This is a genomic window from Mycobacterium genavense ATCC 51234, assembly GCF_000526915.1.
GTDB lineage: Bacteria > Actinomycetota > Actinomycetes > Mycobacteriales > Mycobacteriaceae > Mycobacterium > Mycobacterium genavense.
In genome coordinates this window covers 115,343-230,279 of record NZ_JAGZ01000006.1, presented here as the reverse complement: position 1 = coordinate 230,279, position 114,937 = coordinate 115,343, and the positions used below count along the sequence as shown (strand labels likewise).

Here is a 114,937-nt window from a genome sequence, read left to right as displayed (position 1 = left end):
GGTGTCCACCAGCGTGACCGCAACGGCCAGCGTCGCCGGCACCCATAGCCCCCAACGCCGGTGTGCGGCAACCGCAATCGGCATCAGCGACACCACTAGCACGTAGACGGCGAGGAACCACAGGTGCATCGCCACCGCCCAGTCCGCGTATTCGAGCAGTGAACCGCCGACACCGTATGCCGCCGCGGCGACCACGACCGCCGACACCAGCGCGATGTACACCGCGGTCGGCCCCAGCACCCGGGCGAGCCGGCGCCGAAGCCAGGCCTGGCGCGACGTCCCGCCGCTCTCGCGGTGATGCGTCCAGGACACGGCGCCCGCGTAACCTGCCACCAGGAAGAACACCGGGACCGCCTGGAACGGCCACGTCAACCACTGTGTCCAGGGCATGTCGACGAGCGGATTCTGCCGTCCGAATTGCCCGTCGTGATAGGTCACGGATCCGGCCAGCCAATGGCCCAGCACGATCAGGATCACACCCGAGACGCGGTAGTAATCCACCGCCAGATTGCGGACCGGACGCGCGGTGTTTGCGTGGTCCATCAGATCGCGGGAAGCTCGACGCGGTACACAGCGCCACGGTACCGGCATACGACAGGAGAACGTGCGATGAAATAGGCTCAGCTCGGCGACTTGCGGGTCGGCCGTATCGGCTTGGGCGCGATGGGTATGTCCGCAGCCTACTCGATCGGGGGCTTCGACGACACCGAATCCATCCGCACCGTGCACCGCGCGATCGATCTCGGGGTCACCCTGATCGACACCGCCGAGGTGTACGGCCCGTACGTCAACGAGGAGCTGTTGGCGCGTGCCCTGCGGGGGCGGCGTGACCGCGTGGTGCTGGCCACCATGTTCGGCCTGATCTCGCACACCGGACGCAACGGCCTCGACAGCAGCCCCGCCAACGTCCGTCTCGCGGTGGACGGATCGCTGAAGAGGTTGGCGACCGACTACATTGACCTCTACTACCAACACCGTCTCGATCGCGGCACCCCGATCGAGGACACCGTCGGCGCGTTGGCCGAGTTGGTTGCCGCCGGCAAGATACGGCACATCGGTCTGTCCGAAGTCGGCGTGAACACCATCCGCCGCGCGCATGCGGTGCAGCCAATCGCGGCCGTGCAATCGGAATACTCGTTGTGGACCCGCGATCCCGAAGACGGGATCTTGGCGGTGCTGCGCGAACTGGGCATCGGTTTCGTCCCGTACTCACCGCTGGGCCGTGGCTTTCTCACCGGCGCAATACGATCCAACGCGGAACTGCCCGACGACGACTACCGCAAGACCAATCCGCGCTTTTTCGACGAGAACTTCGGCCACAACCTACGCAGCGCCGACGAGCTGCGCGAGATCAGCACCGACGTCGGCGCCACCCCGGCCCAGGTCGCGCTGGCCTGGCTGCTGGCCAAGGGGTCCGACATCGCACCGATCCCGGGAACCAAAAAGGTTGCCCGCCTTGAGGAGAACGTCGGCACTGACGGCGTCAAACTCTCGGCCGAGCAGCTGGCCCGGCTCGACCAACTCACCCCGGCCGTCGGCGGCCACCACGCCGAAGCGCAAATGGGCTGGATCGACCGCTGAGCGCGGCTACAGTGAACGTTTCAGTGCCGCAACGGTTTCCAGGTCGTCGAGGGCCGCGACACCACCCCGAACAGCTCCATCGACACCATGCACCGGCCGATGATCTCCGTCCGCCGGTCCTTTCCCTGACAGCGCAGATCGCGATCGCTGACGGCGCGTGTATTGTGCTGCTGCCCTAGGCGATTGACCTGCGTAGGGCGCCGAAGGCAACCTTCGGGGCAGTCGCGATCGCTAGCTGCGCGGGCCTACTGTTCGCGGTGCTGCTCGTGCTTGATCGGCAAGGCTGGCGTCAACGCGCCCACGAGTATTCCGAGAAACACAAGCTTGCGTTGGAGCTGCGGACCAATTTGTTCGTTTTGTTCGCGCTGGCGGCACTTGCGCTCAGCACCCACGTGTCGATCATGTTGGCCGGCTTCGCGCTGGGACTGGTGATCGCTGCTGTCGGGGAACCGCGACGGCTGGCGCGTCAGCTGTTCGGGATCACCGAAGGGTTCTTCGGTCCGCTGTTCTTCGTCTGGCTGGGCGCGTCGCTGCGCGTGCGCGATCTGGGCGCGCATCCGAAATTGATTTTGTTGGGCGGTAGGGCTGGGCCTGGGCGCCCTGCTCGCCCACTGTGTGGGCGGGCTGCTCGGTCAGCCGCTGACGCTTGCCGTGCTGTCGGCAGCGCAGCTTGGGGTCCCCGTGGCCGCGGCCACGATCGGGACCGAAGAACACCTGCTGGCCGCGGGCGAATCGTCGGCGTTGATGTTCGGCGCCCTGGTGACGATCGCGTCCACCTCGGTGGCAGCGCTATTCGCGGCGCGCGGCCAGCCAGCTGCGGGTGAGTCGCACGCCGCTACGGGTCCAAAGACCCAGGACTGACGGCATTACGGCACTTACCGACAACGACTGCGCCTGTTCAACTTAGCCCGAACTAGTTGTGGCCGGAGGGATCGTCATGGGTGCCTGTTCTGCGGGCCGTTTCATTTCTTGGGCCGCGCTCGTCTGTCGAACCAATCTTGACGGGTGTTACCTTGGGCTTCTTGGTGGCCGGGGGAGGCGCCTGGCTGGCTGGTTGGCGGCACTTGGCCGGCGGTTGCTGGATCGCGGGTACCGTCGTCGCCATCGTGCCGGCATCGGCATGGGTCGTCGCCGGATTGCGCCGCAAGCGCGGTGGCGTCGACATTATTGCGCTGTTGTCTCTGGTCGGCAGTGTCCTGGTGGGCGAGTACTTGGCCGGCGCATTGATTGCAGTGGTGCTGGCGAGCGGGCGAGCGCTGGATGCGGCGGCCGGGCGACGCGCGGAACACGATTTGCGTTACCTGCTCGAGCGTGCCCCGCGATCCGCGCGCCGGCGACTCGGATCGCTGGTGAGCGTGATTCCATTGGCTGATGTCGGCATCGGTGATGTGCTGGTCGTCGGCCCCGGTGAGGTGGTGCCGGTCGACGGGCGGGTTGCCGACGTGGTGGCGGTGCTCGACGAGTCCGCTCTGACGGGAGAATCGCTGCACGTCGAACGCCGCCTCGGCGAGCCGGTCCGCAGCGGCGTGCTCAACGCCGGCAGCCCTTTCGAGCTGCGGGCGACTGCGCCGGCTGACCAGAGCACCTATGCGGGCATTGTGCGATTGGCGCAGCAGGCTGCGGAAAGCGCGCTGCTGGTGCGGTTGGCCGACCGCTACGCGACATGGTTTCTTCCGCTGGCGCTATCGCTGGCGGGGCTTGCTTGGTTACTGAGCGGATCAGCTGTGCGGGCTGTGGCGGTGCTGGTGGTGGCGACACCGTGTCCCTTGCTGTTGGCAGCTCCGGCAGCGATCGTTTCCGGTTTGTCGCGGGCCTCCCGCGAGGACGTGGTCATCCGCGGTGGTGGCGTCCTGGAAAATCTCGGTCGCGCAAAAACGTTGGTAATGGACAAGACCGGAACCCTGACTACGGGACAGCCGACGGTCCTCGACGTGGTAGCTGGCCCGGGCAGTGATACGGCTTCGGTACTGCGACTGGCCGCTTCGGTAGACCAATTTTCTCCGCACGTAATGGGCGAGGCCAGTGTCACCGAGGCCCTCAGCCGTGGCCTGCAGTTGTCGCTGCCCACCGAGGTGTCCGAAGATCCGGGGGTGAGCGTCACCGCCACCGTCGACGGGCGTCGGGTTTCGGTCGGCAAACTGCCCACCAACGCCGCGATCGACGCGTGGGCACGAACGGTGCTCAACCGCGCCCGTCTTGACGGGTCCGCCATCGCATGGGTCTGCACCGAAAATCGGGCGATCGGTGCCGTGTTTTTGCGAGTCCGCTCCGCCGCGAGGCGCCACGTAACCGTTCGGCGATTGCGTGAGGTGGGGCTGGATCGCTTGATCCTGCTCACTGGCGACCGACTCGAGCCGACGCGCGAGATCGCTACTGACTTGGGACTGGACGCGGTTCTCGCCGAACAGACGCCTGCCGACAAGTATGCCGCTGTGCGCGCCGAAAGCGAACGGGCACCCATCGCAACACCGACGGTCGCGCCAGCTAAGGCTGGGGCGTCATTGGACTCCATCACCGACCATCACCGTGGGCCGCGGCGGATCGCTGTCCAAAGCGCGATCCGCGCTGTCGCGCAGCAATCCGATGGCGTCGCGGAGTTGGTCGTGCTCGGCAGAGAAGCGTTGCAGCAGGTCTTCGGTGCCGGCAGGCTTATGCCGTACTGAGTAGTCGGCTTCTGCCCCACGAACTAGCCGAGGAAACACAGCTTTACCCCGCCCTAGCCCAGCCCCTAGGCAGGGAAGCGACCCCGACAATGAGCCGGACGCATGCCGAAATCCGGAGACTTTCGGACCGCGTCGGCACGCATCTGGCCATGGCGAAAGCGGAAGGGGCGATTAAATCGAGTCAAGTCGATGACTTGCTGGCGTGCCTCTATGGGCCGCACTCTGCTGCGGCTGCATTTCGTGCAAGAAGAAGAGAACTATTTCGTGCTAGCCGAAGGCGAGGCGGGTAGTTCCGAAAAGCACTGTTCGACAAGGTGATCGACATCTGCGCGCGCCTGATGACTTTGCTGAATGCAGTCATCTCGGGTCCTTCGGCCCGACGAGTGCGGTGACGAAGGACTCTCCAACCGGGACTTCGGCAATGCTCGCGGATGCGCCGGAAGTACTGCTGACCGGTTTCGTTTGCCTCTACTGGCTGAATCGGCCAAGTGGTCGAATCGGTTTCAAGGTTGTTCTAGGAGGCTGCCATGAGGTTCGCAAAACACTCCTCGCGTGGTGCGACGATGTACAGCATTACGGATCGTTTACACGGCGGCCGCACCGCTCGTGTGCACGGCAATGAGATCGCATCCATAGTCTCGGCGTGGCTCCGAGAGCTGGGTGCCTCCAGCCCGCTGGCTGAGGACCTCGCACGAGCGGTGTGCGTCGGCGACTGGGCCGCGGCCTACGCCGTCGGCAACCAGTTGTCTATCGAAGTGACTGTTGTCGCCGCCTAGCGCCTCAAGCTAGGAAGCACCCCCCGCGAATCAAAGGGTGGCACAAAGGTCCCTCGGACTGAGGTCGTCGTCCCCTCGCGTAACGGCGGCAAACCCGGAAACCTCGACATCAGAAGTTTTAGAAAGGGACGAACTGCCATGAACGCGCGCTTTCCCGATGCGGGCACGATTCGCACGGTCCTGGCTTTGGCATCTCGAGCCCCCTCGGTCCACAACACGCAGCCATGGCGCTGGCTGGTGGGTACGCAGATCCTGCATCTTTACTGCGATGCGGAGCGGCAATTGCCCAATACCGACCCGGACGGACGCGACTTGATCTTGAGTTGCGGCGCGGCGCTGAATCACTGCGTCGCCGCGTTTGCGGCGGTCGGATGGCATGCCAAAGTATCCCGCTTGCCCAACCCGGGCGATCCGAACCACCTTGCTGCACTGGAACTTTCACGCCACACGGCTGACGCCTCAGACATCGCACTTGCCGCGGCGATACCACGGCGGCGAACCGACCGCCGGCACTACAGCTCCTGGCCGGTACCCGTGGGCGACATCGCGCTGATGGCGGCGCGTTCGGCGCGCCATGGTGTGACGCTTTGCCAAGTCGAAGACACCGACAAGCTGCGCGAAATCGTGACGCAGTCCGTGTGGCGTGTGGGATCACATGAACCACGAATATCTCGCCGAACTCACCGCCTGGAGCGGCCGGTACGGCTCAGTAGCCGGCGTTCCGGCGCGCAACACGCCAAAATCCGACCGTGACGCCCCGCTACCGGGCCAGTACTTTGCCGGTCCCGTGCTTGCCGAGCCCCCTGATTCGTCAGCCGCTGAAGATAACGCCGTGGTTCTTGCGCTGGGAACACGTGCCGACGACCGCATGGCCCAGCTGCGTGGCGGCGAGGCCACCAGCGCGGTCCTCCTCACCGCCGCGGCGATGGGTTTGGCGAGTTGCCCGGTCACCGAACCACTTGAGATCGCCGAAACACGCGCGGCGGTGCGATCCGAGATTTTCGGCAGCAGCAACTACCCGCAAATGCTGTTACGGGTGGGCTGGGCGCCGATCAACGCAGACCCGCTGCCATCGACACCGCGGCGCGAACTAGCCGATTTCGTCGAGTGGATGTCCGACCGCGAACAAACATCACCGAGTAGCTGCTGATATCGGACACGCTAGCGCTCAGGAGAGTTGTGATGGAGACCTACACATTGGACCCGCGCTGCTGGCGAATCGCTCGCATCTTCGGGCGCAATCCGTTGCTGCGGCGCACCGACCGCATCGAAGCCCTGGCCCTGCTGATCGCATTCGTTGTGTTGCTCTTGGCGATTCCCTTCGCCGGCGTAGCAGGTGGCGTGACCTATAGCGTGCGCGATCGGCTCTACGTCCAAGAGGCGCAGGAGCGTCACGCGATACAGCCGACGATTACCGAAACCGCCGAGGCCGGCTCGGGTATCACTGTCGTGCAAGCGAAGTGGCCTATCGCTAACGCCGAGCGCACCGGTGTATTCGAACTGCCCTACGCGGGGGTCGGCGTGGGCGATCGCGTTGAAGTTTGGGTCGACCGCAAAGGCGACCATGTAGCCCGGCCGACCCCGGTGTGGCACGCAGTGGCAGACGCATCCGCCGCGGCTCTCGGGACACTGCTGGTGATGGGATTCGGGGTGGCGTTGCTCGTGCTGAACGTGCGTGCCCGCCTGAATCGGATTCGCAGTGCGCAGTGGGATCGCAAGATCAGCTGCTTGCAGGAAGACGGAGGCCGGACGATTCACTGACGCCAAGCGCGCCCGTGCAGCGCACCTTGGCGGTGCCGTCGATGCCAGGCCGCATCCCCCGCGCGTATTCGCTCGGTCGCGCGCCTGGAGGCAATCAACCGGAATGAGAATTCAGCGAGGCGATCGCGGCACCCAGCTTGGCAGTGATCTCGTCGACGATCGCCTTGAGCGCGGGCTCCCCGGTTACCACGACCGAAAGGCAGGGATCCATTGCGTCGACGATGGTCATGCCCGGCTCGGCCAAGTCGGCGCGCACCAAGACGTTGCAGGGGAGCAGCAATCCAATCTCGCGATCGATATCGATCGCTCGGTATGCCAGCTCCGGGCTGCACGCAGCAAGGATCAGATAGTCTTCCATCTCGATGCCGAGCTTGGTCTTGAGCGCCGTGGTGACGTCGGTTTCAGTGAGTACGCTAAAGCCCTGTTGGGCAAGGGCTTCTCGGGTTCTCTCGACCGCGCGTTCAAAGTCCGTTGCCAAGTGAGCCGATAGCGGAATACCCATGGCGAGTATCTGATCGTCTGGACACTGGCCGCGGTAGGGGCAAAAGTCCCGAACGGACGCAACGCCTAGGGTCGTATGTCCCTGGGGGACGAGGACGTTGGGCTACCGTGCGGGCCTCCCGGAGGTCCAATGGCCTAGTGTCGGGGACCAAGGACTCTGGCGCCAGCCGTACGCGTGTACGAGGGTCTTAGCCATATCGGATGAAGGGTGGCGACGATGGCCGAAACGCTGGCCGACACGAAAGCGATCACGACGGCAGTCGACCTTGCGCGTCACGCCCCATCGCTACACAACTCCCAGCCTTGGCGCTGGATTACCGACGGCATCACCGTCGACCTAATTCCCCGATCGACAACAAATCTTGAGTTCGGCCGACAAGTCCGGTCGCGAAGCGATCATTAGCTGCGGTGCTGCGCTCGATCACTTCCGGATTGCGATGGCCGCCGCCAGGTGGGCCACGAATGTCGATCAGTTTCCCAACCCGAACAATCTCGACCACCTGGTGACCGTCGATTTTGCGCCCGTTGACTACGTGGCACCGGCTCGGCGAGCCCGTGCGAACGCAATACTGCGTCGCCGTACCAACCGGCTACCGTTCCGCGCGCCGAAGCACTGGGCGTCGTTCGAACCCGTGCTGCGTAGCGCGTTCGACAACGACCTGGTCGTTATGGATGTGTTGCCCGACGCTGTGCGTCCGCGACTAGCCGAGGCGGCACGACTCACCGAAGCCTTGCGTCGTTATGACGACCTGTATCACGCCGAACTACGTTGGTGGACAGTCCGGTTGGCAGGATCGGAAGGGATACCGGAAAGCGCACTGGCGTCGCAGTCAGATGACCGCAGGGTCGACGTGAACCGCCGCTTCCCGATCGATCCGTCGAACGAGCGGAGTTCTGCGGGCACGTATGACCAAGCGAAGATTCTCATGTTGTCCACCGCCGGCGACGCGCGTGTCGATGCCCTCAACTGCGGCGAGGCGCTGTCGGCGATCCTGCTGGAGTGCACGATGGCCGGATTGGCCACGTGCCCCGTCACGCACGTCACGGAGTTAGAAGCCAGTCGGGACATGATCCGTGACCTCGTGAGTCGACCCGCTGCGGTACCGCAGGTCTTGATCAGAGTCGGCATCGAACCGGGGGGGTCGAAGGTTTACTTCGGTTAGGACTTCACTTTGAGGTAATGCTTTAGCCAATGTCTCTCCTGCCCTTCCCGCCGTCCTGAAACGAATAGTGCTGTGACACAGCAGATCTCATAGCTAGCCGCCAATCGCGGGCAGCTGTATGCGCAATCCGCTCAACTCGTTCGGTCCGGGGGTGGAGCACGAAGTCCCTTTAGTTTGCGGTTCCCTCTCCGCCGAACGTATCCACAGGTGAGGACCAATGCCTCTGCTCTGGCTGGGACGCACTCCGTAGCGTCCTGAATACGTTCCTAATGCCACTGAAGCCAGGAGTTCTCATGTTTGATCGGTATCCACCGAAGTCCGTCGTCGTCGGTGTGGACGGGTCGGCGGCCGCAATTCGCGCTGCCCGGTGGGCGGTAGACGAAGGTCGCCGGCACCGACATTCCGCTGCGTCTGCTCCATGTCACCAAACCGGCCGTCAATGTCAGTCCGGATGAAGCGCGGATGGCGGTGGTTGCGGCAGAGCAAGTCGTCCGCGACGCCTACCACGCGGTTGAACAGATGGGCGAGCCGGTCAAGGTGGAAACGGAACTTGTCGACGGCGCTCCGGTGGCGGCGCTCATCGCTGCTTCGCGGTCCACAACGTTGTTGTTCATCGGAGACACCGGGGCGGCGATGCACCCGAACGCCTGGTTGGGGTCGACCGCGGAAGAACTGGCACGATCCGGCCACTGTTCGGTGGCTGTCGATCCACGAGGCACGCCATCGTCGCGTGCCGTTGCGGGTACTGACATCACCCATCCGCATTCCGGTGACTCGCACATGAAACGTTGCACGGACAGCTATCCCGAGGTCGAAATCGACACCGTCCATCTGCAGGCTTCTCCTGTCGACTATCTCGCTGCGCATGCCGAAGCCATCCAGTTGGTCGTAGTCGGTGCCGCCCAGACCGCGGCGATCGAGCAACTGCTCGGCGCTCCCGGCGCTGAAGCTCGCGTGACAGCGACTTGTCCTTACTTGTCGTCGGGTTCAGGCGGCCCGGTCGCTGATACGCCGAGGGGAAGTGGAACGGTGTCAGTGTCAAACACGGAAGCAAGTAGGCATCCTCGTCGCAAGATCGCCGAGCGGCCCCAGCTGAATCGGGATCAAGCGTTCATCATCGTCAGTGGCCCTATGGCCGTTTCGGCGGTGGAATCGGCCTCCCGCGGGTCGCGTGAGCCGAGATGCCGGTCGACGCGAACGCCTACAGCAAGGGCGCTGACCAACTACCCATCTCCTTTGGGACTTCAGCCCCTTTCCGGGATTTCGACCGGTTGGTCGAATGAACATCACTGGTAATTCTCTCAATCTAGGAGACAGAGATGAGCACTCTTGCCACTCGGCATCACCCCGCATCGATCTTCCCGGACCTGTCAGAACTGTTCGCAGGCTTCCCCGCGATGGCCGGATTGCGCCCCATCTTCGACACCCGTCTGATGCGGCTGGAGGACCAAATGAAGGACGGCCGTTACATCGTGCGCGCCGAGATCCCGGGTGTCGACCCGGCGAAGGACATCGACATCACGGTGCGCGACGGACAATTGAGCATCAAGGCCGAACGCACCGAGAAGAAAGACTTCGACGGACGATCGGAATTCTCCTACGGCTCATTCGTTCGCACCGTGTCGCTGCCGGCGTGCGCTGACGAAAACAACATCGAAGCCACCTATGACAAGGGCATCCTGACGGTGTCGGTTGTGGTTGCGGAACCGGAAGCAACTGAACACCGCGTTCAGGTTCAGTCGGCCGCGAACTGACAAAGCGTGGTGCATGATGACTAGAGCCGTTGAGAACACCCGGCGCTTACCGCGCCGGGTGTTCCGCGACCGTCGCGAGGCGGGCCGAGTTTTGGCAAACCTCCTCGGCGCCTACCGCGACCGACCGGATGTGATTGTGCTGGGCTTGGCGCGGGGCGGGCTACCGGTGGCCTGGGAGGTGGCCGCCGCGCTGCATGCGCCGTTGGACGCCTTTGTGGTGCGAAAGCTCTGCGCTCCCGGGCACGAAGAGTTCGCGGTCGGGGCACTGGCAAGCGGTGGCCGCGTAGTGGTCAACGACGACATGATACGGGGCCTGCGGATCTCGCCGGGACAACTGCGTGCCATCGCCGAACGCGAGGGCCGGGAGCTGATCCGGCGTGAGGCCGCGTATCGCGGCGGACGCCCTCCGCTCGACGTCACCGGAAAGACGGTCATCCTCGTCGACGACGGGTTGGCCACCGGCGCGAGCATGTTCGCGGCGGTGCACGCCCTTCGCGAATCCGAACCCGCGCACATCGTGATTGCGGTGCCGGCCGCCCCGGAATCTACCTGCCGGGAATTCGCGGGCCTGGTGGACGATGTGGTCTGTGCGAGTATGCCCACCCCGTTCCTCGCGGTCGGGGAGTCGTTCTGGGATTTTCGCCAGGTCACCGACGAGGAAGTGCACCAGCTGCTCGCTACTTCGACGACCGATCTATCGACAGCGCCGCCACAGGCGCCGACGCCAGCCGAGGTGCTCAGCCGCGTGGCCATCGACGCTCCATCGGGCGTTCCGCCGCGCGAGGCGCTGCAGGAGCTGATAGGCGACGCGCGCATCGTGCTGATCGGTGAGAGTTCACATGGGACGCACGAGTTTTACCAGGCTCGGGCCACCATCACGAAATGGCTTATCGAGGAGAAGGGTTTCTGCGCTGTAGCCGCGGAGGCCGATTGGCCCGATGCCTACCGGGTGAACCGGTACGTCCGGGGCCTCGGCGTGGACGAGACCGCCGAGGGAGCGTTGGGCGGTTTCGAGCGATTTCCCGCCTGGATGTGGCGCAACACCGTCGTACGGGACTTCGCCGATTGGCTGCGCATCCGCAACCTGCAGTGCGAGTCAAGGCAGCAGCGCCAAGCCGGCTTCTACGGACTTGATCTCTACAGCCTGCATCGATCTATCCAGGAAGTGGTGACTTACCTGGATAGAGTTGACCCGAAGGCGGCGATGCGTGCGCGAAATCGCTACGCGTGCTTCGACCATGCTTCGGCCGACGACGGTCGAGCGTACGGTTTCGCGGCGGCGTTCGGGGCGGGTCCATCGTGCGAAAGCGAAGCGATCGAACAGCTGGTCGACATGCAGCGCAACGCCCTGGCGTATGTGCGTAGGGGCGGACTGCTCGCCGACGACGAGCTATTCTACGCCCAGCAAAATGCGCAAACGGTACGCAACGCCGAGGTGTACTACCGTGCGATGTTCAGCGGCCGGGTGAACTCGTGGAACCTGCGTGACAAGCACATGGCCGAAACACTCGAGGCGCTACTGAAACACCTGGACCGTCACGACGGCGTTGAGCGGGCACGAATAGTGGTGTGGGCGCACAACTCTCACGTCGGCGACGCACGGGCGACCGAAATGTCCGCGGATGGGCAACTCACCCTGGGGCAACTGGTCCGGCAGCGATACGGCGACGAGTCACGCCTGATCGGATTCAGCACGTACAGCGGTACCGTGACTGCCGCCAGCGACTGGGGCGGCGTCGCGGAACGCAAGGCTGTTCGGCCTGCGCTGAACGGCAGCATCGTAGAATTGCTACACGAGACCGGCAAAAGCTCCTTCCTGGTGTCGCCAGATCTCACTCCCGAAGCCGCGGACCCGCTCGGCGTTGTTCGCTTGGGTCGCGCCATCGGCGTGATTTATCGGCCGGAAACGGAGCGCCAAAGCCACTACTTCCACGTTCGGCCCGCGGATCAATTCGACGCGATGATCCATATCGATCGGACCCGAGCACTCGAGCCGCTGGAGCCGACGAGTTTGTGGATCGCCGGCGAAACACCGGAAACGTACCCGTCCGGGTTGTAACGACAAGCGAGCGGAGTCGACACGTGCGTTGACTCGAACTCGAGGTCATCGGCGGGGCAGGCTCGGCATCCGACGCGTCCGGGCCGGCCGGCCGAAACCGTCCTGAGCAGGCCCGATCGAGCGCGCGCTTGCCGTCGGGATGGGGGTTTGGGCATCCCGCATTTGTTGGGTAGTTATTGCCATTCGATTAAACTCGGCGATGGCGTCTCCGCGTTGCTCGCTAAGCGCACGTTGCGCTGGACGACGAGCAGGTGTCGGGGGTCCGAACAGCCGGAGGTATCGGGCGAATGGTCAGCGGTGATAGTGACTCGGCTTTTGCCGGACTCGGCCAGCGTGGGCTCGTCAGCAGAATGCACCAGCAACTCGACGAGTTGCTGGCGTCGCGTGATCAGATGGAGCAACTGCTTCAGGTGTTCGTCGAGATCGGATCCGATCTCGAGCTGGACGCAACCCTGCGCCGCATCATCAGCGCGGCCCGGAAGTTGACTTCTGCCCCGTACGGCGCCCTAGCGATCCGCGACGCCGACGGGATGTTGATGTCGTTTGTCCACGACGGAATAGAGGCCGACCACGCGGGGCAGATCGGGCATCTGCCGGTTGGCAAGGGAATTCTGAGCCTGTCGTTTTATGACACGCCGGCATTGCGTCTGGACGATTTGACGAAGCATCCGGCCGCGGTCGGATTCCCCGCGCACCATCCGCCGATGCGGGCTTTTCTCGGCGTGCCGATCACCATTCGGGGCAAGATCTTCGGCAATCTGTATCTCACTCACGACGAGCCCAACCGCTTGTTCTCCGAATCTGACGAGATGGCCGCTCGTGCACTGGCATTCGCTGCCGCGGTCGCCATCGACAAGGCGCAACTGTTCGCGCAGGAGCGGACGGCGGTGAAGTGGATGGAGGCAAGCCGCGAAATCACCGCCGCGCTTCTGTCTAGCGAAGCACCTAGCCGGGCCCCGTTGCAGTTGATCGCCGAAAAAGTATGCGTGCTAACCGAAGCCGAGCAGGCGATTGTGCTTGTTCCAGACGACGACGACTTGCCCGTGGACGAAATCGAAACGCTGGTTATCTCCGCAGCGGTGGGGTTGAATGCCTCAGACCTTATCGGCCAACGAAATCCAGTGGATGATTCCACGAGCGGGGTGGTATTCCGGTCCGGTGAACCACAGATCACCGAAGCTCTGAGCTACCCGATCCAGTCGTTCACCGACCTCGGCCAGCGAAGCGCAATCTTGATGCCGTTGCGGACCGACGATCACATCGCCGGAGTCATCGTCGTTGCCCGCAGCCCGGAAGGGCCGCCGTTCGATCACAGTTACCTCAATCTGGTAAGCGATTTCGCGACACATGCCGCGATAGCGCTGATGCTCGCGTCGGGCCGCGAAAACACGCGCCAACTAACGCTGGTGGCCGAGCGCGAGCGCATTGCCCACGACCTGCATGACCATGTCATCCAGCGGCTGTTCGCAGCGGGGACGGATCTGCAAGGCACAATGGCCCGGGTGCGTTCAGCGGAGGTTGCCGACCGGCTGAACCGCACCCTCGATGATCTCCAAACAATCATCGAGGAGATCCGCACCACCATTTTCCAGTTGAAAACGCCACTCGGAAACGGCGGCGGATTCCGGAACCGAATCCAACGAGCGGTTGCCGACCTCACCGAAGGTCGCGACATCGTCACCACGGTTCGGATGCACGGGCCGACGAGTGCCATCGGCGGCGAGCTCGCCGACCACGCCGAAGCAGTCACCGCTGAAGCGGTCAGTAACGCGGTTCGCCACTCTGGCGCTTCACGTCTCACGGTTGAGGTCGATGTCGGGGACATGTTGACGATCGATGTCACCGACAACGGTTGTGGCATCCCCGCTGACAATCGCCGCCGCAGCGGTCTGGCGAATATGCTGTACCGCGCCGAACAGGTCGGCGGTCGCTGTGACGTCGGCAATGCAGCGGATGGGGGCACCCGAATCCGCTGGACGGCCCCGCTGCCCGGTCGCTGAGGCGCGGTGAATTCCCTCACGGCGTTACGCGCGCGGGACCAATGGCACCGCGGTGGGGTTCTAACGGCCCTGCCGGGCCGAGCGAACCGCGAATAGCGTTGTGTTCAAGCCAAACACACATGTCCGCGGTCGGCCGTAAGGAGGGGGCATGAGGCCATCAATTGGCGGAATACTCCGCTACGGCTCAACTGGTCGACGGGCGGATGGTGTCGTTGCGGAACCTCACCCCCGAAGACGCCGAGGCGACGCTGGCACTGCATCAACACCTTACCGACTTCGAGCGGTACTACCGGTTCTTTACGCTGAACCAAATCGATCTCGAGCACCTCGTACAAACGATTACCGAGCCGTCCCACGATCGGTACTCGCTCGGTGCATTCGACGCCGACCAATTGATCGGTGTGGCAACACTACGTCGTCGTCGATGACCCCAAAGTCGCTGAAGTCGCGGTCGCGGTCGCCCATGAAGATCATTCACTCGGCGTGGGAACCGCCCTGATCAAGCATGTCGCGCACGTCGCTCGGGCACACGGAATCAAGCGGTTCGTGGCCGATGTTTTGAGCGAAAACCATCTCATGCTTGCGGTGCTGTTCGATCTCGGTTGGTGTTGCAAGCCAACGTATTACGGAGCCGTTCACCACATCGAGGTCGAGCTACCCGATGTGCTGGACACGCCTGGATGGTCGTGGCCGGCAGCCAGGGACTCGGAGCGTTGGGACGGCTGCTTGCTGGGCTCGGTCACCACGTCGCTGGTTCATCACGCCCACTGCCCGGTTGCGGTCATTCATACCTACAATGGCGCGGCCCCTGACCCTGCTGCGCCGGTGCTACTGGGTGTCGACGGGTCGCCGGCCTCGGAAGCAGCTACCGCTTTGGCGTTCGATGAGGCCTCCCGAAGAGGGGTTGAGCTGGTGGCGCTGCACGCGTGGAGCGACGTGGGAGTATTTCCGATGCTCGGAACGGATTGGCGCGGACAGCGAGGCCAAAGGGCTGGAGATCCTTGCCGAGCGCCTCGCTGGTTGGCAAGAACAAGTATCACGACGGATGTTGAGTTGTTGAGGCGGGTGCTCTGCTGTGACTAGCCAGCTCGCTGGCTGCTGGAGCAATCGAAGCGCAACTCACAATTGGTGGTTTGCCCAAACCTGCCCGCCGATAGATAATTGTGCCGATAAGCGACATTATGTCACGTAAGAACCCTGCACATTGAAACCCGTCCTGCGGTTTTGGCTGCCTCTCGGCGGCGATGTCGCGTCCAGGGCTTTCTCCGGGCTCGCAGGTAGCTATGCGTTCGGCATGCCGCTCACCGGCACCCCGACCTTGAGTGCCCACCCACGAAGTCAAAGCCGTTGCTGCACATGGCATCTACAGCCTGTTCGGAGATCGCCGCGCCCAGAAACCCACTGCCGACGACCACTGCCTGGTCAAGTGCTCCCCCACCGGGGTCGTACCTGGAGTGATGCCACCGCGAAGCCGGCCGTTGCGGCACCCGCCGCTAACCCATCGACAAGATCGCGCTTGCGGAGACGCCAATCACTGTCACCAGGGCCACCAAAATCACCGTGACCGACGCGCGCACGATCTCTTCCTCCGTGAGCCGCCAGCGCGGCTTCGATTCGACGAGACCGGCGCCCCGTGGACGGCCGACGGCATTCAAACTTGCAACCGCCAAAAGGAGATCGTCGGCCGCGTCTTGGTCGACGACGTCGTGCGCGGCGATTGAGGTGGTCATATCAGCCCCCAGGGCCCAAACGCCGGTAGGCGTTGTCGGGATGTCGAAAGTATTGGCCTTCTCCGTGTATTCACGATACGAGTGCGAGATCACGATTGTGGTAACGATCCTTAACGGTCACGGCACACAATCATGCTCCCGTATCGGGCGCCGAGGCATAGGTTAGCTCTGATAGTGAATTCCTTCTTCAGTGGTGCGCCAACCCATTTCGTTGTCCAATATCGAAGTGAGCCCGGTAGCCGAATTCGACGTCATCATCGTGGGAGCAGGCAGTGCGGGCTGCCTGCTCGCCAATCGGCTCAGCGCCGACCCTGATCGCCGGGTGCTCCTGATCGAGGCGGGCGGCAAAGACAACTAGTTCTGGATCAAGGTTGCCAGTGGGCTATCTGTACACGATCGCCAACCCCCGCACCGATTGGTGCTTCACGACCGAGCCGGATCCCGGCCTGGCCGGCCGCAGCATTCACTACGCGCGCGGCCGAGTGATCGGCGGCTGCTCGTCGATCAACGCCATGATCCACATGCGTGGACAGGCGAGCGACTACGTCGTCGCTCATTAGTTCCGCGATCTGGTTACCGACCGAAGAGGTCGACTACTCCATTATGGAGATTTGATGATGCATCAACCAATTGGGTAGTATGCGCTCGATGGAACCGAACTGGTTGAACGCCCGCGAAGACCGGGCCTGGCGCGCCTTCATGCACGCGCATCACCAACTCGTCGCGCACCTGAACCGGCGCCTGCAGGAATCGGGTATATCCGGGTCCGACTACGAGGTCCTCGCGGTGCTCTCGGCTCTCGACGGGGACCGCATGCCCGCGCGCGACCTGTGCACCGCGCTGGGTTGGGAGAAGAGTCGCGTCTCCCATCACGTGCGGCGCATGCAGGAGGCCGGGCTGATCTGCCGCGAACCCAACCCCGACGACGCCCGCAGCACCATGGTCTGCCTGCTGCCGGCTGGCCGCGCCGCGATCGAGAAGGCCGCGCCGGGGCATGTGGCGGACGTCCGCCGGAACTTCATCGACCTGCTTACCCCTGCTGAACTCGACATGATGGCCACCCTCAACGAGCGGGTCCTGCACCACGTGGCCGCAAACGACGACTCCTCCGCCGACGACGCGCGCAGCTGACGATCCGGAAATACCCACGCCGAGTTCTTTCGTCGCGGCGTGAAGCGATAGCCGAACGGTCACCGTTGGATATCCATTAGGGACTGCAACCGCGTTTCGGCTAGCGCAGGTCTATCGGTAACAACGGTCACATCGTTAACATCGCGCGATGCACAATGTGCCCGCGCCGGTTAGCGATGTGCGACTGCGAACTGTTTCCCGCCGCGACGCGCTCCGGTACGCCGCCGCGTTGGCCGGTCTGGGTGCCGCATCGGTAGCTTGCGGCATGCCCGCGGCGGCCGCCGCCACCCCTCCCCAACTGATCGACTTTGCCGCGCGCCAGATTCCGGCGCAGCAGATCCGGGCCGCCGGCTATAGCGGGGTGGTCAACTACGTTTCGGAGTCGCGTCCCGGCTCATCGTTTGGCGCCAAGCCGATCACGCGGTCCTACGCCGACTCATTGAAAGCCGCGGGCCTGGTGATCGTCAGCAACTACCAATACGGCAAGCCGGGAGGGTCGGCACCGTCCGACTTCACCCGGGGCTACGCGGGCGGCGTCGCGGACGCGCGCACCGCCTGGCAACTGCACACCGCGGCAGGCGGCGGCCAGAGCGCGCCAATTTTCTTCACCATCGACGAGGACATTAATCGCGACACCTGGAATCGCACTGCGCTGCAATGGTTTCGCGGAATCAACTCGGTTCTCGGGGTTCAACGCACCGGCGTCTACGGAGGCATCCGGGTGTGCCAGTGGGCCGCGGCCGATGGCGTTGTCGGGTGTTCGAGCACACCCGGCCGCCGGTGGCTGTGGCAAACTCGAGCCTGGTCCGGCAATCAGGTCCACCCCGCCGCCGTTCTCTACCAGCGGGTCGTGAGCACTGCGTCCAATCCGGGGCCGAAGGTCGGCGGACTCGAAGTGGACGTCAACGACGTCCTGGCTCCCGATTGCGGCCAGTGGAGCCTCCATGGCGGCCATCCACCTGGTGACGTGCGGTAGCGGCGCCGCAATTCGAGCTAGAGCCCGGATGGCACGACCTTGCCGTCTACTGTCACCGCAACCTGGTCGGTCGTCGGGTTGTACTCGATCTTGCCGTGCTCGAAGGTCGACACCTGCAAGTCGCCGACGACATTCACATCGCTGGTGGGCAAACCCAGCGGACCTGCCGAACCGTTGGTGCCGGTGACAGTGGGCGTGCCGTCCGGACCGCGTGGGACATTCCAGGCCTCGCGGATCTTGCCCACGACGATGTATGCGGGCGTACCGACCTGGTTGTTCTTCGCGATGATCGCGCCGCCCTGGAACTGCTGGAACACGACGCCGCTCTCCCGCGTCCCCGCGTTGCGGTCACCCGTCAGCGGCTTGCCGAGAGCCTGCCTCTGACTGTTGGTGGCCGACGAGTATTTGGCGGCGATCGGCCCCGTCAGCGTCACCTCGACGTCGTCCACCCCGACGAGCTTCACCTCCGTGGGCAGAGCCGGCGCGTGAGAAGTACAGGTGGCGCTCACCTTGGCCTGACGCGGTGCCGACGCGTCGACGCTCTTGCTGTTGCCGCAGCCCGCAGCGATAAGCCCGGCGACGGCCAAACCGACAGCCGTTGCGCGGCGGTATCCGATCGTTGTCATGGCTTCCTCTCGGGTGGCGCGGGCTCCGAACAACTTACGCGGCCGGCAGTCGCGGCCGGCCGAGCGCCCGAGCAGGCGAACTTCAGGTTTGAAATTTCGAACTCTGGATAGAACTCACCTGTGAATCGGCTGCGGCCTTTCGACAGCCGGCACCTCACGAGGGGAGCTCGAAATGGCGTTCTCACACATTGCATCGAAAACGGTGGCAGCAACAGTTCTATTGGCGGGGGCCGGAGTTGTCGCGGCGACACCGGAATTCGCGGATCCACAAGTGCTGCAATTCGGCCAGATGGCGGAGATTTCCAGTAATGGGGGCACCATCGACTACACCGTCGGCAACCTGCAAGCCCAGCGGCCACAACGACGGCATTTGATACTCCGACGTCACGGCCGCGTGAGCGACGATCTGCGCCGAACGAGAATGCGATGATGATCGCCTGGATGCGGTGACTACTCGAAGCGCTGGCGGGGTTCGGCGCGCCGGTCGCGGTCACCTCGGTGATGTTGCTTGCCCTGGGCTTCAAGCCGCTCAAGGCCGCCGTGCTCGCCCTCGTTGCCAACATCGCGCCGGTAGCCTACGGCGCGATGGCCACACCAGTCATCGTGCTCGGCAAGGTATCCGGATTGTCCAGCGACGCGCTCGGCGCGATGGTCGGGCGTCAAACCCCCATCATGGCACTGTTCGTCCCGCTGGCCCTGGTGGCCATCGTCGACGGTCGACGCGGAATCCGGGAGACGTGGCCCGCGGCACTGACCGCCGGCGCGGTGTTCGGAGTCGGCCAATTCGCCACGTCGAACTACGTCTCGGTACCGCTGACCGACGTCGTGGCAGCACTGCTATCGGCCGGCGCAGTGGTGTTACTGCTACGTCTCCGGCGTCCGCAGACCGCACCCGCGCCGCTGTCGTCGTGGCGGGCGGCGCTTCCGACACGATGCCCCCGAATTCGAAGCGAGCCTGGGGCGAGGCGAGTCACGCGTCGAGATCGTCCGCGCATACGCGCCGTACGCGATCATCATTGCCATCTTCGTGATCTGCCAGATCCCGGCGGTGAAGCGGTATCTGGACGGCGCGACCTACACCGTGCACTGGCCGGGACTGCATCTGCTGACGGCCAAGGGCACCCCGTCCACGCTGCCGAATTTCACCTTCAACCTGCTGACCACCCCGGGCACCCAGATGCTGGTGGCAGGCATCGTTGCGATGGTGGTGCTGCGCCTGCCGGTGGGCGCTGCGATCAAGGCCTACGGCGCGACACTGTATCGGCTTCGTTGGGCAATCCTCACCGTAATGGCAGTGCTGGCACTGGCTTTCGTGATGAACGCCTCCGGTCAGACCATCACGCTGGGCACCTGGATGGCCGGGGCGGGCGGCGCCTTCGCGATGCTCTCTCCCATTCTGGGCTGGCTGGGTGTGGCGGTGACCGGGTCCGACACCTCGTCGAACTCCCTGTTCGGTGCACTGCAGGTAACCGCCGCGGCCAAGGCGGGGCTCTCGCCGCTGCTGATGGCCGCGGGCAACAGCTCCGGTGGTGTGCTGGGCAAGATCATCTCGCCGCAAAACCTCGCGATCGCGGCCGCCGCGGTCGAACTGCACGGAAAAGAGGGCGACATCTTCCGCCGAGTCGTGTTGTGGAGCTTGGTGTTCCTGGCCTTTATCTGCGTCCTGTCCGGGCTGCAAGCGTCGGTGCTGTCCTGGATGGTGTATTGACGCGTGCCCCGCTGCGATCAGGTTCTCGCTTCGCGCTAACCCCGCCCGAACGGCAACCGCCACGCATTGGGTGCGATCAACTGATGAATCGCGTTGGGCCCCCAACTTCCCGGCGGGTACACCTTGACCGCGGGCGGGTCGCTGAGGAGTTCCTGCGAACGCTCCCATAGTGATTCGATGCCCTCGGCGGTGGTGAACAGCGTGTGGTCACTGCGCATCGCATCGAGAATGAGCCGCTCGTAAGCCTCCAGCGTCTGGTCCGCGGTGTCGATCTCTCGAGACGAGAACTGCATCGACATCTTGTCGAGTTTCATCCCCGGCCCCGGCCGCTTGCCGTAGAACGACAGCGAAACCTTGGAGTTGTCAGCAAGATCGAACGTGAGCTGGTCGGGGCCCTGGGTCCCTACCCCCGACCCGGGCGGGAACATGCTGCGCGGCGCCTCTTTGAATGCGATCGAGATGATGCGGATGCCCTCCGCCATCTTCTTGCCGGTGCGCAGATAAATCGGCACCCCGGCCCAGCGCCAGTTGTCGATGCCGACCTTGAGAGCGATGAACGTCTCGGTGTCGGAATCGCTTGCCACGCCGGGCTCCCCGCGGTACCCGTTGTACTGGCCACGCACCACGTCGGCGCACTTCACCGGCAGCATCGAGCGGAACACCTTGTTCTTCTCTTCGCTGATGGCATAGGGCTCCAGGGCCGTCGGCGGATCCATCACCACGAACGCCATTACCTGGAACAGGTGGGTGACCACCATGTCTTTGTAAGCGCCGGTGCTTTCGTAGAAGTTCGCCGGTTGATCCAGCCCGAGTGTTTCGGGGATGTAGATCTGGATGTGGTCGATGAAGTTGCGGTTCCAGATTGGCTCGAACAGGCCGTTGGCGAACCGGAATGCCAGGATGTTCTGGGCGGCTTCCTTGCCGAGGAAGTGGTCGATGCGGAAAATCTGGGATTCGTCGAACGTCTCGTGCAAGAAGTCGTTGAGGGCCACCGCGCTTTCCAAGTTGGTGCCGAACGGCTTTTCCATGACGACCCGGGAGCGCTCGACGAGGTTCGCGTCGCGCAGCATGGTGATCACGTCGCGCGCCGCTTTCGGCGGGACGGACAGGTAATGCAGGCGCCGCACGTTCGGGCCCAGGTTCGCCTCGGCGTCGGCGACCGCGGCGGCCAGTGCCGCCGGCCCGGCACCCTACGGGACGTAGCGCACGATCTTGGAGAAATCGGCCCACTGCTCGGGGGTGAGTTTGTGGGTGCCGTACGAATCGATCGCGTTCTTGGCGATATCCCGAAACTCGTCGTCGCTCAGATCCTCCAGCGACGTCGCGACGATTTGGATGTCGGGTGCCAACTCGGACTGATCCAGATAGGCCAGCCCGGAAATCAGCTTGCGCTTGGCCAGATCCCCGGTCGCGCCGAATAGGACGATGACATGGGGGTCGAGCGGAGCGTAGTCGTGGCGGCGCGGACGCGATTCCGGCGCCGGGTAAGAGATCGTTTGCGGGTTCTTCTCGGCCACCCCGGTGATACTTCCACTGTCGCGACCTATCCGCAGCCGAGGGGCCGCATCGGTTTTCTGTTGCAAATCAGATGTTCATCCGCGGCTGGTAGCGAGCCGCTTATTGCCCGCGCCAGGCGAGCATCGCCTCCAGCTCGGAGAAGTCGTACCCGTTGTCGTCAGGGTGGATCTCGGTGGTGAACAACGTGACGCCCTCGTCGAGGAAGGCGTCGGCGGTCTTGGCGTCCAGGCCATTGCGCGCTCGATGCGGGCCTCGTCGCGCCCGGCCTCGGTCGCGAGCCGCTTGAGGAGTTCGTTTTTGCGGCGGATCTCGTCGATGGGTTCGAAGCTGTGCCAGATATGGGCGTGCCGCGCCGCCGCGGGAATGGTGCGTCGCTCACCGCCTCCCCCGATCAAAATCGGGATCTGCCGCAACGGGCTGGGAGTCAGATGGTTGAGCCGATATTCGATGCGCTGCAGGCCCTCGTCGAACTGGTCCATCCTCGATCTCACGGTCCCGTATGCGTAGCCGTAGGCGATGAAGTCGTGCGGATACCAGCCGGCGCCAAGCCCCAGGATCAACCGCCCTCCACTGATGTGATCGACCGTGCCAGCCATATCCGCGACCAGGTCGGGGTTGCGGTACGGCATTCCGCTGACGAGCAGGCTGATCTCGGCGCGACTGGTGATCTCGCCCCACGACGCCAGGGCGGTCCACGCTTCGAAGTTGTTGACCTCGGGCTGCTCATCCTGCAGCTGCGGCACGCCGTCGACGATGTCGATGAACGGCTTGTGAAAGTGGTCGTAGCCGAAAATGGCGTCGGCGCCGAGTTCTTCGGCATGCAGCACCGCCTGGCGCCATGTCGCGTAGTCCGGCGTCCCGCCCGCCCACAGGTGAACGCCGATGCGCACCGTCGCCGAAGCCGCGGCGGCCGCGGACTCGCTCGTCGAGTCGGTCACGCTCCCCAGCCTTTCTGAACCCCGGCGTCGCCGGGCTACCTACGCTCAACCTGAGCCGACGTCCGGTTCCATCCCACCGGCAAGCACCTCATTTTGATAGGTACCGCCGCGGTTACTTCGCATCCGGGTAAAGCCAGCCGCCGATGCGGCCGTTTGTGCCGGAATGTCAGCATTTGGGAATGAGTGCACTCAGGCTTGTTCGTGTTGTTGGCGTCGCAGCAGCGATGATGTGGGCGCTAATAGCCGCGCCGATCTCCCCGACCGCGTCGGCTGACCCCTGCTCCGACGTCGAGGTGGTGTTCGCTCGCGGTACTCACCAGGAGCCCGGGCTCGGCAACATCGGCCAAGCGTTCGTCGACTCGCTTACCTCGCAGGTCGGCGGAAAATCGGTCGGGGTCTATGCCGTCAACTACCCGGCCAACGACGACTACCACAACAGCGCATCGGCCGGCTCTGACGACGCGAGCGGTCATATCCAGGGCACCGTTGCCAACTGCCCCAAGACCAAGTTGGTGCTCGGGGGCTACTCCCAGGGCTCGACGGTGATCGATCTGGCCACGCAGGCGATGCCGGCTTCGGTCGCTGACCCGTCGCCGCGATCGCCCTCTTCGGCGAGCCGAAGAGTCAGTTCTCCAGCGCGTTGTGGGGCGGGCAGCCGTTGCCCACGACCAACCCGATCTACACCGCCAAGACCATCAGCTTGTGCGCCCCCGACGACCCGATCTGCTCCGGCGGCGGAAACATCATGGCGCACGTTTCCTAATATTGTTTCCTAATATTCAGGCCGGGATGACCGACCAGGCCGCGACGTTCGCGGCCAACCGGCTTCGCTGACCCAGACGCGCCGCGCGGTGGATGGCAGCCGACAAGCAGCACCGCGAGTGAGGTTCCGCCGATGAAATGCGTGCTCGCTGGCTACGGGAGTCGCGGCGACGTCGAGCCCCTGGCCGCAGTCGGCCGCGAGCTGATGCGACGTGGCCACGACGTGCGGATGGCCGTCGCGCCCGACATGGTGGCCTTTGTCGAATCCGCGGGGCTACCCGCGGCTGCATACGGTCGCGACTCGCGCCAGCAGATGGCCTTCGCCGCGGACTTCGTCGGCAAGATCTCGAATCCGGTCACCATGTGGGCCGAGATCGCCCAGCATGTCAACGAGGTCAAGGCCGAAAAGAGCGCGGCGCTGAGATCCATGGCGGACGGGGCCGACCTGCTGGTCGCGGCCTTCAACGAGCAGGGCCTGGCCGCCAATATCGCGGAGTACTACGGCATTCCGCTCGGCGCGCTGCACTACTTTCCGGCGCGGATCCTGGCGGCCGGCGGATTCGGTCCGCAGATCACCAAGGAGACCGACGACGCTCAACGCGGTGCGCTTGGCTTGCCGGAGGTCGCCGGGGACTCGACGCCGCCGACGGTGGAGATCCAGGCGTATGACGAAATCTGCTTACCGGGAGCGGCGGCCGAATGGCTGGGCTCGGGTAGCTCGCCGTTGTTCGTCGGCGCGCTGACACTGGGGTTGCCCAGCGCCGTCGATGACGAGGTGCTGTCCTGGATTGCCGACGGCACGCCGCCGATCTACTTCGGCTTCGGCAGCACGCCGCTCGCCTCTCCCGTAGAGACCATCGCGGTGATCAGTGCGGCCTGTGCGCGCCTGGGCGAGCGGGCGTTGATCTGCGCCGGGCCGAACGACGTTGCCGGGGTTGCGGACGCCGAGCACGTGAAGGTCGTGGCCGAGGTGAATCATGCGGCCGTTTTTCCGATGTGTCGCGCCGTCGTCCATCACGGCGGCGCCGGCGCGACAGCCGCGGGCCTGCGGGCCGGACTCCCCACGTTGATCCTGTGGTTCTGGCTCGATCAGCCGGTCTGGGCGGAGGGGATCACGCGGCTGAAAGTTGGCTCTGGACGCGCTTTCGCCGAAAGCACCCTCGACTCGTTGACTGCGGACCTGCGCACCGTCCTCACCCCGGAACGGGCGGCTCGGGCCCGCGAGGTTGCCGCTCTGATGACCAAGGCGGACGAAAGTCTTTCGCGCACAGTCGATTTCCTGGAACAGGCCGTCCTCGAGCGGTAGCGGTAGCACGTCCTACTGGACGATCACATCGTCTTCGTTGGGACGCGGTGTGCCGACATCTTTCGCAGCCGGATGACCTGCGCCGGGCGCCTGGTCGCGTGCCAGCGCGATAGTCGACGCCACCATTGCGACGATCGCCACCAGCAGGCCCAGTGCGGCCGAGCCGCGCACCGCGAGGTGTTCGCCGAGCACGACGACCCCGAGCATCACCGCGACGATCGGTTCACCCACCAGCATCAGCGGCACCGACGCCTGCAATGCGCCGGCGTGAAAGGCGGAGCTCTGCACCATGGTCACCGCCACCGCCAGCACGACCAGCAGGTACGGGGCCGGCACGGTCATGAGCCCGTACCAGCCGCCCACGGCGTAGCGGTGTGTGCAGATCTTCGTTAACACGGCGACCACGCCCAGCAGCACCGCCACCGCGACGGCCAGCAGCATGGCGCGGGTGCGGCCGTGGGTGCGTCGGGCCGCGACGAGGCACACGATGACCAGCGGCGCGGTCAATGCCACCGCCATCGTCCACGACGGTATCGGCGAGCGATGGTGGCCCTTGCGGGGCTGACCGACCAGCACGAAAGCCGCCAGCGCGACGGTCAACACGATCGCCCAACCCCATTCGGCTCCGGTGATGCGCTGATGGCAAAGCCGCGCGCTCAACGGCAGGGCGAACAGCAGCGACGACACCAGCAGCGGCTGCACCAGCAGCAAGGAGCTGTTGGCCAGCGCCAGGGCCTGAAACACGTAGCCGGCCACCGCGGCCAGAATCCCGGCCCACCACAACGGTTGGCGAACCACGCTTGTCACGGTCGGGCGGGATAGGTCCGCACCGGTTGCAACGCGTTGGGCGACGCGTTGCCGCACGACAATGCCGACCGCTGCCCAAAACGCGGCGAGCAATCCCGAGAAGATCGCGACGGTGTGCGAGATCACCCACCCCATGTTTCGGACTGGCACCCGGATTGCAACGCGGCTAACTCTGGCCACACGAGATGCAGCCTTCCGTACCTGCGATCGGCGGTGGTCTCCGGGTCGCCCCGGACTAGCCTCGACTAGTCTCGGGGACATGGCTATCGAGTCGACAATGCTTGCCCTCGGCACCCCGGCGCCGTCGTTCACGTTGCCGAACCCGGCGACCGGGGCCCTGGTCAGCCTCGACGAGCTCACCGGTCCCGCTCTGGTCGTCACCTTCATCTGCAACCACTGCCCGTACGTGCAGCATGTCGCGACCGGGCTGGCCGCGCTGGGCAGAGATCTCGCTGCACAGGGGGTCGCCATGGTGGGGATCTCCAGCAACGACGCCGTCACCTATCCGCAGGACGGGCCCGACGAGATGGTCGCCGAGGCCCGCCGACACGGCTGGACGTTTCCCTACCTGTACGACGAGACGCAAGACGTCGCCCGCGCCTTCTCCGCGGTGTGCACCCCGGACACGTTCGTGTTCGACGGCGACCGCCGGCTCGTGTACCGCGGCCAGCTCGACGACTCCCGCCCCAAAAACGACCTGCCGGTGACGGGTGCCGACGTCCGCGCAGCCGTCGACGCCGTGCTGGCCGGCCGCCCGGTCGACCCCGACCAACGGCCGTCGATCGGGTGCGGCATCAAGTGGCGTTGAGCCGCGTTCGCGCCGCCGGCGCGCGATAGGTTCGGCCCGCTGGCTACCGGTGTTGTCACAGCATGAAATGGGCTGTGGCCGTGAGCCATCCACAGGGCGAGCCGCACTCGGCGAGTTTTTTTACGAGCGCGTGTGCAATATCGCTCGTTTGGTGATCGGCATGGATGGGCACCTAATGGGGCATGATCGCCGGTTACGTCATCCGTTTCGTGGGCCCTGCGGCCGCAGTAACTTTGAGCCTGGCCGCCTCTGTCCTGTTCTCCCCCGTCCCGTGGGCCGAGGCCGAGCCGTGCCCCGACGTTCAGGTGGTGTTCGCCCGCGGTACGGGCGAGCCGGAGGGGGTCGGCCCCACCGGGCAGGCCTTCGTCGACAATCTGCGCGGGCGTGAGGGCGGGAAATCGGTCGACGTCTACGCGGTCAACTACCCCGCCAGCAGTGAGTGGGACACCGGCCTGGACGGCATTCGCGATGCGGGTGCCCACGTCGTGTCGATGGCCCGCAGCTGCCCGAAGACCAAGATGGTGCTCGGCGGGTTCTCCCAAGGCGCGGCCGTGATGGGCTTCGTGACGTCGGACGCGGTGCCCGACGGGGTTGATCCCGCGACCGTGCCCAAGCCGCTGGCACCCGAGATCGCCGACCAGGTGGCCGCGGTGGTGCTCTTCGGCATGCCCAACGTGCGGGCGATGAACTTCCTCGGCGAGCCGCCGGTGGTCATCGGACCGACCTACCAGGCCAAGACCATCAAGGTCTGCGCCAACGAGGACCCGGTGTGCTCAGACGGCATGAACTTCGCCGCCCACAACACCTACGCCGACGACGGCGCCATGATCGACAAGGGCGCGTCCTTTGCTGCCAGCCGGATCGACGCGGGGCCGGGCGGGCCTGCCACGGTCGTGAACGCGCCGAGTAGCTTCGGCAACTAACCGTCTACGGGTCGAGGACGACCTCGTCGCCGACCCGGATGACACCTTCGGTCGTCGCCTTGAAGTAGATGCCCGCACACGCCGCCACTCCGCAAGTGCCGGCTTCCAAACGATTTTCGGCCGCGGCGATGCGCAGCGCCTGGGGAGCTTTGGGTAGCTCCCCGTGCTCGAGTGTGGGAACTACGCAGCGTGGAGTGAGCTCCAAGCCGCGCAGTCGCACTGCGCCGATACCCAATTCCCGGTCTATCCAATCGTTTTCGACGTACGGAGGGCAGCCCGGTGGTGTCGCGATCACCAGATTCGGACGGTAGCGCAGGGCTTCGACACCGATATGTTCCAAGGTGGCGGTGGTAATTGCGTGCAGCGGGGCATCGTCGGTGAACGAGTCGCCGGGTGTTCCCAGCCCGATCTTCAGGATGCGGCCCGCGACGTCGGCGTCCAACCCGAGTTCGAGCAGCTTCTCGGGATCCGGACGCTCGACTGTGGCGCCGTCCGGACGCTTGCTGACCAGCCGCACCGCGCGCCCCAGCAACCGGGAGAGCAGCTCGTCGACGTCGGGATCATCGGCGGCGACCGTTGTCCCATCGGGCAGCCCGATGCGTACGTGCCCGGTATCTCCGTTGGCTGTGCACTTCAACAGGCCGCGCCACAGCCGCGCCTGTTTCGCGCTGGCCACATGCCCGGTCGCGGTGTCGACCAGGGCCAGCCGCCGGTCGCCGTCGGCGCCACGTTCGTCGACGAACAGGCTCTCGACGGTCTCGCCGAGCATGGATTTCACCGGGTACCGGCGCAAACTCTCGACCCGCATGCCGACCATCATTCACCAGACGACTCGGTCGGCGTGATCCGCAGGACGAACCGTGGCTTTCGGCCGCGCGCAACGAGCGCTTCGATGAAGGTCACCAGCCGAAATTCCAAGCCGTACTTGCGCTTGACGAGCGATTCGACGTGGGCGACCTCGGCCGGGTCGGTGATCACCTCGGCAGTTCCTGCCACGACGGGCTGACCGGTCGGCACCTTCCCCGTCCGGCCGCACGCCGCAAGTGTGACCCGGGGATCGTGTCGCAGTCGCTTGACCTTCCACGAGTCGGCCGGGGTCCACGCCGACAGCCGGGCGCCGTCGCCGACGATCCACAGCGGCGCGGCGACCGCATCGCCGTTGCGTTTGAACGTCGTCAAGGACACGAACTTCTCGGCACCCAACCGGGCGATCGCGTTGTCGCTCATTGTCTCCCCTGGCCGCGGTTAGCTCGGGCAGCCGCCACGCCCTATTGTGCGGCCGGCGGCCGGGTCGTGTACAAGAGTCTGATGGAGGATCGCGACCGCAGATCTTTCGACCCGTCGGCGCTGCGTGCAGCGATGGCGCGGCGGTTGCATCGACGCACGATGTCCGAGGGTCAGCTGGTTCTCCCCGCCGTTCCGGGCATGCTCGACGAGTACGTCACGATGTGCACGACCATCGTTGCGGGCCTGGGCATACGGTACACAGCCGAAGAAACCGTTCAGCTCAAAGCCGTACTGGAAGGTGAATTGGCGAAAGCCTTCAAGGCGTCGTCGCGTTCGAACATCGTCGTACAGTTCAATTCACCGTTCGGCACCACGCTGAACTACCGGGTGAAGCCCCAGTGGGCGACCATCGGGGCCGACTACGACAACTGGGTCGATACCCGCGAGGGGTCGCTGTTCGGCACCGAGCCCGACGCACGCGTGTGGGCGCTGGCCAACGAAGCCACCGATCCCAGCACGTGCCGGGTGCTCGACGTCAGCGCCGGTACCGGCCGAAATGCGCTCGCCCTGGCCCGGCGCGGCCGCCCGGTCGACGCGGTCGAGCTGGCCGGTAAGTTCGCCGACATCATTCGCGGTGAAGCCAAACGGAATTCGGTGGACATCCGTGTCATCCAAAGCGACGTTTTCGTGGCGATGGAAGGCGCCGGCGGCGAGTATCAGCTGGTCGTGTTCTCCGAGGTGGTGCCGGACTTCCGGACCCCGCACGAGCTGGGCGGCATGTTCGAACTCGCCGCGCAGTGTTTGGCCCCCGGCGGACGTCTGGTGTTCAACACGTTCCTTCCGCGCGAGGGCTACGTACCCGACGACGCCGCCCGACAACTCGGGCAGCAATGCCACACCATGATCTTCACCCGCGACGAGGTCGACAAGGCGGTTGCCGGCTTGTCGCTTGAACTCATCTCCGACGAGTCGGGATTTCCCCATCGAGTTGCGCTGGCTTGTATACCGGAAGGTGGGTTGAGTCAGGCGACTATCGGGGAGGCATCACATGGGCGACATCGAGTCGAACCGGCGGGCGCTGCTGATCGCGGCACCGCTATTGCTGGCGGCGATCGCGGCCGGCGACAAGCCGGGCGATATCAAGCTGGCGCCGGCGCCGCAAACGGGCCCGGACCCTGGGGAAACCTTCGTCGAGCCCTTCGATCAGATCGTGTTCCGCCCGTGGGGCAACCTGCCGCCGCGCAGCGGTGAAATGGCGATGCTCTATGGAGATTTCAACAAGCCGGGGCCCTATCTGGTCCTGATGAAGTGGAACCCCGGGTGGTTCAGCGCGCCCCATACCTATGCAACCGACCGGATTCAGGTCGTCGTGTTCGGTACCTGGTTTATCAACAGCGGGAACGACTTTGCGCCTCAGGATGCGACGCCAGTGGGGCCCGGGGGCTTTGTGAAGCGTGCGGCGCGCACCCCGCACTACGACGGTGTTCCGGCAGACCAACCCGACCCGGCCGTGATCGCTGTTTTCGGAGTCGGCCCGGTCGACCAGGAGCTGACCGATCCCGCCCAGCCATCGTGGCGTCAGGTCTGAGCGAGCGTCAGTGGGATGCGGTCAGGTCCCGGGTAGCCGGCCCTTCCAAAAGCGTGCCGTCCGGCGCGAACCGCGAGCCGTGCAGCGGGCATTCCCACGCCTTGTCGGCGTCGTTCCAATTCACGATCCCGCCCAGATGCGGGCAAACCGGCGAAACACGGTGTTGGTGCCGTCGACCCGGCTCTTGGCTTCCAACTGCCAAGGCGGTCCGCTGACGACGCCGCCCTCGTCGGGACCGGGGTTGCGCCGGCCGATGCGGGTGGCCGGGGTGATCCAGCCTTTTGCCAAATCGAAGCCCGCCTCGAGATTGGCCTGCACCGCGGTGAGCACTCCGGTCAGCTCGTGTGGGCTCCAGCTGGCGAACGCGCGCGACCAGTCCATCCGGCCGCCCAGAATGCGGCTAATGAGAGCCAGTGCCGCGGCGGCGCCGTTGGTCATGCCCCACTTGTTGAAACCCGTTGCGATAAAGATGGTTTCGCTATTCGGCAAGATGGGGCCCACGTACGGTAGCTGGTCGATCGGCGTGTAATCCTGTGCCGACCAAAAGTGAGTTTGCTCCGCACCCGGAAAGTGTTGTCGTGTCCACGACGAGAGTTCGTCGAGCGCTTTGGTCGGACTCTTCTTCCGACCCACGGTGTGTCCGGCCCCGCCCACGATCAACAGCTCCCCGTCGGAGATGGGTGCGTATCGCACCGAACGCGTCGGTGAGTCGGTGGAGATCATCATCGGACGAGTGATGGGGCCCGGCACCTTGAACGCCAGGCAGTACGACCGGCTGGGCTTCACCCGCGCAAAATATCCGCCGCGATCAAGGATCGGGATGCCGGTGGCAAGGATCAGTTTTCCGGCCTCGAGTTCGATGTCGTTGTGCGCGGCGTTGTTGACCTGTACCTGCAACTTGTTGCCGCGACTGGACACCCGCCGGACCCTGGTGCCTTCGACCAGTCGGCCGCCGCGGTCGAGCAGCTCGGTGGCCAACGAGTCCAGGAACTCCATGGGATTGAACTGCGCCTGGTCCGGCAGCCGCACCCCACCGTGGTACGGGAACGGCACGTCGGCGTCGTCGACCCAGTCGACGGGCAGGCCGACCGACTGGCAGGCCTTCAATTCCAAACGCGCCGATGGCACCCCCTTGGCGGATTGGGCGTAGGTGTAGGCGTCCTCGCGTTGCACCGCGATGCCGCGCGACTGGCAGTGTTCGATGACCCAGTCCATGCCCTCCCGGTTGCCTTCCACGTAGGCGCGGGCCAGCTCCCTGCCGTGCCGGGGCAACGCCTTCGACAGATGAGTGCCCTGCAGCAGGCTGATCTTGGCGGTGGTGTTTCCGGTGGCGCAGGCCCCGACGCTGCGCGCCTCCACCACCATCACGTCCCTGCCGGCGCGGGCCAGCAGCACCGCCGTCATCAGGCCGGTGATGCCAGCGCCGACCACGATAAACTCGGCGCTGCGGGGCCCATCCTCCAGCCGGCTCGCGGTCCACGGCTGTCGGGTTCGATCGGCCAGCCACATAGAAGTCATGGCTGGGCTGATACCCGGCGTTGCCACTCGGAAACGCGGCCGCCGCTAGCGTCGCTTCAGCTGCGCAAGCTTTTCGGAGGCTTCGCGGAGCAGTTCGGCGGCATCGTGGCTGGCTTGTTGCGCCTTGGCGTAGTTGTTTTCGGCGCGGTCGAGCTCGCGTTCGGTCTTGCGGAGATCGGCGAGCGCCTCGTCACGAAGCGCTCGGGCCGCGTCGCTTTCCGATTTCCGCCGCGCCAGCTTGTCGTCGGCCTCGGCCTTGTCGTGCTCGGCGGCGGCGACGGCCGCGGTGAGCTTCTCCAACCGCCGGTCGACGCCCTTCTCGGGCGGTGTGCTGGTTGCCGGTTGGTCGGCGTCTTCGTAGGCACCGAAGCCCGACCACTGCTCGGGGCGGTCCAATCGCCCCAAGCGCGCCCTGACCGCGGGATCGGCAATCGCGGCTTGCAGCGTGTTCATGACGTCCTCACGGACCGCGGCGGCCGCGCTGATGCCGGCCAGGCCGAACGCCGTCTGGACCAACTCTTCGATCAGGCGATGTTGCTCGCCGGACAGCTCGCGGATGCGGTGACCGTCCATCGCCGCGTGTGCGGCGCGCAGCCGGTCGCCGAGGTCGGCGAGGCGCCCGCTGGCGTTCTTATCCCTGATGGCAAGCCGATTGACCACCCAGGCCGCCGTGGTCGGTTTGCGGCTGGCGGAGATCCGTTTGGCGGCCGCCTCGTCGCCGCGACGCTTGGCGGCCGCTGCCAATTTGGTGCGCTCGGCCGTGAAGGCGCTGGGCTGCACCGCATACAGTGAGTCGAGTTCGTCGTCGGCCATGACGCCATGATCTCTCGCGACGAGGCGCAACGTTTCAGAACGCGCCCATGGGGTTACTTGGTACCCGACATGTCGTCGCGCGGGCCGGCTGATGGGACAACCTTCGAGGATGCGCATCCAGATGAACCCCGGGAACAGGGGCCAACTTCGGCGCCGGGTCTTGCTGTGCGTGTTCGTCCTCATCGGAGTTTGCGGCGTGATCCAGCTCGCGGCCTTGCCTCGCTGCACCAGTTGCTCTCCGAAAACTATTGGAGTGCCCAAGATTTCGTTTACTCCCGATGCCGATGCACGCGATGTCGACCCCTTTCGCCAGTGCAGGTGAAGGCCGAGAACGGGGCACTCACCGACGTGCGCATGGTCAACGAGGCCGGCGCGTCCGTTGAGGGAGTCATGACGCCGGACCACACCGTCTGGAAGACCACCACTCCCCTCGGCTACGGACGTACCTACACGCTCAACGCCAGCAGTCGTGGCGCGGGCGGCGTTGTGGCGAACCAAGATTCGTCGTTCTCCACGCTGCGCCCGTCAAACCAGACGAAGGTTTCGTTCAGACTACGTCGGAGGCCGCGCTGCGCGACGGCGGCAGCTACGGGGTCGGCACAGTGGTCGTCGCGCACTTCGACGAAAAGATCGGCGACCGCGCGGCCGCCGAGCGCCGGGTGCAGGTCACCACGAATCCCGCGGTGCCGGGCTCCTGGTTCTGGGTCGACGACCAGAACGCGCACTGGCGACCGGAGCACGACTACGCGCCGGGCACCACCGTCACCGCAGCAGCCAACATCTACGGAATCGCGCTGGGCGACGGACTATTCGGGCAGGAAGACAACCGAGTGTCGTTCCGGATCGGCGATGCGCACGTCTCGATCGCCGACGATGCCACCAAGACGGTGAGCGTGTTCAGCAACGGCGCATTGCTCCGCACCATGCCCACCTCCATGAGGATGGGCGGCACCGAAGCGGTCGGGCCGCAGACGATCTCCTTGTCGACTCCTCCAGGTGTCTACACCGTGCTCGACAAGGGCAATCCCGTCGTCATGGACTCCTCGACATTCGGACTGCCGAAGAATTCGCGCCTGGGATTATAGGGAGACCATCAACTACGCGACCCGAATCAGCATCGACGGCATCTATCTGCATCAGCTCGACGCGACGGTGTGGGCGCAGGGTCATACCGATACCTCGCACGGGTGTCTGAACCTCAACGGCGACAACGCGAAATGGTTCTACGACTTTTCCGTACCGGGCGATGTCGTCGAGGTCCGCAACAGTGGCGGGCCGGCCCTGCGGCTGAGCCAAAACGGCGACTGGACGCTGAGTTGGGACCAGTGGCGCAACGGCAGCGCTTTGAAGCCGGCTTCCTGACGCCAAATTTTTACGGGCTATTGCCCCGGGAAAGTCTTGACTGATTCCAGATAAGTGCGCCATATTGGCCTTGTGTCGTCAACGTCGGACTACGCGGAGCGGTTGCGTATGGCCGACTTGCGCGTGACCCGACCCAGGATCGCGGTCCTGGCGGCGGTGCATGCCAATCCACATGCCGACACCGAGACGATTTTTTCCTCGGTGCGAACCGGTCTTCCCGACGTCTCACGCCAGGCGGTGTACGACGTGCTCAATGCGCTGACGGCGGTGGGTCTGGTCCGTCGCATCCAGCCCTCAGGTCTGGTCGCGCGCTATGAGTCCCGGGCCGGCGACAACCACCACCATGTCGTATGCCGATCCTGCGGCGTGATTGCCGACATCGACTGCGCGGTCGGCGATGCCCCCTGCCTCACTCCATCAGACGACGACAACGTCCTCGATGGCTTCGTGCTCGACGAGGCCGAAGTCATCTACTGGGGCCTGTGCCCCGATTGCTCGACCGCGGATTCTTGATCACGGCCCGCGTGATCACAGCTCAATCACCGACCACCGGAAAGGAATGCTGTGTCAACAGATACCTTTCAGAGTCGCCCACCCGAACCGGACGCCAAGACGGGGAGTACCAGCGAGAGTGAAAACCCGGCGATCCCGTCACCCAAGCCGAAGAGCGGCGCTCCGCTGACCAACCAGGATTGGTGGCCCAACCAGATCGACGTCTCCAGGCTGCACCCGCACTCGCCGCAGGCCAACCCGTTGGGCGACGACTTCGATTACGCCGAGGAGTTTGCCAAGCTCGATGTCGAACAGGTCAAGGCCGACCTGATCTCGGTGATGACCACGTCCCAGGACTGGTGGCCCGCCGACTACGGCCACTACGGCGGCTTCTTCATTCGCATGAGCTGGCACGCCGCCGGCACCTACCGCATCTACGACGGCCGTGGTGGTGGCGGCCAGGGTCTGCAACGGTTCGCCCCGCTGAACAGCTGGCCGGACAACGCCAGCCTGGACAAGGCGCGACGCTTGCTGTGGCCCGTCAAGAAGAAGCACGGCAACAAGATCTCCTGGGCGGACCTCCTGCTGCTGGCCGGCAACGTCGCCCTGGAATCGATGGGCTTCAAGACTTTCGGGTTCGCCTTCGGCCGCGAAGACGTGTGGGAGCCTGAAGAGATTCTCTTCGGTGAAGAGGACGAATGGTTGGGCACCAACAAGCGCTACTCGGGCGAACGTGATCTCGCGCAACCCTACGGTGCGACCACGATGGGCCTTATCTACGTGAATCCCGAAGGCCCCGAAGGGAAACCGAACCCCGTCGCCGCGGGGATCGACATTCGCGAGACGTTCGGCCGGATGGCAATGAACGACGAGGAGACCGCCGCGCTGATCGTCGGTGGCCATACCTTTGGCAAGACACACGGCGCCGGCGACGCCAGCCTGGTCGGCCCCGAGCCGGAGGCCGCCCCGATCGAACAGCAGGGGTTGGGCTGGAAGAGCTCCTACGGCACCGGTGTCGGCAAGGACGCCATCACCAGCGGCCTGGAGGTCGTGTGGACGCCGACGCCGACCAAGTGGGACAACTCCTTCTTGGAGACGCTGTACGGCTACGAGTGGGAGCTGACCAAGAGTCCCGCCGGGGCCTGGCAGTTCACGGCCAAGGACGGCGCCGGTGCGGGCACCATCCCCGACCCGTTCGGCGGGCCGGGGCGTGCGCCGACGATGTTGGTCACCGACATCTCGATGCGGGAGAGCCCGATCTACCGCGACATCACGCGGCGCTGGCTCGACCACCCCGAGGAGCTAGCCGACGCCTTCGCCAAGGCGTGGTACAAGCTGCTGCACCGCGACATGGGACCGATCTCGCGTTACCTCGGCCCGTGGATTCCCGAGCCGCAGCTGTGGCAGGACCCGGTTCCGGCGGTCGACCACCCGCTCGTCGACGACAAGGACGTCGCGGCCCTGAAGAAAAACGTGCTCGAGTCGGGCCTGACGGTGCAGCAGTTGGTCAAGACCGCTTGGGCGGCGGCGGCGAGCTATCGCAACACCGACAAGCGCGGTGGCGCGAACGGGGCGCGGATTCGCCTTGAGCCGCAACGCCATTGGGAGGTCAACGAGCCCTCCGAGTTGGACAAGGTACTGCCCGCGCTGGAGAAGATCCAGCAGGACTTCAACACCTCTGCATCGGGTGGCAAGAAGATCTCGCTGGCCGACCTGATCGTGCTGGCCGGATCCGCGGCGGTCGAGAAGGCCGCCAAGGACGCCGGGTACGAGATCTCGGTGCATTTCGCGCCGGGACGCACCGATGCGTCGCAGGAGAACACGGACGTGGAGTCGTTCGCGGTGCTCGAACCCCGCTGGGACGGGTTCCGCAACTATTTCCGTCCCGGCGAGAAGACCGCGCTGGAGCAACTGCTGCTGGAGCGGGCGTACCTACTCGGTGTGACGGCTCCGGAGCTCACGGTGCTCATCGGTGGTCTGCGCGCCCTGGGCGCCAACCACGGTGGCAGCAAGCACGGCGTGTTCACCGACAAGCCGGGCGCGTTGACCAACGACTTCTTCATCAACCTCCTCGACATGGGCACGGAGTGGAAGCCGTCGGAGACCGCCGAGAACGTCTACGAGGGCCGCGATCGGGTCTCGGGGGCACTCAAGTGGACCGCGACCGCCAACGATCTTGTGTTCGGGTCGAACTCGGTGCTGCGCGCGCTCGTCGAGGTCTACGCGCAGGACGACAACGCGGGCAAGTTCGTGGAGGACTTCGTCGCGGCCTGGGTCAAGGTGATGAACAACGACCGATACGACCTGAAGTGACGCCGGCCTGATCGCCAGTACCAGACGACACCCCGCGGGCACGCAGCTCGCGGGGTGTCGTTCACGTGGCGTGGGCATGTCCGACGCGTGAGGCCCACCACATTATTACCCGTCAGTAACCTACGGCTACGTAAGTTACGTATTCTTTGGTGAGCACCGGCGCATCGACGACCAAGGCATGGGTACACGGTTTGACCATGAGCGAATTGACCTACCTCGAACTGCACGGCGACCGGATCGCGTACCGGGAAGCCGGTAGCGGCCACGCCCTGTTGCTGATCCACGGGATGGCCGGCAGTTCGGCCACTTGGCGCGAGATCATTCCGCAGCTCGCCAAGAAATACCGCGTCATCGCGCCCGACCTGCTCGGCCACGGGGAGTCGGCAAAGCCGCGCGGCGACTACTCGCTGGGCGCTTTCGCGGTCTCGTTGCGTGACCTGCTCGACGAACTTGGCGTTTCCCGCGCCACCGTGGTCGGGCAGTCGCTGGGCGGCGGCATCGCAATGCAGTTCACCCATCAGCATCGCGACTACTGCGAGCGGCTGGCCCTGATCGGCAGTGGCGGCCTCGGCCCCGAACTCAGCCCGGTGCTGCGGATGCTGTCGGCGCCCGGTGCAGAATTGCTGTTACCCGTCGTCGCGCCGCAGCCGGTGCTGACCCTGGGCAACAAGGTCGGTTCGTGGCTGACCTCGGCCGGGATTCGCGCGCCGCGGGCCGGTGAGATGTGGCAGGCGTACTGCTCGCTGTCGGACGCGCGGACCCGCCAGGCGTTCCTACGGACGTTGCGCTCGGTTGTGGACTACCGCGGCCAGGCCGTCAGCGCGCTCAACAAGCTGCACGTCGCGGCCGGCCTTCCGGCACTGTTGATCTGGGGCGACCAGGATCGGATCATCCCGGTCGCGCATGCCTACGCCGCCCATGACGCGCTCGAGGGCAGTCGCCTCGAGGTGCTCGAGGGCGTCGGGCATTTCCCCCACGTCGAGGCGCCGACGGCGGTGGCGGACATCCTGGAGAACTTCATCGCCTCGACCACGCCCCAGGCGACCGGCAGTTCGGTACCGCTGGGCATGTAGCGCTCAGCGGCCCAGATCCCACTGTCCGTAGTCGGGCGCGAGGACGTCGTCGACATCCACGTTGATGTCGCCCAGCAGCGGACCGGGGTTGGACGGGCTGTTGACGATCGTTTGGTACAGCACCGCCATCGGCTCGCGCTGGCCATGCGACCACGACGGGTTTGCCACGCCCAGGCGTGCCCCGCGCTGGACGAGTTGTCGATCACGCCGTCCCTGATCGCCCACCCGCACGCGTTGTAGTGGCCGTAAATACCGGTGCGGCCCACCCCGAGTACGGAGTTGATTCCCCGAAACCAGTCGACGGCAACGGTATTCCAGGTGTTCTGGTCGATGTCGTCGTCGACGCTGAAGAAGATCGGCGCCGAGTTCGGTCCGCCGGCGGCGGTATGCAGCTGCTGAGCCGTCTGCGCATCCGCCACACCACCGTCGTGGCCGCGGGTCAGGTCCGACGGCGTAGCGGGCCATCCGGGCTTGCCGTACTGGAAGTTACTGACGATGTGTAAACCCGCCGCGCGCAACGAGTCCGCGTACTCGCGGGTGATCGGCTTGGCCTCGATGCGCGCCCGGCCGTTCGGCGGAGACGTAGTTGATCACGCCGGCGTATCCCGCCGCCTTGATCTCGTCCGGCGAAATCCGTTTCTCGGCAAAGTCGATCAGCTGGATGCCGGCGGCAGACGAGCCGGGCGCGTCGAACATCGCGGCCAGGCTCAGCAGCGCCGGTGCGAACACATACTTGAGGACGTCGCGTCGCGGAACAGTCCGGCGCCCACCGCGTGGTGCAGCAACATCGTGCACGGCGCGATGGTAGCAAGCGCGTTACCGCACGACGATGCCTAGAGACCGCGCTGGGTCAGCCACGACACGATGCGCTCGGCGACCGTTTCCCATCCGGGCTCCACGGTCATCGAGTGCCCGATCTGCGGAATGATCGTTGCCTCAGTGCCGTAGGCCCGGGCTGTAGCGCGGACCTCGGTGGGAGGATAGGTCGCGTCTTCTTCGCCGCCGCGCACCAAAAAGGGTGTGGTGATCCGGTCGGTCCTGACCAGTTCGACGGCGACCATGTCTAGCAAGATGGCCCTTGTGCTGTCCGGTTGAAGCCGCGCGGTGGTCGAGCGGATCAGGTCGTCGGACGCCTGCTGGCCGAAGAACAATTCGCGAGCGCCTGCCGTCGTGGTGCCCAGGAGATGGTCGGGTCGCCCAGTCAGGCTGAACCTGGAACTGCGCCACGGGTGCCGCCGAATGTTGCGCAGCAGCGACCGTAGGTGGCCACGCGACGGTGCGGACGCGAGCAGGACCGCCGCCGGTGCCTCGTTGGCTTCGAGATACTTCTGCACCACGAAGCCACCCATCGAGTGTCCGATCGGGACTGGCTGTGGCGCAATCGTATTGGCAATGGTTGTGACGTCCTCGACGAAGTCCGCGATCGAGCACAGCCGCAGGGGTTTGTCCGCCGGGCTCGCGCCGTGACCGCGAAGGCTCGGCGCCAGGACGCGAAACCCGCGGTCGGCGAAGAAATCCAGAAAGTGCACCTCCCAGCTCCATGCGCCCAGGAAGGCGCCGTGCACAAAGAGCAGCGGGTGGGGGTGCGCCGCAGTGGGTTGTCCCTTGTCGACGAGTTCCAGCATGAGATCGAATTCCTCTCGAAGCGTTGACAAGGTGATGTACCGTCACATCCGGTGCTCGGTTTTGATGGAGTGCGCGGCACGTTCACCGATCACCACGCACGGCGCCATGGTGTTGCCGCTGGTGATCCGCGGCATGATCGACGCATCGGCGACGCGCAGGCCCTCGATGCCGTAGACCCCGAGGTGTCCGTCGACCACCGATATCGGGTCGCGGCCCATCTTCGCGGTCCCCGATTCGTGCCAATAGGTGGTGACCGCGTTGCGCAGATAGGTTTCCAGCTCGCCACCGGTCAGGTCGCCCGGCATCACCTCGCGGGTGATGAACGGACGAAGCTCCGCGGAATTGCCGATTTCGCGGAGGGTTTCGATGCAGGCGATCCCCGTCTTGACATCGTGAGGGTCGGACAACGCGTTGGCCTCGATCCGAACGGGATCGTCGGGACTCGAACCCGTCAACCGCAATCGGCCACGGCTCCTGGGGCGCGTCGGTGACCCGAACAAAACCCAGCTATTTTGCGGCAGAACGTATTTCGCGATGTTTTCGGGTGTGGACTTGGGAAAGTGCCCTAAACAGGCGAACAGGTCTGGCCCGTCCGCGACGGTAAGCCCGGAGTCCCAGAACAGCGTCGCACCCGCCTGGGTGCTGCCGGCGAGGTCTTCGGGAAATTCCCATACGCAGTCGAACCCGTAGTGGTCTTGAAAGTTGCGTCCCACACCCGGCAGGTGCTGGCGGAGCCGGACCCCTGCGTCGCGCAGTTCGTCCGCGTCGCCGATGCCGGACTGCATCAGCACTTTGGGTGTGTGAACCGCCCCGAGGGACAACACCACCTCGGTGTCGGCGATCACGCGATGGACCGCGCCGTCGTGCAGGACCTCGACGCTGGTGGCCCGGGCGTCCTGCAGAATCACCCTGCTTACCAGCGCGTGTGGCACCACGGTGAGGTTCGGCCGATGCAGCTGCGGTGCGGTGTAGGTGCGGAACACCGAGAGGCGTTTCCCGCCGCGCCAGCGCAGATCGGCGATCGCGGCGCCGCGCATATCTTCCATCAGCCGGCCGTTGGGACTCTGATAGCTCGGAATTCCCAGTGTCCTGGCAGCTTTCACGGTCGCCGCGGCGAGTGGATGTGCGTCGGGTGCGGGCTGGACGAAGACGGAGCCTCCCCTGCCACGATGATTCGGTTTGCCCACTCCGTACCAGTCCTCGATCTGGCGGTACAAATCCAGGACCGAGTCGTATGCCCAGGCCGGCTCACCGGATTCGGTCGCGAAATGGTCCAGTCGCTGCGATGCCGTCGCGCCCAGAGCATCACGTTGATGCTTGACCCGCCGCCCAGCACCTTGCCCATCGAGAACGGGATCGAACGTCCGTGCAGCCTCGGATCGGGCTCGGACACGAAGCCCCAGTCGCGTTCACTGCCCAGGTTCAGCGGCCACTGGCTCGCCTCGGTGACAGTAGGGACGTCATCGCTGCCGCCGGCCTCCAGCAACAGCACCTTTACGTCGGGGTTTTCCGCCAATCGTGCCGCGATCACGGAGCCCGAGGACCCCGCTCCACACACGATCACGTCGTAACGTGTTTCTAATACAGCCTTCACGATGACTCCTCCGCACCGCTGGGTATAGCGTTGCATATCTAGCCACGCGTGAACGAGCCGAGCGGTTCACCGGCTGCACGAATTCCCGTGTGGTCGACCTGGATTCGGAGACGACGGCGTGAAGGGTGACTGCTGTGACGTGGATTACCCTTTCTCGGCCGCTGTCACGAGGCGACTGGCAAGGAAGCCGACCACGCAGCGCAGCAAAACGCGCATGATTGTGCCCGTGCCGCGCACACGTTCGGTGAACGACCCGGTCCAGCGGATGTCGGTGCCGCCCGCCGGGTTGGGGGTCAGCAGCATCTCGGCCCGATAATCGCGGGCCGGCAGCCGTGGCCCGATCTGCAGGTAGACGTGCCGACGATCTTGTTCGTACCCGATCGTCTTTTCCCGCATCAGCATCGGCCACAACCCGACCTTGCGTACCACGCCGATGCCCCCGGGGGCCGGATCGCCCTGCTGCTCCCAACTCGATTGAACGATAAGTGGTTTCGCCCAGTCGGACCAATGAGCACCGTCGGTTTCCAGGCGAAACAGAGTGGCCGCGGATGCGGGCGTGGTGCGGTGGATTTCGAAGGTGAAGACCTTGCCGGACATGTCAGCGGCTCCGATGCGCCGTGGCGGCCGTGGGCCGCAGCATCCGGGCACTGATCAGGGCGGAAAGCCAGCCGGGTGACAAGCGGCCGTCGGTCGTCATGATCCGGTTGCCCAACCGAGGACCGCGACGGCACGGCCTTGGTCCAGCGCGCGCAGCCCGGCGGCCACCACGGGTTCGGGTGCGGCCAAGCGGCGGTAGATCGCGGTGTGCGACACATCGGATTCCAGTGCGTCGACGAAACCGGTCCGGGTGGGTCCGGGGCACAGGGCGGTCACCGTGACGCCCGAGCCGCGCGTTTGGGCCCAGAGGGCCTGACTGAGGGAGAGCACGAACGCCTTCGATGCACCGTAGGTCGCCTGATAAGTGCCGGGCTAAAACGCGATGGTGGAGGCGACGTTGAGGATGCCGCCGCGACCGCGGGCCAGCATTCCGGGCAGTACCGCGTGGGTCAGGCGAGCAGCAGTGACAGGCCACGCTTGGCCAGCAAGTCGGCGAAGATCGCGCCGAAACCAGAGCTGGCGCCCGTGACCACAGCCCAGCCGTTTTCACCGCATTGTCGAGATGACATTTCGGCTCCTTCCAGGAATGTGAATGTCATTAACATTGACTCGGATGTCAATGTCGTCAACATGCCCGCGAAGAAGTCTCCAACCAAGGTCCGGGGTAGTTACCACCACGGCGATCTTAAACGCGCGCTGACCAGCGCGGCACTGTCGCTGGTGGCCGAGCGGGGGCCGAAGGGATTTACCCTGACCGAGGCGGCGCGCCGCGCGGGTGTCAGCGCCGCGGCGCCGTACCGCCACTTCACCGACAAGGCTCACTTGCTCGCGACGGTCGCCGAACAGGGGTTTTTAGACCTCCATGCCGCGTTATCCGCCGGCACCGAGGCCGCCGCCGGTCCCCGCGACAAGCTGATCGCGATCGGTCGCGCCTATGTCCGTTGGGCCGTCGGTCACCCGAACCAGTACCGCGTCATGTTCGGTGCGGATACCGACAAGGCCCAGCACCCGAGTCTGGCGGTCGCCGCAGGTCAAGCCTTCGGAACACTGCTCGACACGATTGCCGGGTGTCAGGCGGCCGGGCTACTGCGCGGCCGACAACCGCGCGAGGTGGCCGGACCGCTCTGGTCGCTCGTGCACGGCGTCGCCTCCCTTGCCATCGAGGGCGAGCTGCGCAATGTCGGGATCGACCAACACCCCGAGGACATGGTCTCCGACGCCCTGTCCGTCCTGCTGGATCGCTGAGGAGGATGGGCCGCCAGCAAACAAAGGCGTCCTCGCCTGGGTCACCGCTCCGCCCATTGCCTCACAACATGTCCGACGCCCGATTGCCTCCGCGCGAGCCGAAGCAGTTATCCACTCGACCTCGCCGCCGAACGAATATCGCCGAAACCTAGTATTGAAGGGCACCGATGGCGCGTTGCGTCGATTAGCTGATCGAACTATAGTCTGGACACATGTCCAATTTGCTGTCACGGAGTTCGGGGCCCGTTGATCGCGATGGATTCGGCGCCCTTCCGCGTTCGTTAACCAGCAAAGAAGAGTTGAGTATGCGAATTGCCTTGCTGTCCTACCGTAGTAAGACCCATTGCGGCGGACAGGGCGTCTACATACGACATCTCAGCCACGGTCTGGTGGAACTAGGCCATGATGTCGAAGTATTTTCCGGTCAGCCGTATCCGGAATTGCTCGATCCGCGGGTGCGATTGACCAAGGTGCCGAGTCTCGACATGTACCGCGAGCCCGACCCGTTCCGCATTCCCCGCCCCGGCGAGATTTGCGACGCGATCGACCTTCGGGAACTCCTGACTGTGTGGACGGCCGGTTTCCCCGAGCCGCGGACGTTCACCATGCGCGTCGCCCGTCTACTGGCCGACCGCGTAGCCGACTTCGACGTCGTGCACGACAACCAAAGCCTGGGCACGGGACTGCTGAGCATTGCCGCAACGGGAATGCCGGTGGTCGCCACCGTGCACCACCCGATCACCCGTGACCGGGTGCTGGACGTCGCGGCGGCGAAGTGGTGGCGGAAGCCGTTGGTACGCCGCTGGTATGGCTTCCTGGACATGCAGCAGCAGGTGGCGCGTCAGATTCCGGAGCTGTTGACGGTCTCGTCGTCGTCGGCCGCCGACATCATCTCCGATTTCGGCGTCTCGCCCGAGCAACTCCACGTCGTTCCGTTGGGCGTGAACACCGAACTGTTCAAACCGGTTTCGGGTCCACGGCAGCCCGGTCGGGTGATCGCGATCGCCAGCGCCGACACCCCGCAGAAAGGCGTCAGCACCCTGTTGCACGCCGTCGCCAAAGCTCGGGTGAATCGGGATGTCGAGTTGCGGCTCGTCGCCAAGGTGGAACCCAACGGCCCCACCCACAAACTGATCGCCGAACTCGGGATCTCCGACATCGTCCGCATCACCAGCGGGCTCACCGATGCCGAGCTGGCCGCGTTGTTCGCCTCGGCCGAGGTCGCCTGCATACCGTCGCTCTACGAAGGCTTTTCGCTGCCCGCCGTCGAAGCGATGTCAAGCGGTACGCCGATCGTCGCGAGCCGAGTGGGTGCGTTGCCCGAAGTTCTCGGGACCGACGGCGCCTGCGCCGAGCTGGTGCCGCCCGCCGACGTCGACGCGTTGACCCGCGCACTGGGCGAGCTGCTGGACTCGCCGGAAAAGCGCCGCAGCCTTGGAAAGGCGGGCCGGGCCCGGGCAGTCAGCGTGTTCAGCTGGGAAGCCGTAGCGGCACAAACCGTGCGGATCTATGAGCGGGCGATCGCGCGAAAGGCCGTCACCGAGAGCGAACTGCAATGCTGACAGTCGATTTCGACCGGCTCGGCATCGGGCCGTCCAGCAAGGTGATCGACGTGGGCTGTGGGGCCGGCAGGCATGCGTTCGAGGCGTACCGCCGCGGTGCCGACATCGTCGCGTTCGACCGCGACGAATCCGAAGTAAAGTCCGTAGAAACCATTTTGCGGGCGATGGCCGAAACCGGAGAGGCACCCGGGGCGGCATCGGCGGAGGCGGTCGTCGGCGACGCGTTGAACTTGCCGTACCCCGACGAGACGTTCGACTGCGTCATCGCATCCGAAATTCTGGAACACGTCACCCAAGACGACGCCGCGATCGCGGAATTGATCCGGGTTCTCAAAGTCGGAGGCACCCTGGCGGTCTCGGTACCGCGATGGCTCCCGGAACAAGTGTGCTGGCTGCTGTCCGACGAGTATCACGCCAACATCGGCGGCCACATCCGCATCTACCGGGCCAGCGAATTGTGGAGCAAGATCGTAGGCAGCGGACTGAAATTGACACACTCCCATCATGCGCACGCGTTGCATGCACCATTTTGGTGGCTGAAATGTGCTGTCGGAGTTGACAATACAGAACACCCCGCGGTGACCGCATATCACAAACTTCTGGTGTGGGACCTGATGCGCAGGCCCAGGCTCACCCGTATCGCGGAGTCGATGCTCAACCCCCTGGTGGGCAAGAGCGTGGCGATGTACTTCACCAAGCCGCATCAGGTCAAAGCGGAAGCGACACCGGGGTATTCAGTTGCGTCGATCTAGCCCGCCGGCAGTCCCGGGCGTGTTCAGCCCCGAGCAGTGTGGTCAGACAGCCCTGTCCATCGCCGCCGAGCAGGAATCATCCGGTGCCATCCCCTGGTTTCGGGGCGGTCACACCGACCCGTGGGACCACGTGGAATCGGCGATGGCGCTCACCGCCGCCGGGCTGCTGGAACCAGCGCGGGCCGCGTACGAGTGGAGTCGTCGCAATCAGCGATCCGACGGATCCTGGCCGCTCCAATTCCGTTCGGGGACAATCGAAGATCCCAACAGTGACAGCAATTTCTGCGCTTACATCGCCACCGGTGTTTGGCATTACGTCCTGGTCACCGGTGACGAGTCCTTCGCGGCATCGATGTGGCCGACGGTGCACACGGCGATCGACTTCGTCATCGACCTGCAGATCGGGTATGGCGAGATCTGTTGGGCGCGAAGCGAAACCGGTCCGGTCCGCGAAGCTCTGCTAACCGGTTGCGCCAGCGTGTATCACAGCATCCGGTGTGCATTGGCGCTGGCCGCCCTGGTCGACGATCCGCAGCCGGAGTGGGAGCTGGCGTTGGGCCGGCTGGGCCATGCGCTGGTCGCCCATCCGGAGGTGTTCACCGAGAAAGACCGCTATTCGATGGACTGGTACTACCCGATCCTCGGTAGCGCGCTGCGAGGCCCGGCCGCCGCGGCGCGCGTCAAGGAACGCTGGGACGACTTCGTCGTCGACGGTCTCGGCATCCGCTGCGTGAACGACCGGCCCTGGGTGACGGGCGCCGAAACCTGTGAACTGGTAATGGCACTCGAAGCCATCGGGCAGCGATCGGTCGCGCACCGGCAATTCGCCGCGATGCAGCACCTGCGTGAAGAAGACGGCTCGTACTGGACCGGCTTGGTGTTCGCCGACGGCAAGCGGTGGCCCGAGGAGCTTACGACGTGGACGGGCGCGGCGGTGATCCTGGCGGCCGACGCGCTGTCCGACAGCACGGCAGGCGCCGCGATCTTTCGCGGCCAGGGGCTGCCGCTGGGTCTGCAGACCGAATTCGACTGCGAGTGTGTGGTTACCGGGCCTGGCCGGTGATTTCGATCGGCTCGCCCACCTGACCGCTGGTGCGCTCGAGCACCCGCAGCGACCCTACTGCGGAGATCTCCCGGAACTGGCCGGAATCGAGTGCGCGGCAATAGATGTAATAGGGTGGCCGGCCGCCGTCTCGCGGGTCGGGAAAGACGTCGTGGATGACGAGTGCCCCGCCGACGCTCACCCACTTGGTCCATCCATCGAAGTCCTGGGTGGCCGCGGCCTCGGAGTGGCCACCGTCGATGAATAGGAACCGCAGCGGTGACCGCCATCCCCGGGCCACCACCGGTGATTTGCCCACCACCGCCACCACGTGGTCATCCAGCCCGGCCGCGTCGAGCGTGCGACGAAACGTCGGCAAGGTGTCGAACAGTCCGGTGACCTCGTCGACCAGCGAGGCGTCGTGGTATTCCCAGCCCGCCTGATGTTCCTCCGAGCCGTGGTGATGATCGATCGTGTAGAGCACGGCCGCCGTCTGCTGCGCCGCGGCACCGAGCAGCAAGGTGGATTTGCCGCAATAGGTACCGATCTCGACACCGACACCGCCGCCCAGATACCGCAGCGCCGCGTCGTAGAGCGCGCGCCCCTCGTCGTCCGGCATGAAACCCGTGACCTGCTCGGCCAGCGCGAACAATCGCTCGGGTGCATTCGCGTTGGTGTTGCTCATCAGCTGAACCTATCGTTCGGCGTGCCGTGACCAACGTCGTGGTCGGAGTTGTGCCGATCCGGAATTCTCTCGGCCCGGCGGCGGCGCCGAGTTCGACTTAACATCTTGCTGTGCGCGCTTTCGTTCCCCGTAAACCATCTGCTGTGTGCCTCGCGGCGGTCGTGCTCGCGGGCGCCCTGATACTGGCGTCCGCACCGCTTCAGGCTCCTGGTGTCGTGCCGTCGGCCGCCGCCAGCTGTCCCCAGGTTCAGGTGGTGTTCGCCCGCGGCCGGTACGAATCACCGGGTCCCGGTGTGCTCGGCAACGCGTTCATCAACGCGCTGTCGTCCAAGGTCGGCAATAGGAGCCTCGGCTCGTACGCCGTCAAGTACCCCGCCGATACGCAGGTCGACATCGGCTTCAACGACATGAGCCACCACATCCAGGACATGGCCGCCAATTGCCCGAACACCCGACTGGTGTTGGGCGGCTACTCGCTCGGTGCCGCGGTCACCGACGTGGTGCTCGCCGCGCCCATCAGCGCGTTCGGGTTCGACAGTCCCCTGCCACCGGGCATGGACCAGCACATCGCCGCCGTCGCGCTGTTCGGCAACGGAAGTCAGTGGGTGGGTCCGATCACGAACTTCAACCCGCTGTACAACGACCGGACGATCGAGTTGTGCCACGGCGCCGACCCGATCTGCAACCCCGCCGACCCGAACACCTGGAAAGAGAACTGGCCACAACATCTGGCTAGCGCGTACATCGACGCCGGCATGGCCAACCAGGCCGCCGACTTCGCCGCCAGCAAGCTGTAGTTACGCCGGGGACCACTCGTCGCGCGCGACCAGCACACAGTAGGTCGGCGCGATCGGTGATGATGCCGTCCACCCCGATGTCGAGCAGGGCCCGCATCACCACCGGATCGTCGACGGTCCACGCGTGCACCTGACGTCCCGCGGCGTGCGCGGCCCGGACCAGGGTTGGCGTGATCACCGGCAGGCGACCGAGCCGTGGCGGCAGCTGCAGGCAGTCGCTGTCGTGCAGCATTCGCCAGGCATAGGCCCGGCTGGCCGGGGTTTTCGCCGCGACGAGTGCCGGGACCGCGACCGTGTCCGCCGAACTCGCGACCCGTTTTGACAGCAGGCGCAGCGCCTGACGGCGACGCCGGTCGGAGAACGACGTGACCAGCACCCGATCGTGCGCATTCAACCGCTCGATGACCTCGACCGTCGGTTCGATGGCCGACTCGGCTTTGATGTCGATGTTGACCCGCATCGCGGGCAGCGCCACGATCAGCTCTTCCAGTGTCGGAATGGTTTGCCCCGCACCGAGATCCGCCGTGCGGACATCCTGCCAGCCAAGCCGGTCGATCGGGCCCGGCAGCCCTGTCTGCGCCGGGAGCCGGCGGTCGTGCAGGATCACGGCCACGCCGTCACGGGTCGCGCGAACATCGGTCTCGATGTAGCGAAATCCGAGCCTGGCGGCCTCGTGGAACGCGCCCATGGTGTTCATCGGGAACCTGAACGACGTGAATCCCCTGTGCGCCATGGCAATTCGTCCGGTACCGCGGAGAAACTCCACGTCGCCATCGCTCATGGGGCTAAGGCTACGACGGCCGGTGAGATTCGGCCCGGAAAAGCGACCGAATTGCTACCGCAGGTTGGTCGGGTTGAGGTCTTCGGGCATTTGTTGGCCGGCGTCTTCGTAGGCCTTTTTGATCGCCGCCATGACCGGTGCGCCGTAGTCCTTCTCCTTGGCCACCACGGTGTCGTAGCTGGCGCGCAGGGGTTTCAGGTGCCCGCGGAACTCGGGAATGACGTAGCGGCCCATCAATTCATAGCTGCGCAGTGTCGCCTCGCGGTCGGCCCAGTCGCCGGCCAGCACCAGAAAGCCGCCGAAGCCGCCGGTGACGGTCTGTAACCGGTGCAGCGCCTCGATCATGTCGTCGGGTGTGCCGACGATCGCGGCGTCCTCGGCGATCTCCTGCTCGAGGGTGTAGTCGTACTTCAACCCGGCGATCCGCTTGAAGTAGCCGATCCGTTCGACCTCGCGCCCCTCGCGGACCTCGGCCATTGCCTGCTCTCGGGTGTGCGCAGGGTGCGCCCGGATCACCAGTCGCCACTCCTCGCGCCGGAAATTCTTGCCGCTTTCCGCGGCGGCCTTCTCCCCCAGCGCCCAGTGCGCCGCGAGGTCCTTCTTGCCGCCGATCAGGCCGGCGCCGAGCGAAAGTACCCCGACCCCGTGGGTACCGGCGGCGGTCATGCCCGACGGCGACGTGCTCGAGGCGACCGCGATCGGCATCGAGCGGTTGACCGGAAGAATTTGCAGGCGCGCCTCATTCAAGGTGAACCAGTCGCTGTGATGGGTGACCGTCTCGCCGGCCAGCAGTCGAATGATCACCCCGAGCGCCTCGTTCATCCGCGGACGCTGGGTGATCGGGTCGATGCCCATCATCGTCGCGTCGGAGACCAACGCCCCGGGGCCCACGCCGAGCATCGCTCGCCCGTGCGTCAGGTAGTCCAGCTGCACGAACCGGTCGGCCACCATCATCGGATGGTGATACGGCAGGCTCACCACGCCGGAGCCCAGCCGGATGCGCTGAGTGCGCTGACCGGCAACGGCCAGGAACGTCGCGGGGTCGGCGATGTTCTCCCAGGCGGCCGAATGATGCTCGCCGACCCAGGCCTCGTCGAAGCCCCAACGATCGCACCACGCGATCAGCTCGAGATCGCTCTCATAGCTGGTCAGCGGGCTTTCCCTGACCGGGTGATACGGCGCGATGAATGTCCCGAACGACATCCTCACGAAGGCCTCCTAGCATCTACATCGACGTTCACGCTCATCGAAGGGAGCGGACCGATGCTCGACCCCGACGCATACCGCACCATCGACGTCGCCGTGGACGAATCCACCGGCGTCGCGGTGCTGACGCTGAATCGGCCCGACAAGGCCAACGCCGTCGACGACGTCATGCATTCGGAGTTGTCAACCGTGTTCGCCGCCGCCCAGGACGACGGCCGGGTGCGTGCCGTGGTGCTGACCGGTGCGGGCCGGACGTTCTCGGCGGGCGGCGACGAATCCAGCGATCGCGGGTATGCGACCTCGACCGGCCGAACGCCGATCGAGGAGGCGCGCCACATCGTGGACGACATCGTCGCCCTGACCAAACCCCTTGTCGCAGCGGTGAATGGGCACGCGGTCGGGCTGGGCGCGGTGCTGGCGACGCTGGCGGACATCTCATATGTCGCGGAATCGGCCAAGCTCGGCGACTTGCATGTGCACGCCGCGCTGCCGGCCGGCAACGGTGCCGCGGCGATCTGGCCGTTGCTCGTCGGGATCAACCGCGCCAAGCAGTTGTTGATGGCCGGTGACCTGCTCACGGCCGCCGAGGCCGAACGCCTGGGACTGATCACCCGTGTCGTGCCGACGCCCGAGGTGCTACCGGCGGCGACGTCGATGGCGGTGCGGCTTGCCCAGCTGGCTCCCCAGGCTGTGCAGGGCACCAAGATGGCGATCAACCGCCTGCTCGCCTTGGCGTCGGGTGCGGTGCTGCCGTTGTCGCTCACGCTGGAGGCCGCGGCCATGGAGCACGACGACTTCCGTGTGGCGATGGAGAAATTAAGGCGCAAATGACGGAGCATCAGTTCGGCACGCTACGACGACAGCATCCGTTTGCCAACGTCAACGTTCATGTAGACGAATCCGGCTTTCTGCAGTTCGGAGCCCTGATGGCGTACGTTGATACCGCACGGTAGATGAGGAGGACGACCATTCCAGCCACCCGCCAGCAGAGCGACAACGCCCGTCGACGCCACGAGCGCCGCAACGCCGACCGCCGCGCCTCCGGGGAGCGATGGCAGACGATCCTCAAGGGCGCCGCGGAGGTCTTCCGCCGGGACGGATTCGCGCGAGCCCGCCTCGAAGATGTGGCCGCCGAGGTCGGCATCAACCGTGCCTCGCTGTACTACTACGTCGGCACCAAGGAGGAGCTGCTGGTCGCGTTGATCGAGCAGCCCGCCTACACGATGACGCGGCGCTGCCGCGAGGCGCTCGAGTCCGACGCGTCGGCCGACGAGAAGCTGCGCCGGGCGCTGCGTGCCTACATCGAAGACCTGGCCAACTATCCCGAAGTCTTTCTGTTGTTCAGCGAAAGTCAGTACCTGGCAACCCTTCCCGAGGCGAAGGACATCGTCGCCAATGCCGATACCTACGGCAAGACGCTGCTTGCGATCGTCGAGGAGGGCGTCGCGTCCGGCGTATTCCGCCGCGACCTGGACCCGCGGCTGGTGATGCTGGGGATCCTCGGCATGCACAACTGGATCCACCGTTGGTACGTCCCCGGCGGACGCAACACGCTGGCCGAGATCGGCGATGTGTTCGCGGCCATGACACTCGCCGGCCTGCGCCCCTGACTGTACGCAATCCGGGGCGTGGCTGAACTGCGAGCTGCGTTGATGTAGCGGCAGACGTTGGGATTGAATGCAATCTGCATCCAATCGAGAGGACTCGCAATGCCGCGCCTGAATCCCATTCCCCGGGGTGAGGTCACCGACGAGTTCACGCTGAAGATGTACGACTTCATGTTCGGCGACCGCGATCCGGTGGCCGAACCGGGCACCGTCGGCGGCACTGCGGGAAACTGGTGGACGGTGATGGCCCAGTCGCCCGCTGCCCTGCGTCATGCCGTGCGGGGCTTTCGCCTGTACCGCCAAGAGGTAAGCATCCGCCCCGATCACCGTGAGCTGGGCCAGATCCGGGCGGGCTGGGTGGTGGGCAGACAGTTCGTCTACTCCCAGCATTGCAAGGCGTGCCGATCGGCGGGGCTGTCCGAGGAGAAGATCGCGGCCATTCCCTCGTGGCAGACCGCCGATTGTTTCGACCACACCGAGCGGCTGCTGCTGGCCTACGCGGATTGCCTTGCGGGCCAACAGGGCCGGGTACCCGAGCAGCTGTTCACCCAATTGCGAGATGTCTTCACCGACACCGAGATCCTCGAATTCACCTATACCACCACGATGTATGTCATGCACGCGATCATGTCGCGGGCACTGCGCCTGGAGTTCGACGACGTCGACGACCCGATCGTCGAGGTCGACGACCCCGAGGGCGGCGGCGTGCTCGACATCGGCGCCGCCACTTCTGGAGGTGACTGAGGTGAGCGAGATCGACGGCCGATCGGACTTGGCCTACCGGCTGATCCGGCGCGCGATCGCCGAGGGAGATTTCGAACCGGGCTCGCGGCTGGTGGAACAGCGCATCGGCGAGATGTTCGACCTGTCCCGCACGCCGGTCCGAGAAGCGTTGCGGGCCTTGGCCGCCGACGGCTTGGTCGTGATCGAGCGAAACCGGGGAGCGGTCGTCGCCACGATGTCCGAGACCGACATCCGCGACCAATACGAGCTGCGCGCCCGGCTGGAATCGCTGGCCGCCGAGCGTGCGGCGACCCGGATGCATGCCGACGGCATCGCCGGACTCGACGCGGCGATCGCGGATTTCGATGCGGGCATCGAGCTCGTGTCGAGCGGCTCGTTGGATGCGGGCGTGCGCCGAATCGCGGCCGCCAACAGTGCCTTCCACCAGGGCGTGGTGGAGGGGTCGCGGCACCGACGGCTGTCGGCACTGCTGGTGCACGCGGTCGACATTCCGTTGGTGTATCAGGTGTTTCGACATCAGACGCGGGCCGAAAGCGAGCACTCCAACCTGTTCCACCGGATGGTGCGCGACGCGATCGCCGCCGGGGAACCCGAGCGCGCCGGCGCCCTGATGGCCGAGCACATCCTGCAGGGGCGCGACTGTGTCCTGGCGTTGCGCGCGCAGCCGCGTCCGGAAACCCAAACCCACGGCTCGTTATCGAGCGATTCCGGCTGGACGGTCGCGTCGCCGTGGTGACCGGGGCGCCGTCGGAGTTGGGCGTGGCGATCGCCCGCGCGCTCGGCTGCGCCGGAGCGCGAATCGCCTTGGCCGGCCGCCGCTTCGAGGCCGTCGAAGAACGCTGCGCGAGATTGCGCGACGACGGCCTCGACGCCACTGCATTTTTGGTGGACGTCGTAGATCCCAAATCCTGCACCGCCGCGGTGGGCCGGATCGCGGAGCATTTCGGCAGGGTGGACGTGCTGGTCAACAACGCGGGCGTGGGCACCGCCGCACCCGCGACGCGCGAGGATCCGGCGCAGTTCCGATACAGCATCGAAGTCAACCTGATGGGCGCCTATTGGATGAGCCAGGCGTGTGGCCGCGTGATGCAGCCGGGTTCGGCCGTCGTGATGATCAGCAGCATCCTGGGGTTGACGACGACCTCGCTGCCGCAGGCGGGCTATGTGTCCAGCAAGGCGGGGCTGCTGGGTCTCACCCGCGACCTGGCCCGACAGTGGACCGGCCGCAAGGGAATTCGGGTCAACGCCGTGGCGCCGGGATTTCTGTCCAGCGGAGTGACCGCACACACGCCGGACGGCTTCAACGACGACTTCGTCGCCACCCGGGTACCCGCCGCTCGGATGGGTGATCCCGACGAGGTGGCCGCGGCGGTCCTGTTTCTGGCCAGCCCGGCCGCGTCGTTCGTCAGCAGCGCGGTGCTACCAGTCGACGGCGGAACGTTGATCACCTGAGCTCCGCGCGAACAGCAGGGCCCGCAGGTGCTCGAGGACCGCGGGATCGATCAGCTCCGGCTCGTAGAGCAGCTCCGGGGGGAAGTACAACACGATCTCGTCGATGCCGATCTGCTGCCAGCCGGCCACCCAGTCGTCGAACGCCTGCACGGACGACCAGATCGGGTCCGGAGTGGTCGCGGGACTGCCGGCCAGGATCTGCCGGCGAATGCTCGACGGGTCCCGGCCGACTTCGGCGCAGAGCTCGTCCAGGATCGCCGACCGCCGCTGGGTGATCGCCAGCAGCTCGGCTGACGACAGCCCCCAGCCGCCGAACGAACTCCAGATGTCGCCGAACCGAGCCACCAGCCGCAGGCTCGAATGGTCATGCGCGGCAATGCACATCGGCGGCCGCGGCCGTTGCGCCGGAGCCGGTCGCAGCCGCACGCCGCGAACGTCGTAGTACTTGCCGGCAAAGTCGACGGGTTCGGCGCGCAGCAGCGCGTCGATCAACTCGACGGCTTCGGCGAACCGCTCGGCACGTTCGTCGCGCGCCCACGGCGTGGTGCCCAGCAGCTCGTGGTCGGTGCACGCATAACCGGCCCCGATCCCCAGCCGCAGCCGGCCGCCCGACATGTTCTCCAGCGTGATGGCTTGGCGCGCGAGCAGCACGGGGTGTCGCAGGATGACGTTGGAGACCAACCGCCCCAGCAACATTCGGCGCGTGCAGTTGGCCAGGCCGGCCAGCGTGGTGAACGCCTCGAACCAGTTGGCTTTCGAGGCTTGCGGGTTGGCGCCGTGGTCGTCGATCCAGAGGCTGCGAAGCCCCAACTCCTCGGCCTGCTCGCAGCGGTCGAGCAGCGTCGCCCACGCGACGTTGGGAAACAGCAGCACCCCGAAGTCGATCACTGACCGGTGCGCACTTTTTCTGCCTGGGCACGGCGGGCGTCGCGCTCGGCAAGGAATTGTTGTGTCGCGCCGACGATCGCGTCGGTGATGTTGCCCATCAGCGTCTCGCGGTGGAAGATCGTCCAGTCGCGGCTGCGCTCGATCGGTTCCAGCGAATCCTGAAACACCGGCATCACGTAGCGGCTGATCAGCTCGTAGGACCGCAGCGTGGCCCCACGATTGGCCCATTCGTGCGCCATCAACAAATAGGTGCCGAATCCGCCGGACTGTCTTTGCAGCCGGCGCAACTGCTCGACGGCCATCTCGGGAGTGCCGATCACGCCCACACCGGTGTCGTTGACCGCGGCCACGATGTCCTCGCCCGGATCGAAGTCGCCCAAAATCGGTATCGCGCCGACATTTTGGAAGTAGTCGACCCATTGAGCGAGGCCGACCTCGACCTCCCGGCGGGCCTGTTTTTCGGTTTCGGCGATGTGCATCGGCCCGACCATGCGCCAGCCCTCGCGGCTCACGGTCTTGCCGTGTGCGGCCGCGGTCTCGGTGGCGGTGCGCCAGTTGCGCGCCAGCGCGTCGAAGGCCTTCTTCTGGGTCGCGGCGATCGAAAGCAATCCGATGCCGAACTTGCCGGCCGCGACCGGGCCGGACGGCGACGCCGTCACAGCGACGCTCACCTCGATGCCGGGCCTGCTGTAGGGCCGCAGCTGCAACCTGGCGTCGCGCAACGTGAACCAGTCCGTCTTGCGGGTCACCGGTCCCTCGTCGGCCAACAATTCGAGCACCGCCTCGAGGGACTCGAGCATCATGTCGCGCTGCCGCGTCGTCTCGATGCCCATCATGTAGGCGTCGCCCGGCAGCGCGCCCGGACCGACCCCGACGATCAGTCGCCCCCGGGTCAGGTGGTCGAGTTGCACCATCCGGTCGGCCAACATGAACGGGTGGTGGTACGGCAGCGAGGCCACACCGGTGCCCAGCCGGCTGCGCTTGGTGCGCGCGGCGGCCGTGGCGATCATCAGATCCGGCGCACCGCTGATTTCGGTTCCGCCGGAATGATGTTCGCCGAACCAGGCTTCCTCGTAGCCGAGTTCTTCGACGGCTTCGACCAACTGCAGGTCGCGCTCGAACGCGAGGGTCGGATTGTCTCCCACCATGTGGTAGGGCGCGATGAACACACCGAAACGCATGCAGCTGAATCTACGTCTACGTTCACGTTCACGCAAGCACGGTGTGCCGTCAATCGAGGTTGGCCGCGTGCCGGGCCAGGCGCTTGGCCCGTTCCATGTCGTAATGCTTGCAGGTCACCAGGCGCTGGGCGAACAGGCCGCCACCGGATTGCACATTGGTGACCAAATGCCAGCCGCCGTACGAGTCGGCGGTGGCGTCCCGGATGGCGTGAAACAACTTCGCGCGAGTATCGCCCGGGACCTCGGATGCGCCGGTGAGGTACTTGCGTAACTGCGGCCCGACGTCTGGGTTGTCCAGGTCCGCCATCGATGGTGTGGTGATCACGCCACCGCCGGCGACGTCGTGCAGATGCCGGACCATCAGGTTGAAGTTCGCCGCACCAACGTATTTGGTGGCGTTGGTGTAGAGATCGTCGGAATAGTAGTAACCCTCCGGCGTGGTGTGCGCGTTGCTGATCGCGGCCTCCATGCCGGCGCGCAGGATGGTGGCGTGGATCATCATCTCGTCGATCTTTTCCCGGATGTGCGAAACCCGGGCGGTGCCATTGGCCTCGGCGATCAGTGCGGCCAGGCCCACCATCTCGTCGGCCTGTTCCACCATCACGGCGGTGCCGCCAAGGCGTTCCCACAACGCGAGCGAGTGCGCGAAGATTCCGGCCTGGGCCGCAACCCCGTCCAAAAACACGTGTTCGTTCGGCACGAACACGTCGTCGAAGATCACGAAGCCGTCGGGCATGCCACGCCCGGAGCTCACCGGGTAGTCGCGTGCGTCACCGCCGTGTGCCTGCACGGTGCGGCTGACGACGTGCACGCCCGCTCCGTTCACCGGCACGGCGCACGCGATCGCGTAGTCCTCCTCCCCCGGCTTCATCGACGTGGTCGGTATCACCAACAGATGATGCGCGAAGGGTGCGGCGCTGATGTGTAGCTTGGCGCCGCGGATCACCACCCCGTCGTCGCGGCGTTGCACCACGCGCACGTACTGGTCGGGGTCGTCTTGTGCGGCCGGCGCCCGCGACCGATCGCCCTTGGCGGTGATGCACTCCGCGATGCGGATGTCGTCGCGACGCGCTTGTGCCACATAGGCATTGATGCGCGCGACGAACTCGGGGTGCGCGTCACCCAGCCGCGCGGCCGCCACCACGAGCGTCATCAGCGACTGGTAGGTGACGTTGAGCAACAGGTCCATCCTGGTCAGGATCGGCACCCGCTCTCGCAGTTCGTCCACGCTGCGGGGCACCTCGACGAGGGGGTTCACCGCGTCGGGCTCGGGACGGTAGTACTCGTCGTATCCCGCGGTCACCGCTTCCAGCGCCGGGGCCAGCAGCGGGTCGGTGTCCATGTCTGCGACCAGCTTGCCGTCCTGGTAGATCCGCCGTCCGTTGCGCAACGAGTTCTTGTACTGTTCGCCCGTCATCATTTTGCGGTGGGCTCCTTCTTATCTACTGGTCCGCTGATTGAACGGCTGGTCGCGGTCGGGATCGGGCTCGCGGGGCAGCCCGAGCACGCGTTCGGCGATGATGTTGCGCTGGATCTCCGAGGTGCCACCGGCTATGCAGTACTTCTTCATCTCCAGGAATGATCTTGTGCCAGCGGGCATCTCGGCATCGATCGGCCAGTCTAGCGAGAGCTCTGGCCGCGAGTCGACCCGGATACGCCCCGCGCGCTCGTGCAGGTCCGCGCTTACGAGTTTGCGAATCGAGTCGATGGCGCCGGGGTTGCGATCCGGGGTAACGCTGGCGCGCAAACTCGCGGTCTGCAGGGCGCGTTCGTCGACCAGCATGCGCTGCAACCGATCCCGTACATCGGCGTTGTGCCAGGCACCGCGGTCGAGCGCTTCGGCGATCAGCTGATCGGCCACGCCCGGACCGACGACCGGCGGCCCGGTCAGGCTGTTGCGTTCCTGTATCAGCGTGCTGATGCCGACCTTCCAGCCGGCGCCGCGCGGGCCCAGACGCGCCGAGTCGGGCACCACGACGTCGGTGAGGAACATTTCGTTGAATTCGGCGTCGCCAGTCATCTGCCGCAGCGGTCGCACCTCGACACCGGGTGTCCGCATGTCGAGCAGGAAGTAGGTGATGCCGTCGTGTTTGGGCAGTGTCGGATCGGTGCGGGCCATCAGCAGCCCGAAGTCGGCGGTGTTGGCGAACGAACTCCAGATCTTCTGGCCGTTGACCAGCCAGCGATCGCCGTCGATCGGTACGGCCGACGTCGCCAGGGACGCCAGATCAGATCCGGCGCCGGGTTCGCTGAACAGTTGACACCACCGATGCTCGCCCAGCGCCAGCGGCCGCAGGTAAGTCTCACGCTGCTGATCGCTGCCCCACTGAAGAATCGTTGGGCCGGCCAGCCATATCCCGACGAAATCTTCCTCGGGCCGGTCGAGGCCGCGGCGGCGCAGCTCTTCGACGACGGCACCGCCCTCGTCGCGGCTCAGGCCCCGACCGCCGTACTGGACCGGCCAGGTCGGTGTCGACCAGCCAGCGGCGCCGAGGCGGCGATACCAGTCGCGTCGCGCCGGTGAGTACTTCTCCCCCGCTGCCGGGGGTGGGCCGTCGCCGGCGAGGCCGTCGATCAGGTTGGCGGCCAGCCACGCGTGCAGTTCGGCGACCGCCGGCGAGTCTGTTACCGGTGCGGATTGTGTCGTGGGCGAAGGCGTTTCGACGACGGCGAGGCCGAGCCGGTCGTGATGTGCCGACGGGGTGTCGAGCAGGTATTGGTCGGACTTGGCCCGGCGTAGGTACAGGTGTGCGGCGTGCTCCCAGGTGTAGCCGATGCCGTCGTGCAGCTGGATCATCTCCGCGGCATTCTGCACCGCGGCCTCCCCGCACGCGGCGGCCGCGACCGTCACGGCGAATTCGGCATCGGCCGCCCCGGCCGCCAGTTGCCGGATTGCATACCAGGCGCTACTGGCCGACAGCTCGGCACGCACCGCCGCGTCGGCGAGACGATGCTTGAGCGCCTGGAACGCGCCGATCTGACGGCCGAACTGCCGACGGTCCAATAGGTATCGCCTGGTGAGCGCTACGCACTGCTCGGCCAGCACGGCCTGCTCGGCCGCCAGCAGCGCGGTCGCCCGAAGGTGGACCTGGGCCAACACGGCCGTGGCGGCTCCGGGCGCCCCGACCCGGCGCGCCGCGGCGTGCGAAAGCCGCAAATTAGCCAACGGGCGGGTCGGGTCGAGGGTGGCCAGCCGCTGCCGGTGCACCCCGTCGGAACCGGTGATCGCGAAAAGTGTTGTGCCGTCGGCGGTCTCCGCGGCGACCAGGATCAGGTCGGCATCCGCGCCATCGGGGACGTGGTGGAATTCTCCACTGACATAACAGCTTTGGCCATTGCGTTCCGCACTGGCGAAGTAAACGGATGTCGTCAGGAATCTCGTTTTGGCCGTGACTGCACGGTTATGACCGGCGCGAATTAACGCAATTCAAGGACCGAGCGAATTGACTGATGCGCAGTTATTAACGTTTATGCGGGGGTATCGCCGGTGGAGAAGAGCTTGAACCGGCGGCTGCCAGCGGCAACCGCTTGGCCTACCCGAGCGTCTCCTCGACGGGCCCGAAAAGACGGGTGGCGACGGATGGATTCGGCACGTTCACGTTCACGGCGCTGCGCCGCGATCCACGCCGGATGGGACTGGAGAAAAATAACTGTCGACTCTGGCGCATTCGCCATGGTGGTCAACTCCTCTCAGAGCCCCGACTCGGCCGCAAAGCTACAAGCGTGTTATCGATTCGTGTCCAGGATGCCCAACCAATGCTGAGACCAAACCGTGGCTGAACATGAGAATTCGCCGTGAATTCCATCCCAAATCCCGAGCTTGTACCGTTCCGCCGTCCGTTTCGGGGCGGTGGCGATCCAAATGCTAACGACGGCCACCGACACAATTTCCGTTTCGACCCCGTACCGGCGGGGCTGCTATCGTCGCTTGCCTATGCCTGAGATGGACCGCCGACGCATGATGCTGACGACCGGGATCGGCGTGCTGGCGGCCGCGCTGCCCATCCCTGAGGCCAGGGCTTATCCCGGGCGGGTGCCACCGCCCGCCGCGCCCAGCGGGCAGGCCGGAAGCTACCTATTCGCCGACGAGTTCGACGGCCCGGCCGGTTCGGTGCCCGACCCGTCCAAGTGGGCGATCGCCAAGGCCCGCGAGACGATCAAGGACCCGACGTATTGGGAGTTGCCCGAGCACATCGGGCAGTACCGTGACGATCGGAAAAACGTGTTCGTCGACGGCAACTCGAACCTCGTTCTGCGCGCGGCCAAAGACGGCCCGACCTACTTCAGCGGCAAGGTGCAAAGCCTGTGGCGCGGCGGCGTCGGCCATACCTGGGAAGCCCGCGTCAAGCTGAACTGCCTGACGGCCGGCGCCTGGCCCGCGTACTGGCTCGGCAACGACGACCAGGGCGAGATCGACGTGATGGAGTGGTACGGTAACGGCAGCTGGCCCTCGGCGACCACGGTGCACGCCAAGGCGAACGGCGGCGAGTGGAAGACGCACAACATCGCGGTCGACAGCGCCTGGCACACCTGGCGCACTCAATGGGACGAGGCCGGGATCAGGTTTTGGAAAGACTATTCCGACGGAGCCCAGCCCTATTTCGACGTGCCGGCCAGCTCGCTGCCGGATTGGCCGTTCAACGGCCCCGGCTACACGGTCTATCCGGTGTTCAACCTTGCCGTTGCCGGTTCCGGCGGTGGTGACCCCGGAGGCGGCAGCTACCCCGCCGACATGCTCGTCGACTGGATACGCGTCTGGTAGCCGGCATCAGCCCGGAGTGCGATCGCCGGCGAACCACGCTTCTGCTACCGCGTGGACTTGGGGTGGTGGCAGGTGCGGGTTGCCCGCACCCAGCTGACCGACTTTGACCGTCCATACCGGCCCGGTGCGGTCGTCGATGCAGGTCTGCGTGTCGGGGCGGCACAGCACCGCAGGGTTGGGGCCACCGTTGTCGCACCCGTAGCCGGCGACGTAACCGTCGTCCCGGCCGCCCCACGCCCCGCCGTTGCGCAGCAGGCAGCGGGGGCCGTCGTCGAGGATGAGTGCATACGGTTCCGGTGACGCCGGGGCTCGCACCGGCGGCAGCTGCCCCTGATAGTCGACCCGATGTAAACGCTGGTCCCACGGATTGTCGACGCACAGCAGCGATCCCGGTGTCGACGGCCAGCAGGTGGCGGCGCCGGCGACGCTCGGCGAGCACGCGTAGACGTTGTCGGCCACGGCCGCGGGCGAGGCTACGCAGTCGTTCACCACGGCGACGTTGCCGTCGGGCGGGGTTTCGTGAAAGCCGTTGACGGCTTGCCCCTGGGACCCGACGGCCGCCGTGGTGATCTGCTGAGTGGGCGGAGGATCGGCGTTCGCCGATCCGATCGACCCGAACATCACCGTGACAACGATTGGCAGCGCAGCAACCCGCAACACGTCCACCGAGCTAACAATCCTCCATATCGGCAGCGAGGTGAATGTCCCCTGCCGCGGCTAGACGGCCGCGACCGGTCGCGGGGTGGAATCCAGGGCAAGGCAACGCTGTAGCAGTGCGTCCGTCGGTGGCTGGCGGAACGCCAGCACCATCTGCTCGCAACCGAGCCGTTCAAACTCCGGCAACAGCGCCAGCTGTTCATCCACCTGATCGGGCTCGACGGGATGCAGGGAAACCTGCGCGGTGCGCGTGATTACGCCCGGTTCGCGCCCCATTTCGGCACATGCCTCGTCGAGCCGGGCGTTTACGGTGCCCCATCTTTCGGGCCCCTCATGTCCGGGCATGTTCCAGATGTCCGCCTGGCGTGCGATCACGCGGAGCATCTTCGGCTCCGTGCCGCCCATCACCATCGGGGGGTGTGGGCGCTGCAGCGGTTTGGGTTCGCACAGCGCATCCACGAGGGCGAAGAATTGCCCCTCAAAGGTGACCGATTCCTCCGTCCATAGCCGGCGAATCAGGGTCAGTGCCTCGTCGACCATCGAGACGCGGGCACCGGGGGCGGGAAAGTCGATCCCGTACCCGCAATGTTCGGCCTCGTGCCAGCCGGCGCCGATCCCGAAGTTGAGGCGACCACCCGAGATGTGGTCGACGGTAACCACCATCTTGGCAAGGACCGCGGGGTTGCGGTAGGTGACGCTGGATACCAGACAGCCGACCCGCGCCCGCTTGGTGACCGCGGCCATCGCGGCCAGGGTGGTCCAGCCTCATGGGTGGGGGCGGTGTGTTCCTGCGGCTCGTAGAAATGGTCGTAATCCCACACCGCTTCGAAACCAAGCCGATCAGCGGTGCGCCACAACCGCTCGAGTTCGGCGTATTGGAAGCTCTGGTCGAATTTGACCGAAATGCGCATGCGGCGAATCTAAGTTCGGCGGCGGATTTTGGCGCGGCGAATGGTCCGCATTCCGATTTCGTCTCCCGTTCGTCGGATGCCAGACGCGCGGCATTAAAGAATCCGGCATGTGCACAAATACCGAAAAATCTTGCACACGTTCGTCGATCGTGGGCTCAGTGGGTCAGCAGAGTCGCCGCACTCCATGGTCGGGTCCCGGGTCGGCGCGGATCGGGTTGAGGCAGCCATGCGGCGAGGCGCATGAGTACCGGCAAGCGGCGGAATCGGTGGGCAACGATTAGCAACGATTCCACTTCGGCGACGCGCCAGCCGAGTTCTTCGAAATATGCCACGCCGTTTCGGGGGCGAATCTGAACGGTGCATTTTCCAGCATGTCGGCCATCTTCTTGTTCATCATCTTTTTCAGACCAGGACCGGCGAAGTCGAGCATCCACCAGGCGACCTCGGGCCGGGTGATCCCCACCGTCGCCGTCGCCATCGTCGAGATACATCAACAGGCCCTCCGTGAGCACCAGGGCCTTCGCGGCGCCGTCGAGGGCGTCGTTGAGAAACGCGTCCCGGGCCGGTGGGTCGGCCAGGTCGACGGCCGTGCGCGTCAACCGGCATCGCGGTGTCTGATCGGCGAGCAGTTGCGTCTTCTCCGCCAGCAATGCCGGCAGATCCGCCTCCACCCACCCCAACTCGGCGGGCAGCTCCAGACGATAGGGCCGGGTGTCCAGGCCGGCGGCCAGATTCAACACCCGGTCGCAACCGTTGGTGACGGCCTCGGCGACGGCGTCGTCGATCAGTTTGGTGCGCGCGACGAGCCACCAACCGTTGCGCGTCGACCGGGGCACATTGGCGACGATCGCACGGCCCTGTTCGCCGGCCAGCAGCCCGGCGAGCGGGTCGTGGAACAACGCATCGCGGCGTTGCGATTCGGTTGCCCGATGCAGCGACGTCCAGCGGGCGGTATCCGAAACATGGGTGATGGTGTGATCCGCCATAGCTGGGGTTATAGCATCCGTCGTCGACCTTGGTCCGCTGCGAGTCGAGTGGCGTACTAAAAACGTTGTGTACCAACAACTTTCATGGCTATTGATCCGGAGAATGGTGTCCGGTAGCGTGCGCTCATGCCCGATCGAAATCGCCGATTCCTGCTGCGTGAGCGCCCGACCGGACGTATTGGTCCCAACACGCTCGAACTCAGCGAGGAAGCCGTGCCACAGATCGGGGATGGTGAGGCGCTGGTGCGGGTCGAATGGATCTCGCTCGATCCGACCAACCGGACCTGGACCAACGACACCCCGACCTATCTGCCTCCGGTCGGTATCGGCGAGGTCATGCGGGCCGGCGGGCTCGGCCGGGTCGTCGAATCCAAGAAGCCCAACTATACGGTCGGCCAGATCGTGCAGGGCCTACATGGGCGCTCTCGGGACGACTGGGCTCACGGCGTGGGTCGGGATCCGCGACATCGGCAAGCCGCAGCCGGGTGAGACCGTCGTCGTGTCGTTCGCGGCGGGTGCGGTGGGCTCGGTCGCCGGCCAACTTGCCAAGGCCGACGGCGCCCGCGTCGTCGGGATCGCCGGCGGCCCGGACAAATGCCGTCTGCTCACCGAGGAACTCGGCTTGGATGCGGCGGTCGACTACCGTGCCGACGACTGGCTCGCCCAGCTGCGGGCGGCGACACGCGATGGCATCGACGTCGACTTCGAGAACGTCGGCGGCGTCATCATGGACGCGGTCTTCGCCCGGCTCAACATTCGCGCGCGCGTTGCGCTGTGCGGCTTGATCTCCGGCTACAACGAGGCCGACCCGCGACCCGGACCGCGGGTCTTCGGCAACCTGCTGATCCAGCGCGCGAGGGTGGAGGGCTTCATCGTTCTCGACCACCTGGGCCGCGCCCCCGAAGCGGTACGCGAGATCTCGGACCTGATCGCCGCGGGCAAGCTCACGCCGCTGGAGACCGTCGTCGAGGGTTTCGAACAGCTGCCCACGGCGATCAACATGCTCTTCGACGGCAAGCACGTCGGCAAGCTCATGGTCAAGACGTCGGGCTAGGCGCCGCCTTTCCCTTTGCTCGTTCGGGCCGGTGCATCTCGCAGAACGTTGACAATTGGCTTGGTCAGCGCCGGGATGTGACGATAGGAATAATCCAGTTTGGCCACAGCACTGGTTAGCTACCGGCAGCTCGGAACCACGAGGACGTGACACATGAGCGAGGACGTCGTCGAGGTTAATCCTGCTGTCTCGCAGCTGCATCGGGGACTGTCCAACCGTCACGTCCAGCTGATCGCGATCGGTGGCACGATCGGAACGGGCCTGTTCATGGGCGCCGGGCGAACGATCTCCCGCGCCGGCCCGTCGGTCGTGGTGGTTTACGGAATCATCGGGTTCTTCTTGTTTTTCGTGTTGCGCGCGATGGGCGAGTTGTTGTTGTCGAACCTGAACTACAAGTCCTTCGTCGATTTCGCCGCCGACCTGTTGGGGTCGGCGGCGGGCTTTTTCGTCGGGTGGTCGTATTGGTTTGCCTGGATCGTCACCGGCATTGCCGAACTGGTCGCGATCGCGGGCTACTTGCAGTTCTGGTGGCCGGGTCTGCCGGCCTGGCTGCCGGCGCTGAGCGCGTGTGTGCTGATCCTGCTGATCAACCTGTTCAGCGTGCGCAACTTCGGGGAGATCGAATTCTGGTTCGCGCTAATCAAAGTCGTCGCGATCATCAGTTTGATCGTTGTCGGCGCAATCATGCTGGCCACCAATTTCGTTTCCCCGCAGGGACATCCGGCGACGGTCGAAAACTTTTGGAACAGCGGCGGATTCTTCGCCACCGGCTTTTCCGGGATGGTGGGCGGATTCCAGATCGCGTTCTTTGCGTTCGCCGGCGTGGAACTCGTCGGTGCCGCGGCGGCCGAGACTGCCAACCCGCGTCGCACCCTTCCCCGCGCGATCAACGCGGTGCCGCTGCGGGTGGCGATCTTCTATGTCGGCGCGCTGCTGGTGATCCTCACCGTCGTCGAATGGCGGCGGTTCGACGGCAACGAGTCCCCGTTCGTCGCGATGTTCTCCCTGGCCGGACTCGGCGGCGCGGCCTCGGTGGTCAACTTCGTCGTGATCACCGCGGCCTCCTCCGCGGCCAACTCCGGGATGTACTCGACCGGCCGCATGCTTTACGGTCTGGCCGACGAAGGTAGCGCTCCGGCGGTTTTCCGCCGGCTGAACCGCGGAGGGGTGCCGGCGCCCGCCCTGTTCGTGACGGCCGCACTGCTGCTGACCGCCATCCCACTGCTGCACGTCGGCGGTTCGGTGATGGGCGCTTTCACGCTGGTGACGACCATTTCGGCACTGCTGTTCATGTTCGTCTGGGCGATGATCCTGGCCAGCTACCTCGTCTATCGCCGCCGGTACGCGCGGCGCCACGCGGACTCGGCCTTCAAGATGCCCGGCGGCCGGGCGATGTGCTGGGCCGTGCTCGCCTTCTTCGCATTCGTCGCGTGGACGCTCACCACGGAAGACGACACCGCGCTGGCTTTGGCGTGGTTCCCCGCGTGGTTCGTGCTGCTGGCCGCCGGATGGCTGGTCGTCCGGCGCAGTCCCGCTCACGCCGAGCGTTACCGCCAGTTCCTGGCTGAGATGCACCCCCCGGTGCAGCATCCGGCGCCGGCGTCCTGACCGGCGCGTGCATCGCGCGGCCCGTTCGATGTTGGGATCGGTAGCCCGTGCGGGCGGCTGTACTCATCGCAACGACGCCGCCACAGAGGCAACGCACCAGGAAAGGAAGACAGTAAATGAACATCGTGCCGACCGGCATCCAGGAACAGATCAACCGCGTCGATCGCCAACGGAGCCTGTACATCGGGATCAGCACCGGCCTGCTCGCGATCTGGAGCATCTATCGGGTGATCTGGATGCTCTACATCGGAATGACGTTTGGCTGGTTCTTTGCAGCGGTGGCTTTCCAGTTGGTGCTCTGGGGTGTGATCGGCACCGCCGCGGCGGTGGCGTCCATCGGATTCCTGACTCGGTACAACCAAGGTTCTTGAGTCGTCTGACGGCCGTCGGAGAAGTCCCGGACTCGCGGGGGTCCGGGACTTTCCGTTGTGGCGCCCAGACTTACAACTGGGCCCAGACCGACTTCGTCTTCAGGTAGATCTCGAGGCCCTCCTTGCCGAACTCGTGGCCCCAGCCGGACTGCTTGTAGCCGCCGAACGGCACATCGTGGTCGAACACCAGCTGGCAGTTCACCTGGACACTGCCGGCCTGCAATCGCTTCATGATCCGGTGGGCCCGGCCCAGGTTCTCGGTCCAGGCGGTGGCGGCCAGGCCGTAGGTGGTGTCGTTGGCCAGGGCCCCGGCTGTGCTGCCGGGCTGCGATTCGGCCTTCACCGTCGACTCGTCCCGGATCACCTTCGGGCGGGGCTGTCTCGCCGAGTTGGGCGACAGAGCCGGTGCGCTGGGCCTGCGGCGGGTGGCCCTGTTCTCCGATACCCGGGTGGCGGGCCTGCCGATCTTCGCCACGGCACGCGAATCGCTGGTCGCGGCCGGTGTGGACGTGGTCGCCTACACAGACGTGCACGTCGAACCGACGGACGCGTCGTTTGCCGAAGCGGCCCGCTTCGCCCGGGACGTGCGGCCCGACGGCTACGTGTCGCTGGGCGGCGGTTCGGTCATCGACACCTGTAAGGCCGCCAACCTCTACGCCACCCACCCGGCGGACTTTCTGAGCTACGTCAACGCGCCCATCGGCGAAGGCAACCCGGTACCCGGACCGCTCAGGCCCCACATCGCCTGCCCCACCACCGCGGGCACCGGCAGCGAGGTCACCGGGATCGCGATCTTCGATCTGCTGTCGCTGACGGTGAAGACCGGAATCGCCTCGCCCGCATTGTGGCCCACCGAGGCGGTCGTCGACCCCGATTGCACCGCCAGCCTGCCGCCCGGGGTCGTCGCCGCGGCCGGCCTGGACGTGCTGTCGCACGCCCTGGAGTACTACACCGCACGCCCCTATGTGCAGCGGCCGGCGCCCCCGCGGCCCATCCTGCGGCCGATGAGCCAGGGAGCCAACCCGTGGAGCGATCTGGGCTGCAGCGAGGCGCTTCGCGTGCTGGGCCGCAATCTAGAGCCGGCGGTGCACGACGCCTCCGACCGCGACGCGCGCAAACAGATGATGTGGGCGGCGACGCTGGCCGGCATCGCCTTCGGCAATGCGGGCGTGCACGCACCGCACGGCATGGCCTACGCGGTGGCCGGGCTGGTGCGCGACTTCCACCCCTCGGGCTACCCAACCGACGAACCGCTGGTGCCGCACGGGATGTCCGTGATCGTCAACGCGCCGGCGGTATTTCGATTCACCGCGCAGGCCAGCCCGCGGCGGCACACCGAGGCCGCCCGATTGCTGGGTGCCGATACCCGCGACGCCGGCCCCGAGGATGCGGGCGAGGTGCTCGCGACCGAACTCATCCGCATCATGCGTGCGGTGGGCATGCCCAACGGCCTTGGCGGAGTGGGCTATACCGACGCCGACATCGGCGCCCTCACCGAGGGTGCCTTCCCCCAGCAGCGCCTGCTGCAGAACGCCCCGCGCGAGATGAGCAAGCCGGTGCTGGTCGATTTGTTCGGCGCCGCGATGCGCTACTGGTAGCCGGCGCCTACGCGCTGACCAGCTCGGGGTGGAATTTGGCCGCCATGCGCCGCATGCCGTCGCGCCAGTCGACGGTCGCGGCGCCGACGAGCTCGCGCATCCGGCTGGCGTCGGTGGGATTGCCGCGCAGCGCCTGCTCGCTCTCCTCGAAGATCGGCTCCTTGCCGACCAGCGAGCCCAGGTAGCTGCACCACTCCTGCAGGCTGACGTTCTGTTCGCCGCACCAGTTCAGCGTGGTGGCCGGCACCCAGGCCACCTCGAACAGCTTCGGGATGGTGGCGATGATGTCGTCCTCGTGGATCGGGGTGTAGCGGGCCGGGCCCCGACGGATTCGACGTTGGCCGCCAGATCCTTGCCCCAGTGGCCGCTCTCGGCCACCGCGAGATTGAGCACGTAGTCGAAGTCGTCTGGCAGACCGGTGAAGTCGCCGGCGGCCAGGTTGATCGTCTGGCACCGCACGCCCGCCTTCTCCAGGTCCTCCCGGACCGTGGGAGTGGTGAACCGGGCGATGCCCCACACTTCGTTGTCGGTTGCCAGCGCCTTGGCGACGGGGGTGGCAACTTGTCCGGTCGGGCCGGTGATCAGGATCTTTGAGCCGCGCATTTGCTGATGGTAGCGAGGGCTCGCCGCACCCCGATGATCGGCGTAACGTCGCGCACGTCATGGCAGATGCGCTGCGATTCGTCGACGCGAATGGGCTCAGCTTCGCCTGCCTCGAGGAGGGCTCGGAGCCGTGGCCTACAAGCTGCCGGGAGCGCCGAACCGCTTCGCGCGCAATGACTTCGCGGCGCTGCCCGCGATCTACCGGCGATGGTCTCCGACGTGGAGCCCCGATCCGAGCGAGTTCGACGCGGTGTGCGCGAGCTTCGCGAATCCGGCGGGCCGCAACGCCGCGTTCGGCTATTACCGAAAGCTCTCCCCCGTACCGAGTGCGTCGCTGAAGGCGCGGATCAAGATGCCGACGGTTGTCTTTGCCGGACTGGATGATCCGATCATCGAGCCATCGGATTATCGGGGTGCCGCCCGGATGTTCTCCGACGAGTATGTGGTCGAAGAAGTCCCCGGTGGACACTTCATGCACCGAGAACATCCCGAAGAATTCACCGCTCGGTTGTTGACCCACCTCTGATCCGCCGGGCCCCATAATTTGTGCCTGTGGCAGCCGGGTGCCTCGGTAGAATCAATGCATTCCGCCACGGTTGCTGCGTACATACCTAGGAGCAGGACGCACTTGACATCCATGTCGCACGATGCGGCAGTTGCCGCTATTGGCGGGCAATTGACGGCAATGGGCGCCGCCGCCATCGCTTCCGGTGCCGCGGCCGCCCCGGCGGTGACCGCGCTGGCGCCCGCGGGCGCCGAGGAGGTTTCGGCGCAGGCGGCAGCCGCGTTCGCCGCCGAGGCCAGCAAGGCGCTGGCCGCTCACCTCGCGGCCCACCAGGAGATCTCGCGGACGGGCGTGGCGTTGGTCAACATCACCCGGATGTACACCCAGACCGATGCGACCGCCGCGGGCGCCCTGCAAGCCGATGCCGCGCGCACCACCGCCGTCGAGTTCGGCAGCGTCGGCGCCCCGATGTCGAGGTCGTTGGCCAGTCCCGCGCCGGCCACACGGCTGCTGCGTGCCGAGGCAGTGCCCGGCGCGGCCGGTACGGCCGCCCGCACGCCGGCACTGGCCAACCTGGTCGAAGGAGCGGCGGTCGCGCCGACCCCCGCGGCCGGGGCGGCCGGCATGCCGCGGCCATGAACGCGGCATCGACGCTGCTCAGCGCCGGAAGCGCCCCGCTGAGCACGCTCAGTTCGCTCGGCTCGTCGCTCGGATCCGTCGGCCAAGGCGGACTGGGCGGCGCAACGGCAGGGGGTGGGTCAGCGGGCGAAGCCGCGGCCAGCGCGGCCGGCGCGAGTGGAGCGGCCGCCGGTGGCACCGGTCCGGCGCTGGCGTCCTCGCTGACCGACGACGGCTCCCCTGAGTCCAAAGACGTCGACGGCGAAAAGACCGGCGGGGAGTTGGTCTAATCGGGTTTGCCCCGGCTCATAGCCCTGGTTGATCCTCGATGATGCCCAGCCAGATCTGCGCCGCGTCGATCGCCACTTTTTCGCTGATGAAGGCGTGTTGGGTTCCGGTGTAGATGTCGCGGAACGCGCGCTCGAGGCGGGTGCCCTCGCGGATCGAGCTCGTCCCGGCGACCAGGTGGGCCCATTCGGCGCAGCTTCGGGCCGCATCGGTGGCGTAGACGGCGGCCACCCGCATATCCGCGCGCAGCGCCGGCGTCAGATCTTGGTCCGCGGCCACGGCGGCCTCCGCGGTGGTGAAGGCGTCGAGCATCAGCAGGCGGGCGGCGCGCCAGGCCGCGCGGTGGTGGGCAAGGCCCTTTTGGAAGGTGGGTCGGCTGGTCAGCGCCGCCATGTCGTTCATCCGGAATTTGGTGGCGGCCAGCTCCTGAACGTCGTCGAGCATGCTTTTGGCCACGCCCAACGCCCACGATGCGTGCCCGGCGTTGAGCGCCGCGAGTACCTGGTTGAGGTCCGTGGTGGCCTGCCCGATTCGCTCCCCCTGGCCGCGTACGGCATCGGCCACCGCCGTCAGCACCGCGTTCAGCTTGAGCGGATCGATCATGTTGAGCAGGTCGACGACATTTTCGAAGACGGTGTTGATCTCGGTGCTGACGTTCTTCGAGTGCAGGACGGCCCCGGCGGCCAGCCGCGCGCGACTTGGGCGCGGCGGCATCACCAGGTCGACGAACTTGGCACCGAACGCGGTGGTGGCACTGATCTGGGCCTCGACATTGGCTGGGATGTAACGGATTTGGTCGGGTTCGATCTCCAGCCGGAGGCTGGTCCCGTGCGTGTCCCGGTTGGTCTGGCCGATCTGGCTAACCCGGCCTACCTGCACGCCGCGCATCATCACCTTGGCGCCGGTGTCCATCACCAGCCCCGAGCGGTCCGCCGTCAGCGTGACGGGCACATAGGACCGCAGGGTGCCGTTGAAGGACATCGCCGTCACGAGAACAACCACACCGATCGCCCCCACCAGGAACAGCGTCCACCAGGCGTCGTGCAGCCGGTGTTTGGTCTTCCCGCGACTCATCGCTCTAGCTCGCCAGGTGAAAGTTCGGGGACTGCCCATAGACCGCCGTGGTTCCGATCCGGGCGGCCAGGTATGCCGTCATCAGCCCGACGCAAAACAACGGGATGGCCACGACCACCCCGGCCAGCACCCGGGTACTGGCCAGATAGCTGACGCTGCGGATCCCGATCACCTCGAGCGCATCGATCTCCTCGTTGATCCGCATCGCGCCCAGCTGGGCGGTGGCTCCGGCACCGACGGTGGCGGCCAGCGCGACCATGACGGTTCCCGGCTGAATCTCGCGGGTGTTGAAAAATGCGGACGCGAAGCCGGTCAAGGCCTCCACGCCCACCGAGGCGAACTGGTTGTAGCCCTGCACCGCCACGATGGCGCCGGTGGTCATCGCCAAGAACCCGACGATGACGACCGTCCCGCCGATTACCGCGAGAGTTCCGACGCCCAAACCCATTTGCGCGATCACCCGCAGCAGCTCGCCGCGGTAGTGCATGACGGCGTCGGGGATCCCCGCCACGGTGCTGACGTAAAACCTGACCTGCGATCCCGGCCGAGTCCATTCGCCCGCAACGGATTTCGTAACGCGACGCACCGGTGTTCTGCGCGGAACGCTGACCGTCATCGATTCACCTCACGACACCATGAACGGCATGCCGACCGCCGTGACGATGATGTTGATGACGAACAAGACGATGAAGGCGAACACCACGGTCTCGTTGACCGCCCTGCCGACGCCGGCCGGGCCGCCCCCGACCGACATGCCCTTGTAGCAGGCGATCAGCCCAGCCATCAGCCCGAACAGCGTCGCCTTGATCATCGAAATGATCACATCGATCGTGTGGGTAAGGGTCGTCAGACCTGCCACCCGCGCCCCTGCCGAAACGTGCATCAGGAAGACCGAACAGAAGAACGCGCCGATCAGACCCGTCGCCGTCACCACCGAACTCAGGGCCAAGGAGATCGTCGTGGCCGCCAGCACCCGCGGAACCGCCAGCGCCTGAACCGGGTTGATGCCCATCTCCCGCAGCGCGTCGAGTTCCTCCCGGATGGTGCGGGCGCCCAGATCGGCGCACATCGCGGTGGCGCCGGCGCCCGCGACGACCAATACCGTGACGATGGGCGCGCGCTGGTCGACGGTGAAGATCGCGCAACCGGTGCCGGAAAAATCGGCAGCGCCGATATCGGTAAGCAGGACGTTGAACAGGAAGCCGGAAATCACCGCCCACGGGATCGTCATCAACACCCCCGGCAGCGTTGATACCCGCGCCACAAACCAGCACTGAAATAGGTACTCGCGCCAGGCGAATGGCGGCCTGAAGACGGACACGAACGTCTCCAGCGACATCACGAAGAAATCGCCCATCGCGCGGACCGGCTTCGCCGCCTGGCCGACCACCATCACCATCGCCCCGTGCACCGCCTGAATCCGACGCCGTGTCGTCGGGTGGAGTTGCTCACGTTGCCCCCCGGACATGTCGAAGTGGACGAGTGACACCCGCGAGGGTACGCGGCACGGCGCCCTCATGTCTATAGACAATACGAGCGTGTGTCGCTGACTTATTCGTAAATAACGAAGCAAAACGACACTTATGTGTGATGATGTATCTAGTTAGTACCGCCATGATGCCGGGCGGGTAGCCGCGTGCGCGATCGTGCCGAGCGTCGCTCGCGGACCCGACTCCGGGCCCTGTCACGTTGGCCGAACAGCTCACTCCGGAACCAACTGCAGCGCCCCGGACGGGCACAGTTTGACCGCGTTATGCACCCGGCGCTGTGCGCCATCAGGAACCTCCTCGGAGACAAGCAGCACGACACCGTCGTCGTCCTGATCGAAAAACCCCTCGGCGGTCATCACGCACATTCCGGCGGACATGCAGATCTCGCGGTCCGCGGTGACCTTCACGAGAACGCCTGCAGGGTCAGGGCCGAGTTCATGAAGTCGCGGAAGTGCAACCAGCGGCCGTCGCGCAGCGTGATGATGTGCGCGAACTCGGATTCCCACTCGTGTCCGGTGGCGGGCCGACGGAAGCGTTGCCGGCCCCAGGTGGCGAGTTCGTCGCCCTGGGCGATGAACTTCCAGGCTTCCATCTCGACGACCTCGATGTTCTGCCCGACCTTGGTGAAGAACGTCGTCGCTTCGTCGATGCCGCGGTAATCGTCTGCGTAAGGGATGGATTCGGTGCCGTAGTAGGTGATCCGCACCTCGGGATCGAGATAGCTCAGCGCGGTTTGCAGGTCACCGGCGGGGACCGCGGCGTAGATGGTTTTGGTGGCCGCGATATTGCGGGACTCGTGGGCGGTCATGAAAGGTGAAGGGGCAGGCGGACATAGGCGTGGGTGAGCAGGCTGGCGGTCTGCTTGGTGCCGGGATCGTCGGTCAACGCGATCGTCTGATAACGATCGAGCACGGCGTTGAGCACCGCCGTCACCTCGAGCCGAGCCAGCGAAGCGCCCAGGCAGAAGTGCAGTCCGTGGCCCAGCGAGAGCTGCTGGCGAATGTTCGGCCGATCGATGTCGAGCCGATCCGGATTTTCAAACACTGCGGGATCACGGTTGGCCGAGCCGAATAACAACGCCACCCACTCCCCTTTGTGGATCAGCTTGCCGTCGATCTCGACGTCGCGGGTGGCGATGCGGAACAGGCGTTGCGGCGGCCCATCAAGCCGAAGTGTCTCCTCGACAAAGAGATTCAGTAGGCTTCGGTCGGCACGCAGGCGCGCCTGCACCTCCGGCTCGCGCGCCAGCGCGTGCAGCAGATTGCCGATCAGAAAAGTTGTCGTCTCGCTGCCGTCCACCACCAGGGTGACGCAGAACCGCACGATCTCCTCCGGGGTGAGACGCTGCCCGTCCACCTCGGCGCGCAGCAGCGCCGAGATTAGGTCCTCGGCGTCCTCCACCCCCTCGCTGTCGTCACCGGTCTCCCGCTCCGCCAGCCGGGCGGTGTGCTCGGCGTGCCGAGTGGCACCGTCTCCTCGTTACTGGCGATGCGCTCCTCGGGGGTCAGCTCCGACGAGAGCATGAAAGCGTTGGCCCACCGCCTAAACCGGACATGGTCGCCGTCGGGCAATCCGAGCAGGCGCACCATGGCCGGGTCGGCACCTCGGCGGCGAATTCCATCACCTCGACGGTCCCGTCGCCGCCGTCGTCGAGGGATGCGAGCAGCCGCGGGATCAGCTCGCTCAGCCAGCCCTCCAGCTTCTTGACGCGGCGCGGGGAGAACGCCTGGCCGACCAGTTTTCGTTCCACTTCGTGTTTGGGCGGGTCGGTGTTGACCAGCATCAAACTCGGTGCCGACGAGGCTTCCTGCAGGGGATCGCGCGACGAGAAGGTCGTGCTGTCCTTGGCGGCCTCGAAGACCTGGTCGTACCGGAACAGGGCCCACGCGGTGACGGGCTCATCGGCGCCGGGAATGGTCACCGGCGGCCAATCCCGATACCCCGCAACGGGTGAGAGCTTTCTCAGCTGCTCATACAGCGGATACGGATTGGCCACGCCAATGGGAGTGGGCAGTAGTTCGATCGCGGAAACCGATTCCGAAACGGACGCTGAGGACATGCGATCAGCCTGTGTCACTCACGGGGGCAAATCGATCCCCCGTTGGGGAGTACTCCTGCTCCCGTACGAGGTGAATTTCCGATTTGGGCCATGCCACGGCCCGGCTCAGAGGAAAGTGAGCAGCGTGATTGGTGTCAACGTCGACGATGCCGTTTCCGGCAAGCCAGAACCCCCCGCGCTCACTGCGCTGGCCGACGGCAACCATCCCGGTTGGGCGTCCCGTCCAGTCCGGGAGTCCGACGCCGCGCGCCGCTACCGCGAGGCGTTTCAGGAAGGCGAGGTGGACCCCACCGACGACCCATTGGCGGTGGTGGCCGAGGCCATCGACACCAAGGCGGCGATCGTGCGTAATGCGTTGGAGGCTAGTGGGGATGAGCACGCGGCCAATGCGCTCGACGGATTGCTGGACCTGTGCTCATTGGAACGGGAGTTGATCGAGGACGATGCCAAGCGGCGCACCTTCGCGTTGCTGGCCGTCCAGGAGGCCTTGAGCAAGTTGCGTGCTGTCGACGACGTCGCGACGATCGTCGACCGGGCACCGCGCGAGATGGTGGAATCGTGTGGATTCGACCGGGCCGTGCTCTTTCGGGTGCACGAGGGCCGAATGGTCATGGAGTCAGCGTATTTCGGTGAAGACACCAAGGGCGCCGAGAAGATGGTCGCCTTGGCCCAGTCGGTCGCGCCCCTGCTGGATCACATGCTGATCGAAACGCAGATGATCCGTCGGCACGCACCCGCGATCGTTCGCGACACTCGCAACGACCCCCGGGTCAATCGGCCGATCGTAGATTTCTCGTTGACGCACTCCTACTGCGCGGCCCCGATCATGCCGACGGGCAAGGTGATCGGGTTCCTGCACGCTGACCGGCTGTACTCCGGCCGCATCGTCGACGAGATCGACCGCGACACGGTGTGGGCGTTCGCCGAGGGTTTCGGCTATGCCTACGAACGCACCGTCTTGCTGGAGCGAATGCGTCGTCAGCACACCGAGGTCCAGCGTGCGCTGGCGTCCGCGGACGAAGCGGTCCGCGCACTGCAGGACGCGGATTTGGACCTGCGCAAGATCGAGCCGGTCGAACGCAGCCCCGCCGCACGCTCATTGGCCGAGGTGCAAACCCGGGTGATGACGATGTTGACCCGCCGCGAGGTCGAGGTGCTTCGGCTGATGGCGGCCGGCCGCACCAATCAGCAGATCGTCGATGAGCTGGTGATCTCGGCGGGCACGGTGAAGTCCCACGTCAAAAGGGTGCTGCGTAAGCTGAACGCGACCAACCGCGCGGAGGCGGCGCCGGCGTATGTGCGGCTGGCCAGCGTACCCGAATAGGGCTGATATTCAGGCATTTCCGAGTAAGACGTCGTAGGGCTTCGCCTCGCGTCCGCCGGACAGATCCAGGTGCACCGTCTTGACCTCCGTGTAGGCATCGAGAGCGTCGGGCCCAGTTCGCGTCCGATGCCGCTCTGTTTGTAGCCGCCGAACGGAAGCTTGCAATTGATCTGGTGCGCATCGTTGATCCACACGCTGCCGGCCCTAATCCGTTCGGCCATCGCCAATCCCCGGGCGTTGTCGGAGGTCCAGATGCTGGCGGCCAGACCGTAATCGCTGTCGTTGGCGATCTCGATGGCGTGTTCGTCGCCGTGGTAGCCGATTACCACCAGTACCGGGCCGAATACTTCTTCGCGGGCGATCGTCATGTCGTTCGAGACGCCGGTGAGAATCGTTGGCGCAAGCCAAAACCCCTTGTCAAACGATCCGCCGGTGATCGGTTCACCGCCGAGCGCGACGGTGGCTCCGGCCGCCCGCGCGTCGTCGATGTAGCTCAGGATGCGCTGGCGCTGCGCCGCGTCGATCACCGGACCGAGATCGGTGTCCCAGTCGCGGGTCGGACCGACGACGATCGTCTTTGCCCGGGTGACGAGACGGTCGACGAACTCATCGTGCAGTGCCGCGGGAACCAGTGCACGAGTTCCGGACTCGCAGATCTGGCCCGAGTAGGCGAAACAGCCGTAGAGCACTCCGTCGACGGCCAGATCGAGGTCGGCGTCGTCGAGCACAACCGACGGCCCCTTGCCCCCGAGCTCGAGTGTCACCTGTTTGACCGTGCCCGAGGCCAGCCGCATGATTTCGCGCCCGACCGCGGTGGAGCCGGTGAACGCGATCTTGCCCACGTCGGGATGCGACGCGAGCCGGGCTCCGGCGACGCGGCCTTCTCCCGGCACCACGTTGAGTACGCCAGCCGGCAGGCCGTTGCGTTCGGCGATGTGGGCGAACTCGAGTATCGACAGCGGGGTGTGTTCGTCGGGCTTGACGACGACGCTGTTGCCGGCCGCGAGCGCCGGCCCGATCTTCCAAATGGTCAGCAGCAGAGGGAAATTCCACGGGGTAATGGCGCCGACCACACCGATGGGGTCGCGGTGCACGACGCTTTGACTGAGCACCGGGAATGTCTCTACCGACGCCGGCCGCTGCCACGCGTAGCTCTCGGCGAGGTCGGCGAAGTAGTTGAAGTGGCTCAGCGCGTACCCGATGTGAAATCCGGTGGCCAGCCGGATCGTGGCGTCGTTGCACGCCATCTCCAATTCGATCAGCTCGTCGCTGGCCTGATGCGCCGCGGCCGCGATCCGGCGCATTACTTCGGCGCGATCTTGCGGTGTCGCGCGTGACCAGGTGCCCCGCTCGAAGGCGGTCTTGGCGGCGGCGACCGCCACATCGATATGTGACTCATCGCCTTGCGCGACTGTCGCGACCAGCTCCTCGTCGCCGGGGTTGATGATGTGCATCCGCTGTCCGGAGTCGACCGGCCGGCCACCGATCAACATCGGGTGATGCGGGACGCTCACCGGTCACCACTTTCCGGGGCCACGGCGCGGTCCTTTTCGGCGATCTTGGCTCGGTACATCGGAAACAGCGGTTTGGTCAGCGGGATGAGCCCCAATATCTTGCCGATCTGCCCCTTGGCCTTGACCTGGCCCTAGGCCAGGCCGACGGTCAGGTTGTAGTCACCGCGCCAAAAGCGGTCCGCCACGTCGGCGGGCATCGTCATCGTCACGTCGGGCTTCAGATCGCTTGGGCCGCAGATGGCTTGGAAATCGTCGCGCAGCGCCACAGTGAGTTCGTAGGCCGGATCGGTATAGACGATCCGCAGCACGATATTGGCAGCGCGGAACTTGGGCCCGGACTGCGGGTGGTCTCCCGCCTCGCGAAATACTCCCCCGATGTATTTGTCGATCTCACTGGAATCCGTGAAGAAACTCATGATTGGCATGCAATCACCGTGGCGCTGCCATGGTCAGACCCCAAACGGGAAGTCTTGGTGACCCGAAGGAGGGAGGCGCGGTGCCGCGGCAACCGCGCGGCTGCGACTATGTCTATAAGCGATACGTTGAAGGCCCTAATAGCAACGCATCAAATGTTGTGTGGTAGCGCGATTGATGCGACAAGATGTATTTTGATAGTCTGACGAAAAGGAGCCGTTCGCATGAGCGACACAAGGGAAGCCAGCGAGAAAGTTGTCCGAGACTTTCTGGGGTCGTGGCAGGCGCGCAGCCTGGACAGCATCTGCGCCGGCTTTGCCGACGACGCGGTCTATCACAATGTGCCGGTGGAGCCGATCGAGGGAATCACCGGTATCCGCGGTCTTTCAGGCGTTTCTGGACGCGTTCTCCGACGCCAAGCTCGACATCCGCACCCTGGCCGCCGAGTCCGGTCTGGTGCTGGTCGAACGTGTCGACTGCTTCACGATGAACGACGGCCGGAAGGTCGTGCTCCCGGTCACCGGCGTGTTCGAGGTCAAGAATGGCAAGATCGCCCGCTTCAGCGACTACTTTGATCTTGCGGACTTTGAGGAGCAGAGCGGAATGAAGCTGTAAGGGGGTGAAGTCGGTGGAGACCATCGCCCAGCCCGTGCGGCGCCGCCCGAAGGACCGAAAGCAGCAGATTCTGGACCAGGCCGTCGGGCTTTTCATCGACCGCGGCTTCCATTCGGTCAAGTTGGAGGACATCGCCGAGGCCGCGGGAGTGACCGCGCGGGCGTTGTACCGCCACTACGACAACAAGCAGGCGTTGCTGGCCGAAGCGATCCGTACCGGCCAGGACCAGTACCAGAGCGCGCGCCGCCTCACCGACGGCGAGGCCGAGCCGACGCCGCGACCCCTGAACGTCGAGCTTCCGGATTTGATCGCGGCGGCCATCGCCTCACGATCGTTGACGGTGTTGTGGCAACGCGAGTCCCGCTATGTCAACGAGGACGACCGGGCCGAGGTCCGGCGGCGCATCAACGCGATCGTGGCGGGTATGCGCGACAATGTCCTGCTCGAGGTGCCCGGTCTGAGCCCGCAGCATTCGGAACTGCGGGCGTGGGCGGTATCCAGCACGCTGACCAGCCTCGGACGGCACAGCCTGACGCTGCCCGCCGAAGAGCTCAAAAAGCGTCTGTACCAAGCGTGTATGGCCGCGTCGAAGACCCCCGAGGTCTGCGAGTTGCGTCTGCTCGAGGCTGCCCGCGACGACGAAGCCGTACTGTTCTCCCGCTACGAGACCCTGCTCGCCGCGGGCGCCCGACTGTTCCGCGCACACGGTTATCCGGCCGTCAGCACCAGCGAGATCGGCAAGGGGGCCGGGATCGCGGGTCCCGGTCTGTATCGGTCCTTTTCGTCCAAGCAGGCCATCTTGGACGCGCTGATCCGCCGCCTCGACGAATGGCGAAGCCTCGAGTGCATCCGGGCCATCCGTGCGAATTCCGAAGCGGTGCAACGGCTGCGCGCACTCGTCGAGGGCCACGTCCGCATCAGCCTGGACGCCCCGGACCTGGTTGCCGTGTCGGTCACCGAACTGCCGCACGCTTCGAACGAGGTGCGAGACGTTTACCTGCGAAACCAGGCCGACCGCGAGGCCGTCTGGATCGAGCTCATCCGCAAAATGGTGCCCGAGACCAGCGTCGTCGAGGCCCGGCTGCTGGTTGCGGCGGCGATCAGCTTCATCGAAGATGTCGCCCGCACCTGGCATCTCACCCGTTACGCCAGAGTTGCCGACGAAATCACCGCGATCGCGCTGTCGATTCTGACCAGCCGGTCCGAATCTGCCTGATTAGGCTCGCGACACTTACATCACATACACGACACGCCGCGGATCGTCGACGTGGTTTATGTCTGGCGGTGTGAGATCACCACAGCGCGGCGATAGTCCCGCCGTCCGCAATCTGCGTGGTCCCGGTGATCATCGACGCATCGTCGGACAGCAGGAACGCCACGATGCCGGCCATCTCTGCCGGTGTGGCCATCCGCCCCTGCAGGCGGGCGATCATCTCGAGCGCGCCGCCCTGCCCGAGTGCTTGGTCGAACATCGTCATCGCGGTCTGCTGCATCGGGGTGTCGACGAAGGCCGGCAACAGCGCGTTGGCGCGGATGTTGGACGAACGCAGTTCCGCGGCGATGATCCGGCTGAGGTGGCTGATGCCGGCCTTGGACATGCCGTACGCCCCAGTGCCGCCGACCGCGATATGACCGGCCAGCGAGGACATGTTCACGATCGCTCCCCCGCCTCGCTCGATCATTTTGGGCGCGGCATGTTTGGTGCACAGCCACGCCCCGCGCAGGTTGATCGCGAGGATGCGGTCGAAGTCCTCGACGGTGGTGTCGATCAGCGATGCCATGTGTACGACGCCGGCGTTGGCGACGAATTTGTCCACACCGCCGAACGACGCCGCGCAGGCCTCTACCATGCCGATGACCTGTTTCTCGACGCTGACGTCGACCCGGTACCCGATTGCGCCAGAGCCGATCTCGGCGGCGGCCACGGCGGCCGCGGCGCCGTCGACGTCCGCGCACAGCACGCGACAACCCTCGCCGGCGAGCCGTTGCGCCACCGCGAGGCCGATGCCGGCGCCGGCGCCGGTGACGATCGCGGCCTTGCCGACCAGATCCGGATGGCTCAACCCGCGGCCGCCAATGTATTTCCGATGCCGTGTTCGCGAATCGCCCCGAACATCACCAGGCCAAAACCGGGCGTGTCATCAAAGAGCTTGAGGGCATACAGCCCCAGATCGCGCAGCATCCACGCCACGGTCTCCTGCATCGGGTCCGCACGCCGGGCGAACAGCCCGCACGCCCGCGGTGGTCGGGGCGGTCGCAGGTAGATCACCACGCCGCTGCCCTGGGCCGACATCCGTGCCAGGGCGCCATTTAGCTCGCCGCCGCAACGGCACGCTTTCGAACCGAACACATCCCCGGTCAGGCATTCGACGTGGACGTGCAGCGGTACCGGCACTCCGGCGCCGGCAGAGCCGACGATCATCGCCAGATGCTCGCCACCGTGGTGGGCGTCGCGAAAACCGATGACACGCGAATCACCCGCCCAGGTGGGCAGGACGGTTTGCGTCAGACGCGTCACTTGAGGCTCGGTGCGCCGCCGATACGCCACCAGCTCCTCGATCGAGACGACGGGCAGCCCGTGTTGGACAGCGAATTCCGTCAACTCGGCGCCGCGCGCCATCAGCGCGGGATTGCGTCGCGAGACGATCTCGCACAGCGTGGCCGCGCGCCGTCGCCCGGCGAGACCGGCGAGGTCGACGGCCGCCTCGGCGGCCCCCCGCCGACCCAGCACTCCGTCCGTGCCGGTCCGCAGCGGGACCACGTGTCCAGGACGATGGAAATCCGAAGCGGCAGCGGCGCCGGAGGCCAGCGCGGCGACGGTGCGGGCGCGATCCGTTGCCGAGATTCCCGTGCCCGTCCCGCGCACGTTGACCGACACGCACAGCGCGGAATTCCGGTGACACATCGGCAGGAGATTCAGCCGCTCGCATTCGGATTGCGGCAGTGCGACCCGCACATAGCCGGAGGTGTGACGAACCATGAAGGCCAGCAGCGGCGCAGTCGCGGCATCGGCGGCGAAGACGAGATAACCGTCGCTGTCCGAATCGTCTTTGACGACAACGGATTGGCCCGAGGCGATCGCGGTGATCGCGCGCAGCACGCGCACATCGGTGGTTTTCATCCGCGCCGGCCCGCCCTTCTCACGAACCCAGCCCGGCCAGGAAATCGAGCAACAGCCGGTTGGTCTCCTCGGGCGCCTCCTGTTGAATCCAGTGCCCGACATCGGCGATCATGTGGGTCCCACGGTAATTCGGCATCACCTCGGCCGCGCGTTCGAGGGCCTCGGCGCCCCAGGTGGTGCCGACGTCGTATTGGCCACCGATGAACAGGGCGGGCGGCGTCACCGGTTTGCCTTCCTGGTCGGCCAGGTCGTGCCAGTCGTTGTCGATGTTGTGATAGAAGCTCAACGGCCCGCCGAAGCCGGACCGTTCGAATTCGGCGGCGTAGAAGTCGAGATCGGCATTGGTGAACCAGGACGGCATTGTTTCCGGATAGATGAAGGCGTCCTTGAGTTTCGCGCGTTCGGCCATGCACAGCGGGCCGGCCCGAATCACGTCGATCGGGTCCATCGATGCCAGATCGGCACCGGCGTCGACCGCCGCCTTGGTGGCGGCGATCATTCCCTCGCCGGAGACCGTGTAGGTCAGCCCCAGCAGCCAGCCGCGCACATCCTCCTCGATTTCGGCGATGATGCCGTCCTGTGCGGAGAAGTAGTCCTGGTACCAGACCCGGCTCTCGCCCGCGAGCTCGACGTGATAGTCATTGGGACGATGCTCGCCGAAAGGGCTGCCCGGCAACCCGATCACGCCGCGGCCCGCGAACGGAACGCTGATCCCGACCACCTCGGCGCAGCTGTGCGGGTGCAGCCACGCGAAGGTCCACGCGACCGGCGCACCCCAGTCATGACCTATCACGACCGCCTTGTCGGCACGGTAGGCGCCGATGACGCCGAGGACGTCGCCGACCAATTCCTTGATGCGGTAGGCCGATTGGACGCGGTACTTCGACGAACACCCGTAGCCGCGCTGGTCGATTGCCACCACCCGATAGCCCGCGGCGGCCAACACGGGAATCTGATGACGCCACGAGTACCAGGATTCGGGAAACCCGTGCAGCAACACCACCAGCGGGCCCTCGCCGTCTTCCACGGCATGGATCCGAGTGCCCCGGCAGTCCAAGAATCGGTGAACCTGCGACATCTTCGCCTTTCTTGTCCAGGATCTAACGGGTATGGCTGGGAGCCGAACTACCCACGGCCACAAGCGGGTTCGCGGTGTCGACCAGGGGCACCATGCGATTTTCGTAGTTGCGGACGATCAGCGTCTGTTGGCCCGACAAGCGCGTCCGCGCCCACTTGCTGATGACGCGGCCGGCGATTCCGGGCGTCATCAGCGCCAGCGGTGGTTTGACGAGGTGCAGGACGGCCAGGAACTCGCGATAGGTGTCGAGGTCGTCGTGCACCAATCCCGTCAGCCGATCCATGTACCAGGTGAGTATGCGGAAATAGAAGAGACGCTTCTTGTCCACGTCTTTCATCCAGTCGAACCGCAAATTCTGTTCGCGGATCACGAACCACGCCGAGTGGGCCATCTTGGCGATCGACTTGTAGTAGCGGCGCGGCAGATCGTGATGGCCCGGGCCGTATCTGGCCAGCAGCAGCTGCATTTCTCGAACTTCCTTGAGCGCCAGGCTCATCCCCAGGCCGGACACCGGGTCGGCGCTGGTGTAGGCATCGCCGACGGCCAGCAGCGCCCGCGGCAGGTGCCGCTTGCGCTCGTAGTGCAACCAGAGCATGGTTCGGATAACGGAAGTTATAGATCGGCGAGGCCGGTTCCAGCCCGTCGATGTTCTCTCCGACCACCGGCGAGGGCATCAGGTCGGCGAATTCGCGGAACTCCCGGGCGATGCGTGGCGGCGAGTAACAGTTGTAGGCCACCAGGGAGGTGGACAGGATGGTGCGAGTGCTGTCGGTGTAGTACTGCGCGGCGTAGGTGTCCTCGTAGGGGCGGTACGCGTAGCAGATCACCATGACCTTGTCCTGCCACTGCCGCTCCGGCGGAACCCGGTGCTGCATCGTCGAATAGAAGCAGTTGATGATGTCCTGCTCGACCTCGGGAGCACCGATGCTGATGCGGTCCAGGAAATCCGGGACCCGGGTGTTCTTGCCGGATGCGTCGACGACGAATTCGGCGGGCACCACCTCGAAATCGCCGTCCTTGCCGACGGCAACCCCGACGATCGCGTTGTTGGCGCGATCGTAGACCAGGTCGCCGACTTCCGACTCGTAGCGGAAGTCGATCCGCGGCTCGTCGTCAAGGCGACGTCGTACGCACCATTCCAGTAACGGCCGTCCCGCACAGACAATTTCGATGTCGCTGGTGCCGGGCTTCTTCCAGCTGCCGCCCAAGCGAATTCGGTAGTGAGCCGCCGTGTCGACCTTGAAGACGCCCTCGCGCACCATGTCGTCGACGATGCCGGGGAAGAATCGCTCCAGCTCGATCTGGCCCGTCGTCAACAGGTGGTGCAGATGCCAGCCCTGGGCAGCGCCGGGCCTGCCCTCGCGACGGCGATGCGGATCGTCTTTTTCCAGCACGATGACGCGGTCGAAGGTCTCGGTGAGCACCTTCGCCGCGGCGATCCCCGCAATGCTGCCGCCGATGACCACCGCGGTCCCACGACCACGCCTGCGGACATCGGCGATGTCGATGGCGGCGTGATCGAGGTGAACGGGACTGCGGCGCCGCGCCGCTCCACTGGGGACGAACTTCTCGTAGTAAAGACCGACGCGATGGAACCCGTTGCTGTCCAGCCAAGTTCGGGTGGCTTCGACCATCCGGGCCGGACCACACAGATAGACGTCGGCATCGCCGCCGGACAGCATTGCCTCGTTCAGCAGATCGGTGACAAGGCCGGTCGGTCCGTTCCAGCCCGGGTTCGGTTGCGCGACGATGACGTGCACCTGCACGGCGGGCACCCGCTCGGCCAGCGCGTCGAGTTCGTCGAGCTTGCACAGGTCTTCGCTGGAGGTCACGCCGTAGAGCACAGAGACGGGATGGGCGGTATCGGCGGGCAGGCTCTGCGCCATCGCGAGGATCGCCGACAGGCCGGTGCCGCCGGCGACCAGGACTACCGGCCGAACGACGGGGCGCAGGCCGAAAGTGCCTTTACTGCATCGCATGGCGATATGGTCACCGGACCTAGCGCGGTCGCGCAGATAGTTCGACATCACGCCGTCCGGCAGCAGCCGGATGATGAATTCCAGCTCCCCGCTTCCGTCGGCGGGATGGGCGTAGGAGTAGTTGCGCCAGGTGTTGGTGCCCGGCACCTGAAGTTGGGCGAACTGGCCCGCCTGGTAACTCAGCGCCCCGGCCTTCGGTGACACCTTTACCCGCAGCATTGCGGTGCTGGGCGACGTCATGTCGACCCCGGTCACCACACCGTCGCAGGCTGTCAGGCGCGCCGCGTTGTCGTCGGCCGGATACTGCAGTTCGATCCGGCAATCGGAGGTGGCAAACGTCTGGCAGGTGAGGATCTTTCGCGCATCCCGCTCCACGTCAGACAGGCCTTCGGTGCGACCCATTTCGTACTGGCCGGCCGTGCAGGTGGCGACGCAAGTGCCACAGATTCCGCTTTGGCATTCGCTGACGATCGCCACGCCGTGTTCCTCGGCGGCATCCACAACGGTCTGGTCGGCCCGCACCGGCATCGTTTTGTGCGTTCCGTCCGAATACCCGACGGTGACTTCGCGATCCGCCATTGGTTCGCCCTTCCGACCAGGATCGCTAGACGATCGCCGCGACGGGCTTCTTGGCAATGCGCGCGTTGAGCCGGGGCATCACTTCTTCGGCCAGCAGCCGCAGTGACTCGTTCCACGGCCCCGGGTTGTCGCTGTAGTCGAATCCGAGCACCAGCAGGTGGCCGAATCCGCCGACCTGGTCGTAGGTGGCTTCGAGTTTGTCGACCACCGTGTCCACCGAGCCGACCACGAAGGTGTTCTCGGCCAGGTATTCCGCCGTCACGTCGTCGTCGGCCACCGAGGGATGGTGCTTGTAGAACTTGGTTATGCCGAACATGCGGAATGTCGGCAGCACATATTCGCGCATGGCACGTCCCATCCTTCCGTCGACGGCGTGACGGAAGGCCTGCTCGTCGGTCTCGGCGACGAAAACCTCACGAACCAAGCGCCAATCACGACGGTCGGGGGTGCGGCCACCGCGTTCGGCGCCTTCCAGCACCGCATCCCAGTGTGTCGCCACGTATTCGGTGTTGAGGTCGAGGCTCATCGGCAGGTAGCCGCGCTCGCCGGCCAGCTTAAGCGTCTCGGAGCCCGCGCTGAACCCGGTGACGCCGATCGGGGGATGCGGTTTCTGGAACGGCTTGATGTGACGCTTCATCAGGCCCTCGAACATCGGCGCGATTCCATTGGCGTTCCAGTACTTTCCGCGGTGTTCCCAGGGTTCGTCCTCGGTCCAGATGTGCAGCATGATTTCCAGCGCTTCCCGGGTCATCTCGCGATGCTCGCCGTTCTTGCCGTCCACGTCGTACAGCGCCCAGTCGCCGGGGATCCCGCTGGCCCCCACGCCCAGCATGAATCGGCCCTGCGCAAGGTGGTCGAAATAGGCCACCCGATCGGCTAATTCGACCGGGTGATGGTACGGCAGCAGATGCGCGCCGGGCGCAAGCTTGATGGACTTCGTCCGTAGCAGCGCCTCCGCCAACAGCAGGTCGGGGGCGCAGATCGGCTCCCAGGACACGGTGAAATGCTCCCCGACCCACGCTTCGACGTACCCGAGTTGATCGGCCAGTTCGATCATGTCGAGGTCTCATTGGGTGGCGTCGTAGAGACTCCGCTCCGGTGGATGGGCCGGCATCAGGAATATTCCGATCTCCATGGGGGCAACCCTTCTGAGTTTCTCGTCAGCCGCGCCTGCTGCTGTAGGTATACCACAGTACTAGCAAGATACTTCGTTCCACACAAGAGCCAATTTGCATGCGAATGTAACGATAGTATGACTTGTCTAATCGCGTATTATCTATGGACATCTTGTGGGATTGCCGCGTAACCTCGCTCAGGTCACCGTTCCAGCGCGCGGTTAGCGGTAAATGGAGGCGCCATGGACGTCAACGGACTCCATCCGGTCGGTCGCCGGGCGAGTTCCGCGCCGCACTTCGACTTCATCGGATACGAGACATTCGACGACGGCCGGATCGCCGCGATCACCCTGGATCACCCCAAACAGCGCAACGCGCAGACGCGTGGCATGCTGGTCGAGCTGGACGCCGCCTTCGCCATCGCCGAGGCTGACGACGCGGTCCGGGTCGTGATCCTGCGGGCGGCGGGGCCCGCGTTCTCGGCGGGCCACGACCTCGGGTCCGCCGACGATGTCCGGGAACGCTCGCCGGGCCCGGGGCAACACCCCACCTACCAGTGCAACGGCGCGACGTTTGGTGGGGTGGAGTCCCGCAACCGTCAGGAGTGGCATTACTACTTCGAAAACACGAAGCGGTGGCGCAACCTGCGCAAGATCACCATCGCTTCGGTCCACGGCACGGTGCTGTCGGCGGGCCTGATGTTGGCCTGGTGCTGCGACCTGATCGTGGCGAGCGAGGACACCGTGTTCGCCGACGTGGTCGGCACCCGCCTGGGCATGTGCGGGGTCGAGTATTTCGGCCATCCATGGGAGTTCGGCCCGCGCAAATCGAAGAAGCTGCTGCTGACCGGCGACTGCATCGGAGCCGACGAAGCCCACGCCCTGGGCATGGTCAGCAAGGTGTTTGCGGTAGAGGAATTAGCTTCCAGCACAATCGACTTCGCGCGCCGAATTGCCAAAATGCCCACGATGGCGGCGCTACTGATCAAGGAGTCGGTGAACCAGACCGTCGATGCGATGGGATTCACCACGGCGTTGGACGGATGTTTCAAGATCCACCAGCTCAATCACCCACTGGGGTGAAATCACCGGCGGAAAGCTGTCTTACGGAACGGTCGAGTACGGACTCGACGACTGGCGAGCAGCGCCGGAGATCTTACCCGCGTCCAAGCACCACCCCTGAGAAGGCATCCGTGGACATCACCTACCCGCCCGAAGCGCAGGCTTTCCGGTACCGGATTCGCGCCTTCCTGGCCGAACACCTCCCACCCGGCTGGTCCGGGCCCGGGGCGCTGCCGGCGGCCGAGCGGGAAGCGTTCGGATTGCGCTGGCGCAGGGCCCTTTTGACCAATGGCCTGGCGCCGTCTCGTGGCCGACGCAGTACGGCGGGGGTGGCTTGTCCCCCATCGAGCAGGTCGTGCTGGCCGCGGAGTTCGCCCGGGCCGGTGCCCCAGATCGGGCCGAAAACGACCTACTGGGCATCGATCTGCTGGGCAATACGCTGATCGCGCTGGGGTCCGAAGCCCAAAAGAAGCATTTCCTGCCGCGGATCCTCACCGGCGAAGATCGCTGGTGCCAGGGCTTCTCGGAGCCCGGCGCTTGTCGATGTGGCCGGCCGCCGCCGGTGGACCTACGCCGAACTCAACGCCGAGATCGACTGCGTAGCACGCGCTTTGATGGCCGTCGGCATCCAACCCGGGGACCGCGTCGGGATCTGGTCGCCCAACTGCCCGGAATGGACCATCCTGCAGTACGCCACGGCCAAGATCGGGGCGATTCTCGTCTCGGTCAACCCCGCGTACCGCACCCACGAGTTGGCGCATGTGCTGCGCGATTCGCAGACGAGGCTGTTGGTGTCCGCGACGGCCTTCAAGACCTCCGACCGGTGATGCTTGGCTACTGGCACGATGACGACAAAACCGGCGACGTGATCGACGACGACGGCTGGATGCACACCGGCGATCTCGCGGTGATGCGCGACGACAGCTATTGCGCGATCGTCGGGCGCATCAAGGACGTCGTCATCTGCGGCGGCGAAAACGGCTATCCCCGCGAGATCGAGGACTTCCTGCACACCCATCCCGACATCGACGACGTGCAGGTCGTCGGGGTTCCCGACGCCAAGTACGGCGAGGAGATTTGTGCCTGGATCAAGATGCGCCCCGACCGCCGGCCGTTGGACGCCGACGCCGTCCGGGGCTTCTGCGCCGGGAAGCTCGCGCACTACAAGATTCTCCGCTACGTCCATATCGTCGACGAGTTCCCGATGACCGTCACCGGGAAGGTGCGCAAGGTCGAGATGTGGGCCGAAACGGTCCGGCTGCTCGGGTTATGACAGCGCTGCGAGCGCCGCGTCGTAGTCGGGCTCTTCGGCGATCTCGGGCACCAGCTGCGCGTAGGCGACGTTGCCGTCGGCGCCGATTACCACGACCGCCCGGCCGAGCAGCCCCGCCATCGGGCCGTCGGCGATCGTGATGCCGTAGTCCTCGCCGAAGCTGTCCCGGAACGCCGACGCCGTGGTCACGTTCTCGATGCCCTCCGTGCCGCAGAACCGCTTCTGCGCGAACGGCAGGTCCTTCGACACGCACACCACGGTCACACCGGCCGCGGCGGCACGCCCGTTGAATGTCCGCACGCTGGTCGCGCACACCGGGGTGTCGATGGACGGAAAGATGTTCAGCAGCACGGGCTTACCGCCGAACTGGTCGCTGGTGACCGGGCTCAGGTCGGTGCCGGTCAGGTTGAAGGCCGGGGCTGTCGATCCGACGGCGGGAAGCTCGCCGACGGTGTTGATCGCATTTCCACGCAGCGTTATCTGTGCCATGAGCACAGTCTGCCAAGGCCGGATACGCGGCCCGGGGTCAGGTCCGATGTCCTGATTCGTGGGGTACTAAGCCTAGACGCCATGCATCGGCGCGGCCAACACTGAATCCATGGTTCGCAAGGTGGTTATCGTCGGCTTTCCGGGTGTCCAGGCACTCGACGTGGTCGGGCCGCACGACGTGTTCACCGGCGCGGCGCTGCTGACCGGTGGCGGCTACGACGTCGTCGTGGCCTCGACGGACGGCCGGCCGATCACCACCGCGACCGGCCTCGCGTTCGTCGGCAGGCCGCTGCCGCAGCCGGCCGACGGGATCGACACGATCGTGCTGCCCGGCGGTGGCGGCGTCGACGCGGCTCGGCAAGACGCCGCCCTGGTGGCCTGGATCAAAGCCGCCGCGGCCAGCGCGCGCCGCGTCGTCACCGTGTGCACGGGCGCCTTCCTTGCCGCGGAGACGGGACTGCTGGACGGCTGCCGGGTGACTACGCACTGGGCCTTCGCCGAGCGCCTGGCCAACCAGTTCCCGGCCGTCGAGGTCGATCCCGACCCGATCTTCGTGCGCAGTTCCGACCGCGTCTGGACGGCCGCGGGCGTCGCCGCCGGCATCGATCTGGCGCTGTCGCTGGTCGAGGACGACCACGGCACCGAAACCGCGCAGACCGTCGCCCGCTGGATGGTGCTCTATTTGCGCCGCCCCGGCGGGCAGACGCAATTCGCGGCGCCGGTGTGGATTCCGCGGGCCAAGCGCAGCTGCATTCGCGAGGTGCAGGAGGCCATCGAGGCGCAACCCGGCGCCGCGCACAGCATCGGCGATTTGGCCCGCCGCGCGACGATGAGCCCGCGCCATTTCACCCGGGTGTTCACCGACGAGGTCGGCGAGGCGCCGGGCCAATACGTCGAACGCGTCCGCACCGAAGCCGCGCGCCGCCAGTTGGAAGAGACCGACGACACCGTCGCCGCGATCGCGGCCCGGTGCGGTTTCGGCACCGCGGAAACTATGCGGCGCAACTTTATTCGTCGTATCGGGGTCTCGCCGGACCAGTACCGCAAGACGTTCGCCTAGTAGAGGAGGACCGCACCGATGACCCAGATCGCCTTCGTGGCCTACCCCGGATTCACCGGGCTGGACATGATCGGCCCGTACGAGGTGCTGCGCAACCTGCCGGGCGCCGAGGTGCGATTCGTCTGGCACGAACCCGGGCCGATCACCGCCGACTCCGGTGTGTTGCTCATCGCAGCCACGCATTCGCTGTCCGAAACCTCTTCTCCCGACATCATTCTCGTGCCCGGCGGCCCGTCGACTCCGGTGCACGCACACGACGAGGTGTTGCTGGACTGGCTGCGTGCGGCGCACCGGACCGCGAGCTGGAAGGCGTCGGTGTGTTCGGGCTCGGTGATCCTGGGCGCGGCCCGGCCTGCTCGAGGGCCGGCGGGCGACGTCGCACTGGCTGGCCATCCCCATGCTGAAGGGTTTCGGCGCCATTCCGGTCAGCGACGAGCGAGTGGTGCGCCACGACAACGTCGTCACGAGCGCCGGAGTGTCGGCGGGCCTCGACCTGGCGTTCTGGCTGGCCGGTGAGATCGGCGGCGCGGGCCGCGCCAGGGCGATCCAGCTGGCGATCGAATACGACCCGCACCCGCCGTTCGACTCCGGTCACATGTCGAAGGCGTCGGCAACCACGAAAGCCGCTGCCACCGCGCTGCTTTCGAAAGACAGCGCCAAGCCGGCCAACCTCAAGGCGACGACGATGATCGCCTGGGATCAGGCGCTGGCCGCGGTCCGGTCACGTCGCCGCAAGCGAGCGCCGGACCTCTCGTCTGCCTAGTGGGCGTTGGGTTGCAGGAACTCCGTCGACGCGAACTGACCACCCGCCTCCATCCAGGCGGCGACCGCACCCGGCGCATCGCGGTTCGGGTTGTAGATGTCTTCCTCGCTGGAGAACAAGCCGTTGCCGGCGTAGACCAGCCGGGTCCAGTTCGGGAACCAGAACGGCTCGCCGTTCGGGTCGGTCGGGTGGTCGAGCAGATTCTTGATCATCATGACGACGGCGTCGTTGTCGTCGTCGTAGGCGATCCAGTCGCTGGGAAAGCGCATGTGCGGGAACGGGGCCATCACGGCGACGATCCAGTCCCGCACCGCTTCGCGGCCGTGGAACACACCGTAATGGTGTTCGATGTCGACGACGTCCTCGGTGAATAAGTCCGCGAACGGCGCCCAGCCGGAAGCGCTGCACCCCTCCGCCACGGCCGTGTAGTGCGCGACGGCTTGCTCGATTTCGGCCCGGCTGAACTTGCCCATAGCGGACACGCTAGAACGTGTTCTGGTTTTTGGTGGCCCGTCGCGATAGGGATATCGAATGAGCGTGCTGGACTTGCTTGAGCTGCGCGGTAGGACGGCCCTGGTGACCGGGGCGTCCACCGGTATCGGCAAGAAAGTGGCGGAGGCGTACCTGCAGGCCGGTGCACAAGTGGCCATCGCGGTGCGCCATTCCGAGGCCCTCGACATGGTCGCCGCCGAGCTCGCCCCGGCCGGCGGCCGGGTCTTGCCGATCCCCTGTGACGTCACCCGACCCGATCAGGTCAACCGAATGGTCGACCAAGTGGTTGCGGAGCTGGGCAGCCTCGACATCGCCGTCTGCAACGCCGGGATCATCAATCTCAAGGCGATGCTGGACATGTCGCCGGAGGAATTCCAGGCCATCCAGGACACCAACGTGAACGGCGTATTTTTCACCGCGCAGGCCGCGGCCCGCGCGATGGTCGACCAGGGCCGCGGCGGCGCCATCATCACCACGGCCTCGATGTCGGGCCACATCATCAACATCCCGCAGCCGGCCGGCCACTACTGCACCTCCAAGGCCGCGGTCATCCAGTTGACCAAGGCGTTGGCGGTCGAGCTTGCGCCGCACAACATCCGGGTGAACAGCGTCAGCCCGGGCTACATCCTCACCGAGCTCGTCGAACCGATGGTGGAGTATCACCGGCTGTGGGAGCCCAAGATCCCGCTCGGCCGCATCGGCCGGCCCGAGGAACTCGTCGGCCTCTACCTCTACCTGGCCAGCGACGCGTCCAGCTACATGACCGGTTCCGACGTCGTCATCGACGGCGGCTACACCGTCCCGTGAGGGCCCGTCACCGAACCACGCAGGGGCGACCGAACCGGGTTCGCACACCCGGTGAATACAGCCCCGCAATCGGTCGCCGGCGTGCGGTACCCCGCCGGCATCGACCAGCTCGTCACGCAGCTCGAGGACGCGCGCCGCGCGCAACGGCCACGGCCCGTGCTCGTTGGGCACCCACCACGTCCGGCCCGCCCGACGGGTGTGCGCGCCCCACCGGGCGGTGAGCCAGACCTCCAGCGGAGTCGGCGCCACCGGGTCGCCGACGGCGATGGTCAGCCGACTGCACAGGCCGCGGTGCGGCCACCGGCGCACGTTGTCATAGCTGAGGCAGTTGCCGTCGCGAATCACCCGCATCCTCGCCCAGCTGTAGGGCACGCCCAGACCGATCCGGGTGACGGGAACGACGGCCAGCCGCGCGGTTTCCAGCGACCGGAACAGGACGCCGTGGCACCCGGCGTCGTCGATCGAATACAGCCGCACGTTGGTCTCGGCGAAGCGGCCGAAGTACGGAAGGGGCAGCGCGGTATCGACTTTGGTGGCGGTCATCAGGAACGGGACTAGCGCCACGTAGGTCAGCCCGTCGGCGAAAACGTCGGGACGCGTCCCCGGTGGGTACAGGTGCGCGACGGTGCCGGGTTCGACCGGCCAATGCAGGAACTTCAGGTCACTCCACTGTTGGTCGAAGGTGACCGGGCCGGGCAGCGGTGGTGGTGTGACGGGGTAGCCGGCGAGCGCCTCATCGGGTGGGTTGGGCGTCGTCATCCGGTCATCGTGACATGCCGGCGCGGCCTAACCCTCGATCTCACCGGCGATCCCGCGCTCGATGCCGGCCTGCGTGGTGGCGGGCAACACGATCAGGCCGTCGAGCTCCTTGCGGGCCGACTCGTAGGCGTTCTGACGTTCCCGCGGCGCGGCGGCCGAGTCCGACGCCATCCTCAGCAGGCTTTGGGCGCGGGCGATGCGCTGCTGTTCGTCGCGGGAGAAGTCGTCGCGGCCCCGCCGTATTGCCTCCGCCTCGGCGACGTTGAACGCCGTCACGTAGTCCTCGACGGCGACCTGATAGCGCGCGGCGGCCTCCCAGTCGTCGAGCAGATCCTCGGCCTTGGCCGGCCGCAACAGGTCCGCGCGCAGCTTGGCCTTGTGAAAGGCGACGGTCAGCGGATCTCGCAGGTCCGTCATCAGCGGGTAGTCGAGCAGCTTGGCGAAGTCCAGCTCGTAGGACAGCCAGCGGGTGTCGGTGCGGCGGTGCTCGTCGAGGATCCGCCGTAGCAATCGCCACAGCGCGGCTTGACTGGTCGCGGGGGGCTCGGGCGGCGGTGCCGTCGGCTCTGTTGCTTCCGCGGCCCTGCGTTTGTTGGCGCCGAACGCACGCAGCGCGCCGATGGCCAGGCCTATGAACGGCAGCAGCAGAATCAGCAACTCCACCAGCCGGACGACCAGACCCATATGGCCAGGATGCCACCGCGGAAACGTCCGACCGAGTGGCTAATGCTTGCCGAGGTAGTGCGCGCGGCAGGCCAGCCGCGCCAGCTTTCCACTGGTGGTGCGGGGAATGGCGCCGGCCGGCAGCAAGCGCACGTCGGAAACCGTCAGGCCGTGGCGATGCGCTACCGCGGACTTGATCGCCTCGATCGCCGGCTGGGGATCTTCGCGACTGGTGCCCGCCGCGCGCTCGGCCATGATCACCACGCCGCCGTCCGGTACCGCGAAGGCCGTCACGTAGCCGTGCCGGACCATCGGCGACGCCTCGGCGGCGGTGGCCTCGATGTCCTGCGGATAGTGGTTGCGGCCCTCGACGATCACCAGATCCGCGATGCGGCCGATGACGTACAGCTCGCCGTCGAGATACGTGGCCAGGTCGCCGGTCCGCAGCCAGCAGCCGTCGGCGGCCGAGCCGTCGGCGCGGCTACCCCGGGCCAGCCGCGCTTGCAGGTGCGCGTGGAATGCCCGCTCGGTTTCCGCCGGGCGCCGCCAATAGCCCCGGCCGACGTTGTCGCCCTGCAACCACACTTCGCCGACGGTGCCGTCGGGCAGTTCGGCGGCGGTGTCGGGGTCGACGATCACGGCTCGCAGGCTGCGAGCCGGCCGCCCGCACGATACGTGTGCCACCGCATTAGGAGCGTCCGCGCCGACCCGTACTGCGCGACCGGCGCCCAGCTGGCCGCGGTCGAGGTAGGCAACTTTGGCCTCCGCGGTTGGCTCGATCGTGGAGATCAACAGCGTCGCCTCCGCGATGCCGTACGACGGCATGAATGCCGTGCGCGGCAACCCATATGGCGCGAACGCCTTGTTGAACGTCGCGATCGCCTCGATGCTGACCGGCTCGGAGCCGATGATCAGCACGACGTTGCTCAGGTCGATGTCGTTGCCGGCCGCCGGCAGGCCGCGCTGGGCCGCCCACTCGTAGGCGAAGTTCGGTGCGGCGGTGACGACGTTGCCTTCCCTCGACCCGGCCGCCAGGGCCTGAATCCATCGCTGCGGTCGGCGCACGAACGCGGTGGGCGACATCAGCGTGGAATGGCCGCCGTACACGGCGGGAAAGCCGATCATCGACAGCCCCATGTCGTGATAGAGCGGCAACCAACTCACGCCGTGAGTGTTGCGGTTCAGCAGATCGATGGACAGGATCATCTGCGTCAGGTTGGTGCCCACGGCCCGGTGGGTGATCTCCACGCCGACCGGCGGCCGGGTCGACCCCGAGGTGTACTGCAAGTGGGACACCCGGTCGATGTCCAGCTCCACCGGGACGAACGACTCCCTCGCCGAATCGGGGATCCGATCGACGACGAGGACGTCGGGCTTGCGCAGCCGCCCGCACTGGATCAGGAACTCGTCGACCGCGTCTTTGGCCGCGGCGGTCGTCAACACCACGGTCGGCTCGGAATCGAGAAGCGCCGTCTTCAGCCGTTCGGCATGGCCCGGCAGCTCGGGGGCGAACAACGGCACCGCGATGGTTCCCGCCTTGAGCGCGGCGTAGAAGCCGGCGACGTAGTCGATGCTCTGCGGGGCCAGAACCGCCACCCGGTCGCCGTCGCCCGCGAACTGCTGGATGCGCGCGGCGATGGCCTGCAGGCGCACACCCAATTGGGCCCAGGTGATTTCGAGGACGTGTCCTTCCGAGCGGGCGTAGTCCAGGTAGCGGTAGGCAGTCGAATCGCCGACGCTGCCGATGTTGCGCTCGATCAACGAAATCAGCGTGGTACCCCTCGGCAACGAGATCTCGCCGTCGGCGTCCAGGCAATCCTCTATTCGTAGCAGGCCTTTTGGAGCCACCGAGTGGTGTCGGGGACCGTCATCCATATCCGCAGTCTAGGTGCGCGGCGATAGCACCCTCGGCATTCAGCCGTCGGCTAGAGTCCGAGTCGATACCGCCGCGGGGGCCATGAGGAGCAACCGTGAACTCTGTCGATCAGCACCCCGAGGCCCGCGCCGACGCACTGGCCCGGGTGCTCGCCTACCGCACTCGCGGGCGGGCCAAACCGCTGCCAATTCGGGCCGGCCTGGCCGTCCTGGGCGGGATGCTGCTCGTCGCCTCCATTCCGTTGATCGTGCTGCTTCCCGAAGTCGGGATCCCCGCGCCGTTGGTGGCCTTCCGCTTGCTGGCGGTCGAAGCGCTGTGGGCCGCGCGCCTACGCGTGGACCGATTGGCGTTTTTCGCAACTGCGGCAATGGTTCGGCCGCCAGTCGCGTGTGGTGCGCGCCGTCATCGTCGCGAGCTTGATTCTGTTGGCGGTGGCAATCGTCGTTGTCTTTGTCTACGAGTTCATTTGAGGCCACCCGGCGGCAACCAATCTAGAGTTACCTGAGCGCTTCGGTCAACGAGAGCGGGCGCAGCAGCGAGGTAAAGGCGGGCAATGACGACCACCAAAGAAGAACAAGTCGTACGTCGCGGCCTCACGCAGCAGCTCACCATGCTCTGCGTCCGGTATGTCGAACGGTTGATGCCGGACCCCTATTTGTTCGCGGTCATTTTGACTCTGATCGTGGTCGCGCTCGTGGCGTTGCTCGTCCGGGGCGCCACGCCGACCGGGGTTCTCAAAGCGTGGTACGGCGGGGTGTGGGGCGCGCAGAACATCTTCACCTGCGCGTTTCAGATGCTGTTGATCTTGGTCACCGGCTACACGCTGGCCGAGGCGCCCGTCGTGAAACGGGCCATCGTTCGTCTCGCGAGCAAGCCGACCACCCAGCTGCAGGGAGCGCTGCTATGTTTCGGCGTCAGCAGCGTCTTCTCGTTGCTGAACTGGGGCCTGGGCCTGGTGGCCGGTGCGCTGGTGGCGCGTCAGGTCGCAAAGCGGCTTCCCCATGCGCATTTCGGCTATTTGATCGCGACCGGGTTCATGGGCTATCTGGTGTGAACGCAGGGATTTTCGTCGTCGATCGCGCTGGCCAACACCGATACGACCAGCCCCATCAACGTCCTTCACAAGATGACCGGAATGATCGTGCCGCTGCGGTGGACGATGTTCCAGCCCTACAGTTGGCTCGCCGTCATCGCGATGGTCGCACTGGTCGCCGTCACGATCTGGCGGATGGAACCAGATGAAAGCCTCGAACCCGATCCCGCGGTCTTCGACGAAGAGCCCGTACCGGATCCGCCGCAGGGACCACAAACGTTCGCCGAGCGCCTGGAGAACCTCTGGATTCTCAACGTACTGGTATTCGCCGCGGGCATAACGTATTTCGTGCTGAGCGGCTTCGCGCTGAACATCTCGTCGATGATCATGTTGTTCACCGTCACCAGCGCGTTGCTGCACGGCACACCGATTCGCTTCATCCGCGCGTTTTCCGGCGCGGCGAAAGTGTCCGGCCCATTGCTGCTGCAGTATCCGCTGTACGGTGGAATCGCCGGCCTGCTGGGATACCTGCCGGCAGGATCGGGTCGGGCGCTGCAGACGGTGCTGGCCGAGGCCCTGGTGCGCGGCGCGGATCAATACACGTTGCCATTCCTGACATTCGTTGGCTCCGTTGTCATTTCACTATTCGTCCCATCCGGCGGCGGGCACTGGGCGGTGCAGGGGCCGATCGCGGTCGGCTCCGCGCTGGCCATCGACCAGCATTCGGCGGCATATCTTGGCCTGATCTCGATGTCGGTGGCGGTCGGAGAGGGTGTCGCGAACATAATTCAGCCGTTCTGGCTGCTGCCCGTGCTGGCGATCGCGAAGCTCAACGTGCGCCAAATGATGGGCTTTACGGTCATCGCGTTCCTGATCGGTTTCGCGGTGTCCGGGGCCGCGGTCCTCGTCGCGCCGCACGTCTTGTGACATCGTCGGCGCCCAGCGCGCGGGTGACGGCCGCGTACCGCACCCTCGCGGAGGTGGACCGGCCCGAGGTCTGGATCACGCTGATAGAACAGGCCGATGTGCTCAGCGACGCCGCGGCCGTCGAAGAACGCCTCGCCGCGGGAGAGCGCCTGCCCCTGGCAGGGCGGGTGGTTGCGGTCAAGGACAACATCGACGTGGCGGGGCTCCCGACCACCGCGGGATGCCGCGAGTTCGCCTACCGACCGACCGCCACCGCGGTCGCGATCGACCGGCTCCGCGACGCCGGGGCCGTCGTGCTCGGCAAGACCAACCTCGACCAATTCGGGCCGGTACCCGCAGTCCCTATGGCGCTGTGCGCAATTCGCGTTGCCCGGACCTGGTCTCGGGAGGGTCGAGCTCCGGCTCCGCGGTCGCCGTGGCGCTGGGCATCGTCGACATCGGTGTCGGCACCGACACCGCCGGATCGATCCGGGTGCCCGCCGCACTCAACGGTCTGGTCGGCATCAAGCCCACCCTCGGCCTCATCCCCACCCACGGCGTCGTCCCGGCCTGCGCCAGCTATGACGCCGTCGGCGTGCTGGCGGCCGACCTTTCCCTGGCCGCTGCGGCGGTCGCCGTGATGGCCGGACCGGATCCGCGCGACCCCCGCAGCCGCCCCTGGCCGGCCGACGTTCGCCTCGCCGCCCCGGGTGTGGCACGGCTGGCGATCCCGGAAGCCGCGAACCTCGCCGCACTCAGCCCTGCCTATCGCGAGGCATTCGAACAGTCCGTGCGCACCGCGGTCGACGCCGGCCTGAACGTCGAGGCGATCGACATCTCCGCTCTGCTGGACGCCGCGCTGCTGCTCTACGATGGCGCGATCGTCGCCGAACGATACGCGGCCGTCGGCGATTTTCTCGACACCGTACCGGCGAGCGCGGATCTCGTTGTCGCGTCGATCATTTCCGCGGCGCGCCAGGTCAGCGGTCCCGCCTTCGCCGCCGACCTTGACGCGTTGGCACGCGCGCGGGCGCAGACGGCCGGGCTGCTCGACGATTTCGACGCATTGCTGTTGCCCACCACCACCGAACATCCCACGCTGAGCGCGGTGGGTGTCGACCCCGTCGGGATCAGCCGCCGCATGGGCACGTACACCAATTTCTGCAATCTGCTCGACATGGCCGCGGTCACGGTTCCGGTCGCGCCGACAGCGGCGGGCACTCCGTTTGCGGTGACGATCGTCGTTCCCGCCTTCGCCGACCAAGTCGCCGCCGACCTCGGTGCCCGATTGATCGGCGCTTCGTCGGGACTGTTGGCCAGAACCGGGGTCGAGCTGGCGGTATTCGGCGCCCATCTGCGGGGTCAGCCGCAGCACTGGCTGCGCGAGCAACTCGGCGCGCGGTTTGCCGAGCAGATCTGGACGACCGACGGCCGTCGCGGCGAACTGTTCCGTATCTCCGAAGCCGGCCTGGGCCGCTTCGCCGCGGCCCTGACCGCGCCGATGGCAGTGACCACCGTCGAGTTGGAGGACGGGCGCACCGTCACCGGTGTCACAGCCCTCGCCTGATCCTCACCAAAAGCGTTGGCGCACACTACATCCAGAGCTTCGCTATGGAACCGGCCAGGGTTTCCAGGTATTGCTCGTCGGCGTTGCAGCTGATCGCGACGGACGTGGTCCGGTCCTTGCTCACCCGAAACGCCGAGACGAAACCGCCCCATTCGCCATCGTGGTCGAGGGTTCCGTTGGCCAGCAGGAAGATTCCCGCGCCGTGCTTGTCACCGTCGCCCGGATCGGTGGGCACCGCCCAGCGCAGCTGCGCGTCGAGCAAGGACGCGCCGCCGACGCGGCCGGTTCGATAGTTGTCGGCCCACCGGACCAGTTGGGTGGGCGTGGTCTGGATGCCGCCGTCACCGACCTGCTCCCAGCCGGTCGTGGTGGCGTGGTAGTCGTCGCTGTCCGCTTCGTAGTCGACGGCCTTGCCGGGAATTTGTCCGGTCGGATCCACCACCATGGCCAGGCCGAGCGGACGGGAGATCTGTTCGGCAAGAAACTGCGGCAACGGTTCGGCCGAAACTCGGCGGACGATCTCGCCGAGCAGCAAGTAGTTGGAGTTCGAGTATTCGAACTGGGAGCCGGGCGGAAACGTCAGCTTCGGCATGGCGGCCACGGCTCGCACCGCTTGCTCCTGGGTGGTGCGGTCGCCGAAGGCGAACCCCTGCGCCTCGAGTAGTTCCACGTAGTCGGGGATGCCGCTGGTCTGGTGCATCAGTTGTCCGACGTTGACGCTGCCGGCCCACGCCGGCAGTTCGGCCAGATGTGGGGACAGGGGGTCGTCGAGCGTCAGCTTGCGGGCATCGACCAGCAACAGCAGCGCGGTGGCGGTGAACTGCTTGGACACCGACGCGATCGAAGACCGTGTCGGGAGTGAGCGGGGCCTCGGTGGTCAGATCGGCCAGGCCGCGCACCCCGGTCCAGGCGACCGCACCCTTGACGCCCACCGCGGCCGAACAGCCGGCCGCCCCTTCGTCGATGGCGTCATCCAGCACTTTCTGGCTGCCCGCCATCGCGGCGTCGATGTTGACCGGGCCGGCGGAGGTGGTTTTCGGTGCAGGCTGACCGCAGGCGCCGAGCAACAACACGATCGCGAGAAGGAACACCGGCCGTTTCGCCATACCGTGAATGATGGCGGCTCCGGACGGTATTCACTACCGCTCGTCCATCGGCCCGAGTCCGTGTCTCGAGGCGGTAGGGTACGCGGCTATGTCGGGTCGCAAGTTTTCGTTCGAGATCAACCGGACCAGTGACGCGCCGGCCGCCACGGTGTTCCGGCTGCTGGCCGATGGTGCGAGCTGGTCGAGCTGGGCCAAGCCGATGGTGATGCATTCGAGCTGGGCGCGCCACGGCGATCCGGCGCCGGGCGGTGTCGGCGCGATCCGCAAGATCGGGATGCCCCCGATGCTGGCCCGGGAGGAGATCGTGAAATACGAGCAGGATCGCCGGCAGGTCTACAAGCTGATCGGGCCGTCCCCCGCCAAGGATTACCGCGGCGAGGTGGTCTTGACGCCGAACGCGGCCGGCGGCACCGACATCCGGTGGTCGGGTTCGTTCGTCGAGCGAGTTCGCGGAACCGGCCCGGCGACGCGGGCCGCGCTGGGCGGTGCGGTCAAGCTGCTTGCGGATCGGCTGGTGAAGGCGGCCGACCGCGAATCGCGCGGCGCCCGCTAGGCGACCTGCCAAGCGGCCAGCGCCGCAACAGGAAAAGCCGCTGTCAGTCGAGTCGGTGTTCGTCGGCCCACTCCCCCAACTACTAAGCTGGCCTGAGTGATTGACGTCGTCGTCGCCGGTGGCGGTCCCAACGGGCTGATGCTGGCCAGCGAGCTAGGATTGAACGGGATCCGGCCGGTGGTGCTGGACCCGATGCCCGGGCCCAATCCCCTGCGGCGAGCCAACGGCGTTATCGGCCAAGGGGTTCGGATCCTGGACCATCGCGGGCTGTACGGCCCGCTGTCGGGGAGCACGGAACCGCTCCGCCTCAACCCTCGCCCGATGTTTGCGGCCTTCCCGCTGGACCTGACGTCGATGATCGACTCGCAGGTCTACTTGCTGCCCGTCCAGCAGTCCCGGCTGGTTCAGGCGCTTGCCGATCGGGCCGTCGAACTCGGCGCCGACATTCGCTGGGGTCACGCGCTGACCGGGTTCGACCAGGACGCCGACGGCGTCACGATCGCTGTCGCCGGGCCGGCCGGCACCCATCGACTGCGGGCCAAATACCTGATCGGCGCCGACGGCGGCGCCAGCATGACCCGCAAGCTGGCCGGTATCGAGTTCCCGGGTATGTCGTCGCATGACCTGGTCGCCCGGATGGGCTTCGACGTGCTCCCGCCCGCGAACTGGATCGACCCGGTCAGCGGCGGACTGGATATTCCCGGGTTCGGCCGGGTGCCGCCGCTGCAGTTCCATCGGACCGATCAGGGCGTCTTCGCCTACGGCGCGCTCGGTGGCCGGGCGGCGATGATCGTCTTCGAGCTGGATCGAGCGGCCCGCGAGGAACCCCCCGACGATGCCGACGACCAACCGCCGATGAGCCTGGCCGAACTGGAGGCCAGCGCCAAGCGGGTGCTCGGTGCCGACGTGCCGCTGCGGCCCGTGTCGCCCGACGCGCCGCTGGATCTGCGCAGATTCCGCGGGATCAATTCGCGGATCGCGTCGCGGTATCAAACGGGACGGGTGATCTTGGTCGGCGATGCCGCGCATGTCCACTCCCCGATGGGTGGGCCGGGACTCAACCTGGGGCTGCAGGATGCGGTGAATCTCGGCTGGAAGCTCGCCGCGGTGTTGCGCGGACGTGTCGAGCCCGAATTGCTCGCCAGCTACGAGGCGGAGCGCCGGCCGGCCGCCGAGCGGGTCATCATGCACAGCCGCGCGCAGCTGGCCCTGGTGCGGCCCGGGCCCGAGGTCACCGCGTTGCGGCAGCTCTTCTCCGAGCTGCTCACCGATTCCGGGATCGCCCGGCGGCTCGGCGACCTGATATCCGGGGCCGAAAACCGGTACGGCACAGACCCCGACGCGCATCCGCTGACCGGGCGCTGGGTGCCCGACTTCGGCGTGACGAACGACGGCGCGACGACACGGGTGGCGGAGCTGGCCCGCACCGGACGACCGCTACTTGTCGATCTCACCGATTCCGGCTGCGTGGCCGCCGCGGTTGCCGACGCCGCCGGCCAGCTCACCGTCGCCGGCGGACGGCCGGACCGCGGGGTGCCCGCCACCGCGCTGCTGGTGCGCCCCGACGGCTACGTGGCGTGGGCATCCTCGGGGGCAGCGCCGGACGTCGAGGAACTTCGCCGAGTGCTGACGCGGTGGTTCGGACTGGGCGGGCCTACTTGGCGTTGAGCTCGTCCTGGTACTTCTTGGTCATGTGCTCGACGGCCTGGTTCTGCGACTCCGCCAGCCCCTCGCGCGCTTCGCTGGCGCGTGCGGCGGCATCCAGCGTGGGCTGCGCCTGACCCTGGAAGTGCGGCATCACCTCGGCGGCGAACAACTCGGCGGACCGCTTGGTGGCGGCCGGGTTGGCCCACTCGTGGCCCATCTGCAGCACGCAGCCGAATCCGCCGGATTGGTCCCACATCCGCTGCACCTGCGCGCGCCTGCTCGGGCGTGCCGATCACCCCGGCGCCGTTGCCGTTGATGACGTCGATCATCTCGTCGATCTGCTCACCCGGCATCGTCATCTGCGGGAACGCGGCCACCTTCTGGAAGTAGCGGAACCATGGCTCCATCCCGAACTTCACGTCTTCGCGGGCCTGCTTTTCCGTCTCGGCGATGTGGAACAGCGAGACCAGGCTCCAGTTCTTGCGGTCGACGGTGGTGCCGTACGTCGCGGCCCCCTCTTCTCGATGTCCCAGTGATATTGCAGCGCGTTGAAGCCTTCGATCGTCAGCGTCGCGCCGATCGAGAGCAGGCCGATGCCGTGCCGGCCGGCCAGCCGCGCACCGGTCGGGGACGCGACCGCGGCCACTGCCAACGGAACCCCGCCGTCGGAGTACGGGGCGAGTTGCAGCTTGGCATTGTGGAGTTCGTGCGTCGGGGTCTTGGCGCTCACCGTTTCTCCGCGCAGCAGTCGCACCACGATGTCGAGGTTGGTGTCCAGCAGTTCCCGGGTGTCGGTCGGGGTCAGGCCGATCATCGACGAGTCGCTGGGCAGCGAGCCGGGACCCACCCCGCCGATCACCCGGCCGTAGGTGGTCCAGCATCATCAGCCGGTCGGCGACCCACAGCGGATTGTGGTAGGAAAGCGAGATGACCCCGGTGCAGCGGCAGCGGACCACGCATGGAGGCTCTCGCGGCTACGCGGAGATGACTAGTCTTCCTTGGTGATCAGCTTCCGCAGCGCCACCCGATCGGCCTTGAGCAGATCGGCGATGCGCGGCTTGTTCACCTCGGCGACGATGATCTCGCCGACCTCGGGGTAGACCTCGCTGAAGATCCCGTGGGACTCATCTTCTCGGTCTGATACAGGTTGTCCTCGGTGGGCGTGACGTAGTAGACCGCGTCGGCCTTGAAGCGATGCACCAGCCAGAGGTGGATTAGCGTCATCAGTCGCTTCTGGCGCAGCTTCTCGCTGAAGGTGTTCTGGTCACGCACTTGCAGGATGCTGCGGCCGTGCCGGTCCTTGATCGGGTCGACGAAGACGTTGGCCAGCGGCTCTTGCGAGTCCGAGCCCTCGCCCCTGATCGCGAGTTCCAGCACGTCCGAGCCGGCGCGGCGAGGCCGCAGCGTGACCCGAAGTTTCTCGCCCGGCTGGTAGTGCTCGCTCCACAGGGCCAGCCACTTCTCCAGCAGCTTCTTCGGCACCTCGGTCTGCACCAGATGCTGGTGGTGCGTCGAGCCCTTGCCCATCGCCTTGGTCGTCGCGGTGCGGCCCGACGACGCGGCCAGCGCGGCGTCGCTGCGCTGGCCGCCGACCAGTGTCTGCGGGGTCCGGTACGGCGACTCGACCAGGCGTATCTTGCGCTGCAGCCGGGCCAGCACCAGCATCCCGTCCTGGCGCAGGTTGGCGGCGAACTCCTCGGCGGCCACACCGTCGATCTGGTGGCCTGGTGGCCGCCGTAGGTGATGAAGTTGAAGACGAAGCCCATCTTGCCGAGTTCTTCGGGGAAACGCTTCATCTCCTCGTCGCTCATGCCGGTGGTGTCCCAGTTGAAGGACGGCGACAGGTTGTAGGCCAGCATCTGGTCGGGGAACTCGGCATGGATCGCATCGGCGAATTGCTTGGCGTCGGCCAGGTCCGCGGTCTTGGTCTCCATCCAGAGGATGTCGGCGAACGGAGCCGCCGCCAGCGATTTGGCGATCGCGTACGGAATCCCGCCGCGCACCTGGTAGTAACCCTCGGGCGTCCTGGCCAGCTCGGGGCTCCAGTCCGGCGTGGCGCCCAGCTCCCGGGCCTTCTCGCGCGCCGCGTAATGCAACGTCCGCGCGGCGAACTTGCGCCACTCGTCGGGGCTCATGGTCGCCGGTTCGTCGTGTTCGCTTTCGCCGAACGCCAACACTTCGGCCACGGCGTCGGCGTAGGTCATCAGACCGGCATCGTCTTCCCAGGCTGCCACGAACCGCGACTCGACCTGGTCGAACAGGTCGTCGATCGAGTCTTGTCCGTTCTGCCGCCATTGGTTGACCGCGTCGGAGACCAGGCCCAGGATCCCCTGCCGCTCGAGCCGCGCGTTGGTGATGCCGTACTCGCTGTCGGCCAGCGCGTAGAGAAGATGACCGTTGAGCTCCTTGACGCCCAGCTCGTAGAAGCGCCGCAGCAGCGCCAGGAAACAGGCCTTGTAGGACGGAATGTCCAAGTTGGTCGCCCCGAGCAGGAACGCCTGGTCGCGCTCGTCGGAGTTGCTGTCGATCAGGTTTGCCGCCTCGGCGTCGGTACGCGCGACGATGATGCCCGGCACCCGCATGATGTCGAGCTGGAAGCGGGCGGCGTTGAGGCGCTTGATCTGTTCGTCGGACGGCACCAAGACCTTGCCGCCCTGATGGCCGCACTTCTTGGTGCCCGGACGCTGGTCTTCGATGTGGTAGCCGGGCACGCCGGCTTCCACGAATCGGCGCACCAGGTTGCGCACGTGCGGGTCACCGCCGTGGCCGGTGTCGGCGTCGGCGATGATGAACGGCCGGTAGTCGTACTCCTTGGCCGTCGCGCGTTGCTGCTCGCTCATGTGCAGCCGCTGATACTGCTGATTGCGGTCCGCGGTCAGCAGCGCGCGCACCAGCACCGCGGCATCCTCGGGCACCTGGCTCAGCGGATAGCTGGCCAGGTCGGGCCCCGGGTCTTCGGTGGTGGACCCCTTCGCCGAGGTTGCCCAGCCGCCGAGGTAGATGCCCTCGATACCCATTCGTTTCATGCTCACGGCCTGCCCCGGCGAGTAGGGGCCGAAGGTGGTGATGCTCTTCTTCGCCGCGAACAGTTCGCGCAGGCGGGGATAGAAGGCCTCCGCGGCTTTGCGAGCCACGGTGTAATCGGTCGGTATCGTGCCGCGCTGCTCTACTACCTGGCGCGCCGTGTACAGGCGAATCTTTCCGGCGAAGCGTGGATCGTCGAAGTAGCGCTGCGTGGCGGCGACGTCTTCGTCGACCGGTGCGGGGACCTCGGTGTCCGCGTCGATGATGGCCATGGCTTTATGCTCCCCTTCCAGCACGATTGCGCTGATCGTGAGTCTATCCCCGGACCCGGGATTTCAATCATCGTTACTTGGCCGAATGCCGAGCCGGGGCAAACCCGTTGCCACACGGTGTACTTTGGGCGCCTCAGCCGGGAATGTCCGTGGCATATGTCGAAATCGTTGTGGCGCAATGGTTTTCGTGAGCACTCGCGAGACGGTTTGGCGGCCCACGGCGGCCGGGGCCGATCCAGCAAACTGCATAGGCGGGTGAATGAAAAGAATGCCACCCTCGTCAGCAAACCGCGAGTACGGTCGGTCAGGTGCAGACGGAATTACGGTACGAGCGTTGGTATGCGCTGTCGTTCACGCCGTTGGGACTCGGGCCCCGACCAGCGAGGTGCGCTGCTCGCCGCCTGCACCGGCGCGACCGCCTAGCACGACTGCCGTTGTAACCAGGCCCGCTGGCGGCCGATGAAGGCGGCGTCGACGGTCTTCCCGTGGCCCGGCACGTAGAGCGCGTCGTGCCCGCCGATCGCCCGCACCCGATCGAGAGTCGCGGGCCAGGCCGCCACATCGGAGTCGGCATCGATGGCCGGGTCGGCGGACTCTTCGACGAGGTCGCCGGTGAACACCACGTGCTGGTCGCGTTCGTCCAACCCGGGCACCACGACGATCAGGTCCGACGTGGTGTGGCCGCGACCCGGGTGGGTGACCCGCACGTCGCGGTCGCCGAGGTCGATGACGGCGTCGTAGCGCCCGCGCTGCGGCGGGCGCAGCGCGGCGATTGCCCGGTCGATTTCGGCGGCGTCCGCGCCACAACCGAGCGCGTCGGCGCGAATCTGGTCGTGCGCCGATGTCAGGTAGTCGACAACCTCGGGTGCGCAGTAGATTCGGCGTCGGTGAAAAACGAAGAACCCAGCACATGGTCGAAGTGCTTGTGCGTCAACACAATATGAGTGACCGGGCAAGTGGCGAGCTGTCGAATGTCCTCGTCGATCGCGCCCGCCTCGGTCAGCGTGGTGGCGGTGTCGACAAGTAATGTCCCATCGCGTCCGCGGACCAACCCGACGGTGACATCGCAGAACGGAACCCGGCAGCGATACACGCTCGGGATCAATCGTTCCCAGGCGAATCGCATAGCGAGCAACTTAGCGTTATCTGCGATGCGGCCTTCGGCCGATCGGGTGTAGGGGAAGGAGCGGGATGCGCGCAGTCGTGATCACCAAGCACGGGGATCCCTCGGTCGTGCAGGTGCAACAGCGACCGGACCCGCCCGCTCCGGGCCCGGGCCAGCTACAGGTCGCCGTTCGCGGCCGCCGCGCCAGGCTCCAGGTGATGAACCCACATCCGACCCTCGCGACCGCCGCCGCGAGCCGGCCGCCGTGGCCGAAAGACCAGGCCGTTTGCCTGGTCGAATTCACGCCGGAGCCAGTCGGCGTCACCTGCAATGAGGACCCGGCTCGAGGTTGGCCGCCAGCAACTCGTAGAACCGGGCGCAGTTCCTCACCGGGGACGCCGGAAGTTTCGGCGCGTCCGGATACAGCCCGACGCGGGCCAAGTGGTCGGCGAAGTTCACCCCCGCGGCCCCGAACTTCTCGAGTTGGCTCTCGAACGCCGACCCGCGGCAATCATGTTGTCGTTCGGCGATCTTCGCCCGTTCGCCGACCGCATCCGTGCCGCCGGCATTGCGTTGATCGCCCAGGTGCAAAACCTCGACCACACCCGCCACGCCGTGGACACCGGCGCCGACATCGTCGTGGCGCAGGGCGGTGAGGCGGGCGGTCACGGCATGACCGTCCGGTCCACCTTCACGCTGGTGCCCGAGGTCGTCGACCTGGTCGGTGCGCGGTCCCCCGAGACGCTGGTCGTGGCCGCCGGCGGTGTCGCCGACGGCCCCGGACTTGCGGCGGCGTTGGCGCTGGGAGCCGACGGAGCACTGGTCGGCACCCGGCTGTGGGCCAGCACCGAAGCGTTGGTGTCACCGCGGGCTCACCAGCGTGTCATCGCGGCCGGCGGCGATGACACCTTGCGAACCCGCGTGTACGACGTTGTCCGACAACTCAATTGGCCAGACGACTACAACGCGCGTGCGCTGCGCAACGCCTTTCTCGACACCTGGCATGGCAACGAGGACCAGCTGGCGGATGCCCTGCCCGAAGCCGTAGAGACGTTCCAGAAGGCCGTTGCCGCAGACGATTTCGATGCCGCCGCGATACTCGTCGGCGAAGCGGTCGGACTCGTCCGCGATATTCGGCCGGCCGCCGACATCGTGCGCGAGATGGCCGGTGAGGCCGCCCGAATTCTACGCCGGGCATGAGATTCAGTACAACGGCGACCAGTCCGACGTGCGCAGCAGCCGGCTCTCCCACTGATCGCGATACTTGAGGGCCTCGTACATGTAGCTGCACGGGCCCCGGTACTGCGGCGGCACCTCCTCGGTGAGCAGATGGACGAGCGCCGCGTAGTTGTTGGAGTCGTCAATCTTCTGCCATAGCATGGCTTCTCGTCGCCGATGGCTTCCGTGCGCGACTTGGAAACAGGCCGGGATGTCCAGTATCCGCATGCGGGCCGGTGCCGCGGACAGCGGCCGATAGTAGATGTCGTGCCACGAGCGAATGTAGTCATCGAGTGGCGCCGAGGGCCAGCCGGTGTCCTCCATGAATAGGCTCAGCGGATGGGTGGCCGCGTCGGTGGGCACGGTCGCCAGGTCGACCGACTGCAGGGGCGACCACGTCACGGGCAGCAGCAGCTTGCCCGTCACCTCGTGGCGCAGGTTGTCCAGTTCGCGCAGCCACGGTCGCAGGTCGCCCTGCTGGGCGCGCCGGGCCAGACTTTCCCAGGCCGCGCCGTCGGTGATGCCGGTGATCGTGACGACGGTGTATGAGGGCCCGCTGCCGTGCGCGTGGTTGGTGTACCAGAGCAGCCGGGCGACGTCGCCGTTAGCCAGCGTGGGCATCCAACCGTCCCGGTAGGCGGCCTCGAATTCGTCCTGCCGGGTACCCACCACCTTGTGCGTCTCGTGCAGAAACAGCACCTGGACTCCTAGCTGCCGTCGGCGATCAGCGTGGCGAGCCGATCGCGGTTGACCTTGCCGATTGCGCTGTACGGAATGTTGTCGACGATTGCCAATCGCTCGGGCAGCTTGAAGTAGGCGATCAACTCGCGACAGTGGGCTCGCAACTCGTCCAGCGTGACCGGCGCGCAGGCCACCACCGCGGCACCGACGCGTTGGCCCAACTCGTCGTCGGCGATCCCGGCGACGGCGACATCACTGACCGCCGGATGTGAACGCAATGCCTCTTCGACCTCGACCGGACCGAATTTCTCGCCCCCGCGATTGATCGTGTCCTTCAGCCGACCGCTCGGGAAGATGTAACCGTCGGCATCTTGGCGGCCGAGGTCTCCGGTGCGCAGCCAGCCCTCGGTGACGTTCTGGGTGGTGTTCACCCACAGCTCGCCGACGGCGCCGGGTTCGACGTCGTCACCCGTGTCGGGGTCGACCACGCGCACCTCGACTCCGGGTAACGGCCGACCGACCGAGCCGGCGCGAACCGGGGCGCGGTGATCGTCCGGCAGCAAAGTCGTGTAGGCGCCCAGGGTTTCGGTCTGGCCGAACACGTTGGTCAACGCCACGTGCGGCAGCGCCGCCATGGCCCTGCGCACCAGACTCTGCGGTGCGGCCGCCGCCCCGTAGGCAATGGCGATGAGCGACGACAGATCGGTGCCGGCGAAGTCGGGATGGTCGATGATCCGCTGCAGCATCGTCGGCACCACGAACGTCGTGCTGACGCGGTGCTTCGACACCAGGCGCAGCCATTCGCCGGCGTCGAACCGCGACTGCACCACCGCGGTGTTGCCGAATACAAGCTGCCGAACAGGCCCAGCGCGCCACCGACATGGAACAGCGGCACGGTCAGCGTGCTCACCGAGGGCTTGCCCCCCGCCCGGAATGGCCGCGACATTCCGGTGACGCGCATGCCGAGCCGCCGGCCGGTGACGGCGACGGCCTTCGGCAGTCCCGTTGTGCCGCTGGTGAAAAGGATCAACGCGTCCCGGTCCTCGTCCGCGTCGACGGCCTCGCCCGCTGCCGACGCCGGCTGCCGGGCGGCGACGAGATCGGCGAGCGTCAACACCGTGGGGGCACCCGCGTCCCGGACCCGATCGGCGTACCGCTCCCCCGCGACAGCCACATCGGCGCAGCCGGCGTCGTGGCGCAGCGCCCGCAACTCCGGCGGTGTCAGCGCGGGATTCATCAGCGCGGGCGTGGAGCCGATGCGCGCCGCAGCGAGCACCGCGGCGATGGACAGCAGGCCGGCGTCGTCGACGACGGCGATGCGCGCTCCGGGTGCGACGCCGTGCGCGGCCAGGCTCGACGCGCACTGCCGTACCGCAGTCGCCAGCTCGCCGTAACTGACGGCGCGGTCAGCCACGAGCAGCGTGGGCCGGGCGGGATCCCCGCCGGCGGCGGCGTCGTGGATCGTCCCGATGTTCATAGCGGGCGCAGTGCCCCTAAAAGAGGGGGGACCACTCGGAGGTGCGCAGCAACCGGCTGGTCCACTGGTCGCGCAGGTCCAGGGCGTCGTACATCCAGGTGCCCGGGGCGCGGTACTCGGCCGGGATGTGGCTGCGGAGCAGGTCGAGCAGAGAGTTGGGCCGGCTGATGCGCTGCATCAGGATCACCTCTCGCCGCACGTGGCTGCCCAGGGCCGGCTGAAATGCGGCGTGCATCGACAGCATGGAGGAAGGCTCCTCGAGACTGCGGGCGTACACCTCGCCGCAGCGCACGATGTACTCCTCGAACTTGTCCTCGTAGGGCCACATGGTGTCTTCCATGTAGAGCGTCATCTCGTGCTCTCGTCCGTCCACCGGCACCTCGTCGAACTGGACGTGCAGCGGCGACCAGGGCAGCGGCATCAGCAGCTTCGCTTCGACCTCGTGGCGGAGCTCGTCGAGACCGCGCATCCACTCCTGAAGATCGCCCTTCTGCACCCGCAGGGTCAGCCGCTCCTACGCGGCGCCGTCGCGCACCGCGGTGACGGTGACGACGGTGTACGCGGGGCCGCTGCCGTGTGCCTGGTTGGCGTACCACAGCAATCGAGCGTCGTCGCCGTGCGCCAGGATTTTCATCCAGCCGTCCCGGAACGCCGCCTCGAACTCGTCTTCCTTGCGGCCGCGCACCGTGTGTAGTTCGTGCATGAACAGCACGCACAGACCTCCATTCGCGGCGCCGGGCGGAAGGCCGCTCCACGGACGGTAACCCCGGCAGTTTTTCGCGTCCAGGGCGGGTTAGTCGTATGCCTAATTGCGCCTAGTCGGCTTCCTAGACAGCCGAGTTGAGAATCTGGTTTGCTCAATTCGGTACCGTCCTTAACGGGCAGGAGTTTTCGCATGGCAAGGCTCGACGTGCCGGAGGGTCCGGGTGGCGAAGCGGCCATGATCTGGACGCTGCGGCCCCAGCTCGGCGGCATGGTCGAAACCATGATCCTCGGCGCCTATCAGCAGAGCATCCTGCCGGCCGACGAGCGCGAGCTGGCCAGGATGCGGATCGCCCAGATCAACGATTGCGTGGCCTGCTCGGGTTTTCGCGCGCAGTCCGTGCTCGACGCGGGGGTAGCGCCAGAGCTGTACGACAACGTCGCCGCGTACGCCGACTACCCCGGCTACCCCCCGGCCAGCGGCTTGCCATCGAGTACGCCGAACGCTTCGCCAACGACCACGCGTCGCTGGATGACGCGTTCTTCCGACGACTTCGAGCATCGTTTTCCGACGACGAGATTCTGGACCTGACGTTGTGCGTCGCGGTGTTCCTGGGGCTGGGATGCTCGCTGACCGTGCTGGGTGTCGACCAATCCTGCGCCATCGACCTCTGACAACCGAAAAGGACCCAATGGACATCGCCACCGTCGACGAGCTGCTGAGCACCACCCGGTCGGTTCGTAAACGCCTCGACTTGACCCGGCCGGTCGGTCGCGAGGTGATTCTGGAATGCATCCAGCTGGCGATGCAGGCGCCGACGGCCAGCAACATGCAGGACTGGCGCTGGGTGGTAATCACCGACGCGGACAAGCGCGCGGCCATCGCCGAGATCTACCGCAGCATCGGTGCGCAGTACCTGGCGTACGCGGCCGACAATGCGACCGACCCGCAGACGCGGCGGGTCTACCAGAGTGCGATGAGCCTGACCGAGACGCTGGGACAGGTTCCGGTGCATGTCATCCCCTGTCTGAACCAGCGCATCGACACCGCCGAGCCGGGCATCGCCGCGGCCGCATGAGCGTCCATCATCCCGGCGGGCTGGAGCTTTCTGCTGGCGCTGCGCTCGCGCGGGCTGGGCTCGGTGTGGACGACGATGCATTTGTTCAAGGAGCAGGAGGTGGCCGAGTTGCTCGGCATTCCGCCGACGGTCACCCAGGCCGCGCTGTTCCCGGTCGCCTACACGATCGGCACCGATTTCCGCCCGGCCACCCGGCCGCCCGCGGAGACCATCACGTATTGGAACAGTTGGCTACCGGCTGATGGAAATGGCTGATGCAGTCCTACACCGTGCGATTCCACGTCGACGCGCCGCCGAAAAGGTCTGGCGGGTGCTGCATCCCCCGGCGCCGCGGCCGCGGGTGCTCAAGTGGCCGACCGGCAGCATGGAAATCCTCAACGAGGGCAACGAAGCCGGTGAGGGCCTGGTCCGCACCTGCATCTTCGAGGTGCCCAAATACCTGCTGACCGGTGGGCGGGCGCGGTCCCGGGAGACCGTGACCGAAGCCGAGCTCAACAAGCTGTCGCGGTATGTGGCCGTCGGCGCCCCGTTGTGGTCGCGCGCCGAGGGCTATCACGAGCTCGAGGAGCAGCCCGACGGCACCACCGTGCTGACGTTCCACGAGACGTATCACGCCTACAACCCGGTGCTGCGCTTCTTCCTCGAGCGCCTGGTGCACGCGAAGATTTCGCGGGACAACCTCGAGACCTACCAGCATGCCCTCAGTTACGCCGGCACGGTGCGTCGTAATTCGACCAGGAAGTGAGCACAGCACTATGCGCACGGTAGTCGTCGATGGCCCCCGCAACATCCGGGTCGACACCCTTCCCGACCCCACACTGCCCGGCCCCGACGCAGCGATCGTCGAAGTCAGCGCCGCCGGCATCTGCGGATCCGATCTGCATTTCTACGAGGCCGATTTCCCGATGGTCGACCCGATCGCGCTGGGCCACGAAGCGGTCGGCACCGTCGTGGAAGTCGGACCCGAGGTGCGCACCGTCCAGGTGGGAGATCAGGTCATGGTGTCCTCGGTGACCGGCTGCGGCAATTGTCCGGGGTGTGCCACCCGCGATCCGATCATGTGCTACTCGGGTTTTCAGATCTTCGGCGGCGGACTGCTCGGCGGTGCCCAAGCCGATCTGCTCGCGGTGCCCGCCGCCGACTTCCAGCTGCTCAAGATCCCCGACGGTATCAGCACCGAATAGGCTTTGCTGCTCACCGACAACCTGGCCACCGGATGGGCGGCAGCACAGCGCGCCGACATTCCGTTCGGCGGTACCGTGGCCGTCATCGGGTTGGGTGCCGTCGGGCTGTGCGCGCTGCGCAGCGCGATTTTTCAGGGCGCCGCAACGGTTTTCGCGATCGATAGGGTCGACGGACGGCTGGACCGCGCTGCTCGGTGGGGTGCCACGCCGGTCCAGGCGCCGGCCCTCGAGGCGATCCTGGCTGCCACCGGCGGACGTGGCGCCGATGCGGTCATCGACGCCGTCGCCACCGATTCGTCCCTGACCGACGCGGTCAACACCGTCCGGCCCGGCGGGACCGTCTCTGTCGTCGGTGTGCACGACATGAACCCGTTCCCGCTCAACGCCCTGGGCTGTTTGATTCGCAGCACCACCATCCGATTCACCACGGCTCCGGTGCAGCGCACCTGGCCGGAGCTGATCCCGCTGCTGCAAGCGGGTCGCCTCGATGTCGACGGGATCTTCACCACGTCGATGCCGTTGGACGACGCGGCCAAGGGGTACGCAACCGCCGAGTTGCGCTCGGGCGATGACGTGAAGATCCTGCTGAAGCCCTAGTCACCGTTGCGCTGCAACGCCTTTCGTGGCACCCGACAGGAGCACGTCGAGTCAATCCGTTACCGGGCTGGGGTTATGTACTGCGAATGCCTACCTGCGAGGGCTCACAATTCGAGAAACACCGTGACCGGTCCATCGTTGACCAATTCGACTTGCATGTTCGCCCCGAACACGCCGGTCTCGACGTGGGCGCCCAACCCGCGTAGCGCTTCGGCGAACGCCGCAACCAGAGGCTCGGCCACCGCACCAGGGGCAGCGGCGTTCCAGGACGGCCGGCGGCCCTTCGCCGTGTCGGCGTAGAGCGTGAACTGGCTGACCACCAGGATCGGCGCATCGATATCGGCCGCGGCGCGTTCGTCGGCGAGAATGCGGAGCTTCCAGAGCTTTTCGGCAAGCCGGCGCGCTTTGTCGGGGTCGTCGCCGTGCGTGACACCGACGAAGGCCAGCAGCCCCTGGCTTTCGGGGTGGATGGCGCCCACCACCCGGCCGTCGATGGCCACCGCTGCCGACGAGACCCGTTGCACCAGCACCCGCACGTGGTCGATGCTGCCAGGCGGACTGGGTACGCTCGTCACAGTGTCAGTCCTAGTCGCGTTTTCCGTCACCCCGCTCGGTGTGGGCGAGGGCGTCGGCGAGATCGTCGCCGACGCGGTGCGAGTGGTGCGCCAGTCCGGGCTGCCCAACAAAACCGATTCGATGTTCACCGTGATCGAGGGCGACACCTGGGAGGAAGTGATGGCGGTCGTGCAGCGTGCCGTCGAGGCCGTGGCCGCTCGTGCCCCCAGGGTCAGCACGGTGATCAAGGCAGACCTGCGGGCCGGCGTCACCGACGCGATGACGCAGAAGGTCGCGACGGTCGAGCGCTACCTCGCCGAGGGCTAGCCCCGACGCTTCGCCACGGGGTAGCGGTCGCTTCGCCGAGGGCTAGCGCGGTCGCTTCGTCGAGTGTGCGCTGACGGCTTCGCGGGTGCGTCCTGGGCCGCGGCGCACGGCGTGGCCCGGCCGTCAGCGCACACTGCACGCCACGAATGCGCACTCACGCCATGGTGACCCCGCCGCGCCAGTAGGCTCATGCCGGTGAGCGCACGCGCAGGCATCGTCGTCACCGGAACCGAGGTCCTCACCGGACGTGTCCAAGACAGAAACGGCCCGTGGCTCGCCGACCGGCTGCTGGAGCTGGGCGTGGAGCTGGCCCACATCACCATCTGCGGCGATCGCCCCTCCGACATCGAGGCCCAACTGCGCTTCATGGCCGCCCAGGGTGTGGACCTGATCGTGACCAGCGGTGGACTGGGCCCGACGGCCGACGACATGACCGTCGAGGTGGTGGCGCGGTTCTGCGAGCGCGAGCTGGTGCTCGACGAAGAAGTTGAAGCCAAGATTGCCGACATCCTCAAAAAGCTTATGGCGCACTTCGATTCGGAGAGTTTCGATGCGGTGCGCGCGGCCAACCGCAAACAGGCCATGGTGCCCGCCGGTGCGCAGGTGCTCGATCCGGTGGGCAACGCCCCGGGCGTGGTGGTGCCCGGAAAGCCCGCGGTGGTCGTGCTGCCCGGCCCCCGCGTGAGCTTCAGCCGATGTGGC

At 66.1% G+C, this 114,937-nt stretch carries 86 protein-coding genes and 45 pseudogenes (2 of these 131 cut by a window edge); 73 read left to right on the top strand and 58 right to left on the bottom strand.

The window, feature by feature from the left end:
* Nucleotides 1-543, bottom strand: partial view of an acyltransferase family protein gene (locus T428_RS0115785; RefSeq protein WP_025737240.1) — the beginning only. The gene continues 786 nt to the left of window position 1, outside the view; 543 of the gene's 1,329 nt are visible here — the first part of the coding sequence; the start codon lies at nt 541-543; its stop codon lies beyond the left edge, outside the window.
* A 90-nt stretch (nt 544-633) separates the two neighbouring features.
* On the opposite strand from T428_RS0115785, the gene T428_RS28615 reads away from it, so the two are divergent.
* The 7 genes and pseudogenes from T428_RS28615 (at nt 634) to T428_RS0115750 (ending at nt 6,781) form a co-directional block, all read left to right on the top strand.
* Entirely contained in the window at nt 634-1,581 is a 948-nt protein-coding gene (locus T428_RS28615) for an aldo/keto reductase (protein ID WP_281173875.1), read from the top strand.
* Between the two features lie 110 nt (nt 1,582-1,691).
* Nucleotides 1,692-2,442: pseudogene (locus tag T428_RS28610) on the top strand (cation:proton antiporter domain-containing protein); the annotation flags it as partial.
* 80 nt (nt 2,443-2,522) lie between these two features.
* On the top strand, nt 2,523-4,244 hold the full coding sequence (locus tag T428_RS28605; protein ID WP_425412042.1) for an HAD-IC family P-type ATPase: 1,722 nt from the start codon (nt 2,523-2,525) through the stop codon (nt 4,242-4,244).
* A pseudogene (locus T428_RS36135) lies at nt 4,160-4,381 on the top strand (hemerythrin domain-containing protein); the annotation flags it as partial. The gene T428_RS28605 and the pseudogene T428_RS36135, both read left to right, overlap by 85 nt.
* Nucleotides 4,382-4,771: 390 nt before the next feature.
* Nucleotides 4,772-5,020 (top strand): hypothetical protein, encoded by a 249-nt coding sequence (locus T428_RS0115760; protein WP_025737237.1) that lies wholly within the window; start codon nt 4,772-4,774, stop codon nt 5,018-5,020.
* A 138-nt stretch (nt 5,021-5,158) separates the two neighbouring features.
* Nucleotides 5,159-6,170 (top strand): annotated as a pseudogene (locus T428_RS28600) (Acg family FMN-binding oxidoreductase).
* 32 nt (nt 6,171-6,202) lie between these two features.
* Nucleotides 6,203-6,781, top strand: coding sequence for an Rv1733c family protein (locus T428_RS0115750; protein WP_025737236.1), 579 nt, complete (start codon nt 6,203-6,205; stop codon nt 6,779-6,781).
* Between the two features lie 94 nt (nt 6,782-6,875).
* On the opposite strand, the gene T428_RS0115745 is transcribed toward T428_RS0115750, so the two are convergent.
* Nucleotides 6,876-7,283 carry a DUF302 domain-containing protein gene (locus tag T428_RS0115745; RefSeq protein ID WP_025737235.1) on the bottom strand — a complete coding sequence of 136 codons (408 nt, stop codon included), beginning with the start codon at nt 7,281-7,283 and terminating at the stop codon, nt 6,876-6,878.
* Nucleotides 7,284-7,499: 216 nt separating this feature from the next.
* Between T428_RS0115745 and T428_RS28595 the strand changes: the two are divergent.
* The 8 genes and pseudogenes from T428_RS28595 to T428_RS32115 form a co-directional block, all read left to right on the top strand.
* A pseudogene (locus T428_RS28595) lies at nt 7,500-8,445 on the top strand (Acg family FMN-binding oxidoreductase).
* A gap of 399 nt (nt 8,446-8,844) precedes the next feature.
* On the top strand, nt 8,845-9,741 hold the full coding sequence (locus T428_RS32120; RefSeq protein ID WP_084298759.1) for a universal stress protein: 897 nt from the start codon (nt 8,845-8,847) through the stop codon (nt 9,739-9,741).
* A 23-nt stretch (nt 9,742-9,764) separates the two neighbouring features.
* Complete coding sequence (locus tag T428_RS0115730) at nt 9,765-10,199, top strand: Hsp20/alpha crystallin family protein (protein ID WP_025737233.1); 435 nt, start codon at nt 9,765-9,767, stop codon at nt 10,197-10,199.
* A 13-nt stretch (nt 10,200-10,212) separates the two neighbouring features.
* On the top strand, nt 10,213-12,258 hold the full coding sequence (locus T428_RS0115725) for an erythromycin esterase family protein (RefSeq protein WP_025737232.1): 2,046 nt from the start codon (nt 10,213-10,215) through the stop codon (nt 12,256-12,258).
* Nucleotides 12,259-12,608: 350 nt separating this feature from the next.
* On the top strand, nt 12,609-14,258 hold the full coding sequence (locus T428_RS0115720) for a sensor histidine kinase (protein WP_025737231.1): 1,650 nt from the start codon (nt 12,609-12,611) through the stop codon (nt 14,256-14,258).
* Nucleotides 14,259-14,419: 161 nt separating this feature from the next.
* Nucleotides 14,420-14,686 (top strand): GNAT family N-acetyltransferase, encoded by a 267-nt coding sequence (locus tag T428_RS31275; RefSeq protein WP_156942969.1) that lies wholly within the window; start codon nt 14,420-14,422, stop codon nt 14,684-14,686.
* A pseudogene (locus tag T428_RS35485) lies at nt 14,658-14,783 on the top strand (GNAT family N-acetyltransferase); the annotation flags it as partial. The gene T428_RS31275 and the pseudogene T428_RS35485, both read left to right, overlap by 29 nt.
* 149 nt (nt 14,784-14,932) lie before the next feature.
* Nucleotides 14,933-15,338: pseudogene (locus T428_RS32115) on the top strand (universal stress protein); the annotation flags it as partial.
* Nucleotides 15,339-15,751: 413 nt separating this feature from the next.
* Here T428_RS32115 and T428_RS0115710 read toward each other — a convergent pair.
* Entirely contained in the window at nt 15,752-16,081 is a 330-nt protein-coding gene (locus tag T428_RS0115710) for a hypothetical protein (RefSeq protein ID WP_245604937.1), read from the bottom strand.
* A gap of 133 nt (nt 16,082-16,214) precedes the next feature.
* Here T428_RS0115710 and T428_RS34710 point away from each other — a divergent pair.
* The 3 genes and pseudogenes from T428_RS34710 to T428_RS0115690 all read left to right on the top strand — a co-directional run.
* Nucleotides 16,215-16,533: pseudogene (locus tag T428_RS34710) on the top strand (GMC family oxidoreductase N-terminal domain-containing protein); the annotation flags it as partial.
* A 103-nt stretch (nt 16,534-16,636) separates the two neighbouring features.
* On the top strand, nt 16,637-17,119 hold the full coding sequence (locus T428_RS0115695; protein WP_025737228.1) for a MarR family winged helix-turn-helix transcriptional regulator: 483 nt from the start codon (nt 16,637-16,639) through the stop codon (nt 17,117-17,119).
* 148 nt (nt 17,120-17,267) lie between these two features.
* The gene (locus T428_RS0115690) at nt 17,268-18,095 is read left to right on the top strand and encodes a DUF1906 domain-containing protein (protein WP_025737227.1); all 828 of its coding nucleotides are present in this window, start codon (nt 17,268-17,270) and stop codon (nt 18,093-18,095) included.
* Nucleotides 18,096-18,112: 17 nt separating this feature from the next.
* Here T428_RS0115690 and T428_RS0115685 read toward each other — a convergent pair whose 3' ends face one another.
* Entirely contained in the window at nt 18,113-18,721 is a 609-nt protein-coding gene (locus T428_RS0115685; RefSeq protein WP_025737226.1) for an LGFP repeat-containing protein, read from the bottom strand.
* A gap of 172 nt (nt 18,722-18,893) precedes the next feature.
* Here T428_RS0115685 and T428_RS28585 point away from each other — a divergent pair.
* The 3 genes and pseudogenes from T428_RS28585 to T428_RS35475 all read left to right on the top strand — a co-directional run.
* Nucleotides 18,894-19,092 (top strand): annotated as a pseudogene (locus tag T428_RS28585) (hypothetical protein); the annotation flags it as partial.
* A 130-nt stretch (nt 19,093-19,222) separates the two neighbouring features.
* Nucleotides 19,223-19,546: pseudogene (locus T428_RS35480) on the top strand (L-lactate permease); the annotation flags it as partial.
* A gap of 202 nt (nt 19,547-19,748) precedes the next feature.
* Nucleotides 19,749-20,429 carry an L-lactate permease gene (locus T428_RS35475; RefSeq protein WP_051465255.1) on the top strand — a complete coding sequence of 227 codons (681 nt, stop codon included), beginning with the start codon at nt 19,749-19,751 and terminating at the stop codon, nt 20,427-20,429.
* Between the two features lie 35 nt (nt 20,430-20,464).
* On the opposite strand, the pseudogene zwf reads toward T428_RS35475, so the two are convergent.
* Nucleotides 20,465-21,946 (bottom strand): annotated as a pseudogene (zwf, locus tag T428_RS28575) (glucose-6-phosphate dehydrogenase).
* Nucleotides 21,947-22,046: 100 nt separating this feature from the next.
* Nucleotides 22,047-22,837, bottom strand: a pseudogene (locus T428_RS28570) (LLM class F420-dependent oxidoreductase).
* 227 nt (nt 22,838-23,064) lie between these two features.
* On the opposite strand from T428_RS28570, the pseudogene T428_RS28565 reads away from it, so the two are divergent.
* Together T428_RS28565 and T428_RS0115660 are read left to right on the top strand one after the other, a co-directional pair.
* Nucleotides 23,065-23,719 (top strand): annotated as a pseudogene (locus T428_RS28565) (cutinase family protein).
* Nucleotides 23,720-23,780: 61 nt separating this feature from the next.
* Nucleotides 23,781-24,953 (top strand): glycosyltransferase, encoded by a 1,173-nt coding sequence (locus tag T428_RS0115660; protein WP_025737225.1) that lies wholly within the window; start codon nt 23,781-23,783, stop codon nt 24,951-24,953.
* A gap of 12 nt (nt 24,954-24,965) precedes the next feature.
* Here the strand turns inward: T428_RS0115660 and T428_RS0115655 are convergent, their stop codons facing one another.
* The gene (locus T428_RS0115655; RefSeq protein ID WP_025737224.1) at nt 24,966-25,895 is read right to left on the bottom strand and encodes a DMT family transporter; all 930 of its coding nucleotides are present in this window, start codon (nt 25,893-25,895) and stop codon (nt 24,966-24,968) included.
* Nucleotides 25,896-26,019: 124 nt separating this feature from the next.
* On the opposite strand from T428_RS0115655, the gene T428_RS0115650 reads away from it, so the two are divergent.
* Both T428_RS0115650 and T428_RS0115645 read left to right on the top strand, forming a co-directional pair.
* Nucleotides 26,020-26,568 (top strand): thioredoxin family protein, encoded by a 549-nt coding sequence (locus T428_RS0115650; RefSeq protein WP_025737223.1) that lies wholly within the window; start codon nt 26,020-26,022, stop codon nt 26,566-26,568.
* Between the two features lie 182 nt (nt 26,569-26,750).
* Entirely contained in the window at nt 26,751-27,491 is a 741-nt protein-coding gene (locus tag T428_RS0115645) for a cutinase family protein (protein ID WP_025737222.1), read from the top strand.
* 4 nt (nt 27,492-27,495) lie between these two features.
* Here the strand turns inward: T428_RS0115645 and T428_RS0115640 are convergent, their stop codons facing one another.
* Both T428_RS0115640 and T428_RS0115635 read right to left on the bottom strand, forming a co-directional pair.
* Entirely contained in the window at nt 27,496-28,308 is an 813-nt protein-coding gene (locus tag T428_RS0115640; RefSeq protein WP_245604942.1) for an MOSC domain-containing protein, read from the bottom strand.
* Complete coding sequence (locus tag T428_RS0115635) at nt 28,308-28,718, bottom strand: PPOX class F420-dependent oxidoreductase (RefSeq protein ID WP_025737220.1); 411 nt, start codon at nt 28,716-28,718, stop codon at nt 28,308-28,310. The genes T428_RS0115640 and T428_RS0115635 overlap by 1 nt, the downstream gene beginning before the upstream one ends.
* Nucleotides 28,719-28,799: 81 nt before the next feature.
* Here T428_RS0115635 and T428_RS32100 point away from each other — a divergent pair, with 81 nt between their 5' ends.
* Nucleotides 28,800-29,969: a class I SAM-dependent methyltransferase gene (locus T428_RS32100; RefSeq protein WP_025737219.1), complete on the top strand. Its 1,170-nt coding sequence runs from the start codon at nt 28,800-28,802 to the stop codon at nt 29,967-29,969.
* A complete protein-coding gene (locus T428_RS28555) occupies nt 29,929-30,306 on the top strand; it encodes a cupin domain-containing protein (protein ID WP_025737218.1) in 378 nt (125 codons plus the stop codon). The genes T428_RS32100 and T428_RS28555 overlap by 41 nt, the downstream gene beginning before the upstream one ends.
* 7 nt (nt 30,307-30,313) lie before the next feature.
* On the opposite strand, the pseudogene T428_RS28550 reads toward T428_RS28555, so the two are convergent.
* A pseudogene (locus tag T428_RS28550) lies at nt 30,314-31,824 on the bottom strand (FAD-dependent oxidoreductase).
* Nucleotides 31,825-31,869: 45 nt separating this feature from the next.
* Nucleotides 31,870-32,637 carry a hypothetical protein gene (locus T428_RS0115615; RefSeq protein WP_025737217.1) on the bottom strand — a complete coding sequence of 256 codons (768 nt, stop codon included), beginning with the start codon at nt 32,635-32,637 and terminating at the stop codon, nt 31,870-31,872.
* Nucleotides 32,638-32,746: 109 nt separating this feature from the next.
* Between T428_RS0115615 and T428_RS28545 the strand changes: the two are divergent.
* The 4 genes and pseudogenes from T428_RS28545 to T428_RS0115595 all read left to right on the top strand — a co-directional run bounded on the left by T428_RS28545 (nt 32,747) and on the right by T428_RS0115595 (nt 37,877).
* A pseudogene (locus T428_RS28545) lies at nt 32,747-33,999 on the top strand (L,D-transpeptidase).
* 72 nt (nt 34,000-34,071) lie between these two features.
* Nucleotides 34,072-34,512, top strand: coding sequence for a Fur family transcriptional regulator (locus tag T428_RS0115605; RefSeq protein WP_036468125.1), 441 nt, complete (start codon nt 34,072-34,074; stop codon nt 34,510-34,512).
* A 51-nt stretch (nt 34,513-34,563) separates the two neighbouring features.
* Complete coding sequence (gene katG, locus T428_RS0115600) at nt 34,564-36,804, top strand: catalase/peroxidase HPI (RefSeq protein ID WP_025737215.1); 2,241 nt, start codon at nt 34,564-34,566, stop codon at nt 36,802-36,804.
* Nucleotides 36,805-37,001: 197 nt separating this feature from the next.
* Entirely contained in the window at nt 37,002-37,877 is an 876-nt protein-coding gene (locus T428_RS0115595; RefSeq protein WP_025737214.1) for an alpha/beta fold hydrolase, read from the top strand.
* 3 nt (nt 37,878-37,880) lie between these two features.
* Here T428_RS0115595 and T428_RS28540 read toward each other — a convergent pair.
* The 6 genes and pseudogenes from T428_RS28540 to T428_RS31260 form a co-directional block, all read right to left on the bottom strand.
* Nucleotides 37,881-38,672, bottom strand: a pseudogene (locus T428_RS28540) (DUF1906 domain-containing protein).
* A gap of 38 nt (nt 38,673-38,710) precedes the next feature.
* The gene (locus T428_RS0115575; RefSeq protein WP_025737212.1) at nt 38,711-39,502 is read right to left on the bottom strand and encodes an alpha/beta hydrolase; all 792 of its coding nucleotides are present in this window, start codon (nt 39,500-39,502) and stop codon (nt 38,711-38,713) included.
* A gap of 42 nt (nt 39,503-39,544) precedes the next feature.
* Nucleotides 39,545-40,216, bottom strand: a complete 672-nt coding sequence (locus T428_RS34705; protein WP_245604941.1) for a GMC oxidoreductase — start codon at nt 40,214-40,216, stop codon at nt 39,545-39,547.
* A gap of 33 nt (nt 40,217-40,249) precedes the next feature.
* Nucleotides 40,250-41,133: pseudogene (locus T428_RS34700) on the bottom strand (GMC family oxidoreductase); the annotation flags it as partial.
* 108 nt (nt 41,134-41,241) lie between these two features.
* A complete protein-coding gene (locus T428_RS0115565) occupies nt 41,242-41,694 on the bottom strand; it encodes an SRPBCC family protein (protein WP_025737211.1) in 453 nt (150 codons plus the stop codon).
* Between the two features lie 96 nt (nt 41,695-41,790).
* Nucleotides 41,791-42,045 (bottom strand): annotated as a pseudogene (locus T428_RS31260) (SDR family NAD(P)-dependent oxidoreductase); the annotation flags it as partial.
* Nucleotides 42,046-42,324: 279 nt separating this feature from the next.
* Between T428_RS31260 and T428_RS0115550 the strand changes: the two are divergent.
* From T428_RS0115550 to mmpH, 4 genes are all read left to right on the top strand, one after another.
* The gene (locus T428_RS0115550) at nt 42,325-42,939 is read left to right on the top strand and encodes a TetR/AcrR family transcriptional regulator (protein WP_036468184.1); all 615 of its coding nucleotides are present in this window, start codon (nt 42,325-42,327) and stop codon (nt 42,937-42,939) included.
* Between the two features lie 305 nt (nt 42,940-43,244).
* Nucleotides 43,245-44,501: an MMP alpha-(1->4)-mannosyltransferase gene (gene manT, locus T428_RS0115545; RefSeq protein ID WP_025737208.1), complete on the top strand. Its 1,257-nt coding sequence runs from the start codon at nt 43,245-43,247 to the stop codon at nt 44,499-44,501.
* Entirely contained in the window at nt 44,495-45,253 is a 759-nt protein-coding gene (locus T428_RS0115540; protein WP_025737207.1) for a class I SAM-dependent methyltransferase, read from the top strand. The genes manT and T428_RS0115540 overlap by 7 nt, the downstream gene beginning before the upstream one ends.
* Nucleotides 45,240-46,316, top strand: a complete 1,077-nt coding sequence (gene mmpH / locus T428_RS0115535; protein ID WP_025737205.1) for an MMP endo-(1,4)-3-O-methyl-alpha-D-mannosidase — start codon at nt 45,240-45,242, stop codon at nt 46,314-46,316. Before T428_RS0115540 ends, mmpH begins: the two co-directional genes overlap by 14 nt.
* Here mmpH and T428_RS0115530 read toward each other — a convergent pair.
* The gene (locus tag T428_RS0115530; protein WP_025737204.1) at nt 46,297-46,980 is read right to left on the bottom strand and encodes a class I SAM-dependent methyltransferase; all 684 of its coding nucleotides are present in this window, start codon (nt 46,978-46,980) and stop codon (nt 46,297-46,299) included. The genes mmpH and T428_RS0115530 overlap by 20 nt on opposite strands.
* Before the next feature lie 110 nt (nt 46,981-47,090).
* Here T428_RS0115530 and T428_RS0115525 point away from each other — a divergent pair, with 110 nt between their 5' ends.
* Nucleotides 47,091-47,777: a cutinase family protein gene (locus T428_RS0115525; RefSeq protein ID WP_036468122.1), complete on the top strand. Its 687-nt coding sequence runs from the start codon at nt 47,091-47,093 to the stop codon at nt 47,775-47,777.
* Here the strand turns inward: T428_RS0115525 and T428_RS28525 are convergent.
* Both T428_RS28525 and T428_RS0115515 read right to left on the bottom strand, forming a co-directional pair.
* Nucleotides 47,778-48,543, bottom strand: a pseudogene (locus tag T428_RS28525) (glycerophosphodiester phosphodiesterase family protein).
* Nucleotides 48,544-48,612: 69 nt separating this feature from the next.
* Nucleotides 48,613-49,761, bottom strand: a complete 1,149-nt coding sequence (locus T428_RS0115515; RefSeq protein WP_051465254.1) for an LLM class flavin-dependent oxidoreductase — start codon at nt 49,759-49,761, stop codon at nt 48,613-48,615.
* Nucleotides 49,762-49,821: 60 nt separating this feature from the next.
* Between T428_RS0115515 and T428_RS0115510 the strand changes: the two genes are divergently transcribed.
* The 5 genes from T428_RS0115510 to T428_RS0115485 all read left to right on the top strand — a co-directional run bounded on the left by T428_RS0115510 (nt 49,822) and on the right by T428_RS0115485 (nt 53,567).
* Complete coding sequence (locus T428_RS0115510) at nt 49,822-50,595, top strand: enoyl-CoA hydratase/isomerase family protein (protein ID WP_025737201.1); 774 nt, start codon at nt 49,822-49,824, stop codon at nt 50,593-50,595.
* A gap of 122 nt (nt 50,596-50,717) precedes the next feature.
* Entirely contained in the window at nt 50,718-51,374 is a 657-nt protein-coding gene (locus T428_RS0115500) for a TetR/AcrR family transcriptional regulator (RefSeq protein WP_025737200.1), read from the top strand.
* 99 nt (nt 51,375-51,473) lie between these two features.
* The gene (locus tag T428_RS0115495) at nt 51,474-52,115 is read left to right on the top strand and encodes a carboxymuconolactone decarboxylase family protein (protein WP_025737199.1); all 642 of its coding nucleotides are present in this window, start codon (nt 51,474-51,476) and stop codon (nt 52,113-52,115) included.
* A 1-nt stretch (nt 52,116) separates the two neighbouring features.
* Nucleotides 52,117-52,851, top strand: a complete 735-nt coding sequence (locus tag T428_RS28520; protein ID WP_051465253.1) for a GntR family transcriptional regulator — start codon at nt 52,117-52,119, stop codon at nt 52,849-52,851.
* Nucleotides 52,848-53,567, top strand: a complete 720-nt coding sequence (locus T428_RS0115485) for an SDR family NAD(P)-dependent oxidoreductase (protein ID WP_245604936.1) — start codon at nt 52,848-52,850, stop codon at nt 53,565-53,567. Before T428_RS28520 ends, T428_RS0115485 begins: the two co-directional genes overlap by 4 nt.
* On the opposite strand, the gene T428_RS0115480 is transcribed toward T428_RS0115485, so the two are convergent.
* The 4 genes from T428_RS0115480 to T428_RS0115465 are packed head-to-tail and all read right to left on the bottom strand — an operon-like array spanning nt 53,535 to nt 58,844.
* Entirely contained in the window at nt 53,535-54,455 is a 921-nt protein-coding gene (locus tag T428_RS0115480; RefSeq protein WP_025737196.1) for an LLM class flavin-dependent oxidoreductase, read from the bottom strand. The two genes, T428_RS0115485 and T428_RS0115480, sit on opposite strands and share 33 nt — an antisense overlap.
* Nucleotides 54,452-55,636 (bottom strand): LLM class flavin-dependent oxidoreductase, encoded by a 1,185-nt coding sequence (locus T428_RS0115475; RefSeq protein WP_025737195.1) that lies wholly within the window; start codon nt 55,634-55,636, stop codon nt 54,452-54,454. Before T428_RS0115475 ends, T428_RS0115480 begins: the two co-directional genes overlap by 4 nt.
* A gap of 49 nt (nt 55,637-55,685) precedes the next feature.
* A complete protein-coding gene (locus T428_RS0115470) occupies nt 55,686-57,056 on the bottom strand; it encodes a 4-hydroxyphenylacetate 3-hydroxylase N-terminal domain-containing protein (protein WP_025737194.1) in 1,371 nt (456 codons plus the stop codon).
* Between the two features lie 18 nt (nt 57,057-57,074).
* Entirely contained in the window at nt 57,075-58,844 is a 1,770-nt protein-coding gene (locus tag T428_RS0115465) for an acyl-CoA dehydrogenase family protein (protein WP_025737193.1), read from the bottom strand.
* A gap of 726 nt (nt 58,845-59,570) precedes the next feature.
* Here T428_RS0115465 and T428_RS0115460 point away from each other — a divergent pair.
* Nucleotides 59,571-60,398 (top strand): glycoside hydrolase family 16 protein, encoded by an 828-nt coding sequence (locus tag T428_RS0115460; RefSeq protein WP_025737192.1) that lies wholly within the window; start codon nt 59,571-59,573, stop codon nt 60,396-60,398.
* Nucleotides 60,399-60,404: 6 nt separating this feature from the next.
* On the opposite strand, the gene T428_RS0115455 is transcribed toward T428_RS0115460, so the two are convergent.
* The 3 genes and pseudogenes from T428_RS0115455 to T428_RS28510 all read right to left on the bottom strand — a co-directional run bounded on the left by T428_RS0115455 (nt 60,405) and on the right by T428_RS28510 (nt 62,952).
* The gene (locus T428_RS0115455) at nt 60,405-61,064 is read right to left on the bottom strand and encodes a hypothetical protein (protein WP_025737191.1); all 660 of its coding nucleotides are present in this window, start codon (nt 61,062-61,064) and stop codon (nt 60,405-60,407) included.
* 51 nt (nt 61,065-61,115) lie between these two features.
* Nucleotides 61,116-61,799 (bottom strand): LLM class flavin-dependent oxidoreductase, encoded by a 684-nt coding sequence (locus T428_RS28515; RefSeq protein ID WP_245604935.1) that lies wholly within the window; start codon nt 61,797-61,799, stop codon nt 61,116-61,118.
* A 322-nt stretch (nt 61,800-62,121) separates the two neighbouring features.
* Nucleotides 62,122-62,952 (bottom strand): annotated as a pseudogene (locus T428_RS28510) (class I SAM-dependent methyltransferase).
* 126 nt (nt 62,953-63,078) lie between these two features.
* Between T428_RS28510 and T428_RS28505 the strand changes: the two are divergent.
* From T428_RS28505 to T428_RS0115430, 3 genes and pseudogenes are all read left to right on the top strand, one after another.
* Nucleotides 63,079-64,006 (top strand): annotated as a pseudogene (locus T428_RS28505) (NADP-dependent oxidoreductase).
* A gap of 153 nt (nt 64,007-64,159) precedes the next feature.
* The gene (locus tag T428_RS0115435) at nt 64,160-65,614 is read left to right on the top strand and encodes an amino acid permease (protein ID WP_025737190.1); all 1,455 of its coding nucleotides are present in this window, start codon (nt 64,160-64,162) and stop codon (nt 65,612-65,614) included.
* A gap of 116 nt (nt 65,615-65,730) precedes the next feature.
* Entirely contained in the window at nt 65,731-65,985 is a 255-nt protein-coding gene (locus T428_RS0115430) for a hypothetical protein (protein WP_025737189.1), read from the top strand.
* 70 nt (nt 65,986-66,055) lie between these two features.
* Here T428_RS0115430 and T428_RS0115425 read toward each other — a convergent pair.
* A pseudogene (locus tag T428_RS0115425) lies at nt 66,056-66,298 on the bottom strand (aldehyde dehydrogenase family protein); the annotation flags it as partial.
* Between T428_RS0115425 and T428_RS0115420 the strand changes: the two are divergent.
* Entirely contained in the window at nt 66,273-67,583 is a 1,311-nt protein-coding gene (locus tag T428_RS0115420; RefSeq protein WP_342666276.1) for a hydroxyacid-oxoacid transhydrogenase, read from the top strand. The pseudogene T428_RS0115425 and the gene T428_RS0115420 overlap by 26 nt on opposite strands.
* A 7-nt stretch (nt 67,584-67,590) precedes the next feature.
* Here T428_RS0115420 and T428_RS28500 read toward each other — a convergent pair.
* A pseudogene (locus T428_RS28500) lies at nt 67,591-68,186 on the bottom strand (hypothetical protein).
* A 130-nt stretch (nt 68,187-68,316) separates the two neighbouring features.
* On the opposite strand from T428_RS28500, the gene T428_RS0115410 reads away from it, so the two are divergent.
* From T428_RS0115410 to T428_RS28490, 3 genes are all read left to right on the top strand, one after another.
* The gene (locus tag T428_RS0115410) at nt 68,317-68,712 is read left to right on the top strand and encodes an alpha/beta fold hydrolase (RefSeq protein WP_025737186.1); all 396 of its coding nucleotides are present in this window, start codon (nt 68,317-68,319) and stop codon (nt 68,710-68,712) included.
* 111 nt (nt 68,713-68,823) lie between these two features.
* Nucleotides 68,824-69,330, top strand: coding sequence for a PE domain-containing protein (locus tag T428_RS32090; protein ID WP_084298755.1), 507 nt, complete (start codon nt 68,824-68,826; stop codon nt 69,328-69,330).
* A complete protein-coding gene (locus T428_RS28490; protein WP_036468113.1) occupies nt 69,327-69,599 on the top strand; it encodes a hypothetical protein in 273 nt (90 codons plus the stop codon). The genes T428_RS32090 and T428_RS28490 overlap by 4 nt, the downstream gene beginning before the upstream one ends.
* Nucleotides 69,600-69,615: 16 nt before the next feature.
* Here T428_RS28490 and T428_RS31255 read toward each other — a convergent pair whose 3' ends face one another.
* The 6 genes and pseudogenes from T428_RS31255 to T428_RS28475 all read right to left on the bottom strand — a co-directional run bounded on the left by T428_RS31255 (nt 69,616) and on the right by T428_RS28475 (nt 74,220).
* Nucleotides 69,616-70,671 carry an MCE family protein gene (locus tag T428_RS31255; RefSeq protein ID WP_025737185.1) on the bottom strand — a complete coding sequence of 352 codons (1,056 nt, stop codon included), beginning with the start codon at nt 70,669-70,671 and terminating at the stop codon, nt 69,616-69,618.
* 4 nt (nt 70,672-70,675) lie between these two features.
* Nucleotides 70,676-71,287, bottom strand: a complete 612-nt coding sequence (locus tag T428_RS0115395; protein WP_025737184.1) for an ABC transporter permease — start codon at nt 71,285-71,287, stop codon at nt 70,676-70,678.
* A 9-nt stretch (nt 71,288-71,296) separates the two neighbouring features.
* Nucleotides 71,297-72,070, bottom strand: a complete 774-nt coding sequence (locus tag T428_RS0115390) for an MlaE family ABC transporter permease (protein WP_025737183.1) — start codon at nt 72,068-72,070, stop codon at nt 71,297-71,299.
* Between the two features lie 303 nt (nt 72,071-72,373).
* Nucleotides 72,374-72,568 carry a ferredoxin gene (locus T428_RS0115385; RefSeq protein ID WP_025737182.1) on the bottom strand — a complete coding sequence of 65 codons (195 nt, stop codon included), beginning with the start codon at nt 72,566-72,568 and terminating at the stop codon, nt 72,374-72,376.
* A complete protein-coding gene (locus T428_RS0115380) occupies nt 72,565-72,969 on the bottom strand; it encodes a nuclear transport factor 2 family protein (protein WP_025737181.1) in 405 nt (134 codons plus the stop codon). The genes T428_RS0115385 and T428_RS0115380 overlap by 4 nt, the downstream gene beginning before the upstream one ends.
* Nucleotides 72,966-74,220 (bottom strand): annotated as a pseudogene (locus T428_RS28475) (cytochrome P450). Before T428_RS28475 ends, T428_RS0115380 begins: the two are co-directional and overlap by 4 nt.
* 124 nt (nt 74,221-74,344) lie before the next feature.
* Between T428_RS28475 and T428_RS0115370 the strand changes: the two are divergent.
* Nucleotides 74,345-75,544 carry a LuxR C-terminal-related transcriptional regulator gene (locus T428_RS0115370; protein WP_245604933.1) on the top strand — a complete coding sequence of 400 codons (1,200 nt, stop codon included), beginning with the start codon at nt 74,345-74,347 and terminating at the stop codon, nt 75,542-75,544.
* Nucleotides 75,545-75,553: 9 nt separating this feature from the next.
* On the opposite strand, the pseudogene T428_RS28470 reads toward T428_RS0115370, so the two are convergent.
* Together T428_RS28470 and T428_RS28465 are read right to left on the bottom strand one after the other, a co-directional pair.
* A pseudogene (locus T428_RS28470) lies at nt 75,554-77,037 on the bottom strand (aldehyde dehydrogenase family protein).
* Nucleotides 77,038-77,054: 17 nt separating this feature from the next.
* Nucleotides 77,055-77,474, bottom strand: a pseudogene (locus T428_RS28465) (hypothetical protein).
* Between the two features lie 337 nt (nt 77,475-77,811).
* Between T428_RS28465 and T428_RS28460 the strand changes: the two are divergent.
* Both T428_RS28460 and T428_RS0115350 read left to right on the top strand, forming a co-directional pair.
* A complete protein-coding gene (locus T428_RS28460; protein ID WP_245604932.1) occupies nt 77,812-78,087 on the top strand; it encodes a limonene-1,2-epoxide hydrolase family protein in 276 nt (91 codons plus the stop codon).
* A 13-nt stretch (nt 78,088-78,100) separates the two neighbouring features.
* Nucleotides 78,101-79,303, top strand: a complete 1,203-nt coding sequence (locus T428_RS0115350) for a TetR/AcrR family transcriptional regulator (protein WP_025737179.1) — start codon at nt 78,101-78,103, stop codon at nt 79,301-79,303.
* A gap of 76 nt (nt 79,304-79,379) precedes the next feature.
* Here T428_RS0115350 and T428_RS0115345 read toward each other — a convergent pair whose 3' ends face one another.
* From T428_RS0115345 to T428_RS28450, 5 genes and pseudogenes are all read right to left on the bottom strand, one after another.
* Entirely contained in the window at nt 79,380-80,150 is a 771-nt protein-coding gene (locus tag T428_RS0115345; protein ID WP_025737178.1) for an SDR family oxidoreductase, read from the bottom strand.
* The gene (locus tag T428_RS0115340) at nt 80,147-81,208 is read right to left on the bottom strand and encodes a 3,4-dihydroxy-2-butanone-4-phosphate synthase (RefSeq protein WP_025737177.1); all 1,062 of its coding nucleotides are present in this window, start codon (nt 81,206-81,208) and stop codon (nt 80,147-80,149) included. Before T428_RS0115340 ends, T428_RS0115345 begins: the two co-directional genes overlap by 4 nt.
* 19 nt (nt 81,209-81,227) lie before the next feature.
* Nucleotides 81,228-82,286 (bottom strand): alpha/beta fold hydrolase, encoded by a 1,059-nt coding sequence (locus tag T428_RS0115335; RefSeq protein WP_025737176.1) that lies wholly within the window; start codon nt 82,284-82,286, stop codon nt 81,228-81,230.
* A 22-nt stretch (nt 82,287-82,308) separates the two neighbouring features.
* Nucleotides 82,309-84,844, bottom strand: a pseudogene (locus T428_RS28455) (FAD-binding oxidoreductase).
* A 25-nt stretch (nt 84,845-84,869) separates the two neighbouring features.
* Nucleotides 84,870-85,979 (bottom strand): annotated as a pseudogene (locus tag T428_RS28450) (LLM class flavin-dependent oxidoreductase).
* 222 nt (nt 85,980-86,201) lie between these two features.
* Between T428_RS28450 and T428_RS28445 the strand changes: the two are divergent.
* From T428_RS28445 to T428_RS36125, 4 genes and pseudogenes are all read left to right on the top strand, one after another.
* A pseudogene (locus T428_RS28445) lies at nt 86,202-87,141 on the top strand (enoyl-CoA hydratase).
* 10 nt (nt 87,142-87,151) lie between these two features.
* Nucleotides 87,152-87,558 (top strand): annotated as a pseudogene (locus T428_RS32085) (acyl-CoA dehydrogenase family protein); the annotation flags it as partial.
* Between the two features lie 7 nt (nt 87,559-87,565).
* On the top strand, nt 87,566-87,847 hold the full coding sequence (locus tag T428_RS36130; RefSeq protein ID WP_025737174.1) for an AMP-binding protein: 282 nt from the start codon (nt 87,566-87,568) through the stop codon (nt 87,845-87,847).
* A pseudogene (locus T428_RS36125) lies at nt 87,844-88,293 on the top strand (AMP-binding enzyme); the annotation flags it as partial. The gene T428_RS36130 and the pseudogene T428_RS36125, both read left to right, overlap by 4 nt.
* Here the strand turns inward: T428_RS36125 and tpx are convergent.
* A complete protein-coding gene (gene tpx, locus T428_RS0115305) occupies nt 88,288-88,782 on the bottom strand; it encodes a thiol peroxidase (RefSeq protein ID WP_025737172.1) in 495 nt (164 codons plus the stop codon). The pseudogene T428_RS36125 and the gene tpx overlap by 6 nt on opposite strands.
* Nucleotides 88,783-88,891: 109 nt before the next feature.
* Between tpx and T428_RS0115300 the strand changes: the two genes are divergently transcribed.
* The 3 genes from T428_RS0115300 to T428_RS32830 are packed head-to-tail and all read left to right on the top strand — an operon-like array spanning nt 88,892 to nt 90,605.
* On the top strand, nt 88,892-89,842 hold the full coding sequence (locus tag T428_RS0115300; protein WP_025737171.1) for a GlxA family transcriptional regulator: 951 nt from the start codon (nt 88,892-88,894) through the stop codon (nt 89,840-89,842).
* A gap of 18 nt (nt 89,843-89,860) precedes the next feature.
* Entirely contained in the window at nt 89,861-90,358 is a 498-nt protein-coding gene (locus tag T428_RS28440) for a DJ-1/PfpI family protein (RefSeq protein WP_156942968.1), read from the top strand.
* Nucleotides 90,240-90,605: a type 1 glutamine amidotransferase family protein gene (locus T428_RS32830; RefSeq protein WP_156942967.1), complete on the top strand. Its 366-nt coding sequence runs from the start codon at nt 90,240-90,242 to the stop codon at nt 90,603-90,605. Before T428_RS28440 ends, T428_RS32830 begins: the two co-directional genes overlap by 119 nt.
* Here T428_RS32830 and T428_RS0115290 read toward each other — a convergent pair.
* A complete protein-coding gene (locus tag T428_RS0115290; protein WP_025737170.1) occupies nt 90,602-91,078 on the bottom strand; it encodes a nuclear transport factor 2 family protein in 477 nt (158 codons plus the stop codon). The genes T428_RS32830 and T428_RS0115290 overlap by 4 nt on opposite strands.
* A 58-nt stretch (nt 91,079-91,136) precedes the next feature.
* Here T428_RS0115290 and T428_RS0115285 point away from each other — a divergent pair, with 58 nt between their 5' ends.
* Nucleotides 91,137-91,904, top strand: a complete 768-nt coding sequence (locus T428_RS0115285; protein ID WP_025737169.1) for an SDR family oxidoreductase — start codon at nt 91,137-91,139, stop codon at nt 91,902-91,904.
* A 7-nt stretch (nt 91,905-91,911) separates the two neighbouring features.
* On the opposite strand, the pseudogene T428_RS32075 reads toward T428_RS0115285, so the two are convergent.
* The 3 genes and pseudogenes from T428_RS32075 to T428_RS0115275 all read right to left on the bottom strand — a co-directional run bounded on the left by T428_RS32075 (nt 91,912) and on the right by T428_RS0115275 (nt 95,201).
* Nucleotides 91,912-92,663: pseudogene (locus T428_RS32075) on the bottom strand (YqjF family protein).
* A gap of 27 nt (nt 92,664-92,690) precedes the next feature.
* A complete protein-coding gene (locus T428_RS0115280; RefSeq protein WP_025737168.1) occupies nt 92,691-93,347 on the bottom strand; it encodes a hypothetical protein in 657 nt (218 codons plus the stop codon).
* A 39-nt stretch (nt 93,348-93,386) separates the two neighbouring features.
* Nucleotides 93,387-95,201 (bottom strand): fatty acyl-AMP ligase, encoded by a 1,815-nt coding sequence (locus tag T428_RS0115275; protein ID WP_025737167.1) that lies wholly within the window; start codon nt 95,199-95,201, stop codon nt 93,387-93,389.
* A gap of 95 nt (nt 95,202-95,296) precedes the next feature.
* On the opposite strand from T428_RS0115275, the pseudogene T428_RS32070 reads away from it, so the two are divergent.
* The 3 pseudogenes from T428_RS32070 (at nt 95,297) to T428_RS28430 (ending at nt 98,708) form a co-directional block, all read left to right on the top strand.
* Nucleotides 95,297-95,672, top strand: a pseudogene (locus T428_RS32070) (hypothetical protein).
* Between the two features lie 83 nt (nt 95,673-95,755).
* Nucleotides 95,756-97,162, top strand: a pseudogene (locus T428_RS28435) (TIGR00366 family protein).
* Nucleotides 97,159-98,708, top strand: a pseudogene (locus T428_RS28430) (allophanate hydrolase). Before T428_RS28435 ends, T428_RS28430 begins: the two co-directional pseudogenes overlap by 4 nt.
* A 25-nt stretch (nt 98,709-98,733) precedes the next feature.
* On the opposite strand, the pseudogene T428_RS28425 reads toward T428_RS28430, so the two are convergent.
* Nucleotides 98,734-99,814 (bottom strand): annotated as a pseudogene (locus tag T428_RS28425) (serine hydrolase domain-containing protein).
* An 88-nt stretch (nt 99,815-99,902) separates the two neighbouring features.
* Here T428_RS28425 and T428_RS0115250 point away from each other — a divergent pair.
* Both T428_RS0115250 and T428_RS0115245 read left to right on the top strand, forming a co-directional pair.
* Complete coding sequence (locus tag T428_RS0115250) at nt 99,903-100,367, top strand: SRPBCC family protein (RefSeq protein WP_025737166.1); 465 nt, start codon at nt 99,903-99,905, stop codon at nt 100,365-100,367.
* A 96-nt stretch (nt 100,368-100,463) separates the two neighbouring features.
* On the top strand, nt 100,464-102,035 hold the full coding sequence (locus T428_RS0115245; protein WP_025737165.1) for an FAD-dependent monooxygenase: 1,572 nt from the start codon (nt 100,464-100,466) through the stop codon (nt 102,033-102,035).
* Here T428_RS0115245 and T428_RS28420 read toward each other — a convergent pair.
* The 3 pseudogenes from T428_RS28420 to T428_RS28410 all read right to left on the bottom strand — a co-directional run.
* Nucleotides 102,022-102,952: pseudogene (locus T428_RS28420) on the bottom strand (LLM class flavin-dependent oxidoreductase); the annotation flags it as partial. The gene T428_RS0115245 and the pseudogene T428_RS28420 sit on opposite strands and share 14 nt — an antisense overlap.
* Nucleotides 102,953-103,002: 50 nt before the next feature.
* A pseudogene (gene aceA, locus T428_RS28415) lies at nt 103,003-105,310 on the bottom strand (isocitrate lyase ICL2).
* Between the two features lie 419 nt (nt 105,311-105,729).
* Nucleotides 105,730-106,436, bottom strand: a pseudogene (locus tag T428_RS28410) (MBL fold metallo-hydrolase).
* Between the two features lie 65 nt (nt 106,437-106,501).
* Here T428_RS28410 and T428_RS32825 point away from each other — a divergent pair.
* Nucleotides 106,502-106,609: pseudogene (locus tag T428_RS32825) on the top strand (oxidoreductase); the annotation flags it as partial.
* A 198-nt stretch (nt 106,610-106,807) separates the two neighbouring features.
* Here T428_RS32825 and T428_RS34690 read toward each other — a convergent pair.
* A pseudogene (locus T428_RS34690) lies at nt 106,808-106,883 on the bottom strand (hypothetical protein); the annotation flags it as partial.
* Between T428_RS34690 and T428_RS0115210 the strand changes: the two are divergent.
* Nucleotides 106,857-107,615: an NAD(P)H-dependent flavin oxidoreductase gene (locus tag T428_RS0115210; protein WP_025737162.1), complete on the top strand. Its 759-nt coding sequence runs from the start codon at nt 106,857-106,859 to the stop codon at nt 107,613-107,615. The pseudogene T428_RS34690 and the gene T428_RS0115210 overlap by 27 nt on opposite strands.
* A gap of 3 nt (nt 107,616-107,618) precedes the next feature.
* Here T428_RS0115210 and T428_RS0115205 read toward each other — a convergent pair whose 3' ends face one another.
* The 5 genes and pseudogenes from T428_RS0115205 to T428_RS34680 form a co-directional block, all read right to left on the bottom strand.
* The gene (locus T428_RS0115205; RefSeq protein ID WP_025737161.1) at nt 107,619-108,332 is read right to left on the bottom strand and encodes a hypothetical protein; all 714 of its coding nucleotides are present in this window, start codon (nt 108,330-108,332) and stop codon (nt 107,619-107,621) included.
* Between the two features lie 8 nt (nt 108,333-108,340).
* On the bottom strand, nt 108,341-108,745 hold the full coding sequence (locus T428_RS35790; RefSeq protein ID WP_342666278.1) for an AMP-binding enzyme: 405 nt from the start codon (nt 108,743-108,745) through the stop codon (nt 108,341-108,343).
* Between the two features lie 30 nt (nt 108,746-108,775).
* A pseudogene (locus T428_RS28405) lies at nt 108,776-109,791 on the bottom strand (class I adenylate-forming enzyme family protein); the annotation flags it as partial.
* A gap of 16 nt (nt 109,792-109,807) precedes the next feature.
* The gene (locus T428_RS28400; protein WP_245604929.1) at nt 109,808-110,287 is read right to left on the bottom strand and encodes a hypothetical protein; all 480 of its coding nucleotides are present in this window, start codon (nt 110,285-110,287) and stop codon (nt 109,808-109,810) included.
* Between the two features lie 18 nt (nt 110,288-110,305).
* Complete coding sequence (locus tag T428_RS34680) at nt 110,306-110,503, bottom strand: hypothetical protein (RefSeq protein WP_245604928.1); 198 nt, start codon at nt 110,501-110,503, stop codon at nt 110,306-110,308.
* A gap of 183 nt (nt 110,504-110,686) precedes the next feature.
* Between T428_RS34680 and T428_RS28395 the strand changes: the two genes are divergently transcribed.
* The 4 genes and pseudogenes from T428_RS28395 to T428_RS28380 all read left to right on the top strand — a co-directional run bounded on the left by T428_RS28395 (nt 110,687) and on the right by T428_RS28380 (nt 113,353).
* Nucleotides 110,687-111,085: a carboxymuconolactone decarboxylase family protein gene (locus T428_RS28395; protein ID WP_245604927.1), complete on the top strand. Its 399-nt coding sequence runs from the start codon at nt 110,687-110,689 to the stop codon at nt 111,083-111,085.
* 100 nt (nt 111,086-111,185) lie between these two features.
* Nucleotides 111,186-111,827 (top strand): annotated as a pseudogene (locus T428_RS28390) (nitroreductase family protein).
* Nucleotides 111,827-112,317 (top strand): annotated as a pseudogene (locus T428_RS28385) (SRPBCC family protein). Before T428_RS28390 ends, T428_RS28385 begins: the two co-directional pseudogenes overlap by 1 nt.
* Before the next feature lie 10 nt (nt 112,318-112,327).
* Nucleotides 112,328-113,353: pseudogene (locus T428_RS28380) on the top strand (alcohol dehydrogenase catalytic domain-containing protein).
* 104 nt (nt 113,354-113,457) lie between these two features.
* On the opposite strand, the gene dtd reads toward T428_RS28380, so the two are convergent.
* A complete protein-coding gene (dtd, locus tag T428_RS0115170; RefSeq protein WP_025737160.1) occupies nt 113,458-113,889 on the bottom strand; it encodes a D-aminoacyl-tRNA deacylase in 432 nt (143 codons plus the stop codon).
* A gap of 40 nt (nt 113,890-113,929) precedes the next feature.
* Between dtd and T428_RS0115165 the strand changes: the two genes are divergently transcribed.
* Together T428_RS0115165 and T428_RS28375 are read left to right on the top strand one after the other, a co-directional pair.
* Entirely contained in the window at nt 113,930-114,235 is a 306-nt protein-coding gene (locus tag T428_RS0115165; RefSeq protein WP_025737159.1) for an MTH1187 family thiamine-binding protein, read from the top strand.
* 195 nt (nt 114,236-114,430) lie between these two features.
* A pseudogene (locus T428_RS28375) lies at nt 114,431-114,937 on the top strand (competence/damage-inducible protein A); its annotated part runs 742 nt beyond the window's last position; the annotation flags it as partial.

What these genes read in the sequence shown, in the direction of transcription:
- T428_RS0115760 (WP_025737237.1), top strand. Translation starts at nt 4,772, where the DNA reads ATGAGGTTCGCAAAACACTCCTCGCGTGGTGCGACGATGTACAGCATT.
- T428_RS0115750 (WP_025737236.1), top strand. Translation starts at nt 6,203, where the DNA reads ATGGAGACCTACACATTGGACCCGCGCTGCTGGCGAATCGCTCGCATC.
- T428_RS0115745 (WP_025737235.1), bottom strand. Translation starts at nt 7,283, where the DNA reads ATGGGTATTCCGCTATCGGCTCACTTGGCAACGGACTTTGAACGCGCG.
- T428_RS0115730 (WP_025737233.1), top strand. Translation starts at nt 9,765, where the DNA reads ATGAGCACTCTTGCCACTCGGCATCACCCCGCATCGATCTTCCCGGAC.
- T428_RS0115725 (WP_025737232.1), top strand. Translation starts at nt 10,213, where the DNA reads ATGATGACTAGAGCCGTTGAGAACACCCGGCGCTTACCGCGCCGGGTG.
- T428_RS0115720 (WP_025737231.1), top strand. Translation starts at nt 12,609, where the DNA reads ATGCACCAGCAACTCGACGAGTTGCTGGCGTCGCGTGATCAGATGGAG.
- T428_RS0115695 (WP_025737228.1), top strand. Translation starts at nt 16,637, where the DNA reads ATGGAACCGAACTGGTTGAACGCCCGCGAAGACCGGGCCTGGCGCGCC.
- T428_RS0115690 (WP_025737227.1), top strand. Translation starts at nt 17,268, where the DNA reads ATGCACAATGTGCCCGCGCCGGTTAGCGATGTGCGACTGCGAACTGTT.
- T428_RS0115685 (WP_025737226.1), bottom strand. Translation starts at nt 18,721, where the DNA reads ATGACAACGATCGGATACCGCCGCGCAACGGCTGTCGGTTTGGCCGTC.
- T428_RS0115660 (WP_025737225.1), top strand. Translation starts at nt 23,781, where the DNA reads ATGAAATGCGTGCTCGCTGGCTACGGGAGTCGCGGCGACGTCGAGCCC.
- T428_RS0115655 (WP_025737224.1), bottom strand. Translation starts at nt 25,895, where the DNA reads ATGGGGTGGGTGATCTCGCACACCGTCGCGATCTTCTCGGGATTGCTC.
- T428_RS0115650 (WP_025737223.1), top strand. Translation starts at nt 26,020, where the DNA reads ATGGCTATCGAGTCGACAATGCTTGCCCTCGGCACCCCGGCGCCGTCG.
- T428_RS0115645 (WP_025737222.1), top strand. Translation starts at nt 26,751, where the DNA reads ATGATCGCCGGTTACGTCATCCGTTTCGTGGGCCCTGCGGCCGCAGTA.
- T428_RS0115640 (WP_245604942.1), bottom strand. Translation starts at nt 28,308, where the DNA reads ATGGTCGGCATGCGGGTCGAGAGTTTGCGCCGGTACCCGGTGAAATCC.
- T428_RS0115635 (WP_025737220.1), bottom strand. Translation starts at nt 28,718, where the DNA reads ATGAGCGACAACGCGATCGCCCGGTTGGGTGCCGAGAAGTTCGTGTCC.
- T428_RS32100 (WP_025737219.1), top strand. Translation starts at nt 28,800, where the DNA reads ATGGAGGATCGCGACCGCAGATCTTTCGACCCGTCGGCGCTGCGTGCA.
- T428_RS0115615 (WP_025737217.1), bottom strand. Translation starts at nt 32,637, where the DNA reads ATGGCCGACGACGAACTCGACTCACTGTATGCGGTGCAGCCCAGCGCC.
- T428_RS0115595 (WP_025737214.1), top strand. Translation starts at nt 37,002, where the DNA reads ATGAGCGAATTGACCTACCTCGAACTGCACGGCGACCGGATCGCGTAC.
- T428_RS0115575 (WP_025737212.1), bottom strand. Translation starts at nt 39,502, where the DNA reads ATGCTGGAACTCGTCGACAAGGGACAACCCACTGCGGCGCACCCCCAC.
- T428_RS0115565 (WP_025737211.1), bottom strand. Translation starts at nt 41,694, where the DNA reads ATGTCCGGCAAGGTCTTCACCTTCGAAATCCACCGCACCACGCCCGCA.
- T428_RS0115550 (WP_036468184.1), top strand. Translation starts at nt 42,325, where the DNA reads ATGCCCGCGAAGAAGTCTCCAACCAAGGTCCGGGGTAGTTACCACCAC.
- manT (WP_025737208.1), top strand. Translation starts at nt 43,245, where the DNA reads ATGCGAATTGCCTTGCTGTCCTACCGTAGTAAGACCCATTGCGGCGGA.
- T428_RS0115540 (WP_025737207.1), top strand. Translation starts at nt 44,495, where the DNA reads ATGCTGACAGTCGATTTCGACCGGCTCGGCATCGGGCCGTCCAGCAAG.
- T428_RS0115530 (WP_025737204.1), bottom strand. Translation starts at nt 46,980, where the DNA reads ATGAGCAACACCAACGCGAATGCACCCGAGCGATTGTTCGCGCTGGCC.
- T428_RS0115515 (WP_051465254.1), bottom strand. Translation starts at nt 49,761, where the DNA reads ATGTCGTTCGGGACATTCATCGCGCCGTATCACCCGGTCAGGGAAAGC.
- T428_RS0115510 (WP_025737201.1), top strand. Translation starts at nt 49,822, where the DNA reads ATGCTCGACCCCGACGCATACCGCACCATCGACGTCGCCGTGGACGAA.
- T428_RS0115500 (WP_025737200.1), top strand. Translation starts at nt 50,718, where the DNA reads ATGAGGAGGACGACCATTCCAGCCACCCGCCAGCAGAGCGACAACGCC.
- T428_RS0115495 (WP_025737199.1), top strand. Translation starts at nt 51,474, where the DNA reads ATGCCGCGCCTGAATCCCATTCCCCGGGGTGAGGTCACCGACGAGTTC.
- T428_RS0115475 (WP_025737195.1), bottom strand. Translation starts at nt 55,636, where the DNA reads ATGCGTTTCGGTGTGTTCATCGCGCCCTACCACATGGTGGGAGACAAT.
- T428_RS0115470 (WP_025737194.1), bottom strand. Translation starts at nt 57,056, where the DNA reads ATGATGACGGGCGAACAGTACAAGAACTCGTTGCGCAACGGACGGCGG.
- T428_RS0115460 (WP_025737192.1), top strand. Translation starts at nt 59,571, where the DNA reads ATGCCTGAGATGGACCGCCGACGCATGATGCTGACGACCGGGATCGGC.
- T428_RS28515 (WP_245604935.1), bottom strand. Translation starts at nt 61,799, where the DNA reads ATGGCCGCGGTCACCAAGCGGGCGCGGGTCGGCTGTCTGGTATCCAGC.
- T428_RS0115435 (WP_025737190.1), top strand. Translation starts at nt 64,160, where the DNA reads ATGAGCGAGGACGTCGTCGAGGTTAATCCTGCTGTCTCGCAGCTGCAT.
- T428_RS0115430 (WP_025737189.1), top strand. Translation starts at nt 65,731, where the DNA reads ATGAACATCGTGCCGACCGGCATCCAGGAACAGATCAACCGCGTCGAT.
- T428_RS32090 (WP_084298755.1), top strand. Translation starts at nt 68,824, where the DNA reads ATGTCGCACGATGCGGCAGTTGCCGCTATTGGCGGGCAATTGACGGCA.
- T428_RS28490 (WP_036468113.1), top strand. Translation starts at nt 69,327, where the DNA reads ATGAACGCGGCATCGACGCTGCTCAGCGCCGGAAGCGCCCCGCTGAGC.
- T428_RS31255 (WP_025737185.1), bottom strand. Translation starts at nt 70,671, where the DNA reads ATGAGTCGCGGGAAGACCAAACACCGGCTGCACGACGCCTGGTGGACG.
- T428_RS0115395 (WP_025737184.1), bottom strand. Translation starts at nt 71,287, where the DNA reads ATGACGGTCAGCGTTCCGCGCAGAACACCGGTGCGTCGCGTTACGAAA.
- T428_RS0115390 (WP_025737183.1), bottom strand. Translation starts at nt 72,070, where the DNA reads ATGGTGATGGTGGTCGGCCAGGCGGCGAAGCCGGTCCGCGCGATGGGC.
- T428_RS0115380 (WP_025737181.1), bottom strand. Translation starts at nt 72,969, where the DNA reads ATGACCGCCCACGAGTCCCGCAATATCGCGGCCACCAAAACCATCTAC.
- T428_RS28460 (WP_245604932.1), top strand. Translation starts at nt 77,812, where the DNA reads ATGTGCCGGTGGAGCCGATCGAGGGAATCACCGGTATCCGCGGTCTTT.
- T428_RS0115340 (WP_025737177.1), bottom strand. Translation starts at nt 81,208, where the DNA reads ATGAAAACCACCGATGTGCGCGTGCTGCGCGCGATCACCGCGATCGCC.
- T428_RS0115335 (WP_025737176.1), bottom strand. Translation starts at nt 82,286, where the DNA reads ATGTCGCAGGTTCACCGATTCTTGGACTGCCGGGGCACTCGGATCCAT.
- tpx (WP_025737172.1), bottom strand. Translation starts at nt 88,782, where the DNA reads ATGGCACAGATAACGCTGCGTGGAAATGCGATCAACACCGTCGGCGAG.
- T428_RS0115300 (WP_025737171.1), top strand. Translation starts at nt 88,892, where the DNA reads ATGGTTCGCAAGGTGGTTATCGTCGGCTTTCCGGGTGTCCAGGCACTC.
- T428_RS28440 (WP_156942968.1), top strand. Translation starts at nt 89,861, where the DNA reads ATGACCCAGATCGCCTTCGTGGCCTACCCCGGATTCACCGGGCTGGAC.
- T428_RS32830 (WP_156942967.1), top strand. Translation starts at nt 90,240, where the DNA reads ATGCTGAAGGGTTTCGGCGCCATTCCGGTCAGCGACGAGCGAGTGGTG.
- T428_RS0115290 (WP_025737170.1), bottom strand. Translation starts at nt 91,078, where the DNA reads ATGGGCAAGTTCAGCCGGGCCGAAATCGAGCAAGCCGTCGCGCACTAC.
- T428_RS0115285 (WP_025737169.1), top strand. Translation starts at nt 91,137, where the DNA reads ATGAGCGTGCTGGACTTGCTTGAGCTGCGCGGTAGGACGGCCCTGGTG.
- T428_RS0115280 (WP_025737168.1), bottom strand. Translation starts at nt 93,347, where the DNA reads ATGGGTCTGGTCGTCCGGCTGGTGGAGTTGCTGATTCTGCTGCTGCCG.
- T428_RS0115275 (WP_025737167.1), bottom strand. Translation starts at nt 95,201, where the DNA reads ATGGATGACGGTCCCCGACACCACTCGGTGGCTCCAAAAGGCCTGCTA.
- T428_RS0115250 (WP_025737166.1), top strand. Translation starts at nt 99,903, where the DNA reads ATGTCGGGTCGCAAGTTTTCGTTCGAGATCAACCGGACCAGTGACGCG.
- T428_RS28395 (WP_245604927.1), top strand. Translation starts at nt 110,687, where the DNA reads ATGGCAAGGCTCGACGTGCCGGAGGGTCCGGGTGGCGAAGCGGCCATG.